Below are 111,487 nucleotides of genomic sequence, written 5' to 3'. Positions count from 1 at the left end.
CAAAGCTCGATCTTCTTGTTTTTGTGATTGGCGACATGGGCATAGCCCATCTTGGTAAAGACATCGCGCAGCGCCTGCGGATCGGGGCTGGCAAATTCGACAAACTCAAAACCGTCGGTGCCTGCTGGGTTCTCGGGCGTGATGGTTGATTTAGGGGCGTCATGTGGGAAAGGACCCATGTCTGATCTCCTCTGCTTTGGGATTTCCTACATCCTACGCCCTCATCTTTGCGCAAGTTGCGCGTATTGCGGCGTCACTATGGTCAAATATGCTGAAGTGCCGCATACTGAAGTGAAACCACGCGGAAACCACGCATCATGTTGGATGATATTGATCGGCGGCTGCTTACGGCGCTACAGAAAAATGCCCATCTCACTGCACAGGAACTTGGTGAGCAGCTTAACCTTTCCCCCAGCCAAGCGGGGCGGCGGCGGCAACGGCTTGAGGCCGAAGGCTATATTCGCGGCTATCATGCGCGGCTTGATCCGGTGCAGATGGGGCTGAACGTTCAGGGGTTTATTCAAGTCCATCTGGGCACTCATGGGCCGGAACATTCGGCCAGCTTTGCCCGCCTCATGGCCACCCGTCCCGAGATTGTGAGCGCGTGGACGATGACAGGGGATGCGGACTATCTTTTGAGAGTATATTGTGACGATCTGCCGAGCCTTAACAGGCTTATTCACGATGTCCTTCTGCCACATCAGGCCGTCAGCCGGGTGCATAGCCAGATCGTCATGGATCAACTGAAACAGGACGGGCCGCTGCCCACCTGACCCTAAGAGAGGACCGCAATGGAAGGTTTCCTGTTCCAAGCTTCCGTTTATCTGGCCGCCGCCGTGATCGCCGTGCCGATCGCCGCTCGATTGGGGCTGGGGTCGGTTTTGGGCTATCTCGCCGCTGGCATCTTGATTGGCCCGGTGCTGGGCTTGGTCGGGTCCGAGACGAAAGACGTGCAGCATTTCGCGGAATTCGGCGTGGTGATGATGTTGTTCCTTATCGGCTTAGAACTGGAACCCCGCGCCTTGTGGGACATGCGGCATCGGCTATTGGGCTTAGGCGGTTTACAGGTGTTATTGTCGACAGCAGCGCTGATGGCAATCGCGATGGCATATGATCAGCCGTGGCGCGTGGCGCTGGCGATCGGCCTTACGCTGGCGCTCTCGTCGACTGCGATCGTGCTGCAAACCCTTTCGGAAAAGGGGTTAATGCGGACCCAAGGCGGCAGGTCGGTCTTTTCCGTGCTGCTCACCCAAGATATCGCGGTGATCCCCATACTCGCTTTCCTCCCGCTTTTGGCGGCGGGTGTCTCTGGCGGGCTTCTGCCCGATGGCTCCATCTCTCTCAACGCGCAAGAGGTCGAGAACGCGCATCTCAGCACCGAGGCGCATGACGCGGCACATGCGGCGCAAACTTTCGTTCAAAGCCTGCCGGGTTGGGGCGTGACACTGGTCACCATCGGGGCCGTGGCCGCGATTATTCTCGTCGGCATCTACCTAACCCGCCCGGTGTTTCGCTATATCCACCTTGCTAAACTGCGCGAGATGTATACGGCGCTGGCCCTGCTGATCGTCGTGGGGATTTCATCGCTCATGACGGTGGTCGGGCTGTCGCCTGCGCTTGGCGCCTTCCTTGCGGGTGTGGTGCTGGCCAGCAGCGAGTTTCGCCATGAACTGGAAACCGACCTTGAGCCGTTCAAAGGTCTGCTGCTGGGGCTGTTCTTTATCACCGTGGGCGCGGGGATTAACTTTGTCCTGCTGTTCGAAAAGCCGCTGATCCTGATCTGTATGGCGCTTTTGGTGATCATCGTCAAAGCGCTGATCCTGCTGGTGCTGGGCCGCCTCTTTCGCCTCAAGGGACGCGATGGGTGGCTGTTCACGCTGGCACTGGCGCAGGCAGGTGAATTCGGCTTTGTGCTGGTCAGCTTCTCCATCGCCACCGGCGTCATGCCCGACCCAATTGCCGAAACGCTGCTTTTGGTCGTGGCGTTGACGATGTTGATCACGCCGCTGCTGTTCATCCTATACGACCTGATCAGCAAACGCATGGATGACAGCAGCCCTGTGATAGCGGATGAGATCGACAGCAGCGGCCCGGTAATCATCGCGGGCGTGGGGCGATTTGGCCAAATGGTGAACCGCATGGTGCAGGCCAGCGGGTTCGAAACCGTCGTGCTTGATCACAACCCCGAAACCATCGCCGTCATGCGGCGCTTTGGTTTTAAAGGGTTTCTTGGCGATCCGACCCGTCCTGACATCCTGCGCAAGGCTGGACTGCCAGACGCCAGCGTGCTGGTGGTGGCCCTTGATGACCCCAAAGCGGCGGTTTCGCTAATTTCCTACGCACGCAAGGAGAACCCTTCCTTGCATATCGTCAGCCGCGCGCGGGACCGCGAAGAGGTCTACCGCCACTATCAAGCAGGATCCAATGACATCGTTCGGGAAATGTTCGACAGTTCCCTGCGCGCCGGGCGCTATGTCTTGGAAAACATGGGGCTTTCCAACTTTGAGGCCAATGAGGCGCAAAAGCTTTTTTACGCCCATGACCGTTCGTCTGTGCGCGAATTGGCAGCGCTTTGGCGACCGGATGTGCCGCCCTCGCAAAACGCCGCCTACGTCGCCCGCGCCAAGGAATTGCAAAAAGACCTTGAGACGGCCTTTCTGAACCTCGGCGGAGAAAAAGCAGACAAAAGCACCTAAGCAAACGGCCCCTTCCTTCGGGGCCGTTCTGCGCCGTCTTATGCGTCGCTTACGCCTGCTTCGGCAAAGGTCGCCATGCCCGCGTGGCAGGCAAGCGCGGCCTTTAGGATGCCAATCGCCAGCCCTGCGCCCGACCCTTCGCCAAGCCGCAGATTCAACTCCAGCAGCGGTTCTTTGTCCATCGCGCCCAACAGTCGGCGGTGGCCGCTTTCGGCGCTGAGGTGGCCCGCCACGCAGTGATCAAGCGCGCCGGGTGCTGTGCGCACAAGGCAAAGCGCGGCAGCACAACAGATGAACCCGTCAAGGATCACAGGAATGCGCAACTGACGCGCACGGGCCATGGCCCCGGCCATCGCCACCAGCTCACGCCCCCCCAACCGGCGCAGTGTTTCCAGCCCATCACCGTGGTCGGCATGAAGCGCGACACCTTCGTCCACAACCTTGGTTTTCAACAAGAGGCCCGCGTCATCAACGCCAGTGCCACGCCCTGTCCAGAACCCGCTTCCCCCGCCCAACAGCGCGCTGGCCAAAGCGGCGGCGGACGTGGTGTTAGCGATGCCCATTTCACCGACCACAAGCAGATCGGCATCGTTGTTCACCGCATCCCAACCGGCACACAGGGCATCCAAAAGCTCTGCGTCCGTCATCGCAGGTGCAACGGTAAAATCTTGCGTCGGTTTGTCCAGTGCCAGCGGCACCACATCAAGGGTCGCTCCGTTCACCCGTGCGATCTGATTTATCGCAGCGCCCCCGTGCTGAAAGTTCGCCACCATCTGTGCCGTAACCTCTGCTGGAAAAGCCGAAACACCCCGTGCTGCCACCCCGTGATTGCCAGCAAAAACAATGATCTGGGGTGATGAAATCTCGGCCCTCGGACCACCGCGCCAGCCGCGATACCAAACCGCCAGATCCTCAAGACGGCCAAGCGCGCCGGGGGGTTTGGTCAGAATACCATTATGGGCACGTGCTTCCTCCATCGCCTCAGCGTCACATTCGGGCATAGACCGCAAAAGATTGCGAAATTCGGCGAGACTGGCGAGAGACGTGGTCATATGCTGCCCTTTGCGGATTGATATTTCTTCGTTTCTAGCCTTAGCCTGTCCCCGCTTAAAGTGCCGAAGGGGCGAATAAATGGCCATTTCCGACATCTCAGTCCTGAAGGGGGCCTTTCGCGGCCGCGACATTGCTGTGGCCTTTGCCCTACTGACCCGCCTGCCCTTGCCACATTTTCATTTCCCGACCGAAGCACACCGTCCCCCCGCGCGCAGTGCTTGGGCCTATCCGCTGGTGGGTATCGTGCTGGCCTTAATCGCGGGCGCTGTGGGGCTGGCCCTGACGCGGATGGGGGCCACCCCGCCGCTCGCCGCCGCATTCGTGCTGATTATCACCGTCATGCTTAGCGGGGCGATGCACGAAGACGGTCTGGCGGATTGTGCGGATGGGTTTTGGGGCGCTTGGACGGCAGACAAGCGGCTGCACATTATGAAAGACAGCGTAATTGGCACCTACGGCGTCGTGGCGCTGGTGCTGTCGTTGCTGTTGCGTTGGTATCTCATAAGCGAATTGATCACCGACGATGCGCTTGTCTGGGCGCTGGTCGTTGCCGCCTGCGGTTCACGCGCTGCGATGGTTTGGGTGATGGACAGCCTGCCCACGGTACGCCGCGACGGGCTGTCAAATCGCACCGGCCGCCCCGGCGCATTGGCGACGGCAGTTGCGGTGCTGATCGGGGTGCTGCTCATCGTGGCGGCACCGGTCTATTCGGCATGGCGCTTGGCGCTTTTGGGGCTGGTCGCTGCGCTGTTGGTCCGGCAGATCGCCAAGCGCAAGATCGGCGGACAAACGGGCGACGTATTAGGTGCAACGCAGCAAGTAACAGAGATCGCCCTGCTGATCGGTTGCCAGATGATGGCCTATGGCTGGCAGGCCATTCCCTAACGAAAAACCGCGCCCCCGAAGGGACGCGGCTTGTTCCTAGCTCAGCGATGCCCTTAAGCGGCGACGCGGCTTTCCAGCACATCACCGACCTGTTTCGCAGCAGCCAGTTCATCCCCACCAGACACGGCGGCCACTTCGCGGGTCAGACGCTCAAGCGCGGCTTCGTAAAGCTGACGCTCAGAGTAGCTTTGCTCGCGCTGGTCGTCGGTGCGGTGCAAGTCGCGCACGACCTCGGCAATGGCAATCAGATCGCCGGAGTTGATCTTTTGCTCATACTCCTGCGCGCGGCGGGACCACATGGCGCGTTTGACCTTGGCCTTACCCTTGAGGGTCTTCATCGCGTGGTTGATCACGTCCGGCGTGGACAGCGCCCGCATGCCGATCTCGGTCGCTTTATGGGTCGGCACCCGCAGCGTCATCTTGTCTTTCTCAAAAGAGATCACGAACAGCTCCAGCTTGATGCCGGCCACTTCCTGCTCCTCGATCGAGACGATCTGACCCACGCCATGCGCTGGGTAGACGACAAACTCATTCGGGCGGAAATCAAGCTTCTTCGATTTGGTCATATAGATCGCTCCTTGGCGCGCGGGGGATACCCCGCCATTAACTCAGACACCTGAACAGCACGTAAAACGCAGGCGAAGCGCAGCCTAAGCGGCGTGCGTTCGGGTGCGTCTGATCTAGAAATGTGAGGTCAACCTTGGCAGCAGGGTCGAAACATTATCAGGCTCGTGTGTTACAGCTTGAAGACAGCATAGCACAGAATCACGCCTTCCGAAAGCTACCCCAAGATCAACTTGGTGAATTTCCGGTCGTTTCAGCAGTTTAGCGCGCGTTCTATCGGTATTGAGACGCCCGGCAGAACCGAATCAGCGAAAGATCAGCCGCCCTCGCCCGGTTTTTCCGAGAAGAGCTCCATTTTGCCGTCTTTCCCATCCATTTCCTCTGCCTCGGGCAGCGGATCTTTCTTGGTGATGATGACGGGCCAAAGCTCGGAATATTTCCGGTTAAACTCCACCCACTTCTCCATATCCGGCTCAGTGTCCGGACGGATGGCATCCGCGGGGCATTCCGGTTCGCATACACCGCAGTCGATGCATTCATCGGGGTGGATCACCAACATGTTCTCGCCTTCGTAGAAGCAATCCACCGGACATACTTCGACGCAGTCGGTGTATTTGCAGGCGATGCAGGCGTCATTCACGATATAGGTCATGCGGGAAACTCTGGCTGGGTGTATGGAGGACTAGCTAAACCGGGGCGCGGGATCATTCAAGGTGGCGCGCCTTAGAAAGATCAAGCTGCCTACGGTCACGCTTTGTCGGGCGGCCCTTTCCCTCAAAACCGGGATTTTCGGGCTGTACGTCCTTCTGTTTCGGCTCTGGTGGGGACAGATCTGTATAAAGCGCTTGCGCTTCGGGCGCTGGACCGCGACGTAGGCCGATTGCATCGATCTGTATCACCCGAACGTGATCCCCTTGGGCAAAGGTTAACACATCGCCGGGGCCGACGTTGCTCGCGCGTTTCTGGGTGGGGGTGCCGTTGATCCGTACCGCGCCGCTCGCCACCTGAGCGGCAGCGAGCGAGCGGGTCTTAAAGAAGCGGGCGTGCCACAGCCATTTGTCGAGCCGTAGTTTCTCGCCCGCTGCCACTTACTTGTCGTCCTTCAGCCCCATAAGCGCGGCGGCGAATGGATTGTCGGGATCGATCTGCTTTTCCTTGCGTGGTGGACGGGCCGAGAAATTCTGCACCTTGCCACCCTTGTCGCCACCGGGCTTGCGCCCTTTGCCTTTGGCGGGTTTGCCGCGCGGCTTGCCCTGCCCCTGAGGACGGTCACCGCCACGGCGGTTGCCGGCATTTCCACGGGGGCTGCGCGACCATGTGAAGGTATAGAAGGTCTCCATCTCCGGCCCTGCCAGATCGGCATCCGGCGCCGTGCCTTGGGGAACTTCCTCGGCCGGAACCTCGGGAATTGTGATGTCGACCTCTGGGTCTTCGGCGGCCACATCGGCAATGGGGGCAATACCATCATCGGGAATGGCGGCCACATTACCGGGGCGGTCGTCGGGGTTGGTCTCACTCGAAGGTGTCTCAATGATCCCGCCTGCAGGCTCTTCCGCCGCCACATCCATGATGGGCTTGTCCGCCGAGTCATCAGCAGCAAGATCACTGTCGAGTTTTTCAGGGACGTTGGTATCAGCAGAGGCGCCCATCGCATCATGGCTGCCGTCTTTGGGCATCACCACATCAACCGGTTTCACCTTGGTCCGCTCGTCCTTTTCGGCCTTGTACCCCAAGCCTCCCATCAGGTCAGCGAACTGTTCAAGCGTCATCCCTGTGATCGACAGCATGTCAGGCTTGGCTTCAAACCCACCACGGGAATCCTCGGCACGTAGCATATCGGCCAGACGCTCCAGCATGTCGATGCGGATCGCGCGTTTGCCAGCGTTGCGGTAACCCGACATCGTGTCGGCACCCGCAGGCGCGTCTGCCTCGACCGGGATTGTTACCAACCCGGGAGGAGGCGATTCAGGAAATTCGTTCAGCCCTTTAGTCAGCGACCAAAGCACCAGACGCAAGCGCGTCGGCGCGGGCTTGAGCATCAGCGGCATAAAGATAGTGAACTGGCCAAAGCGGATGCCATGCTTGCGCAGCGCGCCACGGGCGTCTTGATCCAGCGCTTTTACATCCTCGGCCACTTGGGCGCGGGGCAAAATGCCGAAATTTTCAACCAGTTGGAATGCAAAGCCACGGGCCAAGCCGGTCAGCGTCTCATCCTTGCTCAGCCCCAGCAACGGCTCGAACAATGCGGCAACCTTGCGGTCAATGAAATGCTGAAGACGGCGCTTCACCTTCTCCGCCACTTCGGGACCGGCGATATCATCGACGAAAACCTCGACCTGCGGCTTCAGCGCGTCGCTGCCAGCGGTCAGTTTACCAACCGCAGCGCTTCCCCACATCAGGCCGCCCTGTTCGGTGAAATCAATTTCGGTATCGGGTGCGTTGTAGAACCGGTCGGCACGCAGATGGAACTGCGGAGCCAAGGCCTGCAATGCGGCGGTTTTCACCGTCTTGTCCTCGGCCGCGCCCGCGCCCTTGTCCACCCGAAAGCGGAACCCGTCCAGCTTGCCTACAAATTCACCTTCAACGGTGACTTCACCGGTCTCGTTTACATCGGCCACCATGGCTTCCTTCTGTCCAAGCCGGCGCAGCAATACGGATGTGCGCCGATCTACAAATCTTTGAGTCAAACGCTCGTGAAGAGCATCCGACAAGCGGTCTTCTACGACACGCGTCGTGTCGCGCCAATGGCTTTCGTCCTTTGTCCAGCCCTTGCGCTGCGCAACGTAGGTCCATGTGCGAATAAACGCGAGTCGTTTGGACAACGCATCAATGTCGCCATCGGTTCGATCAATTCTCTTGATTTGTTGTGCGAGCCAATCGTCGGGGATATATCCGCGCTGGTGTAGGTCGTTGAAAATGGTCTCCAGAAGCCCCGCATGTTCGGCATGGCTGATGCCGCGGAAATCGGGAATGCGGCAGACATCCCAGAGCAGGCGCACGGACGCGCCGTCGGTCGCGCGGGCAAAAACTTCGTCGACCTGCGCAAGGGCTTTGAGCGCCTTCAGATCGTCGGACTCGCGGGCCCGGACCAGCCGCTCATCCTCGGGCGGCATCTCCAAGGTTTGGATCAGTCGGTCGATACTGCCAAATTGAAGCGCGTGGTTGCGCCAGTTCACCTTGTTCTGAGGCGTAAAATTATGGTCCATGATTGCCCGCGCCACCCCGTCATCAAGCGCAGGCGCATCACCGGTGGTGCCAAAGGTGCCTGACTTGAACCCACGCCCTGCCCGGCCCGCGATCTGCGCCAACTCATTAGGCGCTAGTGGACGCATCCGGCGCCCATCAAATTTGCTAAGCGCCGAGAAGGCAACGTGATCGACATCAAGGTTAAGCCCCATTCCGATGGCATCGGTGGCGACCAGATAATCGACCTCTCCGTTCTGGTACATTTCAACCTGCGCATTGCGCGTACGCGGGGAAAGCGCGCCCATCACCACAGCTGCACCGCCCTTTTGGCGGCGGATCAGCTCAGCGATGGCATATACATTCTCAACCGAAAAGCCGACGATTGCGCTGCGCGGCTTCATCCGGCTTATCTTTTTCTGACCAGAATAGACCAATTCGCTCATCCGGTCGCGGCGCATGAAATCAACGCCCGGAACCAGCGCCGCAATAGTGCCGCGCATGGTGTCGGACCCCATGAACAGCGTCTCATGCAGGCCACGCGCCCGCAGCAAGCGGTCGGTGAACACATGGCCGCGCTCGGGGTCGGCGCAGAGCTGGATCTCATCAATGGCTACGAAATCCGCGCCCATCTCTTGGGGCATCGCCTCAACCGTGCAGACCCAATACTGCGTGCGCGGCGGCACGATCCGCTCTTCGCCGGTGACCAAGGCCACGACCGAGGGCCCGCGCGCCTTGACGATCCGGTCATAGACCTCGCGCGCCAACAGCCGCAGCGGCAGGCCGATCACCCCGGTCCGATGCGCCAGCATCCGCTCAATTGCATAGGTCGTTTTGCCGGTATTTGTCGGGCCGAGAACGGCCACGACGCGCTTGTTGCCTGCCACCTGTTTATCCTTGAATTAAAGCTCGCGCCCGATGCCGTCCCGGCGCAGCCTCTCAAGGGCCGCGCGGGCGTCATCGTGATGCGGGTTGAGGGCGAGCGCCCTGCGGTACAGCTCCGCCGCGCGGCCCAGATCTCCGAACTCCTGTATCATCACGGCAAGGCCAAAGATCGCGTTGTAATTGTCGGGGTTCAGCGCCAGCGTCCGTTCCAGATCATCCAGTGCGGGACCATAGAGGTTGGCCGCATAATAGGCTTGCGCCCGCGTGTGGAACCCTTCGGCAAAACCGGGCGCGTGATCGGTCAGCGCGGTCAAATGCTCAATCGCCTGCCTTGTATCGCCATTGGCCATCGCCTCCCGCCCCCGTGACAGCAGAAAATCCATCGCAGCCGAACCGGAGCGCTGCCAATGCGCTTCGACTTCATGGGCGATTCTAGGGGCTTCGGCCGCCGGGGCCTCGCGCAGCTTTTGCATAAGCTCGGGCGGGGCCATTTCGGCCACGGCCATGCCCGCAAGCAACACAAAGCTACCAACTGCCGCAACGGTATGTTTGAGGTTGACGGGTATGATGCGCATAACAAAACTGAATGTAACAGGCTGCCGCCGCAATTCCAGACGTAGCGGGGCCAAATGCCAAAAAAGGGCGAGCGATGAGCGATATTGTGAACGAAGCGGTAGTGGTGCTGAACGAAAAGCTGGCCGGCAGCGATTTTAACGGCACGGCCAAATTCGACATCGAAGGTGAAGGCACCGTGATGATGGACGAGAACGGCGCGCGCGCCGCTGACGAAGAGGCCGACGTGACGCTGAGCGCGGATGCCGAGACCTTCCAGTCCATCCTCGAAGGCGACACCAACCCCACATCCGCTTTCATGACCGGCAAACTCAAGATCGACGGCGACATGGGCATGGCGATGAAGCTCGCCGCTGTTCTCGGCTGATGCAGCTGGACCCGGCCCCGCTATACACCGATATCGCCCCCGGCCCCGAAGGGGGCCAAGCCCATTGGGCCGAGACATCGGATGGCAAGCGGATCAGGCTGGGTCATTGGCCCTGCGCGGGCGCGCGGGGCACGGTGCTGCTCTTTCCCGGGCGTACCGAATACATCGAGAAGTACGGGCTTTGCGCCGCCGATTTCGCGCGGCGCGGCCTTGCCACTATGGCAATTGACTGGCGCGGTCAGGGTCTGTCGGACCGGCTGCTGCCAGATACGCGCGTCGGCCATGTGGATGTTTTCAGCGACTATCAGAAAGACGTTGCCGCCATGCTGCGCGCCGCGCGCAGCATGAACCTGCCGCGCCCCTATTTCCTGCTGGCCCACTCCATGGGCGGCTGCATCGGCCTGCGTGCCGTGATGGAGGGGTTGCCGGTGCAGGCCGTCGCCTTCACCGGTCCAATGTGGGGCATCTATGTCGTCCCGCACTTGCGCGCGCTGGCGTGGTCCTTGGCGCAGTTCATGCCCCGCGTCGGACAGGGCCACCGCTTGCCGCCGGGCACCAAGATCGAAGCCTACCCCGCCATCGCCCCTTTCGACGACAACCTGCTGACCACCGATCCGCAGATGTACGACATGATGCGCGATCAATTGGTCGCGCATCCGGAGCTGAGCCTTGGAGGCCCCAGCTTCGTCTGGCTGCGCGAGGCGTTGGCCGAGACGAAGCACCTCGCCGGGCGGTCTGCGCCCAACATCCCTTGCGTCACCTATCTTGGCAGCAACGAGCGGATCGTCGCCACAGACCGCGTCCACAAGCGCATGGCACAGTGGAAAGGCGGGCGGCTAGAGATTGTGCCGGGCGGCGAGCATGAGGTGCTGCTGGAGAGGCCTGATCTGCGCAAGCCGATCTTCGATGGGCTGGAAAAGCTCTATCTGGGCAATATCACCGGTTAGCCCCGCTCAGGCGTCATTTTCCTGTGCAATCGGCCCGCGCCGCCTAGATTGCTTGGGATGACACGTGAACCCGTCCTTACCTTCACCGAAAACGGCATCTATTGCCCTGCAGGTGACTTTTACATCGACCCTTGGCGCCCCGTTGACCGGGCGTTGATCACCCATGGCCATGCCGACCATGCCCGCGACGGGATGGGCAGTTACCTTGCCACCCACGCGGCCCTGCCCGTGATGCGCCACCGCTTGGGCGAGATTGCCATCGAGGGCATCGCCTATGGCGAGAGGCGGCAGATCGGCGGGGCCACGGTCTCCTTCCACCCGGCGGGCCATGTGCCCGGCAGCGCGCAGATCAGGGTTGAGGTCGGCGGAGAGGTCTGGGTCGCGTCGGGCGATTACAAGGTGATCGACGACGGCATGTCAGAACCCTTCGAGCCGGTCCGCTGCCACCATTTCATTACTGAGAGTACCTTTGGCCTGCCGGTCTTTCGCTGGGCGCCGCAGGCCGAGGTGGCGGGCCAGATCAACGACTGGTGGGCGGGCTGCAAGGCCGCTGGAAAGACGGCTTTCCTCGGGGCCTATTCGCTGGGCAAAGCGCAGCGGCTCCTGTCGATGCTCGATCCCGCGATCGGACCGATCCTGACCCATACGGCGGTGGAAAATACCAATGCGGTGCTGCGCGTACAGGGCATCACCCTGCCCGAGACAACGCTTGTGACGCCCGACCTCGCCCTCAAAGACCACCCCGGCGCGTTGGTGCTGGCACCGCCCTCGGCCTTAGGCAGCCAATGGGCGCGGCGCTTTGGACCGCAGGAGAGCGCCTTTGCCTCGGGCTGGATGGCGCTGCGCGGGGTGCGCAGACGGCGCGCAGGGGATCGGGGGTTTGTCATCTCGGACCATGCGGATTGGCATGGGCTGCTTTGGGCGATCCGTGAGACTGGGGCGGAAAACATATATGTAACGCATGGTTACACCGATATCTTCACGCGTTACCTGAACGATCAGGGCTGGAACGCGCAGGTTGTTCCGACCCAGTTCGACAGCGACGGAGGCGACAGCGAATGAAGGACTTTGCCGCTCTTTTCAATGCCGTCGACCAGACCACCAAAACCACGGTGAAGGTCGCCGCCCTGGCCGAATATTTCACCACCGCGGCCGAAGAGGACCGTCTTTGGACCGTGGCGCTTTTCTCGGGCCGCCGCCCGAAACGCGCCGTCACCACGACCAAGCTCCGCGAATGGGCCTCAGAGGCGTCCGGTGTGCCGCTGTGGCTATTCGAAGACAGCTACGCCATCGTCGGCGATCTGGCCGAGACCATCTCGCTGGTCCTCCCCCCGGTAGAGAGCGAGGACACCGGCACGCTGACCGCATGGATCAACGCCCTGCGCGGGCTGAAAGACGAAGACGACGCGGCGCGCAAGGCATTCGTCCTTTCGGCTTGGCAACAGCTTGGCGGCACCGAGCGGTTCCTGTTCAACAAGCTCATCACCGGCGGTTTTCGCATCGGGATTAGCCAAACGCTGATGACCCGCGCCCTGTCCCGCGCCAGTGGCCGCCCCGAGCCGGAAATGGCGCACCGCCTGATGGGCAACTGGGACCCCGATGACGTGACGTGGCACAGCCTGATCGAGGCCGAGGACGCCAGCGCCGACGCCTCGCGCCCCTACCCTTTCTACCTCGCCTATGCATTGGAAGACGGACCGGAAGCCCTAGGCACCCCCGAAGACTGGCGCGCGGAATGGAAATGGGACGGCATCCGCGGGCAGCTTATCCTACGCGATGGCGACTACTTCGTCTGGTCGCGCGGCGAAGAACTGATGACCGACCGCTTCCCCGAACTCGCTCGCGCTGCCGATCATTTGCCGCCGGGCACGGTGCTCGACGGCGAGTTGCTGGTCTGGCAGCCGGGGGCCGAATTCCCTTCATCCTTCAACGCATTGCAGGCCCGCATTGGCCGCAAGACCGTGCCCAAAAAGCTGCTAAAGGAAGCGCCCGTGGTGCTACACGCCTACGACCTCTTGGAATGGCAGGGCGCGGATATCCGCGACCGCCCCTTCGCCGAACGCCGCGCCCTGCTGGAGAAGGCCGCCGCCGACCTGCCCGAGGACGCGCCCGTCCGCCTCTCGCCGCAGCACCAGTTCACCGACTGGTCCCAACTCGCCACCCTGCGCGACACCGCGCGAGAAGCGCAGGCCGAGGGGTTGATGCTGAAACGCGCCGACAGTCCCTACCTGTCGGGCCGCAAAAAAGGCGACTGGTGGAAATGGAAGCTCGACCCGCTGACCATCGACGCGGTGATGATCTATGCGCAATCGGGCTCGGGCCGCCGGGCGAACCTTTTTACCGACTTCACCTTTGCAGTCTGGAACGGCAATGATCTGGTCCCCTTCACCAAGGCCTATTCCGGCCTGACAGATGCCGAGTTCCGCCAGATCACCGCGTGGGTGCGCAAGAACACGCAGCAACGCTTTGGCCCCGTGCGGCAGGTCACGCCACACCATGTATTCGAGATCGCCTTCGAGGGCATCCAACCCAGCCCGCGCCACAAGTCCGGCGTCGCCCTGCGCTTTCCGCGCATGTTGCGCTGGCGCAAGGACAAGCCATTGCAAGAGGCCAACACACTCGACGATCTGAAAGAAATGCTGCGGATCTACGGATAGGTTGTTCCGGCCCGCCCGGAGGCATAGATGTGACAAAACGCAAATGAGGTACACCGATGTTTCAGCTTCCCTTCCCGCTTCACGATGCCAACGCCAGCGCCGGGGGCAAGGACCTCGGCGATCTGCCGGAATGGGATCTGAGCGACCTTTACACCGCCGAAGATGCGCCCGAACTTAAACGCGATCTCGATTGGCTGGAAGAAGCTTGTGCAAGCTTTGCCACCGACTACGAAGGCAATTTGGCCGGGCTAGACGCCAAAGGGCTGCTGGACTGTGTGCTGCGCAACGAAAAGATTAATCAGATCGCCGGGCGCATCATGTCCTATGCGGGGCTGCGCTATTACCAGCAGACCACGGACTCGGGCCGCGCCAAGTTCATGTCCGACATGCAGGAAAAGATCACCGATTACACCACTCCGCTGGTGTTCTTTACGTTGGAGTTAAACAAACTGCCGGATTCGCATCTCGCCGATCTGCTCAACCAAGACCCCGATCTCGCGCGCTATAAGCCCGTTTTTGATCGCATTCGCGCGATGAAACCTTACCAACTGTCCGATGAGATGGAAAAATTCCTGCACGACCTCGGCGTCGTCGGCGACGCATGGGAGCGGATGTTCGACGAGACCATCGCAGGGCTAGAGTTCGAGGTCGACGGCGAGACGCTCACCATCGAAGGCACGCTGAACCTGCTGACCGATCCCGACCGCGCCAAGCGCGAAGCCGGTGCGCGCGAACTGGCCGAGGTGTTGGGCAACAACATCCGCACCTTCGCCCGTGTGCACAACACGCAGGTGAAAGAGAAAGAAGTGCTGGATCGCTGGCGCGGGATGGAGACACCGCAAACGGGTCGCCACCTGAGCAACCATGTTGAGCCAGAAGTTGTAGAAGCACTGCGCAATGCGGTTGTTGAGGCCTACCCAAAGCTGAGCCACCGTTACTATGAGTTGAAGCGTAAATGGCTGGGGCTGGACGTCATGCAGGTCTGGGACCGAAACGCGCCACTGCCAATGGAAGACCCCAAGATCGTCGATTGGGCGCAGGCCGAGGGCATCGTGATGGAGGCCTATTCCGCCTTTGATCCGCGTATGGGCGATATTGCGAAGCCATTCTTCACCAAAGGCTGGATTGACGCAGGCGTCAAACCGGGCAAGGCACCCGGCGCTTTCGCGCATCCGACAGTGACCAACGTCCACCCCTATGTGATGCTGAACTACTTAGGCAAACCGCGCGACGTGATGACGCTTGCGCATGAGTTGGGCCACGGCGTGCACCAAGTTCTGGCCGCTGATCAGGGCGAGATGCTGTCATCCACCCCATTGACCTTGGCCGAAACGGCCTCTGTCTTTGGTGAGATGCTGACCTTCCGCAAGATGCTAGACAAAGCCGAAACCCAAGCGGAACGCAAAGTGTTGCTGGCGGGCAAGGTTGAGGACATGATCAACACGGTCGTACGCCAGATCGCCTTTTACGACTTTGAATGCAAACTGCACGAGGCGCGCCGCAGCGGAGAGCTCACCCCCGACGACATCAATGCCCTGTGGATGTCTGTGCAGGCCGAGAGCCTCGGGCCAGCATTCGAATATATGGAGGGGTATGAGACCTTCTGGGCCTATATCCCGCACTTCGTCCACTCGCCTTTCTACGTCTATGCCTATGCCTTTGGCGACGGGCTGGTGAATGCGCTATATGCGGTTTACGCAGAGGGTGAAGAAGGCTTTGAGGACAAATACTTCGACCTGCTCAAAGCAGGCGGATCAAAGCACCACAAAGAGCTTCTGGCCCCCTTCGGGCTTGATGCATCTGACCCGGCATTTTGGGACAAGGGGCTTTCGATGATTTCTGACATGATTGATGAGCTTGAGTCGATGGAGTAACGCCAAGCCGCTGTTATCGATGCAAGAGGGCCGTCTAAGCGGCCCTCTTCACCCCCCAGGCGCCCTATCTGCTGCGCTCAAGGCTAACCTCACTTCAGCTGACTATCTTTCGATCCGCGCCGGTTAATTCCGCCGCGCATCTGATGCTGGCCGTCGCGCTCGCGTACGCAGTCGATACACAGCTTCACCCCGGGCAACGCGATGCGACGCGCTTCTGGGATCGGTTCTTCGCATTCGGCACAATGGGTCAGGCTTTCGCCCACCTGCGCGCGCCGCGCCTTCATCCGCGCCAACTCGTCTGAGATCGACGCCTCAATCTGTTCACTTACCGCGCCATCGCGCGCCCATCCACCAGCCATGTCACACCCTCCTATCGGGGAAATTTGTCGGTTGATTGTCTTTGATATGGGTCCAGCGCCCGTCACGTCACGCATTTATTCACGCCAAACGCAAAGCTCGCCCGCTGCTATTTCAAGAGATGGGGCGGCCCCTCCGCATTATCAAGATCATCCTCGCCGGGCTGCGCGCGGTGGTTTGTCGGAGATCAATGGACATTCTTAACTTTGCGCCAGTCGACATCGTCTCTCAGATGACCCTACCCCCATAAAAAAAGCACCCCCAAATGGGGGTGCAGTCGCTAGGCATGGGGCGTTGCGCTAAGCAGCACGCAGGGTGATATCTCCTCTGTTGAGACGGTCGAAAAGGACGGATAGGTTAACGGCGCTTTGGATCAGCCTTTGGCGCAAGTCTTTGCGCTGGCCGCTACCACCCAATGACACGCTTGCCCGAAGGCAGACGGTGCGGGGCGGCTCAGACGGATGGCGCATGTAGGTCACTTCGACCATCGCCTCGACTCTGCCGAAATCGCGAGCGTAATGAACCTTGCGAAAACGCGCCTCAGAAACGGTATAAGGCACAGGGGCTTCACAGGAAGTATGGAAAACGTCAACGGGATCAAAGGTGCGTCTGCGCCGGATGATGTCACCTGCGGTAAGAGGCATGATGGGGACAGATGAATCTTGTACGGTGGGGCGGTTGTGCATGTCTGATCCTTCTCTCAAGCGTCGTTTGTTATATCTTCCCTTCTTATGAGCAGTCGCTTTGCCTCAATGGAACCAAGGCCGCCCAAGATGTATACATGTTGTCGAGCCCAATTAAGGCAAGAATAAGGCGATAATTGGCCGGGAATGGGGCGATACCATAGTTTCACGATATTCTGCGCTGAAACCTATGCAAATAAACGTTTTATTAACCTTTTTCCTGCTCTAACAGCCAGTCTTCCTGAAGCTGGTTCTCGATTGCCTCAGAGAAGTGATTTCGAACCAAGCGATAGCTTTAGCAGCGGGAAGGCCAGCCCCCATCAGCAACCATGCCGCAACAAGCCCGCTGCGCCCTGCCCCATATTGACAAGACAGTGCAACGGTCTCTCCCGCATCCAGCGCACGCTCAAATCGGGTTCTGTGGGCGGGCCATTCACTTAGGAATGCATCCCCCGGCACGTGGAAATCGATAATTTCGGAAAAATATACATCCAGTCCAACCCGCTGAGAAATAACTTTAATTAACGGGAAAGCACCCTCTGGCAGCTCTGCTTCTTCCGTTAAGACAAGCAATTGTCTGGCGCCCACATTGCGCAGTCCTTCGAGGGTTTCCGTCATCTGTTGCGGGTCGAGATAGGGCGTGCCATCCACCTCTGTTAGGAGCCCGGGAAAACCGGTCATCGCTAAATACCCGCCCCGCGGGGTTGGGATGACAGCGCGGATTGAGGTGCCTTCAGCATCAAAACAAGGCGTATCTATTGGCATAGTGAAATCCGAATAAGTTGAATATTCGCATCAATACCTGTATACATGTTAATTAAGCAAGAACGCGATTGAACCCGAGACGTGAGGCGAAGTTGAACCAGGCCAAATCAAGCCAAGCAATTGCCGAAACGCTGCGCGCAGACATCTGCCTGAACCGCGGTATCGAAGACGGGATGCTGCACGAAGTCGCCTTGGCACAGCGCTTTGGCGTTTCGCGCACGCCCATCCGGCAAGCGCTTCAACGGCTCGCCTATGAGCGTATGATCGCGGTGAAATCCGGTGTCGGTTCGGTTATCACCCCATTAGAAGACGCCACGCGCGCCGACGACATCCGCGCCGCCGTGGCGATTATTGAGGCTGCGGCCAAATGCGCACCCCCTCACCCCGTGCCGCCTGTGCATTTCATGTCAATTGTCGGGATACTGGGGATGATGGATATTTGCGAACTGAACCGCGCCGAAGACTTCTTTGACATACGCGCCCGGCTTCTGGCAGCCTTAGCGGACATGATCGAAAACCCGATCCTCAGCGATGCTTTCCGCGCCGCGTACTGGCGTTTGATCAGGTGGAGCATACTTGATCTGGCCACCGCGCCTGAGCACCAAGCAGCTCACCTGCGCGAGCTTCTTCAATCCGCTGCACGTACAATGAAGACCGCTACATTGGCCGAAGGTTTTGCGCAGATCGCCGTGATCGAAGGCAGGCTTTCTCAGCCGAGCTAGGTCGCCACGCAAAAGCCCCGCTCAATAGAACGGGGCTTAATGCATCATAGGCGAAGGCGGCTTAAGAGGCGGCCATCATGCCCTTTTCTTTTGCCAAGTCGCGCATCCGCTTTTGCAGCTTTTCAAAAGCGCGGACTTCGATCTGGCGAATACGTTCGCGGCTGACATCATATTGAGAAGAAAGATCTTCCAATGTGACCGTCTCATCAGACAGGCGGCGTTGGGTCAGAATGTCTTTCTCACGGTCGTTCAGCACATCCAGTGCTTCGGCCAACATCTCACGACGGGTTTCCAGTTCATCCCGCTCAGCGTAGTCGCCCGCTTGGTCGGCATCTTCATCTTCCAACCAATCCTGCCACTGCATCGTTCCTTCGCCTTCGGAACCGACAGTGGCATTCAAAGATGCATCGCCGCCCGACATCCGACGGTTCATGGAAACGACTTCGGCTTCGGTCACACCCAATTGGGTAGCGATCTCTGCCACATTTTCAGGACGCAGATCACCTTCTTCCAGCGCGCCGATCTTGTTCTTGGCTTTGCGCAGGTTGAAAAACAGTTTCTTCTGACCCGATGTCGTGCCTAGTTTCACCAGCGACCACGACCGCAGGATATATTCCTGGATCGACGCGCGGATCCACCACATCGCATAGGTGGCAAGGCGGAAGCCCTTCTCCGGATCGAAACGCTTAACAGCTTGCATCAGGCCAACGTTCGCTTCCGAGATCACCTCGGCCTGCGGCAGACCATAGCCCCGATATCCCATCGCGATTTTTGCAGCGAGACGGAGGTGAGATGTCACCATCCTGTGGGCCGCTTCGGTGTCTTGTTCTTCGACCCAACGTTTGGCCAACATGTACTCTTCCTCAGGCTCCAGCAGGGGGAACTTGCGGATCTCTTGCATATAGCGGTTCAGCCCGCCTTCTGGTGTTGGTGCGGGCAGATTTGCATAATTTGCCATGTCTTGTCCCTTTCCTCAGTTTGACCGAGGCCTATGTTATTTCGCTTAACATGCAATATGGGCGGCCCCCTTCGTGCTTTCAAGACAGAAGCGTTCACGCTTTTGTTCAAGATTGCACAGCTTCTGTGAATAAAACGTAACCCGTGCCTGGGTGGTTCCTTGGGGTGGCGGGGTCACGCCGAAGGGTCGACAGGCCCCTCACGCAGCAGTTGAAGCAGCGCTGCCATATCCGGCGGTAGCGGGGCTTCAAAACGCAGGTTTTCGCCCGTCACAGGATGCTCAAACCCCAAAACAGCCGCGTGAAGTGCCTGACGCGGAAAGGCGCGAATGGCCTCGGCGGTGTCCTCGGGCAAGGCCGCTTTGGCCAGCTTGCGCCGCCCGCCATAGGTCGCATCCCCCACCAGCCCGTGGCCCGCGTGGGACATATGCACGCGAATCTGATGCGTGCGGCCTGTCTCCAGCCAGCATTCCAGCAACGCCAGAACGGCGGGCGTGCCGAAACGCTCTATCGTGCGAGCACGGGTCACGGCGTGGCGACCGCCTTGGAACAGCACCGCCTGTCGCTGTCGATCGGTCTTATGCCGCGCCAGTTGGGTGGTCATACGCAGGATGTTTCCCGCCTCAAAGGATGCGCCCTTAACACCGCGCAGACGCGGGTCATTGGCATCCGGCACACCGTAGACAAGCGTTTGGTAGTACCGCTCAACCGTATGTTTTTCGAACTGCGCGGCCAGCCCGTGATGCGCTGCGTCGGATTTGGCGACAACCAGCAGCCCGGTGGTGTCCTTATCAATTCGGTGCACGATGCCGGGCCGCTTCATCCCGCCCACGCCCGAGAGATCATCGCCGCAGTGTGCCAATAAGGCGTTAACCAGCGTGCCGGAAGGCGAGCCCGGGGCGGGATGCACCACCATGCCGGCAGGTTTGTCGATCACTATGAGGTCAGCATCCTCAAACACCACCGACAGGGGAATATCCTCGGGCAAGATATGGCTTTCCGCCGCTTCCTCAACGGAGATATGCACCACCTGACCTTCGGCCACCTTGGCTCGGGGGTCTTGCACCACTGCACCGTCCACGGTCACAGCCCCCTCTTCGATCAACCGGCCCAATCGCGTGCGCGACAGGTTCGCTTCCTCTGGCACATCGCGGGCCAGCGCCTTATCAAGACGGGCGGGCGGGCTATCGCCCAAAATGAAATCAATGCGGCGGTGAGACATGGACACGGACAACCCTGATGAACCGGCGAACCTGCGGTTTCTGCGGCGGATGGTGACGGTCTTGACCGTCGTGATGATTGGCGGGGTTCTAGTGCTGATCTTCGCGCTTGTCACCCGTCTGAGCGATCAAGGCCCGACCATGCCGCGCAGCATCACCCTGCCCGATGGCAGCAGCGCCCAGGCATTCACGCAAGGGCGCGGCTGGTATGCGGTGGTGACGGACGCGGACGAAATCCTGATCTTTGACCAGTTGACCGGCGAATTGCGTCAGACGATCCCGATCGAATAATCAGCCGCGGATCGTTTTGGCGAAGGTCGAATAGATCGGCTCGTTCGAGCAGATAATCTCGCCGTGCTGCAGGATGTTACGCTCAGGACGGATCGCCTCTACAAGGCCACCGGCCTCTTTGACGATCAACATGCCTGCGGCCACATCCCACGGTTTCAAACGACGCTCCCAAAACCCATCGTAGCGGCCCGAAGCAACGTAAGCGAGATCGAGCGAAGCAGCGCCCCAGCGGCGCACACCAGCGCAGACGGGCAAGAGACGGCCCAGATCCTTCAGCGTTTCGGGAAGATCGGCACGGCCACCGAAAGGCAAGCCCGTGGCAAAGATCGATTCAATCATGCGGTGACGGCCCGACACCCGCAGGCGGCTTTCGTTCATCCAAGCGCCAGTGCCTTTTTCGGCAAAGAACATCTCATCCTTGGCAGGGTCGAAAACCACACCAGCGACGATCTCACCCTTATGCTCCAGCGCGATGGAGACGGCCCAATGCGGCAGGCCGTGCAAGAAGTTGGTCGTGCCATCCAGCGGGTCGACGATCCAACGGCGCGTTGGGTCTTGGCCCTCTTCCTCGCCGCCCTCTTCGGCCAGCCAGCCGTAGGTCGGGCGCGCGCCCATCAGGTCGTCTTTGATGATCTTCTCGGCGCCAATGTCGGCTTTGGTCACGAAATCACCCGCACCTTTGACCGAGACCTGAAGGTTCTCGACCTCGCGGAAATCCTTGACCAATGCACGCCCCGCTTTGCGTGCCGCTTTGATCATGATGTTAAGATTCGCACTGCCGATCATTGTTCGCGCCCTTTGATGGATAAGGCGGGACGTATAGGGCGCAAGAGCGCAATTGCCAAGGGGGCAGAAATCCGCGCCGCCGATAGGCCTTGTGCGACGTGCGGGTTGTTTTCGACAAAGGAAATAACACCTTGGACCCGTAGCAATAAGCACGAAGGAAACCCCATGCCTGACCAAATGCAAAAAATCGTCCTCGCCAGCCGCCCAGATGGTGCCCCCACGCCCGAGAATTTCCGTCTGGAAAGCGCAAATTTGCCCCAACCTGGCGATGGCGAAATCCTGGTCGAAGTGCATTACATGTCGCTTGATCCTTATATGCGCGGTCGGATGGACGATGCGAAATCCTATGCCGCGCCGGTGCCCATCGGGGGGCTGATGGAAGGTGGCAGCGTCGGCAAGGTGATCGCCTCGAATGACCCGAGCTTTGCTGTCGGCGATTTTGCCTTTGGCGGATTTGGTTGGGCCACCCACGGCGTTGCCCCGGCCAAGCAATGTCAAAAGGTGGATGCTGATGGCGTGCCAATCACCGCGTCGCTTGGCGTTTTGGGGATGCCGGGGCTGACAGGCTGGTATGGTTTGAATGACATCGGTCAGCCCAAAGAGGGTGAGACCCTCGTCGTGGCGGCAGCCACCGGGCCGGTCGGGTCCATTGTTGGGCAGCTGGCCAAGGCCAAAGGGCTGCGCACCGTCGGCATCGCCGGAGGACCCGAGAAATGTGAGATCGCAACCCGCGATTTCGGTTTCGATGTCTGTCTGGACCATCGCGCCTATGACGATGCCAAATCCCTACGTGCAGCGCTGAAAGAAGCGGCCCCAGATGGGATCGACATCTATTACGAGAATGTCGGCGGCAAGGTGCTCGACTCGGTATTTCCACTGATGAACGCGCATGGCCGTATCCCCCTTTGTGGCATGATCGCATGGTATAATGCGGGCGGGCTTGGTGCCGATGCCGAAGGTGCCGGACTTACCGCGCCGCGTTTGTGGCGCACGATCTTGGTGAATTTCCTCACCGTCCGCGGCTTTATCATCGCAAACCACTGGGACAAGATGCCCGAATTTCACCGAGAAGTGGCCCCTATGGTCGCCGATGGCCGTGTGAAGGTCAAAGAAGACATCACCGAAGGGCTGGAGAATGCACCTCAGGCATTTATCGACATGCTGAACGGTGGAAACACTGGGAAGGCTATCGTTAAGGTGAATTAACCACAGACGATGCTGCATGCGTCGTTCCGCACTGCGGGAGGGCGCATCGGCCCTTGGCCCTCCTCAGTTGCCTTAGGCCTGCTGCAATTTGCGTGCCTCCTGCCCGGCCAGTTTCAGCAACTCATTCATAAACGGCTTGCCCAAATCATCCTTGCGCACCGCCGCGTAAAGCCTGCGCGTGATGCCCTGCGCCGTCAAAGGCCGCGTCACATAATCAGACGAATATTTCACCTCGCGCACCACCCAATCGGGCAAGACAGACACCCCCCTATTCGACGCCACCAGCAGCAAAATCACCGCCGTCAGCTCCACCTGCCGGATCGCAGCAGGCTCGACCTTGGCCGGGATTAACAACTGGCTGAACACATCTAATCGCGTGCGCTCTACCGGATAGGTAATCAGCGTTTCACCGCGAAAATCCGCTGCCTCGACAAAGGGTTTTTCGGCCAATGGGTGGCTCTGGGACGCCACAAAAACCGGATTGTAATCGAAGAGTTCGACAAACTCGACGCCGGGCAGTTCTTCGGGATCGGACGACACCACCAAATCCACCTCTTCGCGCAGCAGCGCGGGCAGCGCGTCAAAGGCCAGTCCGGGGCGAATATCTACATCTACATCCGGCCAATGGCGGCGAAACTGCTCCAGCACCGGGAAGAGCCATTCGAAACAAGCGTGACATTCAATGGCGATATGCATCCGCCCCGTGCTGCCCGCCCGCAGGCCCGAGAACTCATCTTGCAACGCCTCGACCTGCGGCAACACCTGCTGGGCGAGCTTCAACAGCCGCTGCCCCGCCGGGGACAGTTTCAACGGTTTCGAGCGCCGTACAAACAATTCGACCCCCGCCTGATCCTCCAACCCCTTCACCTGGTGACTTAAAGCCGACTGCGTGATATTCATCTGATCCGCCGCACGGGCCAGCCCGCCCGCCTCGTGGATGGCCTTAATCGTGCGCAGGTGACGGAACTCAATGTGCATGTGAGGCATTACTCATGTTCAAGATGAATGTTATGAGTTTGTCTCACAGCGATGAATGTGAGACAAGACGTGAAACCGCCAAAAGGATCTCTCGATGACCACGCCTGCTGTTTCCTTCGAAGTATTCCCGCCCCGCACCGTCGGCGCGGCGTTCAAACTGTGGGATGCGGCTCAGGCGCTGGCCCCACTTGCGCCGCGCTTCTTCTCGGTCACCTATGGCGCAGGCGGCACCACCCGCGATCTGACCCATGATTCGGCCCATGTATTGCACCGCACCTCCGGCTTGCCGGTCGCCGGACATTTGACCTGCGTGGGGGCCACCCGCGCGGAAACCATGGAAGTCGCGGATAAATTCGCCGAAGCGGGCATCAAAGACATCGTCGCCCTGCGCGGCGATCCGCAGGCAGGCACCGACAAATTTACGCCCCACCCCGAAGGCTTCGCCGATAGCTGCGAGTTGATCGAAGCACTGGCCAAAACTGGGAAATTCACCATCCGCGTCGGGGCCTATCCCGATCCGCACCCCGAAGCGGCGGACCAGCAGGCAAATATCGACTGGCTGAAACGCAAGTTCGACGCCGGTGCCGATGAGGCGCTCACCCAGTTCTTCTTTGAAGCCGAGACTTTCCTACGGTTCCGCGATGCCTGCGTGAAGGCAGGGATCGACAAGCCGATCACACCGGGCATCCTGCCAGTGGTCAACTGGACCTCGGCCCGCAAATTCGCCGTCAAATGCGGCACGCCAATCCCGGAATGGGTCGACCAAGCCTATGAAGCGGCGATCCGCGATGACCGGCACGATCTGCTGGCCCAAGCGATGTGCACCGAACTGTGCAGCGATCTGATCGACGAAGGCGTGGATGCGCTGCATTTCTACACGCTCAACCGCGCCGAGCTGACCCGCGATGTCTGTCGTGCCATTGGCGTGACGCCGCAGGTCGATCTTTCGGACGTCGCGTAAGCAAAACTACAGGTGCGCAGGGGCTTGCCCCTGCCCCCCTCGGGCGTATCCTCCGCAGCAACCATTTGCCGGAGAAGACCATGCCCCGTATCGCCCAAAGCCCTGCCGACCTTTTATCTCAATCTGAGGCCCTGAAACTTTCGGGGCTGGAATTCATGCAGGCGATCTTGGACGGCACCAACCCCGGTCCGCCCATCGGGCAAACCATGGGCTATACACTGCATTCGGTCGAAGAGGGCCGCATCGTCTTTCGGGGCGCGCCCAGCTTTAGCATGACCAATCCAATGGGTACGGTGCACGGCGGCTGGTACGGCACGCTGCTTGATTCAGCGATGGCCTGCGCCGTGATGACGAAAGTCCCGCGCGGATCGGTCTACACCACATTGGAATACAAAATTAACATCCTGCGCGGTCTGCCATTGGGAATGGAGATCGACTGCATCGGTGTCACCGACCACGTTGGCCGCTCCACCGGCATCGCGCATGGGGAAATCCGCGGGGTTCAGGATGGCAAGCTCTACGCCACAGGCTCAACCACCTGCATCGTGATGAAGCTGGGCTAAGCCGTTCGGCAACGCGGGGTAAGCGCCCCGCTTTTCCACCCTAACAATTGAATTGCCAGCATCGCTTGGAAACGATCTCAACCGCACACGTCGCCAGAACTAAATGGGGGGGGATGGTACCACCTCCTGGTCTCGAACCAGGGACCTCTTGATCCACAATCAAGCGCTCTAACCAACTGAGCTAAGGCGGCACTGGGGCGGATTTAGCGCCCGTAGCAGAGGAATGCAAGACCTCAGGCGCAGAAGAATTGCAGCTTTAGAGCAGAATTTCCCAAGTCTGCTCAACGTTGGCTTTCCCGAATGAAACCGCCGGACGGCTATCGGTCAATTCCCAACCGCTTCGAGCATAGAGCGCACCCGCAGCAAGGTGGGATTCGTGGGTCCAAAGTTGCATGCCTACATACCCTTGGTCACGGGCGAACCTCATGCAGGTTTGCAGCATTCGCTGCCCCAACCCATGCCCTCGGGCTTCTGGAACCAACAGAAAGAGCCGCAGCTTTGCCCGCTGCGCGTTTAACTTCACACAAAAGATCGACCCCAGCCGCTGGTTCCCCTTTTGGGCGATCCAGCCCCTTTCACAGCCGGGGTCATGATCGCGCAGGAATTCATCAATGATCTGAGTGACGAGTACGCCAAAGCTGTCATCGAACCCCTCTTCAAGCGCGTAATGCTCTTGATGCTGACGAATAAGCCAATCCCGGTCGCCTTGGTCGAATGTGCGAATCTTGTTGTTTTTCATAGGCCAGCATGGCCGCAAGATCGCTTGCCTTTCAACCCGCAGCGCGCTAGCGATAAGCCCCACCAAACCGGAGGCTCCCATGGGCATCGACACCGAACGCGACATCGAAGCAAACCTGCAAATCGGCCCGACCGACAAAGGGATGGTCCGTCTCTTTGTTGAAGGTGACGGTGTGGAAATCCCGATGGATTTCACCCCGGATGAAGCCCGCGAGATCGCGGAAGAAATCATGGCCGCTGCAAGCCGCGCGGGCAAAAAGGGCCGCTAGGCCCCCTGTCCTTCAAGACCAGTTCGGCGCCATGTCGGGATCGCGCAGCCTGTGCAGGCGCCGGGCGGCATGGGTCGCGAACTTTTGCACCATTACCTTGCGCCGCGCGGGCGCAAGCTTGGTCTGGTCGCTCATTCGCACAATCTCAGCGCCATAAGCGTCACCGATGATGAGGCCGCTTTCTTCTGGCAGCAGATCGACCGGGAAATCGCTGTCGACGGCCCAGAAAAACCGGTCAGCCCATTCCAAATAGCCCTCCCATTTTGCGTCGCCCATGAAATCGGCGCGGCAGGATTTACATTCGACGATCCAAATCTCTCCCTTAGGGCCAAGCGCCATCACATCGACGCGCAAGCCACGTGCCGGAACCAATTCCTCAACGCAGGCGAAACCGAGATCGGCCAAATGCCGCATCACCCCCCGCGCCAAAAGCTGGCCGGGCTGAAACCTTTGTATGTCTGCCTCCATCATAGGGATAAATATGAACATTTAGTGAACACCCGCAAGAGGAAGTACTGGAAAGTTTGGTAATTTCCCTGCCGCCCCCTATCTTGGAACAAGCAAAGCGAGGGGATTCCATGGCAGACCGCGAACCGATTAGTGAGACGCAGGCGCGCGGTGTGCGTTACGCCCGTGAGTTGGAGGGCCATCTGACATGGCTCGACACCTTCTCGGGCACAGCGCTTGGCGTTCTGGCCGTGGCCTCGGGGATCTACACTTACCTTGGCGTCTCAACGCTGCTGGACGACAATGGTGCAATGTCCGCCTTTGCCGCGATCGCCTATTCCGTGGCGGTTTCGGTGGGTATCTTCGTCTTTTGGTCATACCTTTTGCGGCTCTTCCCTGCTGTGCGCACCGCGCGGGCTCGGATGGGGCTTTTGGGGGCCATGGGCCTCGGCTCCGTCGCGATCATCGCGATGTCAAGCTGGCTCAACGCCGCCGCACTGGCCGGGTCGGCAGCGGTGGAGCAGCACCTCGCTGAAACCGTGCAAGACTACCAAGGCGCGCTGGAGCGCACCCATGAAATCGCCCTTTCCGCCCAAGGGCTTGAGCGTGACGTGGCGCGCGTTAGGCAAAGTTTCGAAGACCTCAGCGAACAGGAAGCCGCAGGCAGTCTTTCGGGCCTCGCCGGTCGCGGTGCGGTGTTTCGGGTTCTACGGCAGAAATCGGCGGAACTGGCGGGCCTAGAGGCCCAAATCGCCACCCAGACGCCGTTGGTGAATGATGCCTTTGCCGAAGGAAACCAAATCCTCAGCCGGATGCGCGCCCTTACCGTAGAACCCGGCCCTGTCGAGGCCCGCTCGGTCGAGTTTTCGGAACAGGCCGTGCGGCTGGCAGGGCTGATCACCCGGCTACGCCAGCTATCCGTCGCCCCGCTGGTTGAACGCGCGGCGCAGGATCTGGCGGCCTCTGTCGTGCTGCCCGAGTTAGATGGCAGCAACGAAGAACAGCGCGGTGCCCAAGGCGCCACGATCACCTCGGTTCTGGAAGTGCTGGCCCAACGCGCCGCCACGCTGGAGCGCGCGGCACAGGATGTGCAGGCCATGCCGCCCGCCGCTGACACGACCTATACGCCGATCTCCAGCGCCGATGCGGTGATCCTCTATGCGCGCAACTTCGTGCCCTCTTGGGCAGGGGCGATTGCGATTGACCTGCTGCCCGCCGTGCTGGTGTTGATCCTCGCCATAACCCAAGGCGCGATCCGTTCGGGCCGCGAAGGGGCGGCCGTCGAAGACACCCTGACCCTTGCGGAACTGCGCGCCGCCCTTGCCGCCGTGCGCGATGTCGATGTGGCGATGCAGGAAAGCCCGGCTCATAGACGCTCCACCGCCGAAGCCCCACCTCCGCCCGATGACGCTGTGCGAGAAGACGCCCCCGGCCATGTCACGCCGATCAAAAGCACATGACGGAGGAAACTCCAGCTGAACTGGAAGCCCCCCGCCGCCCGCCCATCGTCGGGCGGGTGCTGATTGGCGTTTTGATCTTTCAGTTGGGCCTTGCCGTACTGCTGTTCTGGGGGGACTTGGGCACGGGGCTGCGCCTGCCGGGCTTTGGCCCGCGCGCCCCGGAATTGACCGAGCCGATCCGCCCCGGCGACCAGACCCGCCGCTTCCGCCCTGAACGCGCGCCAAACCCCGGCCAGCCGATGCCCGAGACCGCCCTGCCCGACCGGCTGGTGCTCACCCCCGTCTCGGGCGGGCGGGCGGCGCTGTTGGAAGGGGCCATCGAGGCGGGCGATGCGGAGCGGATCGTCAAGCAGTTGAGCGAACTGTCCCCCGCGCCCCAGGAAATCTACCTCAACTCCCCCGGCGGATCGGTCCGCGACGCACTGGAACTGGGCCGCTACCTGCGCCGCGAAGGGTTCAACACCGCGCTGCGAGACGGCGACATCTGCTATTCCGCCTGCCCCTATCTGCTGGCCGCAGGTGAGGCGCGCGCGGTGCCCGACAGCGCCTCGGTCGGGGTGCATCAGCATTACTTTGGCGAAAGCACGATCCTACCCGCCTTTGTCGCCGTGGAGGATATCCAGCGCGGCCAAGGCGAGGTAATGCGCTATCTTGATGAGATGGGGATCGACCCGCTGGTCATGCAGCATGCGCTGGTGACTCCGCCCGACGAAATCTATGTTCTGCTGCCCGACGAGTTGCGTCGCTACGGCTTTATTCCGTCCGAAGACTGAGTGGCCCAGAGAAGTTTGCGAAATCCACCTTCGCCCCCTTGCCGCAGCCCCCTGCGCCGCCTACATCGGGGTAGACGGGTTCTGCCCTGTTCGTGAACGTTACATTCCAGTGGCCTTAAGCAAATCCGAGGGAGCTGGCTCTGTCCGAGCCCTGGTTCGGTTACCTGGCGCCCACCTGTACATACAGGTCCTCGGGAATATAAAACAGCAGCGGCAGGTGCGGTTCCCGTCACTCCCCCTTCGCTGCAATTTGATTTGATTGGTCTGACCCTTGGGCCGGTCGCTTCCCGGTTTTAGAACGCTTCGGGACGGGCTTCGCGGGCCATGTGGTCAAGCACGGCGTTGACGAAGCTCGGCTCGCGCCCATCGGGGAAGAACGCATGGGCCACGTCGACGTATTCTTTCATTACCACGCGCGGCGGCGTGTCGTCATGGCGGAACTCGGCCCCGGCGGCGCGGAACAGCGCACGCAGTGTCGGGTCGATCCGGGCAATGGCCCATTTGGCGACGATGGCGCGGTTGGCCATCTGGTCGATCGGCGCCTGATAGTTCACCGCATCTTCAAGCACGCGAGAGAAGTGATCCACATCCCCCTCTTGCATCTCGTCGCCCTCATAGACGGCACCGAAACGGTGGTCGATGAATTCGTGACGCACGACATCGACCGTCTGCGCGGAATGCTCCATCTGGAACAGCGCCTGCACTGCATAGAGCCGCGAGGCCGACTTCATCTTACGTTTCTGATTGCCCGAAAGCGCGTTGCTGGTCATGCGAGGTTTGATCCATCCGTGTCGCCGGCCATCAAAGTGTCCTGCCCGAATGGCTTGAACCCGATGCCCTTGCTCTGGCGGCCCCATTTACGAGCGAGCGCGATAAGATGCAAGGCCGCAGCGGCCGCGCCACCGCCTTTGTTTTGCCCCTGAGGGTCGGCGCGCACCCCGGCCTGCTGCTTGTTCTCGACCGTCAGGATGCCATTGCCGATGCAAAGCCCTTGCAGCCCAAGCAGTTGCAGAGCGCGGCTGCTGTCATTGCAGACGGTCTCGTAATGCGTGGTCTCGCCGCGGATCACACAGCCAAGCGCGACATAGCCGTCGAAATTGCTGCCCCGGTCGGAAATGCCGATGGCGGTGGGAATCTCCAACGCGCCGGGCATCTCAATGAGATCATAGGCGGCACCCGCCGCCTCAAGCTCGGCCTTGGCACCGGTCAGCAGACCGTTCGCGATGTCCGAATAATAGGGCGAGACGACGATCAGCAGCTTCACCGGTTCGTCGAAGCTGGGGCGCGGCAGGATGGTATGTTCTTCGGCGGAAGCCATGGCGATTACTCCGTGGTGATGGGCCGGGTGCCCACAATTTCCAGCGCATAGGCATCAAGGCCCAGATAGCGCGTGTCGGGATTGTCGGTCAGCAGGACCAGTTCATGCAGGCCCATCGACGACAGGATCTGCGCGCCCAGCCCGGTGCGTTTGATCGTGCGCGGGCGGTCGTCATCCTCTGGGTCCAGCTTGAGGCGCGGGTAAGGGTCGCGGAACAGGACCACGGCGCCGCGGCCCTCTTCAGCGATGATCTGCATCGCGCGGGGCAATTCATCCGCCGGGCTAGGGCCGAGGCCGAGGATATCCTCTAGCGCATTGATCGCATGGGTCCGTATCAGCACCGGCTCGGGGGTTGAGATATCGCCCTTGGTCAGCACCACATGATCGGTGCCGGTGATCTGATCGGAGAACACCCGCATCTGCCAGTCGCCGCCATAGGCCGAGGTGACGGTGCGGCTGTCACGTTCCACCAGCAGGTTGTCATGCTTGTGGCGATAGGTGATGAGATCGCTGATCGTGCCGATCTTGAGCCCGTGTTCGGCGGCGAATTCCACCAGATCGGGCAGACGCGCCATTTCGCCGTCGTCCTTCATGATCTCGCAGATCACGCCCGAAGGGTGCAGCCCCGCAAGTCGCGAAATATCGACCGCCGCTTCGGTATGCCCTGCCCGTACAAGCACGCCACCATCGCGGGCGCGCAGAGGGAAGACATGACCGGGAGTGGCGATATCGGCCGAACCAGCCTGCTCGGAAATCGCCACCGCCACGGTCAACGCACGGTCGGCGGCAGAGATGCCGGTGCTGACACCCTCACGCGCTTCGATGCTGACGGTAAAGGCCGTTTCATGCCGGGAGGAGTTGTTCACCGCCATCATCGGCAGACCAAGGTGATCGACACGGGCCGAGGTCATCGGCAGACAGATCAGCCCGCGCCCATGGGTCGCCATGAAGTTGATCGCGGCGGCATCGGCAAACTGCGCCGGGATCACCAGATCGCCTTCGTTCTCGCGGTCCTCATGGTCCACCAAAATGAACATACGGCCTTGGCGCGCGTCTTCGATGATGTCCTCGATCGGCGAAATCGCATCGCTCAGCCCTGTCTCGACCTGTCCGGGTTTGTCAAATTGCATCGGCTGTTTCCATCTATCTGTTGCCCGGCTCTTAGCCTGACCCGCGCCGCTTGGCCAGAGCGCGTCCCGAAGGGCGCGGCGTCACATCTCGTTCAGCCGCGCGACGTAACGCGCCAGCGTGTCGATTTCGAGGTTCACCAGATCACCTACCTTCGCATCGCCCCAAGTCGTCACCTCCTTGGTATGCGGAATAAAATTGATGCCAAAATCGCAGCCATCGACGTCATTCACCGTGAGCGAGGTGCCATTCAGCGCGACCGAGCCCTTTTGCGCGATGAACCGCGCGAGTTCCTTTGGCGCGCGCAGCGTCACGCGGGTGCTGTCACCCTCGTCCTTCATCTCAATAATCTCGGCCACGCCATCGACATGGCCAGAGACGATATGCCCGCCCAGTTCATCGCCCACCTTCAGCGCCCGCTCAAGGTTCACGCGCCGCCCTTCGGCCCAGTGCTGGCCAAGGTTGGTCTTGGCCACCGTTTCGGCACTGATCTGCACCTCGTACCAATCATCGCCCAGCCCCACGACCGTCAGGCAGACCCCGTCGCTGGCGATGGAGGCGCCCATGTCGATGCCACTGGTGTCATAGCCCGTTTGGATGCGCGCGCGCAGGTCGCCTTCCTGCTCCAGCTTGGTCACGGTGCCAACGTCTGTGATAATGCCGGTGAACATGGGTAGGCTCCTTTGCAGTTTGGCGCAGTGGTAAACCCGCGCACCGCCACAGGCAAGAGCGGGCGACGCCACATTGTCGCCCCTTTTATATGATGGTTAAGGGTAAACCACGCCGTTTTAGGACCTGTATGATCGTGACCGCCGCCCCCACCCGCACCTTCCTGTTCCTGCAAGGCCCGCATGGGCCTTTCTTCAACAGTCTGGGCAAGATGCTGCGCCGGGCGGGCGCTGAGGTCTGGCGCGTGGGCTTCAACGCGGGCGACCGGGCCTTTTGGTTTCATCCGTCGACCTACATCCCCTATCGCGGCACGGTTGAGGATTGGCCGCAGACTTTTGCGACCCTGCTGGACGAAAAGCAGGTCACCGACATCGTGCTTTACGGCGACACACGCCCCATCCACGCCGAAGCGGTGGCCGAGGCCAAGCGCCGGGGCATCACCGTGCATGTTTTCGAGGAAGGCTATATGCGGCCCTATTGGGTCACCTATGAGCGCGGCGGCTCAAACGGCAACTCGCGCCTGATGGAGATGACCATTCCCCAAATGCAGGCTGCCCTCGCCCGCTCGGACATGGAAGCTCCCCTGCCCCCCGGCCACTGGGGCGACATGCGGCACCATATCTTTTACGGCGCACTCTACCATTGGTTCGTGATGTTCCGAAACGGCGACTACCGCAATTTCAAACCCCACCGCTGCCTGCCGGTGACGAAGGAATTCCGCCTCTACCTCAAGCGCCTGCTGCTGATGCCGGTGCTGGCGGCTGACCGTCTTCTGGCGACGCTAAAAATCCGGCTGGGCGGCTTTCCCTATCATCTGGCGCTGCTGCAACTGGAGCATGATTCCTCTTTCCAGATGCATTCGCCCTTCGACACGATGGCCGATTTCCTAGAGCTTGTGATCGAAGGCTTTGCCAAGGGCGCGCCGCAGCATCACCACCTCGTCATCAAGGCGCATCCGCTGGAGGACGGCCGCGTGCCCGTGCGGCGCGATGTCAAGCGGCTGGCCCGCGCGCATGGAGTTTCCGACCGCGTACATTTCGTGCGTGGCGGCAAGCTTGCGCAACTTTTGAACGACACCCGCAGCGCGGTCACGGTGAACTCCACCGCCGGGCAACAGGTGCTCTGGCGCGGCATTCCGCTTAAAGTCTTTGGCAGCGCGGTCTACTCCCAGCCTGAGTTCGTTTCAGACCAGCCCTTGCCCGAATTCTTTGCCACGGCCAGCCGCCCCGACAACCGCGCCTATAAGGATTATCGCCGCTATCTGCTTGAAACTTCGCAAGTTCCGGGCGGTTTCTATGCCGCACGCGGGCGGCGTCAGTTGCTGCGCCAAGTGGTTGATATGATGCTCTCAGCAGAAGACCCTTACGATGCGCTTGAGCAAGGCACCGCGGCCCCTCGGCAACAGTTGCGGGTCGTAACCTGACTTAACCCATTCCCCCCTGTAGATTTTTTCTAAAGGCTACGTTAAGTTGCAAAGTAATACGTCATGATAATTGGCGATTTCGAGGCAGATAATTCAGGTCGAGGAGACCGGGCAGTGAAATCCGTAACATTCCGGTGGGCGCGTCCCGTCGCAGCACTGGCGGCATTGGCCGTCATCTCATCTTGTGGTTTGCCACAGGTCGGGCCGAACAAACGGCAAATTTATGCAGGCTCAGTTCAACGCGAAGGGGATGCATTTGTCATCGCCGTGAACGACCGGGTGACCCGCGCCATCGCCGTGGCCCCCGCACTCGGCTTTTCGGAAAGTTTCAAGAACGCAGGCCGGGTCGGTTCTGACACGATCCAACCGGGTGATATCCTTGGCATCACCGTCTACGAAAACGTGGACGACCCGCTACTCGGTGTCGAAGGCGCGCCGGCCACCCTGCTTGAAGAAGTGCAGGTCGATGGCGCAGGCTTTATCTTTATCCCCTACGCGGGCCGCATCCGTGCCGCTGGCAACACACCCGAAGCGATCCGCCGCATCATTACCCAGAAATTGGGCGAACAGACCCCCGATCCGCAGGTCGAAGTGCGCCGCGCGGCAGGCGATGGCTCAACCGTGTCGCTCATTGGCTCCATAGGCGCGCAGGGCGTCTATCCCATCGAGCGCCCCACCCGCACACTGGCCGCCATGTTGGCGCGCGCAGGCGGTGTGACCATCATTCCCGAAATTGCGCAGGTCACCGTGATCCGGAATGGCCAGCGCGGCAAAATCTGGTTCCAAGACCTCTACGACCACCCTGAGTTGGACATCGCGCTGCGCCCGGGCGACCGCATTCTGGTCGAGGAAGACACACGCTCTTTCACCGCCCTCGGTGCCACCGGCGGTCAGGCCCGCGTGCCGTTTGAGTCGCAAAACCTCTCGCTTTTGGAAGGCATCGCGCAAGTGGGCGGCCTCAGCCCACTCTCGGCCGACCCCACAGGCGTCTTCGTGTTCCGCAACGAGCCTGAGGAAGTCGCCGAGCAGGTGCTGGGCCGCAGTGATCTAACCGGCGCGCAGCGTATGGTCTATGTGACCGATCTGACCAAGCCCAACGGCATGTTTATGGCCCGTGACTTCGTGATCCGCGATGGTGACACGATCTATGTCACTGAGGCGCCCTTCACCCAGTGGAGCAAGGTGATCTCGGCCATCACTGGCACCGCAGGGTCGGCAGACAGCATCACATCGCTCACCAGCGGCTGATCCACGCCGGTGGCCTTTGAAGCTGACCCATATTTCTCTCCCGCCGCCGGTCCCGAAAGGAGCCGGCGGCTTTTCGTATATAACGGGGGGTTTCTGACGCAGCGCCGGATGCGGCGCATTTTGCAGTTGTCCGGCCATTCCCTGCGGCTTGGCCTGCCCGGCCCCGGCGATGCCGTGGCAGTCTGGGGCAACTCCCCCACCGCGCACCGTGGGCTGGCCGTGGCGGCAAAGCGCGATGTGCCGGTGATCCGGGTCGAGGACGCTTGGCTGCGCTCCCTCCACCCCGGTCGCGCTGGAGAGCCGCCCTTGGGCCTGTTGATCGACAGCCGGGGCGCGCATTTCGACCCTGCCCAGCCCTCGGACCTTGAAAAGCTTCTTGCCCATCACCCGCTCGACGACACCGCACTTCTCGACCGCGCACGGGGCGGCATGGCGCAGTTGGCCGAAGCGCATCTGACCAAATATGCAGGTTTTGACGCGGACACGCCTACGCCCGATCCCGGCTATGTGCTTGTGATCGACCAGACGCGCGGCGATGCCTCCGTGACTGCCTCAGGCGCGGATCGCGGGCGGTTTCTGGAGATGCTCGTTTTCGCGCAAGAAGAACACCCCGGCGCGCGGGTCATCATCAAGAGCCATCCCGAAACGGCACAGGGATATCGTCCCGGCCATTTCGGCCCCGAGGACACTAACGACCGCATCACCCTGCTGACCGATCCGGTCAGCCCTTGGACGCTGTTCGAAGGGGCGGTTGGCGTCTATACCGTTTCCTCGCAAATGGGGTTCGAGGCGATTTTTGCCGGGCACAGGCCGCGCGTCTTTGGCCAGCCTTTCTACGCTGGATGGGGTCTGACGGAGGATGAATTCCCCGTCCAACGCCGCCAGCGCCGCCTCACCCGTGCGCAGCTTTTTGCAGCGGCGATGATCCTTTATCCCGCATGGTACGATCCCTATCGCGACCGGCTCGGCAGCTTTGAAACCGCCGTTACCTCCCTCGCCGCGCAGGCCCGCGCATGGCGTGAGGATCATACCGGCTGGGACGCTTGGGGCATGCGCCTGTGGAAGCGTCGCCCATTGCAGCAGTTCTTCGGCCAGCCGACCCCAATCCGCTTTCGTAAAGGCCGGCCTGAGGTGCCTGCGCCCCCCCGCCGCGCCATGGTCTGGGCCAGCAAGGCTGACACCGCGCCAACGGGTGCCCTGCAGGTGGAGGATGGGTTTCTGCGCTCACGTGGCCTTGGCGCCGAACTGGTGCCGCCTTTGTCATTGGTCTGCGATGATCTGGGAATCTACTACGATCCCGAAGGGCCGAGCCGGTTGGAAAAATGGATCGAAAAGCGCGCTGACCTACGCCCTGACCAACATGCCCGCGCCTGCGCCCTGATTGAAACGCTCACCGGGGCGGGCCTGAGCAAATACAACCTCGGCGGGGCCGCGCCCGACCTGCCGCAGGGCCGCCGCATTCTGGTGCCGGGTCAGGTGGAGGATGACGCCTCGATCCTTACGGGCACAAGCGGGGTGCGCACCAACGCGGCTTTGCTCGCCGCCGCCCGCGCCGCCAACCCTGATGCGGTGATCCTCTATAAACCCCACCCCGATGTCGAAGCTGGGCTGCGCAAAGGTGCGACCGATGCAGGACAGGCCGATCTTATCCTCCACCACGCCGACCCGATGGCCCTGCTGAGCCAAGTCGACGCGGTCTGGACCATGACCTCGCTTCTGGGGTTCGAAGCCCTCCTGCGCCGCGTGCCGGTCGTTACCTTGGGCGCGCCCTTCTACGCAGGTTGGGGCCTGACCGAAGACCACGGCGACGTGCCGCCGCGCCGCCGCGCGCGTGTTACGCTGGAGGGGTTGGTACATGCCGCGCTCATCGACTACCCGCGCTACCGTGATCCTGTCAGCGGCCAGCCTTGTCCGGTCGAAGTCGTGGTCGAACGGCTCGCCACCGGGCATATGCCCCGCGCAGGGCTGGGCAATCGGCTGCTGTCGAAACTCCAAGGGGTCTTTGCCAGCCAGAGCCATCTTTGGCGGCGGTAGCGATTAGGCCGGAGCGTTGCGCCGCCAGACATGCAGCAGGTCCGGTCCGATCTGCTGGCTCGATTGCAGCGCGAAACGCGGTGCTTCGGCCAAGCGCGACAGGCCAAGCGCGCCGATCCCCGGCAGCCCCTCGGCCCCGATCAGCAGCCCGGCAGTAAAGCCTACCAAACGGTCCACCAGATCGGCCTCGATCAAAGACGCCGCCAAGGCGCTGCCGCCTTCGCAGAAAATCCGCGTCAGCCCATGGGTGGCCAACTGGCGCAATACATCCACAGGGTCCAACTGCGCGCCCCGTGCCGCGCAGGGCAGCAAAGTTGCGCCGAGGTCGGACCACGTGCGCACAAGCGCCGGATCAGCGTCGCTACCATGGCAGAGGATCAAAGGAATATCAGAAGCCGTCCGCGCCAACTGCCCCATCAACGGCAGGTCAAGCCTGCGTGAAACCACAACGCGGGCCGGTTGATGTGCCACGCCCAAGCCCCGTACCGTAAGGCTTGGGTCATCCTTACGCGCCGTGCCCGCGCCAACCATCACCGCGTCGTGACGGCTACGCATGGCATGGGTCAGCCGCCGCGCCGGGGCGTCGGTGATCCATTGGCTTTCCCCAGTGCCTGTGGCAATGCGCCCGTCAAAAGAATTGGCGAGCTTCAGCGTCAGCATCGGGCGGCCCAGATCAGTGCGGCAGAAGAACCCGGCATGATCGGCGCGGGCCTCAGACTCGCGCACCCCGACCTCAACCTCAATTCCCGCTGTGCGGAGCATCGCAATGCCGCGACCGTTGACCCGCGCGTCATCGTCCTGTGTGGCGATCACCACCCGCGCGACACCCGCATCAATCAATGCCTGTGCACAGGGAGGTGTTTTGCCATGGTGAGAGCAAGGCTCAAGCGTGACGTAAACCGTCGCCCTCCGCGCGGCCTCACCGGCCTGCGCCAGCGCCTGCGGCTCTGCATGGGGCCGCCCGCCGGGCTGTGTCCACCCGCGCCCAACGATGCGGGAGCCTTGGGTGATCACACAGCCGACCGCCGGATTGGGCCAAACATTGCCCTGCCCGCGCCGCCCCAAGGACAGCGCCAGCGCCATGAACCGCGCGTCGCTCACTCTATCGTCCGTCACTCTTCGGGAAGGGCGTCGGGGCGCAGTTCTTGAACGAATTTGTCGAAATCATCCGCTGCTTGGAAATTCTTGTAAACAGAGGCGAAACGCACGTAGGCCACGGTGTCGATCCGGGCGAGCGCTTCCATCACGATCTCACCGATATGTTTCGAGCTGATGTCGGTCTCGCCCATGCTTTCCAATCGGCGCACGATGCCGGAAATCATCTGATCGATACGTTCCGGATCAATGGGGCGTTTTTGCATGGAGATGCGGATCGAGCGTTCCAGCTTGTCGCGGTCAAAGTCCTCGCGCTTGCCAGAGGTTTTGATCACCACAAGATCGCGCAGTTGCACCCGTTCATAGGTGGTGAAGCGACCCCCGCAAGCCGGGCAGAACCGTCTGCGCCGGATCGAGACGTGATCCTCGGCCGGGCGGCTGTCTTTCACTTGGGTGTCGATATTTCCGCAAAACGGGCAGCGCATGGGCCGTCCCCCTCTTCATCCTGCCTCACTTGTGGGGCGCGCGGCCCTCTTGTCAAAACTTATAGGGGAGCCGCAGGGTTTTGGGTAGAGAAGATTTCCACAGCTAGATGTTGCGTTCAAAAATGTGTCATGGACCCAACGCTCTGCCCCCGCGTTGATCTGTGAAGAGTATAAACGGAGCACTTCATGACCAAGACACTTTTCCTCACCGGCGCCTCCAGCGGGATCGGCGCAGCCACTGCCCGTGCCGCCGCCAAAGCAGGTTGGAACATCGGCCTTTTCGCCCGCAGCGAAGACAGGTTGAAAGACCTTGCCGCCGAGATTGGCGATCAAGCGCTGGTGCTTGTGGGCGATGCCACGGACTACGACGCGCAGAAACAGGCGCTCGACAAGCTGACCGATCACTTTGGCGGGGTCGATGCCGCCTTTGCCAATGCCGGGCGCGGCACCAGCCCTGCGGGCACAGAGAACGGCGATCCGCAGGATTGGAAGGCAATGGTCGACCTCAATATCATGGGCGCCCTCTATACCGCCCATGCCGCCATGCCACATCTGCGCAAGTCTACGGGGCAATATGTCGTCACCGGCTCCGCCGCCGGGCGTGTGCATATTCAAGGGTCGATCTACGGCGCCACCAAATGGTTCATCCACGGCTTCGCAGGCAATCTGGCCGAAGAGATGGCCGAATGGGGCGGGCGCTGCATGGTTGTGTCCCCCGGCATGGTCGATACCGCGTTCTTTGACGAGGCCAAGCCGGAAAAGCTGCACCCCGAAGACGTGGCTGCAGCGGTCATGCACGCGTTAGAGGCCCCCGCGCGCGCATCGATCCGCGAAATCCATCTGATGCCCACGGATTAACGCACGCACCGGCCTGGCGGTTAGTCAGGCCGAAAATGCGCCGCGACCTGCCGTTGATGCGGCGCGTCGCGGTGCTCAAAGAGGTAAATGCCCTGCCAAGTGCCCAACATCATGCGCCCGTGCATGACCGGAATGCTAAGACTGACCGGCAGCATGGCGGATTTAATATGTGCGGGCATGTCGTCTGGCCCCTCCAAAACATGGGTCAAATAGGACATCTGAGGATCACTGGTCGGCGGCACAAGTCGAGCGAAATACGCCAGCAAATCGCGCTGCACGTCCGGATCGGCGTTTTCCTGTATCAGTAGCGATGCGGAAGTGTGGCGCACCAGCAGCGTCAACAACCCATCCCCCTGTCCTGCAAGCCAGCGGCCAACGTCATCGGTAAACTCATAAAGCGCCTGACCGCGCGTTTGGATAGAAAAATCCGTCTGCATGCGTTAGCACTGCCCCCAAATCTGTGCCTCAGGATCCCAGCATTGGCCCGCCGCCTCTTTCGCATCGCCGACCGCAAAAAGCCCCAATTTCACTGAGCCCGCATCGCAGGCGAGAGAGGCAACTTCATTGTCTTGCTGATAGACTGTCACGCCGCCATCGCTGATCTGATCGAATTTGTCGTAGGAACTGTAGACCTCATAAGAAAACGCACCATTGCGAAAGGTCGCCGCCTCCCAAATCGCGCGGCCGATACCCGGCCATGGTTGGTGTTCTAGCCGCGCCACTGTCGTCGTCAGTGTGAGGTCCGGCGCACTTTCGGGACCGTAGCGATAAGTGACGCTATCCCCGCTGATGCATACATCCAGATGATCTGTCCCGCCGTTGGTTGTACAACTTAGGACAATGGTACTTTCAGGCGCGCAAAGGGCCAGCGCTTGGCTGGCCGTAACGGCGCATATGGCAGTGGCATAGAATAGGCGCATAAGATCAATCCGCTGCTGATTTGCCCGCAGGTTAGGCCCGAACCCGTGGCGGTGACAACGGCCAAAAGGGCAGCTCCCTCTCAGAAATCCTCTAGCTCAATCAGCCGGTCTAGGCAGAACTGCCGCGCGTGGTGGCTTGGCAAGTTCTCCCCGGCGCGGCGCACGGTGACGGAATAGGATTGCCCCGTGTCGCCGCTCACCCGCTCTGGGTCGGTGGTAAAAACGACACCGATACGGCCCACACCACTTACCGAAGGGCCACGCGGAGTTTTAATGAAAAGCCGTTCGTCCTTTGGCAGACCAAGGACGTTCTCTGCAAAATCCGCTGCTGCGCACCATAGTTGCCGCGCGCCTGCGCCGCGGTCTTCGATCACCTCAAAGTCGCGCGACGTAAGCGGCACGACAGTCAGCCAGTTCTCGGCACGGTAAGCCTGCGCGGCGGCTTGCAGCGGTAGCAGACATATAAGCGTGAGAGCGATTTTGCGCATCGGAGGGATCCTTTCGACGGTATCCCCTAGATGTAAGCGTCTCGCGGAGCAGGTCAAAGACCACCCAACAAAAGAATGCGCGGCCACTGGGGCCGCGCGTTGTCTTATTGATCCAAGAAGGAGCGTAGTTTGCGTGACCTGCTGGGATGTTTCAGCTTGCGAAGCGCCTTGGCTTCGATCTGACGAATACGTTCGCGGGTCACCGAAAACTGCTGACCAACCTCTTCGAGCGTGTGGTCGGTGTTCATGCCGATGCCGAACCGCATCCGCAGGACACGCTCCTCGCGTGGGGTGAGCGAGGACAGCACGCGGGTGGTGGTTTCCTTCAGGTTTTCCTGAATGGCGGAATCCAGCGGCAGAACTGCGTTCTTATCCTCGATGAAGTCGCCCAGTTGGCTGTCTTCCTCGTCGCCGATTGGCGTTTCGAGAGAAATCGGCTCTTTGGCGATTTTCATCACCTTGCGGACCTTTTCGAGCGGCATTTGCAGCTTCTCGGCCAGTTCCTCTGGCGTCGGCTCGCGGCCGATTTCGTGCAGCATCTGGCGACCGGTACGGACCAGCTTGTTGATCGTCTCGATCATATGCACCGGAATACGGATGGTGCGCGCTTGGTCGGCGATGGAACGGGTGATCGCCTGACGGATCCACCATGTCGCGTAGGTCGAGAATTTATAGCCGCGGCGGTATTCGAACTTGTCCACGGCCTTCATCAGGCCGATGTTGCCTTCCTGAATAAGGTCAAGGAATTGCAGGCCGCGGTTCGTGTACTTCTTGGCGATGGAGATGACGAGGCGCAGGTTCGCCTCGACCATTTCCTTCTTGGCCTGACGGGCTTCTTTCTCGCCCTTCTGAACCTGCTGCACGATGCGGCGGAATTCAGAGATGTCGAGACCGACGTACTGACCAACCTGCGCCATGTCGGCGCGTAGCTCATCCACTTTGTCAGATGAGCGTTCGATAAACATCTGCCAACCGCGACCGGACTTTTCGGCCATCCGCTCCATCCAATTGGGATCAAGCTCGTAGCCGCGGTAGTTGTCGACGAATTCCTTGCGGTTGATGCGCGCTTGGTCGGCGAGTTTCACCATCGCGCTGTCGATCTGCATGATGCGGCGGTTGATGCCGTAAAGCTGATCGATCAGGGCTTCGATACGGTTGTTGTGCAGGTGCAACTCATTCACCAAGAGCACGATCTCAGAGCGCAGCTTTTGGTAGGTTGCTTCCTGCTCTTTGCTGAACGTGCCGTCCTCGTTCAACGTGGCCGAGATGCGGCTGTCCTGCATCGCGCTGAGCTTTTCGTAATCATCCGCGATGATGTCGAGCGCTTCGAGGACCTGAGGCTTCAGTGCCGCTTCCATGGCCGCGAGGCTCATGTTGGCCTGTTCGTCCTCATCGTCGTCATCGTCGGAAGAGATCGGATTACCGTCAGCGTCGTACTCGGGTTTCGAGTCTTCGCTCTTGGTTTCGCTCCCAGCGGTGGGGGCGACGACGGGTGTGGTCTCTTCCTCATCGCCCATCTGCGTACCAAATGTCGCTTCAAGGTCGATCACGTCACGCAGCAGAATGTCTTCGGACAAAAGCTCGTCGCGCCAGATGGTGATCGCCTGAAACGTCAGCGGGCTTTCGCACAGCCCGGCAATCATCGTGTTGCGGCCAGCCTCGATCCGCTTGGCGATGGCGATCTCGCCCTCACGGCTGAGCAACTCAACACTGCCCATCTCGCGCAGGTACATGCGCACCGGGTCGTCGGTACGGTCAAGTTTCTCAGAGGTACCCGAAGACAGCGCCACATCGCGGTTGGATTCAGTCGTCGCGATTTCGGTCGAGCCTTTGTTCTCTTCCTCTTCGGCTTCCTCATCCTCGATGATGTTGATGCCCATTTCCGAGAGCATCGACATCACGTCTTCGATCTGTTCCGAGCTGACCTGATCGGGCGGCAGCACCGTGTTCAGCTGATCGTAGGTGATATAGCCCTTTTCGCGGGCCTCACCGATCATCTTTTTCACGGCGGCTTGGCTCATATCGAGCGAGTGGCCAGCCTCTGAATCGTTGCTCTTTGCGTCGTCATTCGTATCTTTGGCAGCCATCTCATGCTCCTTCAGCGCGTCAGCGCGAATCATCCGCAGACGATTCGGTTTTCCGAATCATGCGGGGTTATTGGTGATTCTTAAACCCGTTGCCCAGCATTTTCAAAAAGTCCTGCAAATGGGCCACGCTGATGCCTCATCCGCGACCCTTCGACTTCTCATATTTAATCGTTCCGAGCAGCGCATCCAGTGCACTGCGCTCATCGCGGTCCATGGTCATGCCGTTGTCGCCAACGTCAAATTCACCGTTGTTGTCTTCTTGTGCGCTGCGCCGGGCCATGTCGGCGGCGCGGGCTGCTTCGCTCAGACGCCAAGTGACCCCCTCGTCTGCCGGGCCGCTTAGGTCTTCTACGGCTTCTGCAATTTCCTCGTTCAGCCCGCGGGCAGCGTCCAGTTTGGCCAGTTCCTCCGCCACGGTCAGCCGGGTCATTTCGACATTGCCGGGATTGCGGATGCAGGGCGTGATCGCAACGTGGCGTTGCCCCTTCATGTTTTCAAGTGTCTCCCAGCCGAGGGAATAGGAAATCTCTTCGCGCAGCACATCTTCACCGGCATGGCCAAAGCGCAGCAGCAGGTCGCGCAGCCGCGCATGGTCGGGGTCCGCGCAGCCCATCCCCTCCAACCCGGTCTCGAAGGTTTCGATCATCTGAGGGCAGTCCACGAGGGCGACGAGGATTACCGCCTCGCGCAGATGCATGCCCACCTGCTCATCGCTCATCGCCACGAGGGCCGAGGCTTTGGTGCTGGCCAATGGGGCCAGCGGGGCACCCCATGGGCTGCCCTTGCCGCCTTTGCCCTTGCCCGGCCCTTTGCCCCCGACGGGACGGAAATCAGGGCGTTTCTTTTGCGGGCGAAACAGGTCCCACCGCAGGTCTTTGATCTCTTGCCCGTAGTGGCTGCGGATCGACGGGTCGCGGATCAGCTTGATCTTTTCGCGCAGGCTTTTGTCCAGCGCGGCCTTGCGTTCGGGGCTGTCGAAAACCTTGCCCTCGGTCTCGCGCTGCCACAGCAGGCGCACCATGGGTAGGGCGTTGTCCAAGAGTTTTTGCAAGGCCCCCGCCCCCTGCGCGCGCAGCAGATCGTCGGGATCCTGCCCCTCGGGCATCACCGCGAAACGCAGGCTTTGCCCGGCCTCCAACAGCGGCAGGGCCAGATCGATCAATCGAAGCGCCGCGCGCTGGCCCGCCGCATCGCCGTCCAGCGTGATAATCGGCTCGGGCGCGATCCGCCAGAGCATCTGCAACTGGTTTTCGGTAATCGCGGTGCCAAGCGGGGCCACGGCGCCTTCAAACCCCGCCCCGTGCAGGGCAATCACATCCATATAGCCTTCGGCGACGATCAGCGGCTGACCCCGACCGGCGGCGGCGCGGGCGTCTTTCACGTTGTAAAGGCTGCGGCCCTTGTCGAAGAGTTCGGTCTCAGGCGAGTTGAGGTATTTCGCCTTATCCTCCGGGTCCATCGCGCGACCGCCAAAAGCGATCGCCCGCCCCCGCGCATCGCGGATCGGGAACATGATGCGCCCGCGGAAAGTGTCATAGGGCTTGCCGCCCTTGGACGAGGGTTTCGCCAGCCCCGCAGCAAGGATCAACTCATCCGCGACGCCCTTGGATTTGAGCGCATCCCAAAGCCCCTGCCAACTGTTCGGCGCAAAGCCAATCTCCCAATGCGCCTGCGCCTGTTCCGAGAGGCCGCGCTTGGCCAGATAGTCCCGCGCCGCCCCCGCAGCCCCGGTGCGCAATTGCAGGCGGAACCACTGCACCGCTTGCTCCATCACCTCGGCCAGTTGGGTACGCTTGTCGGCCTTGGCCTGCGCACGGGGGTCTTGCTTGGGCACCGGCATGCCGACTTCGCGGGCGATGATCTCCACCGCCTCCATAAAGCTCACATTCTCGGTCTCGCGCACGAAAGAGATCGCATCCCCCTTCGCGTGGCAACCAAAGCAGTAGTAGAACCCTTTGCGGTCATCGACGTGAAAGCTGGCGGATTTTTCCTGATGGAAGGGGCACGGCGCCCACATGTCGCCTTTGCCCTGATTGGACTTTCGGTTGTCCCATATGACCTTACGCCCCACCACCTGAGACAGGCTGGCGCGGTCACGCAGTTCTTCCAAAAATCCAGGGGGCAGGCTCATGACTTCATATACCGGGCGGGGCGGATCAGAGTCCAGAGGAGGCAGGTCAGCCACGGGCAGCAAAGTGCCCCTCCATGCCGGGCAGCGCCCCTGCCCAGCATGGAGTTTGTTAGCTTACTGCGCGAGGCACATTTCTTTCCATGCAGCGGAAAGATCGTTGTTTTTCACATCGCGCATTTTCATCTCATAAACCCAAGGGGTCACCAGCGGGATCGCGGTGTTAAAGCTTTCGGGCCATGTCGCTTGGGCCTTCACGGCGGCGGGCACTTCGCGTTCCTTCACCCGGTCAAGCCGCGCCTGCTGCACGGCGGCGACCACGGCGGCCTGATGCATACAGCTGTCTTCTTTTTTCGAGGCCGCCAGCGCCGGGCCCGAGACCGCCATGCTCATCGCGGCCAATGCGGCGAAAATCGTTCTGTTCATGTCTATGCTCCGTTGTTTGCCAAACGGGGATTCGGGCCCCCGCCGGACAACCTAGCGCCGCGATGCCACCGCTTCCATAGCGCGGCGCAATTCCTGCACCAAAGTGGCGGCCATGGACCGATAGACCAGCAGCAGAAACCCGGTCTCAGTGCGGGTGATCGAGGCGGGCATGTCGCGCAATTGGCTGCGCAGAATATCGCCGGGTTCGAAGACGCTGTCGCGCAGGTCCACCGGGGCCAAACGCGCCAAGACGTCTTCGGCCCCCGGTCCCTGCAACTCCGCCACCGCCCATCCGTCCGAGACATCGACAAGGGCTGCATGTTTCGCAAGGGCCTCATCCGGCGTAGGCCCGACAAGCAGCGCCTCTTCCCGGCCAAACCACAGGCATTGGGCATCGCCCTCAGCGGTGCTCTGAAGTGGCTCTGGCAGTGCAACCCCATGGGCCGCCTCAAGCGCTTTGGAGAGGCCCGCCCGATCAAACACGCCCAGCACGGTCAACTGGCCCAGATCACGGGCCGCCACCGTCATGTCACCGATGTGCAGCGGGAGCAGCTCGCCGAACGGCGTTTGCGCTTTCAATTCAACCACGGGCGCGCCCTCCTTCCGGGTCCACAAAGACCGGGGCGCAGATCTCCACCTCCGCCTCGATTTCGCGCAGATGATCGACCATGCGCATCACCTCTCCGTGCCGCTGACGGCCCCGCATGACAAAGGCCAGCCCGATAAAGGTGCCGATATCCGGCGAAAAGCCGACAGAGGTTGTATACCCCTGCGCATTCTCGCGGCGCGCCTCGGCCCCCGCCTCAAACAAAAACGCCCCTGCAGTGAGTTGTTTCACCGCGCCTACGGGCCGTAGCCCCACCAATTGCCCCCGCTCCGGATCGCGCAGGCCGGGACGTTCCGACATGGTTTTGCCAATACAGTCCTTTGCGTCCGACACCATCCGTTCCATGCCGATGTCGCCCGCCGTGGCGCGGCCGTCGATCTCCGCGTGTGTGATATGGCCCTTTTCCAACCGCAACACGTTGAGCGCCTCCATCCCATAGGCGCCGCCCTCTAGCGCCTCGGCCCGCGCGACCAGCAGATCGAACAGCGCCGCGCCATAGCGCGCGGGCACGGTGATCTCATAGGCATGTTCGCCCGAGAAAGAGATGCGGAACAGCCGCGCCGCGACACCGCCGAGCCGCTCGCTACCGCAGGCCATGAAGGGAAAGCTGTCATTGTCGATTGGCTGCTCCAGCAGCCCGTTCAACAATTCACGAGACTTCGGCCCTGCCACGGCAAATTGCGCCCATTGTTCGGTGACCGAGGTCAGATGCACTTGCCATTCGGGATGCAGACATTGCGTCACGAATTCCAGATGGCGCATCACCTCACCGGCAGCGCCGGTGGTGGTGGTCATCAGGTAATGCGTCTCCCCCAACCGCGCGCAGGTGCCATCGTCCATGACGAAACCATCCTCGCGCAGCATCAAACCATAGCGCACTTTGCCGACCTTCAAGGTGCTGAACTTATTCGTATAAACCAGATCGAGCAGCTTGGCCGAATCCGGCCCCTGAATGTCGATTTTGCCCAAGGTCGAGACATCGCAGACCCCAACCGTCTTGCGCACAAAACCGACCTCTCGGTCACAAGACTGCCGCCAGTTGCGTTCCTGCCCGCGTGGGAAATAGCTGGGGCGATACCACAGCCCCGCCTCGACCATCGGTGCACCCATGGCAAGGCTGGCGGCATGGCTGGTGGTCAGCCGCTCGGGCGCAAAGCCCTTGCCCTGCCCGCCCGCGCCCATGGCCGCGATGGCGACCGGCGTATAGGGCGGGCGGAAGGTGGTCGTGCCCGTCTCGGCGATGCCGCGCCCCGTGGCATCGGCCAGAACTGCCAGCGCCGCTACGTTGGAGTTTTTGCCCTGATCGGGTGCCATGCCTTGGGTCGTGTAGCGCTTCATATGCTCAGCAGAGCGGAAGTTCTCTGCCGCCGCCTGCTGCACGTCTTTCACGCAGACATCGTTCTGGAAATCCAGCCACGCGCGGCCCTTGCCCGGCACTGACCAGAGGGGCTTGAGATTGTAGGGCGCGTCATCGGCCTGCGGCAGGTCCATGGGCTCTGGCTTGCGGCCCAAGGCCTCCAGCGCATTCTCTGCCGCTGCTACACCCGCCGCAAGGCAGCCGTGGGTCGAGAAAGTTCCGTTGCAGGCCCCCGCCACATGCATCCCCGGCACCGCGCCGGGGGTCGGGACAAAGGCGTGGATATCGGGCTCCCACGTCGGTCGCCCACCCAGATGGCAGGTCAGATGCAACGAAGGATTCCAACCGCCCGACATGGCCAGACAGTCGGCCTGTATCTTGTGCTCTCCGCCCGCTGTGCGGATGGTCACGGACTCCAATTCCTTGCGGCCCGAAGCGTTGCAGACCACGGCACCGCGCAGTACCGGGAAATCCGCGCCTTCCATGCTGACCCCCTCGCGGCTGTCGATCACCGCGGCGACATGCACACCTGCTGCCGCCAGGTCGCGCGCGGTGCGGTGCGCGTCGTCGTTGTTGCCAAAAACCGCGACCTGCTTGCCCGGTGCCACGCCCCAGCGGGTGAGATAGGCCCGCACCGCACCCGCGGTCATGATGCCGGGGCGGTCGTTATTGGCGAATGCCACCGGGCGCTCCAACGCGCCTGCCGCGAGGATGGATTGCTTGGCCGCGATGCGCCAAAAACACTCCAGCGGCGCGCCTTCGCCCCGCCGCGCGCGGTGTTGGTTGACCCGTTCCAACGCACTGAACATGCCGCCGTCATAGACGCCGGTGACCGTCGTGCGGGGCATCAGCCGCACATTGTCCATCGTCGCCAGTTCCGCCACCACGCCCGCCGCCCATGCATGGCCCGGCTGGCCATCGACGTGCTCGTTCTCGGCATTCAGCCGCCCGCCCATCAGCGCATCTTCGCCGGCGAGAATCACATCCGCCCCCGCCCGCGCCGCCACCAGCGCCGCCATCAGGCCCGCCGGGCCTGCGCCGATCACCAAGAGATCGCAAAAGGCATAGGCTTTCTCATAGGCGTCGGCATTGGGCCCGCCGCTCAATCGCCCGAGCCCCGCGGCACGGCGGATCACCGGCTCATAAACGTGCTTCCAGAATTTGCGCGGCCACATGAAGGTCTTGTAGTAGAACCCCGCCCCGAGGAACGGCGACGCCAGATCGTTCACCGCCATGAGGTCGAGATCGAGGCTCGGCCAAGCGTTCTGGCTGCGCACCGCCAGCCCTTCGTAAATCTCCTGCATGGTGGCGCGAACGTTGGGCTCTGACGCGGGGCCAACGCCGGTGGTCACCAGCGCGTTCGGCTCTTCGCTGCCCGCGCTCAGCACCCCGCGCGGCCGGTGGTATTTGAACGACCGCCCCATCAGCCGCTGCCCGTTCGCCAGCATGGCCGAGGCGACCGTATCGCCCGCAAAGCCATCATAGCGCCGCCCGTCGAAGGTGAAGCTGACCGGCTTGTCCCGGTTGACCAATCCGCGCCCTGCGATCCTCATGCCATGGCCCTTTTCACATCCGATGCCAGTTCCACGGCGTGTACCGCATGGGTCACCGTATCGCGGGTGACGACGAGCCACGCGCCGCAGCCGCCCTCATGCTGCCACAGGTCGCGGGTCTCTCCCGCCGGGTTGTCGCGCAGGTGAAGGTAGGCGTCCCAGACATCATCCCCGGCGTCGGGCGCGGGCCGCGCCAAGGCGATGGCATCGCCGCGATAATAGAACTCTCGCCGGTCTCGGCTGCCGCAGATGGGGCATTCAATCCGCATGGTCGCCCTCCCTCAATGCAAGTTGTGCTGAGACCCGGTGGCCTCTTCATCCATCAGACCTTCGCCCGAGCGGAAACGGTCGAGCCTAAAGCCCGCCGCCGTCTCATGATGCTGCCCCGTCGCCATCAGATGCGCCAGCGCAAAGCCCGAGGCCGGCACCGCCTTGAAGCCGCCGTAGCACCAGCCGCAGTCGACGAACAAACCCTCGGTCTCGGTCTTGTCGATGATCGGACTGCCGTCCGGCGTCATGTCCATGATCCCACCCCAAGAGCGCAGCACGCGGGCCTTGCCGATCATCGGCATAAGGGTCATCCCGGCCTCCATCACATGTTCCATCATCGGCAGATTGCCGCGCTGCGCGTAGGAGGCGTAGAAATCCAGATCGCCGCCAAAGACCAAACCGCCCTTGTCCGACTGGCTGATATAGAAATGCCCCATGCCGAAGCTCACCACATGGTCGATCACGGGCTTTAGCCCTTCGGAGACGAAAGCCTGCAACACATGGCTCTCGATCGGCAGGCGCATCCCGGCCATGGCAGCGACTTGGCCCGAGCGCCCGGCCGTGACGATCGCTACCTTCTTGGCCCGGATCGCCCCGCGCGTGGTCTGCACGCCGCGCACCTTGCCGTTCTCGATGTCGATGCCGGTGACTTCGCATTGTTGGATCAAATCAACACCGCGCTGGTCCGCGCCGCGCGCATAGCCCCATGCCACCGCATCATGCCGCGCGGTGCCGCCGCGCCGATGCAGCAGCCCGCCGTAGATGGGAAAGCGGCCATTGTCGTAATCCAGATAGGGCAGCAGTTTGCGCAGGCCCGCGCGGTCGAGCAGTTCCGCATCGTCGCCCTGATTGATCATCGCATTGCCGCGCCGGGCCGAGGCATCGCGCTGCGCGTCGGAGTGAAACAGGGTGATCACGCCGCGCTGGCTGAACATCACGTTATAGTTCAACTCTTCCGACAGCCCTTCCCAGAGCTTCAGCGAATGGCTGTAGAACTCGGAATTGCCCGGCAGAAAGTAGTTGCCCCGCACGATCGTCGTGTTGCGCCCCACGTTGCCACCGCCCAGATAGCCTTTCTCGAGCACCGCAATATTCGTCATCCCGTGGTTTTTGGCGAGGTAATAGGCCGTGCTCAGCCCATGCCCGCCGCCGCCGATGATCACCGCGTCATATTCCGCCTGCGGTTCGGGATCGCGCCATTGGGCCGTCCAACCGCGGTTGCCGGTCAAGCCTTCGCGCAACACACGCAATCCTGAAAAACGCATCGTGATCCCTCCCGCCGTTTCGCGCAGTCAAGCAACTCCGCGCAGAAGTATCAATGACCGAAAAACGCTGTTTGCCGTCCTGCGGTCTTTGACATGCAAAAGGGGCGCCGAGCGCCCCTTTTCTGTTCACTTACGGAAAGGCGTAAGCCTTCAAAGCCCCTTGGCGTGATAGCTCGCCGCGACCTTTGCGATCGAAACGAGATAGGCCGCCGTGCGCAGGTCATCCACATCGTCGCGGCTGTGCCAGACATGGGCCATCGCCTCATAGGCTGTGCGCATCGTGTCGTCCAAACCAGAGCGGACGAGCTCCAATTCGCCCGCACCGCGCAGGTACTTCTCTTTGAAGTTCGGGCTGAGAGTCCAGCCCAGCTCTTTGTCGGCGCTCAGCCGCTCAAGTTCATCCACCACCAACTGGTGGCGCGATTCCTCGGCGCGGCGTTGCATGCGGCCAAAGCGGATATGGCTAAGGTTCTTGACCCATTCGAAGTAAGAGACCGTCACACCGCCCGCGTTGGCATACATATCCGGCACGATCACGATGCCCTTCTTGCGCAGCACCTCATCCGCCCCGGCTGTCACCGGACCGTTGGCCGCCTCGATGATCAGCGGCGCTTGGATACGTTCGGCATTGCTGAGGTTGATTACCCCCTCAAGCGCGGCAGGGATCAAGATATCGCATTCTGCTTCCAGAAACTTGGCGCCATCTTCCTCAAACTTCCCATCAGCATAGCCTTTGATGCTGCCGTGTTTTTCGATCCATTTGTGCACGGCCTCAACGTTCAGCCCGTCTTGGTCATGTAGCGCGCCATCGCGTTCAATGATCGCGGTGATCTTTGCACCATCCTCTTCGCTCAGGAACTTGGCCGCGTGATAGCCCACGTTGCCGAGACCCTGAATGATGACCCGCTTGCCCTCAAGCTTACCGGTCAGACCTGCCTTCTTCATCCCTTCGGGGTCGCGGAAGAACGCGTGGAGCGCATATTGCACGCCCCGGCCTGTGGCCTCTGTCCGGCCCTGAATCCCGCCTGCGTTGATCGGTTTGCCGGTCACACAGGCCACACCGTTGATATCGGTGGTGTTCATGCGTTTGTACTGGTCCGCGATCCAGGCCATCTCACGCTCGCCGGTGCCCATGTCGGGGGCGGGCACGTTCTGCGCGGGGTTGATCATGTCGCGCTTGATCAGTTCATAGGCAAAACGCCGGGTGATCAATTCAAGCTCATGCTCATCATAGTCGCGCGGGTCGATGCACAGCCCGCCTTTAGAGCCGCCAAAGGGCGCTTCGACCAGCGCGCATTTGTACGTCATCAGCGCCGCCAGCGCCTCGACCTCGTTCTGGTTCACAGCCATGGAATAGCGGATACCGCCCTTCACAGGCTCCATATGTTCGGAATGGACCGAGCGGTAGCCGGTGAAGGTGTGAATACGCCCCCGCAGGCGCACGCCAAAACGCACCGTGTAGGTGGCGTTGCAGACGCGAATTTTCTCTTCAAGACCGGGCGGCAAATCCATCAGCGCGACCGCGCGGTTGAACATCAGGTCCACACTGTCGCGGAAACTCGGCTCATTGGCTGGATTCATCGGTCTCTCCTCTTCTTATCAGGCCGCGTTACCTTTGATTTTAGGCGCGACTCATCTTGCTGCCCTAAGGGCATGCCGCTGCACCGTAGGCCGGCTGTTTCCAAGGTGCGACCTAATTAATCGCGAATTACAAAAGTTTATCAACCCAAGGCAGGGTTGGACATTGCCCCCTCCCTGATCAGGGGAAAACGGGCATCTTCGCAAGGGCGGCGCGCAAGAAACCCGCCCACAACGCTGTCTATTGCCCCATATGCGCCAAACTCTGGCCACTTTCACCTAGCAAAAACTACAGCACTGAAAATGGCGCCCATTCTCTTTGGTGCATGACCAGTGCCAGAAGACGAAAGGTTAATAGCGATGATCAATACACCTCGAAATTCAGGGCGCCTCCCCCGCCGCTTGCCCGCAATGCTTAAGCGTTTTGCACGCGAAGAAGACGGGTTGGTCACGCTTTTTGCCATTCTAATGATCTTGCTGATGATCCTTATGGGGGGCGTGGGAGGCGATCTAATGCGCCATGAGCGTGAACGCGCAAGGGTGCAGGCCGTGGCAGACCGCGCCGTGCTGGCGGCTGCCGACCTTGACCAAACCCTCACCCCTGCAGACGTGGCCCGCGACTACTTCGACAAAGCCGGGATGGCTGACTACATCTCTAGTGTGAAGGTCGAAGAAGGGCTGAACTACCGCCGTGTCACCGTCGATGCCTCACGTGAACTAAACACCATGTTCATGAGCAAGTTCGGCCAAGAAAAGCTGAACGTCCCCGCCAAAGCCACAGCGGAGGAAAAGGTCAACAAAGTCGAAATTTCCATGGTGCTCGATATCTCTGGCTCCATGCGGGAGAATGGCAAAATGGACAACCTCCATGATGCCAGCGATGTATTTATCGATACGGTACTAAAACCCGAGAACGCTGATCTGATCTCAATCTCTGTGGTGCCCTATACCGCGCAGGTCAACGTCGGTCAGGACATTATGGATGAGTTGAACGTCAACCAGCTTCATTCCTTTTCCCACTGCGTCGACTTTGACGATAGCGAATTTGATCTTACCGCGATCAGCCAGACCCGCCCCTATGAGCACATGCAGCATTTCGAGGCGGGGTATAGCTGGAACAACCGTCACCGTGACAACACCGGAAGCTATGACAACATCTCCAATCCCGGTTGTCCTAAGCAGAGCTATGAGGAGGTCGCGGCCTATTCCCAAAACGCCACGGCCTTGAAGAACCGCATTGCCAATTTCCGGCCCCGTGCGAACACGGCGATCCATCTGGGCATGAAGTGGGGCGTGGCTCTGCTTGACCCGGCATTCCAGCCGATCAATCAAGAAATTGGCGGCGATGCTGCATTTCAGGCGCGGCCAGCGGCTTATAGTGACATCGACACGCTAAAGACGGTGATCCTGATGACCGACGGCGTGAACGTCACGACACGGCGGATCAATCCGCAGGTTTATGCCAACCGCGACCACTATCGTCACTGGAGTGATTACCCCTTCTATTGGTGGCTGAACCGCAATGTCCGCTCAAGTGAACAACACCGCTGGTATTCAACGAAATATACCTCTGGTCAGGCCGATAATTTGCTCGATGACATCTGCGACGCGGCCAAGGCCAAGGGCATCGTGATCTGGTCTATCGGCTTTGAAGTAACCGACCACGGCGCGTCTGTGATGAAAAACTGCGCATCCTCCGACAGCCATTTCTTCCGCGTCGAAGGGGTAGAGATCGTGGACGCTTTTGAAGCCATCGCCCGGCAAATCAACCAGTTGAGACTGACCCAATGATACAGAAAACCATCAAAGCATGGCGCCGGTTTCGCGGCGATGAGAACGGATCAGTGATGCTGATAGAGTTCGCCATCCTGTCTCCGCTGCTCTTTGGCTGCTTAATTATGTCGGTCGAGATGAGCTTTTTTGCGATACGCCACATGTTGCTTGACCGGGGGTTGGACATGACGGTCCGCTTCGTGAGGTTGAACACCAATACGCCGATGTCGCATCAGACCATCAAGGATAAGATTTGCGAGACAGCAGGCTTTTTGCAGGACTGTGAAGAAACCTTGCGTCTTGAGATGATCCGCGTGGATCCACGTGATTTTGCCGCCTTCGATCAATCCCCCGATTGCGTGGACACGTCCATTGATCCCAGACCGGTGCGCGGCTGGAACCTTGGGATCGAACATCAGTTGATGCTGCTGCGCGCCTGCTACCAATTCGAACCCTTCTTCCCGACCACCGGCCTCGGCTATGCCCTAGAGAAAGACGGCGCTGGCCGCGCTTCCATGGTATCAAGCGCAGCCTTCGTACAGGAGCCGAACTGATGTCTGTTCTGTCCTCCCTGCTCGCTCGTTTCAGACAAAACGAAGACGGCTCAATCGCGGTCGAGACGGTAATCATGCTGCCGCTGATGTTCTGGGCCTATCTGGCAATGTATTCGACCTTTGATACCTTCCGCATGTACAACCTCAACCAGACGGCGGCCTATACCATCGGCGATGCGATCTCGCGCGAGACGCAGGCGATTGACCCCGATTATCTAGAAGGCATGCAAGGGTTGTTTGACTATCTAACCCGCGGCACTGGGCAAACGGCGATCCGCGTAAGCTCTGTCTGGTATGATGAGGAAAACGACCGCTATCATACTGATTGGTCACAAGTGCGCGGCAACGTAGAGCCATTAGACAGCGACAACGTGCGCGATTGGCATGACAAACTACCGACCATGCCTGACAATGAACGTGTGACCTTGGTCGAGACTTGGCGTGATTTCGAGCCGCTTTTCAAAACCGGGTTGGAGAAGCGCAACATCCACAACTTTGTCTTTACCCGCCCACGCTATGCCCCGCGCACGGTTTGGTCTGACAGTTAAACCACGGTTTGGTCTAACAGTTAAACGATGTGACGTTCGGCCAGTTTGGCGCGGATGATCTCGGCGATCAGTTTGGTTTCATTGGCTGGAGTCATGCCGCCCACACCAATGCGACGGCCCAGGCTCCACCACAGGCCCAAACGCCATCCGCGCGGCACGCGGCGGTTGGTCTTGAGCAGGAAACCATTAGAGGGTTTTGCAGCAAAAGCACCCTGATCAATGCGCTCGATCTCGTCCAGATGAACGATCACCCGGCCATCAGCGTCACGCAGCGCCTGATCGGTCAGTTCCACGGCACTGGCAGTTGAGCGGCGCATCACCTCGGCAATGGCGATGAACCCAAGGCCGATCAGCCCCAATGCGATTTGCCACCCCAGATCGGGTGAGCGGGTGAACGCGGAGTAGATCAACATCACCCCCAGCCCTGCCAGTGACAAAAGCCCAACCCCACGGCGCGCCGGGGAGGCTTTGGCCGTGGCGAGCACTTCGCCAGCGCCTAATGGCCCCGTGCCAGTCTGATCCGTGCTGGTCTGAACTGTCTGCATACTATCGGTCATCGGCCCGGCTTTCTGATGGGCAGAGGGGCCATGGGAATGCCGCCGATTGCCGTTTTTGTTCACCCTCGGCCTAGCCCGACGCCCAGCAAAGGGCAAGTCCGGGCAGGCCGCGCCCTGCCACCGTCAGCGTTCAGGCTTGGCCGAGCGGCTCCGCTGTTTGCCACGGCTCCAGGCTTCCAACCGTTCTTGCAGCTTATCGGCATAGATTTGTCGGGTCTCTGGGGCCATCGCGCTCACCTGTGCCAGCCATGCGCTATGGGCAGCCCCTTGTACACTTGCCGCCGCGTCGCCCTGTGCCGTTAAAATCGCAGCGGCGGCCTCTGGCTCAAAGGGATCGGCGCGCAATGCAGCCAGCATCTGCTCATAAAGCGCGCTGCGTGCCGCACGATCAAGGTGATGCGCCTTGCCGCCTTTGCGCATCTCATTATGCAGATCGCGCCGTGCGTCGGGTGGCAATGCTTGCACATAGGGCGACGCATAGCTGCGCAGGCCCGGCAGCGATTTGTTATCCGGCCCGCCATGTCGCCATAGCGCCCCGCCAACTGCACCTATGATCATCACGTTCAGCGCCAATGACAGACCAAGCGCCCATCGCATCATGCGCACCCGGCGCGGTGTTGGACTCTGTGTCATCTCAACTTTCCTCCATGTCCCAGCCATAACCGCCCCAGTCGGCCGCTGTATCCGTCTCGCCCAGATCAATTGTCGCATCCGGCCAACTGTTGGAAACGACCTGCCCGGCTAAATCTGGCAAACCTTCGGGCGGCGCCACACCGATCCACACGCCAACCGCAGCCGCTGTGGCCAGCCCACTTAGACCTGCAGGGCCCCCCAAGAGCTGCCAAAGCGCGCGGTGCCATGGTTGGCGCGGCGCTTTGGGCATATGGGCTTGGGCATCGGCCAAGACGCGCGCCTGCAAATCCGCCGACACCTGTGGCGGGTTGGCACGGGCCGCAGCAAAAAGACCTTCTAGTGCGTCGTCGTCAAAATCATTCATTTTCAAACCCCAATGCGTCCCGTTGCGCAGATAGCTGCGCGGCCAACGCCCGTTTACCCCGCGCGGTCAGGCTCTCCACCGCTTCGACCCCAATGCCCAAAACCTCGGCAATCTCGGGGTTTGCCATGCCGTCAATATGCCGCAATACCACCGCCTGACGCTGCCGGTCGGGCAGGCTGGCGAGCGCCTGTTGCAGCGCGTCCACACGGGCGGCCTGCTGCATCTTTTGCGCCGCGCCGGGTGCCGGATCGGCGGGTTCAGCCACGTCATCAAGCCCCGTCGCCCCCGCACCGCGACGCCGCAGGCGGTCGGTGCAGAGGTTGGCCACAACGCGGTAGACCCAAGTGGTAACCTTGGCCTCTCCTGTGCGCCACTTCGGCGCTTGGCGCCACAGCCGCAGCATCGCTTCCTGGGCCACATCCTCTGCCTCGGCGCGGTCGCCCAGCACCCGCAGCGCGTGGCCGTGAATGCGCGGCACCAGCCGGGCGGTCAACAACCGCGCCGCTGCCGCATCGCCACTGGCGTAGCGCTGCAACAACTCGGCATCCGCATCGTGCTGCTCGTCGGACAAATCCTGCATCCCGTCCATCGCTAAGGCCCGGGCGCGCCATGATCAAGCGCGCCCGGCGCATCATTTAGTCGCGCTGCGGCTTGTCATGGTCCATCTTGTGGCCCTTGCCGTGGCGCTTGCCATGCATTTTCTTCGCCGCTTCGAACTCTTCGGCGCTGATGCTGCCGTTTTCGTCCTTGTCCAGACGCTCGAACATCTTGGCGGGGTCGTGGCGCTGCGTCATTTCTTCCATCGACAGCTTGCCGTCGTCATTGGCGTCCATACGCTCGATCATGCGCTCGCCGCCTTTGTCACCGCGCTTGCCATCCTTTTTGCCGTCGCGTTTGTCACCGCGTTTGTCACCCATGGCTTCCAACTCAGAGGCGTCAAGGCTGCCGTTGCCATCGGTGTCGAAGCGCTCCAGCATCTTGGCCGAACGCTCGGCCCGGCGCGCATCGCCTGCGGCTTTCAGTTCTTCACCAGTCACGAAACCGTCGCCATCGGCGTCAACCTTGGCAAAACGCGCCTCGGCATGGGCCTGAAACTCTGCCTGTGTGATCTCGCCGTTGCCGTCAGCGTCAAGCTGCTGGAACCGGTCCTGCCCGCTTGGCTGCGCGGTGGCGGCGACGGCACCGATGGCCAGCAATCCGCTGAGGGCTGCGATCTTCATGTTTGTACGAATGGTCATCTTGATACTCCTCGTTTTTTAAAGACCGTCTCACGCTTTTGCGCCGCGATCACAGGGTCAAACGGATGCCGCCGGAACTTCCGTCGCAGGTTTTCGGACTTTTTCTTAAAAAGGCACCATAGCCCCAGCCTGCGCGACATGGCGCCGCAACGGCAGCCTCGGGGCTTTTCATTTCATGCCTCAGGTTGCATCTATCCCCCAACCAAAGGATCGCTTCCATGTCACAGACACAGCAACTCTCTCCCGACACCGTAGAGACCCAAGACAGCGAAGAGCGGCCCCGCCTGCCCGCCATGCTGCGCGGCTGGCGTGGCAAATGCCCCTCTTGCGGGGGCGGGCAGTTGTTGCACGGCTATCTAAAGGTGAACGACGATTGTGCCGTCTGCCGCCAAGAGTTCCACCACCACCGCGCCGATGACGGCCCGGCCTATCTGACCATCCTGCTCGTCGGTCACCTGTTGGCACCGGGGCTGCACATCGCCTTTGTCGTTTGGCGGCCCGAGCCTTTGACCCTGTTCACCATTTTTGCGGTTGGCTGCACGGCGCTGTCGCTCTACCTTCTGCCCAGACTGAAGGGGGCCATGATCGGCTTTCAATGGGCCAAAAGGATGGGCGGCTTCGGCGGCAACACCTAGCGCGGCCCGCCCTTCGGCCCCTGACCGCCGGAGCATCGCCGCATGACCATCGACAAGACCAAAATCCGCAACGCCGCCACAGTGATCGTGCTGCGCGACCGCCATGTGACGCCGCATATCCTGATGGGGCAACGGGGGGCCAAGGCGGCGTTCATGCCCAATAAATTCGTTTTTCCCGGTGGTGCAGTCGATGCGACCGATGCGCAAGTGCCGCTGGCCGCTCCGGTGAATGAACTCTGTCACGGCAGGCTCTGCGACGATGCAGAACCGTCCTTGGCCCATGCCATCGCCGTCGCCGCCATCCGTGAGTTGTGGGAAGAGACCGGTCTGGTGCTGGGCCGCGAGGGCGCGTGGGAGGGCGACGTGCCCCCCGATTGGCAGACCTTTGCCGCCACGGGGCACCTGCCCGACGCCTCTGCCCTGCAATTCGTGTTTCGCGCGCTGACACCTCCGGGCCGGCCGCGCCGTTTCGATGCGCGGTTCTTCCTTGTAGATGCCGATGACATCGCCAGCGACCCCGATAATTTCGACGCCGCCTGTGATGAGCTTTCGCATCTGCAATGGGTGCCGCTTAGCCGGGCGCGGTCGTTTGACATGCCTTTCATCACCGAGGTCGTGCTCGCCGAAGTCGCCGCCCGCGCGCGCGATACAAACCCGCCCGCTTCGGTGCCGTTTTTCAAGAACAATGATGAAGAGAGCCTGTTTCTGCGCCTGCATGGCCGCCCGATGCCGGGTTAAGTCACCAGCACCAGCATCAAGATAGAGACCGCCAGCACAGCCATCCCCGTCCATTCTCGCCCCGAAATCCTTTCGCGGAAAAACAGGGTCGAGGCGGCGATGCTCAGCATCAACTCCACCTGCCCCAAAGCCTTCACATAGGCCGCGTTTTGCAGGGTGAAGGCGATGAACCAACAGAGCGACCCGCCCATCGAGGTCAGCCCGATCCAGACCGCCACCCGCCGCGCGGCCCAGACCCGGCGCATCTGCCCCGGCTCGCGCAGGCGCAGCCAAACGGCCATGATCAGCGTCTGCATCAGCACCACCGCCGCCAGCGTCACACCGGCGCGCAGCAGCGGATCGTCAGAGACCACGGCCAGCGACGCGCCGCGATAGCAGACCGCCGAAATGGCGAACAAAAACCCCGAAGCGATCCCCAACCCCGCCGCGCGGTTGCGCAGATCGGCCAACCGCAGCCCCTTGGCCTCGGCCCCGCCAGATAGAAGCAACAGGCCGACAACTCCAAGTGCAATGGCCGCGAACCCCGCGCCAGAGACACCTTCGCCCAACACGATCCAGCCCATCAGCACGGTCTGGATCACTTCGGTCTTCTTAAAGGTGATGCCGACGGCAAAATTGCGTTGCTTGAACAGCAGCACCACGCAGACCGTTGCCATGATTTGCGCCGTGCCGCCCATCGCACCGTACAGCCAGAACCCCGGCCCTAGCGCCGGCAACCCCTGCCCGCTAAGGCCCAGATAGAGTGGCATCAGTAGCGCGATGAAGGGCGCAGAGTAGAGAAACCGCGAAAACGTCGCCCCGCCCGCCGACAGGGTATCGGTCGCCAGATGCTTTTGCAGCATGAAGCGCCCGGTTTGAAAAACGGCGGCAGCAAGAGTGACGAGGATCCACAGATCGGGGGCGAAAATACTGTCCATAACAGCCTATAGGCCGAAGCTGGGCGGCAGTGCCAGCGCCGTCACGGTCAGCGCCTCATTTGCAGCGCACTGATGTCATAGCCGTTGAAATCCAAAATTTCTTGCGCCGCAGTGATCCGGTCTTCGCCGCCTGTCGCCTGACGGTCAAGGATCCAGCCATAGCCCCCCTCGGGGCTGCCGATGGCGGCGGTGCGGAAGCCTTCATCGACCCAAAGCACCCAGAAGGCACGCTCGGCCCCGCCCACGGCGGCGCGCATGGTATAGCGCGCCGGGCCCTCTTCGCTCAGCGCCCAAAGATCACGGCGGTCGGTGCAGACCCCAGCCGCATCACAGGATTGGCGGTGCTCGATCAGCGTTGGCCCCTGCGGCGCAAAGGTCACCGAGCGCAGGTTGGCATCATTGGGAAAGGCCGCCCGGACCTGCCAATCACCGCCAAACCGCGCCGCGTCATAGCGGCTGGTGGCCCCGATCAGCGCCTCGGCATTGCGAAAACCGGTCTGGGCGGGCGGCGGTTCGCTGCGGTTGCAGGCCGCCAAAGCGGCCAACAACAACAGCAAAGAGGCACGGCACCCCCAAGGGATTGGACCTGCCATCAATAAGGCATCGGATGGGATTTATGCGCCGCATCAAGGTCGGCCATCACCTCATCGCTCAGGGTCAGGTCGGCCCCGCCGAGCGCCACGTCAAGCTGCTCAAGGCTCGTCGCGCCAAAGATCACCGAGCCCATGAAGAGCCGCGTCGCACACCATGCCAGCGCCATTTGCACCGGGTCGAGCCCGTGTTTCTCGGCCACGTCAAGATAGGCCGCCACCGCATCATAGGCGCGGGGTGTGACGCGGCCCCCCAAATCTTCGTTCAGTGACAGACGCGAACCGGCAGGGATTTTCCCGCCCTGATATTTCCCGGTCAGCAACCCGGCGGCGAGGGGCGAGAAGGACAGCATGCCGATCTGCTCATTCACGCAGGTCTCAGAGACATCGGTATCGGCCAGACGGCACATCAGCGAATATTCATTCTGCACCGAGATCGGGCGCGGCCCGCCCGTACGCTCGGCCACGACGGCCCATTGTGTCAGCCCCCAAGCGCTTTCGTTGCTTAGGCCGAAGGCGCGGATCGTGCCCCGCTCAACCTCGCGCTGCAGCGCGCCGAGGGCGTCTTCCATATGGGCGATTGTCTCGGCCCGGTTCTGACCGGACGGGTCAAAAGTCCAGTTCTTGCGGAACATATAGCTGCCGCGGTTGGGCCAGTGAAATTGGTACAGGTCGATGTATTCCGTCTGCAACCGCTTCAGCGAGCCTTCGATGGCGCCGGGGATCGTGTCGGACGAAATCGGCGCACCGTCGCGGGCGTGTTGCATCCCCTCGCCGGAATGTTTGCTGGCCAAGACCACCTCATCGCGGCGCTTGTCCCGGGCAAACCACTGGCCGATGATCTCTTCCGTCCGGCCCACCGTCTCGGCGCTGATCGGGTTTACGGGATACATCTCGGCCGTGTCGATGAAGTTGATCCCGGCGTCGAGCGCGCGGTCGATCTGCGCGTGGCCCTCTTCGGCGGTGTTCTGTGTGCCCCATGTCATGGATCCCAGACAGAAATGCGAGACCTCGATATCGCTTGAGCCGAGCTTGTTCATCTTCATCGTCTGGTCCTCGCTTGTGATTTGCCCGCAACCTAGCCGCCTGCCCGGCCTTCGCAAGGGCAATTGCCAAGCGCCGATCCATAGGCCCCGGCAAAAGCGTAAAATGGCTGCATTCTCCCTTCCCCTCGCCGGGCAATGGACGCAATGTGCGCCCATGCGCCTGCTCATTTCCTTCGCCGCCCTCTTTTTCTCGGTCATCTTGCTGCAACTCTCCACCGGGGGTGTGGGACCGCTCGACGTGCTCTCGGGGCTGCAGCTTGATTTCTCGCGGCAAGAAATCGGTATGTTGGGCTCGGCGCATTTTCTGGGGTTTTTCATCGGCTGTTGGTGGGCACCGCGTTTGATGGGCAGCGTCGGCCACAGCCGGGCCTTTGCCGCCTTCACCGCCGCCGGGTCGATCGGGCTGATGGCGCATATGATGGTGGTGGATCCTTACGCATGGGGCCTGATGCGGGTGGCGTCGGGAATGTGCGTGGCGGGCTGCTATACGGTGATCGAGGCGTGGATGCAGGCCAAGGTCACCAATGAGACGCGCGGGCGCACCATGGGCGTTTACCGGGTGGTCGACATGAGCGGTTCGCTCGCCGCGCAGCTGATCGTCGGCGTGCTCGCCCCGGCGTCATATGTCTCGTATAATCTGCTCGCCATCGGCTGCTGTGCTGCACTGTTGCCCCTGACGCTGACCAAAGTTCGCCCGCCTGAGACGCCCAACCAACCAAGGCTGCGCCCGCGCCTCGCCTTTGACCGCTCGCCCTTGGCGGCGGCGGGTGTCGTGGTAGCGGCGATCTCTAGCGCGTCGTTCCGGATGGTCGGGCCGATCTACGGGCAAGAGGTGGGTCTCAGCGCCACACAGATCGCGTGGTTCCTCGCCGCCTTCGTGCTGGGCGGAGCGCTGGCGCAATATCCGATGGGGATGCTGGCCGATAAATACGACCGCCGCTGGGTTCTGATCTGGCTGTCGGTCGCGGCCATGGGGGGCTGCGCTGTCACGATGATGGGCGCGGGCTATGGCACGGCGGGGATCATGCTTTCGGCAGGGCTCTTCGGGGCCACGACCTTTCCGATCTATTCGGTATCTGCCGCCCACGCCCATGACTTCGCCAGCTCTGACGAGCGTGTCGAACTGTCTGCCGCCTTGATGTTCTTTTTCGCCGTGGGCGCCATCGGCGCGCCCTACCTTGCCTCTGTGCTGATCGAAGGCTTCGGTGCATCGGCGTTGTTCGCGATGATCGCAGCGGCGCATGGGGTGCTGGTGGTCTTTGGCCTTGCCCGGATGCGCGCCCGCCCCACACGGACCGACCGCACGCCCTATGTCTATGCCCCGCGCACCACCTTCCTTATCGGGCGGCTGCTGGGCCGCACCCGAGACCGCGACTAGACTATTCCCGTCTTTTGCTGGCAACAGCGCAGCCCTTGCGATAAGGCTGCGCCAAGCACCGGGAATATTGATATGACACGCCACCTCATCACCTCCGCCATCCCCTATATCAACGGGATCAAACATCTGGGTAACCTTGTGGGCAGCCAGCTGCCTGCGGACCTCTATGCGCGCTACCAGCGTGGCCGGGGGCAAGACGTTCTGTTCCTCTGCGCCACCGACGAACACGGCACCCCTGCCGAACTCGCCGCCGCCAAAGCGGGCAAACCGGTCGAGGAATACTGCGCCGAGATGTATGCCGTCCAAGCTCGCATCGCCGAAGGCTTCGGCCTGTCGTTTGACCATTTTGGCCGCTCTTCCAGCCCGCAAAACCGCAAGCTGACACAGCATTTCGCGGGCGCGCTGGCGGATCAGGGGCTGATCGAAGAAGTTTCGCAGCGCCAGATTTATTCCCCCACCGATGGCCGCTTCTTGCCCGACCGCTATGTCGAAGGCACCTGCCCCAACTGTGGGTTCGAGGACGCGCGCGGCGACCAATGTGACAACTGCACCAAGCAGCTTGACCCCGAAGACCTGATCAATCCGCGCTCCACCATTTCAGGCGCGACCGATCTTGAGATGCGCGAGACCAAGCATCTGTTCCTGCGCCAGAGCAAGCTGAAGGATGAGCTGGACGACTGGATCAATTCAAAGACCGATTGGCCCGTGCTGACCACCTCCATCGCCAAGAAATGGCTGCATGACGGCGACGGTCTGCAAGACCGGGGCATCACCCGCGACCTTAGCTGGGGCGTGCCGGTGAAGCGCGGCGATCAGGATTGGCCCGGTATGGAAGGCAAGGTATTCTACGTCTGGTTCGACGCGCCCATCGAATACATCGCCTGCGCGCAGGAATGGGTCGATGAGGGCAAAGGCTCGGACTGGGAAAGCTGGTGGCGCACCGACAAAGGCGCCGAAGACGTGCGCTATACCCAGTTCATGGGCAAGGACAACGTGCCCTTCCACACGCTGAGCTTCCCCGCCACGATCAAGGGCTCGGGCGAGCCCTGGAAGCTGGTGGATTACATCAAATCCTTCAACTACCTGAATTACGACGGCGGCCAGTTCTCCACCTCGCGCGGGCGCGGTGTGTTCATGGATCAGGCGTTGGAAATCTTACCGGCGGACTACTGGCGCTGGTGGCTCTTGAGCCATGCGCCAGAGACATCGGACGCGGAATTCACTTGGGAGAACTTCCAAGCCTCGGTGAACAAGGATCTGGCCGATGTGCTGGGCAACTTCGTCAGCCGGATCACCAAGTTCTGCCGCTCTAAATTCAGCGAAGCGGTGCCGGAGGCCGGAGAATACGGCGAGGCCGAACAGGCGCTGATCGAAGACATCACTGCCCGCGTCGCGCGTTATGAAACGCTGATGGAGGCCATGGAGGTTCGCAAATCTGCCGCCGAACTACGCGGCATCTGGGCGGCGGGGAACGAATATCTGCAAGCCCAAGCGCCTTGGACCACGTTCAAGACAGACCCCGACAAAGCCGCGGCACAGGTCCGGCTGGCGCTGAACTTGATCCCGCTCTATGCGGTGCTATCGGCCCCCTTCATCCCTGCCGCTTCGGCCTCGATGCTCGAAGCGATGAAGGTCGAAGACATGCCTTGGCCCGACGACGTGCCAGCCGCCTTGGGCAAACTCGCGCCCGGCCATGCTTTTGAAGTGCCCGAAGTGCTGTTTGCCAAGATCAGCGATGAGGACCGCGAGAATTGGTCCGAACGCTTCGCGGGCAAGCGAGACTGAGATCAAACGATAGAACAGCGGCTCATGACTAGGGGCCGCTGTTCACGCCCCTAACCGTCGGCGTTTTACTGCGAAAGCGGCAGAGCGCGCTTGGGTTCTGCTTGATGCTCTATTCCTGCGGTTGGCCCCAGACAATGGGCCGCAACCTCGGCTCCTAGAAACCGGATACCCCGAACCGCACCGTCCGGAGCCAACAAAGCAGTAAACGCGCCCGCGACGATCCGGGCTGTCTCCTCCCCCGGGTGCATCTCAAAACTCCCCTGCTGTTGCGCACCGTGCCAAATTTGCTGCACCAGGCTGCCAATCTCCGCCCCATCTCCCAGACGCGGCCCAAAGAGATCGGCGATATCTTGACCGACCAAGCAATCCCCCAACCCATAGGTCACACCGCAAGCCTCTTGATTGGCGTGGCGGACACGCCCCGTCTGATCAAACTCAATTTCAATCTCTGCGCTACACGCCTTGACGAAAGAACTGATGCGGCCTTTATCACCGCCCGCAATCTGAGGCCGAAAGTGATCCTCTGCGCCCTGCTGCAATACGTTAATAGTGTGAGGCGGGTCGTAAAAGTTCAGCCACAAGACACGTTGCTTAGCGTCATAAACAATTCCGTGAATGGGTATCGCATCCAGCGCCATCCATGTACCGGACAGCGCGCTGCTGTCTTGGCCAGATACCCAGCTAATCCGATGCAAAATCCTTGGCCACTTCAACAGCAAAGAGAGCCAAGAAAACGCGCGACTGTCCTGCCCAAATTTGAACCTTTTCAAAAAGTTACCACTCCCAACCACCATGCGTCACCCCCGCCACAACGCCGCATTATCATGCGATCACGCCTTGCGGACCGCTAGCCGGGAATGTCTAGCGGTAAGGTCTTACAGCCGGGTTAAAGCATGGGCACAGTGTAAACTTGCAAGGGCCATATTTTCGCCCTATTTCCGAAGCAGTTAACAAAGTGTTAACATACGATTGGATTAGAATGTTCCGGGTCGCCCACACTATTCATCATGATCATGACCTCGGACTTGTGATCTTGGCAGCACTGCTTTGCATATTTGGCAGTTGGGTTGTCTCACGCCTTTATAAACATGTGCTTGAACAGCCACGTCGGCAGGCATTGATCTGGTGTTACCTTACCGCGATGACCGCTGGGATCACGGTTTGGTGTACCCATTTCATTGCGATCCTCGCCTATCAACTTGATGCGCCGGCTACCTTTCACTTTTCACTGACGTTCCTGTCGCTGATCATCGCCATCATCGGCTCAACCTTGGGAGTTCTCATCGCAGGTTTGGTTAAATCGCGCCGCGCGACGATCCTTGGCGGGGCGATCTTTGGGTTGGCCATCGCAGCCATGCACTATACTGGCATGGTTGCCTACCGGGTGCAGGGTACGATCCATTGGGACATCCAGTACTTGGTCGCTTCTGTGATAATTTCGGTCGTGTTGACAACGCTCGCGCTGGGCGCCGCCCGGCGCGGGGGCCGGCGCAGTGTTCTGTCGATGGCGGGGCTGTTGGCCTTGGCTATCATCCTGTTGCATTTCACCGGCATGGCCGCTTTTCAGGTAACCCCGCTTCCGGCTCTGCCTGACTATGCCAATCCAGTCGAATACCGTTTGATCGCGCTGATCATCGCGGGAACAGCCACCGTTATCGCCCTCGCCGCATTCTTTAGCTATGTGGTTGAGAACCGCACCCGGAGCGAAAGCGTCGAGGAGTTGCGCAAAGCCCGCGATGCCGCCGAAAGTGCAAGCCGCGCGAAGTCGGAATTCATGAGCGTGCTGAGCCATGAATTGCGCACCCCGCTGACCATCGTCATCGGATATGCCAGCTTTTTGTCCGAACTTAAAAATCACAACCTTGCCAAGCTTGCGCCCGAAGAAAAGCCTGCGCGACCGCATTTTGAGAAGATGGGCGATCAAGCACAGCTTTATGGCCAGCGTATCAAATTTGCTGGCGGGCAGTTGTTGACCATTATCAACGACATCCTCGACTACACCAATATGGAACTCAACGAGCTTGCGCTGGACAAGACGCTCTTCGACACGCGCGCGCTTTTGGAAGAGGTGGTCGAAGAGCATCATGGATCGGCCCACGATAAAACCGCGACACTGCATATCGACACACCCGCGCTTAGCGTCACCGCCGACCGCCGCCGCAGCCTGCAACTCTTGGGTCATATCGTCGGGAACGCGCTAAAGTTTTCGAAAGCCCGCGACATCTATCTGCGGGTTCGGCTTCAATCGGGCGGATTCTGCTTTGAGGTCGAAGACAACGGCGTGGGCATTGCAGCAGAAGACCTAGACCGCATTTTCGAAGCCTTCACCCAGATCGAAGACGCAGATGACCGCGCCGAAGGTGGCACGGGTTTGGGGCTGGCGATCTGCAAGAAACTGGCCCTTGCCCATGGCGGCGACATCACGGTCAAAAGCACGCTTGGCCAAGGGACGACCTTCTCCGTCTTCATCCCCGGTGCCACGCAAATGGCGGAGCCTGCAATGCTCGCTCAAGCGAGCTAAGTTTCGGCAAAAGTGGTGCGGGCGGTGGGACTCGAACCCACACGGGGCTACGCCCCAACAGATTTTAAGTCTGGTATGTCTACCATTCCATCACGCCCGCATCGGGGCGCACAATAAGCATCATGCGGGCGGTGTAAATGGGGGAATGTTCCTTCCCCCTTGCTTATGCCGTATCGGCCAGCATCGTTTCTTTCACCGCCTCCATCGCCACATAGGTCGAGGTGCTGGCCACATGCGGCAGGGTCGAAATAACCTCACCCAGAAACCGCCGATATTCCGACATGTTGCGCGTGCGGACTTTGATCAGGTAATCGAAATGGCTTGCAATCATATGCGCCTGCTCGATCTCGGGCACTTTGGCCACGGCAAGGTTGAAGGCCCGCAAAGCCGCCTCGCGCGTGTCGTTAAGGCGCACCTCCACGAAGGCCACGTGATCCAGCCCCAGCCGAATTGGGTCCAACAGGGCCCGGTATCCTAGGATCACGCCGCTATCCTCCAACCGTCTCAGCCGCGCTTGGGTCGGGGATTTCGAAAGGCCGATGCGCCGCGCAAGGTCAGTGATGCTGATGCGGCCATCCTCGGCTAGAACCGATAGAATCGCGCTGTCGAACCGGTCCAGATCGAAAAGTTCATTTGCCATGCGGCCTCCTTAAACTTCAGACATATCGACCGCGCAATTGATTATCTTCGGTCGAAATTCCTGCCGATCATCAGGTATTCTGGGTCAAACATCAACTGGAGCTTGCCATGGCCCTCGATCACGCCCCCGCCCTTCGCCAAACCATCGACGCGCGCACCTATGCCGACCCGGATGCGCTGCTGACCGAGCTCAAGGCGCAGGCCGATCTTTCTGCCGAAGACCGCGCCCAGATCACCGCCGATGCGGCGGGCTTTGTCCGTGACATTCGCGGCACCTCGGCCCCCGGCATGATGGAAGTCTTCCTCGCCGAATACGGTCTCAGCACGGATGAGGGCGTGGCCCTGATGTGTCTGGCCGAGGCATTGCTGCGGGTGCCGGATGCCGATACGATTGATGCGCTGATCGAAGACAAGATCGCCCCTTCGGACTGGGGCCGCCACATGGGGCACTCGACCTCCAGCTTGGTGAATGCCTCCACATGGGCGCTGATGCTGACGGGCCGCGTGCTTGATGATGACCAGCCCGGCCCGGTGCGCCACCTGCGCGCCGCGATCAAACGTCTGGGCGAGCCGGTGATCCGCACCGCCGTCAGCCGCGCCATGCGCGAGATGGGCCGTCAGTTCGTTCTGGGCGAAGACATTCAAGCGGCGATGAAACGCGCCAAGGGAATGGAGAAAAAGGGCTTTACCTATAGCTATGACATGCTCGGCGAAGCCGCGCGGACCGAGGCGGACGCCAAGCGCTACCATCTCAGCTATTCCCGTGCGATCTCGGCCATTGCCGATGCCTGCACCCACGACGACATCCGCAAAAACCCCGGCATCTCGGTGAAACTTTCGGCCCTGCACCCGCGCTATGAGTTGGCGCAGGAAGAGGCTGTAATGCGCGATCTGGTGCCGCGTCTGCGGGCGCTGGCCCTGCTGGCGAAATCGGCGGGCATGGGGCTCAATATCGACGCTGAAGAGGCCGACCGCCTAGCGCTCTCGCTCGAGGTCATTGACACGGTGATGGGCGAGCCAGCCTTGGCCGGATGGGACGGTTTCGGCGTCGTGGTGCAGGCCTATGGCCCCCGCGCGGGCACGGTGATCGACACGCTTTATGACATGGCGACGCGCCACGACCGCCGCATCATGGTGCGTCTGGTGAAAGGTGCCTATTGGGACACCGAGATCAAGCGCGCACAGGTCGAGGGCATTGATGGCTTCCCGGTCTTCACCCGCAAGGCCGCGACCGATGTGAGCTATATCGCCAACGCCCGCAAACTGCTGAACATGACCGATCGCATCTATCCGCAGTTCGCCACGCACAATGCGCATACCGTCGCCGCCGTGCTGCATATGGCCGACGACCCCGAGGCCTATGAGTTCCAGCGCCTGCACGGCATGGGCGAGACTCTGCATGACATCGTGATGGAGAAACACGGCACCCGCTGCCGCATCTACGCCCCCGTCGGCGCGCACCGCGATCTGCTGGCCTATCTGGTGCGGCGTTTGCTTGAGAACGGCGCGAACTCCAGTTTCGTGAACCAGATCGTTGACGAGAACGTGCCGCCAGAAGTCGTGGCCGCCGATCCGTTCGACCAGTTGCAGGACAGCGCCCCGACGATCCCGCGCGGGCCGGAGGTGTTCTTGCCTCAACGCGCCAATGCCAAGGGCTTTGATCTGGCTCATAGCCCGACCCTTGCCGCCATTGAAGAGGCTCGCGCCCCCTTTGCGGATGCCACATGGACCGCCGCGGCGATCCTTGCGGGCGACGCCAACCCCGAGGCCGAAGAGACCGTCAGCAACCCGACCGGCGGCACATCGCCGGGCACGGTGCAGCCTGCCTCCGAGGCCGATGTCGCCACGGCGCTCGACAATGCCGCCGCTTGGAACGCCCCGCTGGACACCCGCCGCGCCACCCTGCTCCGCGCAGCCGATATGTTGGAGGAACGCTACGGCGAGATCTTCGCCATCCTCGCCCGCGAAGCTGGCAAGGGCCTGCCCGACTGCGTGGCCGAGCTACGCGAAGCCGTCGATTTCCTGCGCTACTACGCGGGCCAAGCGACTAACACGCCGCCTGCGGGCATCTTCACCTGCATCTCCCCTTGGAACTTCCCGCTGGCGATCTTCTGCGGGCAGGTCACGGCGGCACTGGCGGCTGGCAATGCCGTGCTTGCCAAACCGGCCGAGCAGACCCCGTTGATTGCCAAACTCGCCGTCGAAGTGCTGCATGAAGCGGGGGTGCCGCGCTCTGCCCTGCAACTCCTGCCGGGTGGCGGCAAGGTCGGCGCGGCGCTGACCGGCGATGCCCGTGTGAACGGCGTGGCCTTTACCGGCTCCACCGCCACCGCCCTGCGCATCCGCGCCAATATGGCCGAACACTGCGCCCCCGGCACGCCATTGATTGCCGAGACTGGTGGCCTCAATGCGATGATCGTCGACAGCACTGCCCTGCCCGAGCAGGCCGTGCAGGCCATCGTCGAAAGCGCTTTCCAATCGGCAGGCCAACGCTGTTCCGCCGTGCGCTGCCTCTATGTCCAAGAGGACATCGCCGAAGACTTAATCCGCATGCTGACGGGGGCCATGCAGGCGCTCAACATGGGCGATCCGTGGCATCTGTCGACCGATGTTGGCCCCGTTATCGACGACACCGCGCGCAAAGGAATCGCCGAGCATATCGAAGCCGCCCGCATCGAAGGCCGCGTCATCGCGGACCTCAAAGCGCCCGAGGGCGGCACCTTCGTCGGTCCCGCGATACTGCGGGTGAACAGCATTGCTGACATGAAGCGCGAGATCTTCGGCCCCGTGCTGCATGTCGCGACCTTCAAAAGCCACGAACTCGACGCCGTGATCGACGCGATCAATGCCACGGGCTACGGGCTCACCTTCGGGCTGCACACCCGCATCGACGACCGGGTGCAGCATGTCTCGGAACGGATCGAGGCGGGCAACATCTACGTCAACCGCAACCAAATCGGTGCGATCGTCGGCAGCCAACCCTTTGGAGGCGAAGGGCTTTCGGGCACCGGGCCAAAGGCAGGCGGGCCGAACTATCTGCCGCGTTTCTCGGCACCTGACCATCAGGACGCGAGCGGCACATGGGAGAGCGCAGAGGCCAAGCTCCCCACCCTGCCCGCGCTGCATCCGACCGTTCTGAAAACCCAGTCGATGCCCGGGCCGACCGGCGAGAGCAACCGCCTGTCGACCCTGCCGCGCCCCGCGCTTTTGTGCATGGGACCGGGGGCAGAAACGGCTGCCGCGCAGGCCAAGGCCGTGCGGGCGCTCGGTGGTGTGGCGGTCACGGCCTCTGGCCGGATCAACCCCGATGCGCTGACCACCGGCCCAGCCTATGGCGGCGTGCTCTGGTGGGGTGATGACACCACCGCACGGCAGATTGACCAAGCACTCGCGGCCCGGGACGGCGTAATCATCCCACTGCTGCGCGGCCTGCCCGACACCGCGCGTGTTAGGGCCGAGCGTCACGTCTGTGTTGACACCACTGCTTCGGGCGGCAATGCACAGCTCTTGGGTATGATGGCCTAGGACAGAAATCGGAGGAGCGCCATGCTGACGAACAGCGACATCGAAGACCTGACGCAGTTTCGCAGGGCGCTCCACCAATATCCCGAAATCTCAGGCGAAGAGATTGAGACCGCCCGGACCATCGCGGCGGAACTGGAAAAACTCGGCCCCACGCGCATTCTCTCCGGCCTCGGTGGGCACGGCGTCGCGGCGGTCTTTGACAGCGGCAGCCCCGGCCCCACGGTGCTGTTTCGCGCCGAGTTGGACGCCCTGCCGATCCCCGAAGAACATGACATCCCCTGGGTCTCGCAAGTGCCGGGCAAAAGCCATGTCTGCGGCCACGACGGCCATATGACCATGCTGCTGGCGCTTGGGCGATTGATCGCGCGTCAACCGGTCGCCAAGGGCCGCGTCGTGCTGATGTTCCAACCCGCCGAAGAAGACGGCAGCGGTGCACGCGCCGTGGTGAACGACCCCGCCTATACCGAGATCGCCGCCGATTATGCCTTTGCCATCCATGTCGAACCGGGCCGCCCCTTCGGCCATGTCGACACGGCCCCTGCGCTCATTAACTGCGCCTCAAAGGGCATCGCCGTGACCCTGCATGGCAAGACCGCCCATGCCGCCAGCCCCGAAGATGGCAGATCGCCTGCGCCTGGGCTGGCGGAATTGATCCCGGCGCTGCAAGCGCTCGGCCCCGGCGGGCCGCTCGACGATGACTTCCGCCTTGTCACCCTCACCCATCTACGCATGGGCGAGCCGACCTTTGGCATCGCCCCCGGCGAAGCGGTGTTCTACGCCACGCTGCGCAGCACCCGCGACGACGCACTGGCCGAGATTGAGGACGCTCTGCGCGTCGAGGTCACCCGCAGCGCAAAGGCCCATGGGCTGAAGGCGGAATTCGCAGAGTCCGACCATTTCGCCGCCTCAATCAATCATCCCGAAGCCTATGCCATCGCCGCCGCAGCGATGGACGCACTTGGCGTATCGCACGGGCAGAGAAACTTGCCGATGCGCGCCTCTGAGGATTTCGGCCTGTTCGGACGCAACGCCAAGGCGGCGATGCTCTGCCTCGGGCCGGGGGAAGATTACGCCGCGCTGCACAATCCCGATTACGATTTTCCCGATGATCTAATCCCCATCGGCGCGGGTATTTTCGAACGGATCGCGCGGGATCTGCTCGGCACCGCTTGACAGATGCCCCGGCGGGCGCAGCTAACTGCGCTAATCCCTCCGCCGCTTGACGCGGTGCAAGACTTGGCAAAGGCTGGCCCGCATGTTCCCGATCCGCGACCATAACCCCTCGGGCCGCACGCCCTATGTCACCTACGCGCTGATGGCGGTGAACATTGGCGTGTTCCTGTCCTCTCTGTCGCTGATGGCGGACGAGCGCGCCTTGGGGGAGTTCTATTACACCTACGCCCTGCTGCCCGCGCGGCTGACCCATGGGGAGGGGTATTTCGGCCTCATTACCTCGCAATTCTTACATGGTGGCTGGATGCACCTGGCCGGTAACATGCTGTTTCTGTGGATCTTCGGCGACAACGTCGAGGATGAGATGGGCCACGGGCGCTATCTGCTGTTCTACCTCGCCAGTGGCATCGCCGCAGGGTTGGGCCAAGTGGTGACAGAGCCGCTGTCTTGGGTGCCTATGGTCGGGGCCTCGGGCGCGATTGCCGGCGTCATGGGGGGCTATCTGCTGCTGTTCCCCCGTGCCAAGGTCGACATTCTGGTGATCTTTATCGTGTTTTTCCGCATCTTCGCGATCCCGGCTTGGATCATGCTGGGCCTGTGGTTCGGCATGCAGTTCATCGGCGGGATCGGTGCCACGCCGGGCACCGGCGGTGTGGCTTATTGGGCCCATGCAGGCGGGTTTATCGCGGGGCTGGTTCTGACCCTGCCGCTTTGGCTGCGCCGGGGCGGTTTTGCCTTTTGGCGACAGACCGACGGCCATCCGCCCCATGCCGCCGCCGACTATGATCTAGCCGAAAGCCGCATTCCGAAAGTGAGACGCAAATGACCGAAACCTCAGAAACCCGCCGCGCCTCTTGTCACTGCGGGGCCGTGGTGATCGAAGCGCTGTTTCCGCGCGGTCTGGCCTCGGCCTCGCGCTGCACCTGTTCCTTCTGTCGCCGCCGTGCCGCCGCTACGGTGACGGCGCTGGCCGAGACGGTGACCGTGCTGGAAGGCGCTGAAAACCTTACGCTTTACACATGGGGCACCCATACGGCGCAACACTACTTCTGCAAGACCTGCGGCATCTATACCCACCACCGCCGCCGCTCGAACCCGGATGAATGCGGCGTGAACCTCGGCGCGATCGAAGGGGTCCTGCCTTGGGAGATGGAGCCGCTGCCCTATAGCGACGGCATCTATCACCCTTCGGACCGCAAGGGCGACTAGAGGCTGGAAATCACCCCCTGCATCCGCGCCAGAAGCCCCGGCTGTGGCTCGGCCTCTGCGCGGCGCTGATCCACGCTTTCGTGTAGCCGCTCTGACGGATCCGCCCCCACAACGCGACGGCGGCGGGTCACCAGCATCTTGCCATAGCCGCGCCAGCGCCCGATGGAGGGCGCAGTCGGGTCTTGATCAAAGCGTGTGGTCCAGCCTTCGGGGAGCGGCAGACCGCTGTCTTCCATCCGCGACAACAGCCAGACCAGTGGGATATTGGCCAAGGGGCGCGCAGCTTCATCACCGCCCAACTGCCCGCCGACATCGCCGTGGGTGCCCGGAAACCAAACCTGCTCCAGCCGTCCAGCATAGCCCTCGGGCGTGGTCCACAGCACCGGGGCATAGGCGACACGGGTTTCGTTCAGCGCCAGCGCCTGAAAGCCGTTCTTCACATTACGGCTTAGATCGTGGTTGTGGAACATATGCAGCGGCTGCGAGAACCGCCAAAACAGCGGCGCGTTGAGGCCCAGCGATTTGACCGTATCCCAAACACCGATCGCCTCAATCTTTACCTCAGGGTGGCAGTTGGCCCGCGCAAACAATTCGCCCGCCTTGCTCAGATGTTGCGCCTCGTAATGGCGGTAGACATCGCGGATGTTGCGCTCTGTCGCGACCTCGGCACGCAGAAGGCCCACCCGGTCGATCACCCCGGCGAGCGAGCGCACGGCATAGCCGCCACGCGAATAACCCATCAGGAAAATCCGGTCCCCGGGTCGGTAGCGCGAGGCGAGATAGCCATAGGCGCGGCGGATCTGTCGGTTGATCCCGCGCCCCATGATAACATCGCGCGCGCTGCGCCAATCACGCCATTGCAGACCGGGTTCGTAATAGATCGACAGGGCGCTGCCCATCTCGCGGCACAGGCCATAGGCGATGCCCGCGTTAGTCTCGCGCCCCAGGTCGAGCGAGGACATGGTCCCGTCAAGGATGATGACATGGGTCACCGCCCCCCGGCGCGGGCCGAAATCGCTTTCAGGCCGTCGCCAGAACCACCCAAAGAGCCGTTGGAACAGGGTTTTACTCGGCTGCGATTGCGGCACCTTGCAGCATCTCCCAAACCCGATGCGGGGTGAAAGGCATATCCGCCTGCCGCACACCGCGTTCCCAAAGCGCATCCTGCACCGCGTTCGATACCGCCGCCAGCGCGCCCACAGTCCCAGCCTCACCACAGCCCTTCATGCCCATGGCATTGGCGGTCGAGGGCACAGGCTCAGAGGTGAAAGAGATTATCGGCAGATCGGCGGCACGGGGCATGGCGTAATCCATGAAGGTGGCGGTCAGCAGTTGCCCGTCTTCGTCATAAACAACCCGTTCCTGCACCGCTTGGCCGATCCCTTGAGCGACCCCGCCATGCACCTGCCCTTCGGCCAGCATCGGATTGATCAGGTTGCCGAAATCGTCGACCACCGTGTAGCGGTCAAGCGTCACCACCCCGGTTTCAGGCTCGATCACCACCTCGGCCACATGCGCCCCGTTGGGATAGCTGCGCCCCGGCAGGCTGGCGCGTTCGTGGTGGCTCAGCAGATCGTCTCGGCCCTTGGCACGGGCCATCTCGGCCACCTCCAGCATGGTGGGCGTGGCGTTTGACCCTTCGGCGCGGAAGCGTTCGTCGTCAAAGGTGATATCGCTGGCCGCAACGCCCAGTTCGTCAGCCAGAAACGCGGTGAAGACTTCGGTTATCTTCGCCACGGTGGCCAAGGTCGCCGTGTTCTGCGTGGTGACCGAACGTGAGCCGCCGGTGCCGCCGCCCTTTTTAATCAAGTCGCTATCCCCCTGCACAACGCGGATTTGCTCCGGCGGTATGCCGGTCTGATCCGACAGGAACTGCGCATAGACCGTCTCATGCCCCTGCCCGTTGCTTTGGGTGCCGACATAGATCGTCACGCTGCCATCCTCCTCAAAGACCACTTTGGCCCCTTCGGAAGGATCGCCCAGAATGCTTTCGATATAGTAACACAGGCCCTGCCCCCGCAGCAGGCCGCGTTTGGCGTCGGCGGTACGGCGGGCCGCAAACCCCTCGCAGTCGGCCTCCTCTCCCGCCCGGGTCAGGAGGCGCGCGAAATCGCCCACGTCGTAAAGCTCTCCCGTGGCGGTGGTATAGGGAAACTGATCCGGTTTGATGAAGTTGATCCGCCGCAATTCCCACGGATCGACGCCCAACTCCCGCGCGGCGCGGTCCATCAACCGCTCCAACACATAGATCGCCTCAGGCCGCCCTGCACCGCGATAGGCGTCGACCTGCACGGTGTTGGTGTAATAGCCCTCCACATGCAGATAGGTGTCTTGCACGTCATAGACGCCCATCAAAACCTTGGAGAACAGTTGCGACTGAATCGGCTGGCCGAACTGGCTGTTATAGGCCCCGAGATTGCAGCGCGTGTCGACACGGTAAGCGGTGATCTTGTGGTTTTCGTCAAAGGCGAATTCGGCCCAAGACACCAGATCGCGCCCGCCGTTGTCGGTGAGCATGGCTTCGGTGCGTTCTGACATCCAGCGCACCGGGCGGCCCAGCGCCCGGGCAGCTTGGGCGACACAGAAATACTCAGGGTAGGTCATCGCCTTCATGCCGAAACCGCCGCCTACATCGGGATTGGTCACGCGCACGCTGTCTTCGCTGAGACCAAAAGCTTTGACAAAGAAGCCCTTATGCGCCCAGACGCCCTGCCCGCCCAGCGCCACATGCAACCGGCCATCGGCCCAATCCGCATAGCAGCCGCGTGGCTCCATCGAATTGACGATGATGCGGTTGTCGCCGACCTCCAGCTTGACGCGCTGTGCAGCCTTCGCAAATGCCGCCTCGACCTTAGCCTCATCCCCCATGCCCCAGTCGAAGGCGCGGTTGTCTGGCGCTTCAGGGTGCAATGTTTCGCCACCCGGGGCGATGTCCATCTTGGCAGGCAGGTCATCGGCGTCAAAGAGGATCAACTCAGCCGCGTCGCGAGCCTGCTGCAGAGTATCCGCCACGATCAAGGCTACCGGCTCGCCTACATAGCGCACGCGGCCCTTGGCCAAGATCGGGCGCAGCGGTGCCGCCCCTTTGCTGCCGTCGCGGTTATCAACAACCGTATGCGGCAAGGCGATATCCATCCCCGCCGCTTCCAGATCGGCGCAGGTCAGCACCAGATGCACGCCCTCCGCTTCGCGGGCATCGCTCAGGTCCAACTCGGTGATCACCCCATGGGCCACGGGTGCGCGGAAAAAGACGCCCTGCAATGCGTCACGCGGGGCGATATCGTCGACATAGCGGCCCTCGCCGGTCAGAAAACGGTGGTCTTCCACCCGTTTGACCGGCTGACTTTTCCCGAACTTTTCCATCTGACGCTGCCCCTGCTGCCCTGCTTATTCCAGCGCAACAGTAGCGGGCAAAGCGTCAGTGTCCAGAGGCTCAGGCCGCCTTGCGCTTGGGCTGCGCCCCGAGGTCCGACACAAGTGCGACCCCCGCCAGACCATAGCCATTAAAGGCGGTCGACATGGCGATGGAATAGGCCCCCATACCGCCGAACAAGAGGTAATCCCCGGTCTGCGCATCCTCAGGCAAAGGCAGGCCGTCGGGCAAACGGTCCAGCGAATCGCAAGTCGGGCCAAAGACCACCCGCGGTTTGGGTGCCCCTTGGCGCAGCGCGCCATCAGGGCCGACCGCATCGACCAACCCCGACAGGCCCATGTCGCGCAGATCGGGCAGCCCCCCATAGATTCCGTCGTTCAAGAAGACAGTCCGCCCCTCATTGCGCATCCCCTTGATACGGGTCGCCAAGACAGCCGCATCGGCAACCATCGCGCGGCCCGGCTCGCAGAGCAGCGTCGGTGCTTCCGCGCCAAAACTCTCAACCAACGCCGCTTTCACGGCAGCGAAAACAGCCCGGTGATCGGGCGAGTCAAACCCACGATCGACGGCAAAGCCTCCGCCAATGTTCAACCGTTCGATCGAGACATCCGCCATCCGCAGGATATCCGCCGCCGCGTGGACGTATTGCACCCAAGCCTGCGGGTCATTGCACTGCGTGCCGGGATGGAAACACATCGAAGGGGTGAAACCCATCTCTACCACCGCGCGCAGCAGCGCCGCCGCCTGCTCAGGCGCCGCGCCGAATTTGGACCCGAAATCATAGGCCGCGCCCTTAACCGGCAGCGCGAAACGCACCGCCACCTCATTGTCGCGTGGCACGTCGTGCAGCTTGGCCAGTTCCGACATGTCATCAATCGACCAGCTATAGACGCCCGCCGCGATCCCGGCCTTTACCTCCGCTGCCGAACGCACCGGGTTGTTGTAATGCAGCACTGCCTGCGGGCAGACCGCGCGAACCGCTGCCATCTCCGCCGGAGAGGCGACATCAAAAGTGGTGATCCCGGCGGCGACGAGGTTCGACAACACCTCTGTCCGGTCATTGGCCTTGACCGCATAGGTCACCAGCCCATCAAAGTCCGCCTGAAAGCGCCGCGCCGTGGCTTGCAGTACCGAAGGCGCAAGGAACAGCACCGGCGCGTCAGGGCTGTGTTTCGCCAGATAGGCGGCGGGCGTGGCTGAAAGGGGGGCGGTGTGCTGCATGATGGCCTCTTGTTTGCTTTCCCCCAGTGAACCGAGAATTTCGGTCGATTCATCGTGTCAAACCGCCTAAAGTGACGGAAAATTTCGGCATAGTGACGACATGACACCACAACTTGACGATACAGACCGCGCTTTGATCGCGGCGCTTCAATCCAACGCCCGCCTGCCGGTCGCCGATCTGGCCCGCAGTCTTGGGCTTGCCCGCACAACGGTTCAGGCCCGGCTAGAACGGTTGGAGCGCAGCGGTGCCATCGTCGGCTACACCCTGCGCTTGGGCGAGGCCGCCCGTGCCCCGCTGCATGCCACAGCGCTGGTTAATATCGAATTGCGCGCTGGCCCCGCCGTGCTGGCCCGCCTGCGCAGCCTGCCCGCTGTGCAGGTCGTGCACACCACCTCGGGCCGTTTTGACCTGCTGGTGCAGATCGCCGCACAAACCACGCAGGAACTGGACGAAACCCTCGACCGTATTGGCGAGACGCGCGGCGTGAAGGGCAGCGAAAGCCTGATCCACCTGAGCACCAAGATCGACAGACGCGGCTAACCCCTCCCTTGCTATGGCCCAAGCCCTGTCAGGGGTCTTTCCCTCACCGCGCCAGAGCGCTAAACGGGGCGCAACAAAAGGGATCACTGACCATGGCACTCGAAAAGACCTTCAACGCCGCCGAGGCGGAAAGCCGCATCTACGCCGATTGGGAGACCAAGGGCGCGTTCAAGGCCGGCGCAAACGCACAACGGGATGAGCATTTCTCGGTGATGATCCCGCCGCCGAATGTCACCGGCTCTCTGCACATGGGGCATGCCTTCAACAACACGCTGCAGGATATTTTGGTGCGCTGGCACCGGATGCAGGGCTTCGACACCCTCTGGCAGCCCGGCCAAGACCACGCGGGCATCGCCACGCAGATGGTGGTGGAACGCGAATTGGCCGCCACCGGCCAGCCCGGCCGCCGTGAGCTGGGCCGCGAGGCGTTTACCGCCAAGGTCTGGGAGCAGAAGCAGAAATCCGGCGGCACGATCATTGACCAGCTGCGCCGTCTGGGCGCCTCCTGCGACTGGTCGCGCAACGCCTTCACCATGTCCGGCGCCCCCGGTGCGCCCGAGGGGGAAGAGGGTAATTTCCACGACGCCGTCATCAAGGTCTTCGTGGATATGTACAACAAGGGGCTGATCTACCGCGGCAAGCGGCTGGTCAACTGGGACCCGCATTTCGAGACCGCGATCTCTGACCTTGAGGTCGAGAGCACCGAGGTCGACGGCCACATGTGGCATTTCAAGTATCCGCTGGCCGGGGGCGAGACCTATACCTACGTCGAGAAAGACGAGGACGGGAACACGCTCTTCGAAGAGACCCGCGACTATATCTCCATCGCCACCACACGGCCCGAAACCATGCTGGGCGACGGCGCTGTTGCAGTTCATCCATCGGATGAGCGTTACGCCTCAATCGTCGGGAAACTTTGCGAAATCCCGGTCGGCCCGAAAGAACAGCGCCGCCTCATCCCGATCATCACCGACGAATACCCGGACAAGAATTTCGGCTCCGGTGCCGTCAAGATCACCGGCGCGCATGACTTTAACGACTACGGTGTGGCCAAGCGCAACGGCATCCCGCTCTACGCGCTGATGGACACCCAAGGCCAGATGCGCGCCGATGGTCTGCCCTACGATCAGGCCGCCGCCCGCGCCCAAGCCATCGCCGATGGATCTGAACCCGCCCCTGAAGATGCGACCGAGATCAACCTCGTGCCGGACGCCTACCGCGGCTTGGATCGTTTCGAGGCCCGCAAGCGCGTGGTCGAAGACGTGACCGCCGAGGGCCTTGCCGTGATGACCGAGGCCACCGACCCGCGCCTTGGCCGCGCCGCCAAGAAGGCCCCGGTCGAGCCCGGTGAAGGCGGCGAGATGCGCACCGAGGAAGAGAACCTCGTGCCGCTCGTCGAAGCCAAGAAGATCATGCAGCCCTTCGGCGACCGCTCCAAGGTGGTGATCGAACCGATGCTGACCGACCAGTGGTTCGTCGCCACCGACAAGATCGTGCAGCCCGCCATCGACGCCGTGCGCTCGGGCGAGGTGACGATCCTGCCCGAGCAGGACCGCAAAGTGTACTTCCACTGGCTGGAGAACATCGAGCCTTGGTGTATCTCGCGGCAGCTGTGGTGGGGGCATCAGATCCCGGTTTGGTTCGACGATGAGGGCAATGAGTATTGCGCGCCGACCGAGGCAGAGGCGCAGGCCATGGCGCCGGGCAAGACGCTGCGCCGCGACCCCGACGTGCTCGACACATGGTTCTCCTCCGGCCTCTGGCCCATCGGCACGCTGGGTTGGCCCGAGCAGACCGCAGAGCTGGAAAAGTACTTCCCGACCTCCGTGCTGGTCACCGGCTTTGACATCATCTTCTTCTGGGTCGCCCGGATGATGATGATGCAATACGCCGTGGTCGACCAAAAACCCTTCGACACCGTCTATGTCCACGCGCTGGTGCGCGACGAGAAGGGCAAAAAGATGTCGAAGTCCTTGGGCAACGTGCTCGACCCGCTGGAGTTGATCGACGAGTTTGGCGCGGATGCGGTGCGCTTTACCGTTACCTCGATGGCGGCGATGGGGCGTGACCTGAAACTCAGCACGCAGCGCATCGCGGGCTATCGCAATTTCGGCACCAAGCTGTGGAACGCGCATCGCTTTGCCGAGATGAACAACGTCTTTGCCAGCATGCCCGCCGCGATGCCGCAGCCCGAAGCCACGCTGAACAAATGGATCGTTGGCGAGACCGCGCGCATCCGCGAAGAGGTCGACGCGGCGCTTGGCAACTTCCGCTTCAACGACGCGGCCAATGCGCTCTACGCCTTTGTCTGGGGCAAGGTCTGCGACTGGTATGTGGAACTCTCCAAACCGCTGTTGCAAGACGACGCGCCAGAGGCCGAGGAAACCCGCGCGACGATGGCTTGGGTGTTGGAGCAATGTCTGGTGCTGCTGCACCCGATCATGCCCTTCATCACCGAAGAACTGTGGCAGACCACCGCAAAACGCGACCAGCTGCTCGCCCTGACCGATTGGCCGACCTACACCACCGCCGATCTGCTGGATGCCGAAGCTGATCGCGAGCTCAACTGGGTCATCGGCCTCATTGAGAGCATCCGCTCCGCGCGTCAGCAGATGCATGTGCCCGCCGGGCTGAAGGTGCCGATGCTGGTGACAGAGATGGACGAGGCCGCCCAAGGCGCATGGGACCGCAACGAGCTGATGATCAAACGCCTCGCGCGAGTCGAGAGCCTTGAAAAGACCGACAGTTTCCCCAAAGGCACCGTGTCCATCGCGGCACCGGGGGCAAGCTTCGGCCTGCCGCTGGCCGGGTTGATCGACATCGATGCCGAGAAGGCGCGTCTGCAAAAGTCGCTCGATAAGCTGGGCAAGGAGATCGGCGGTCTGAAGGGGCGTTTGAACAACCCCAAGTTTGCGGCCTCAGCGCCGGAAGAGGTTGTCGCCGAAGCGCAGGCCAATCTGGATGCGCGTCAGGAAGAGGCCGACCAGTTGCAGGCGGCGCTGAACCGTCTGGCCGAACTGGGCTGAGGTTGAGGGCGTGGCGGTTTAGCTGCCACGCCAAAACGTCACGCGAGCCGGGCAGCGCCAGACCGCGGGGTGGCGCTCACGACATTTCAATTGGGCAGTTTATCCTGCCGCGCATACGATCGGTTTCCGGGACGGCACTCCAAAAGCTAAAGCGCCAGCCCGTCCGGGCGGTCTGGCGCTGCCCGGCGGCCTTACGGCCTTGATTCCGGGCGGTTGCGCTCAATGCAACCGATGCGCAAGCCGTCTTACTTAAACACCGCAGGCCGCTTGCCGAACTCCGCCGCGATCACCTCCATCTGCTCAGGCTTGCCCAAGAGCGCCGCCTGTTCCCGCGACTCGGCCAAGAGCACATCCGCATCCGACGCACCGGATTCCGCGTATCCGATCAACCGCTTCGCCGTGCGGATCGCATTCGGCCCCTTCCCCGCAATCACCTGCGCCAGTTCCAAAGCCGCCGCCTGCGGATCATCGGCGACCTCGGTCACCAGCCCCCAACGCTCCGCCTGCGCGGCATCCACCGGCGCGGCGGTATAGGTCAACCGCCGCAACACATCCGAGCGCACCAACCGCGGCAACAGAACCATGCCGCCCATATCCGGCACGATGCCCCATTTCATCTCCATCACCGCAAGCTTCGTATCCGGCGCGGCAATCCGAATATCCGCCCCAAGCGCCAGTTGCATCCCGGCGCCATAGACCACCCCATGCAGCGCCGCGATCACCGGGATTTCCAAACGGTGCCAAACCATCGACACCTCCTGCCATTTGTTCGTCGTGCCCTCGCCATGGCTGCGCGGCATAATCAGCGCCTCAACATCCTGCCCCAGCATCCCCGAGAGGCCACCGATATCAATGCCCGCGCAAAACCCTTTGCCCTCGCCCGACAGCACCACTACGCGGGCGTCCGATGCGGCAACCTCCTGACCTGCCGCGATGATCGCTTCGATCATCTCATCATCCACCGCGTTCATCTTGTCGGCGCGGGTGAGGGTCACATGGGCGATATGGTCTTCGATCCGGGTGGTGACGCGGGGCATGGCTGTTCTCCTGAATGTTTGGCGCAGTTCAGCGCAGATTATCGCGCGGCACCAGCAAAACGTGGCGGCAGGTGCGGCGGCACTTGCCCTCTCAACGGCGCGACCCTACACCTTGGCGCATGACATATACACGCCTCACCCCCCTCGCCGAACGCCTGCCCGCCAACGTCCCCTTCGTGGGCCCCGAAGCACAGGAGCGCAGCCTTGGCCGCCCCTTCAAAGCGCGGCTTGGCGCCAATGAAAACGTCTTTGGCCCCTCGCCCCGCGCCATCGCAGCCATGGCTGAGACCGAGATGTGGAAATACGGCGATTCAGAAAGCGTGGAGCTGCGCGCGGCATTGGCCGAATTGCATGGCGTTGCACCCGGAAACATCATCGTCGGCGAAGGGATCGACGGGCTGTTGGGCTATCTCGTCCGCCTGCTGGTGGGCGAAGGCGATGCAGTGGTGACCTCGGAAGGCGCCTATCCGACCTTCAATTACCATGTCACAGGCTTTGGCGGCGTGCTGCATAAGGTGCCCTACCGCGACGATCACGAGGACCCGGCAGCACTCTTTGCCAAGGCGGCGGAGGTTGATGCCAAGCTGGTCTATCTCGCCAATCCCGACAATCCGATGGGCACCTGGCATGAGGGTGCGGCGCTCGCGCGCGCGCTCGACGACCTGCCCCAAGGCAGCCTGCTTTTGCTGGATGAGGCCTATATCGAATGCGCCCCCGAGGGCACAGCACCCCCGCTTTCCGCCGATGACCCACGGGTGATCCGGATGCGCACCTTCTCCAAAGCCTACGGGCTTGCCGGGGCGCGGATCGGCTATGCCATCGCCGCGCCCGAGTTGATCACCGCCTTTCACAAGGTGCGCAATCACTTTGGTCTGAACCGCGCGGCGCAGGCGGGGGCCTTGGCGGCGGTGCAGGATCAAGGCTATCTCAAGGAGGTTCAGACCAAGATCGCCGAGGCTCGGACAAAGATCACGCAGATTGCTGAAGAAAATGGTCTGAGCACCCTACCCTCTGCCGCCAACTTCGTCGCGGTTGACTGTGGCAGCGATGGCACCTTCGCCAAGGCGGTCCTCGACGCGCTGGTGGCGCGGGGGATCTTCGTGCGCATGCCCTTCGCCGCGCCGCAAAACCGTTGCATCCGCATCAGTTGCAGTACGGCTGAGGAACTGGATCACTTCGCCGCCGCCTTACCCGACGCTCTGATCGAAGCGCGCGGGGCCTAAGCCCCGCCGATCACCTCCGCCGCCGCTTGCAGTGCGCCGGGCCCGTGGTCAATCTTCAGCGCGCAAAGCCCAGCTTCAATCCCGCCGAGCAGCCCCATGACCATATGGCCGTTCACATGGCCCATATGGCCAAGGCGGAAAAAGCCATGCCATGCAGGCTCCCCCGGCAGGGCCATGCCCAGCCCCACGCCCAGTGTCAGGCCCAGATTGCTTTGCACCCAGTCGCGCAACTCGGTCGCATGGGGCGCTTGCAGCCGCAGCGCGGTGACGGCATGGCTGCGCAGGGCGCGGTCTTCGATGTTGAACCGCAGGCTGCCCTCTGCCGACCATGCCTCGCACGCCGCCCAAACCGCGCGCGCCAAGGTGGCATGACGCTGCCAGACCTGCTCGATCCCCTCTTCATGGATCATATCAAGCGCGGCGCGCAGGCCGTAGAGGTGATGCGTCGGCGCCGTGCCGCCGTGGTACTGATAAAACTCCTGCGCATGGGCGCGTGGCGACCAATCCCAATAGCGGCTCACCCGTGGCAGACGCGCGCGGGCCTCCTCGGCCCGGTCGTTGAAGAAAACGAATGCCATGCCCGGCGGCACCATCAGCCCCTTCTGCGAGGCGGTGACCATGACATCAACGCCCCAAGCGTCCATCTCGAACCGCTCGCATCCAAGCGAGGCGATGCAATCGGCCATCAAAAGCGCGGGGTGGCCTGCCTCATCCAACAGACGGCGTAGGCCGGGCACATCGTTGCGCACCGAGCTTGACGTGTCCACATGGACCGCCATCACCGCCTTGATCTGGTGGCCCGTGTCGGCCTTCAAACGCTCGGCCACCTGCGCCAGATCAATCGGCGCGTTGCGGCCAAAGTCGAGGATTTCCACCTCCGCCCCCAGCCCCGTCGCCATCTCGGCCCAGCCATGGCCAAAACGCCCCGTGGCCAGCACCAACACCCGGTCGCCGGGGGCTATGACATTGCTCAGCGCGGCCTCCCAAGCGCCGTGGCCGTTGCTGATATACATCGCCACATGACGATCTGTACGCGCCACACGTTTCAAACCAGCCGCCAGTGCCGGCATCATCTCAACCAACTCACCCTCATAGATATTCGGGGCGGCGCGGTGCATCGCGCTCAGCACCGCATCGGGCATGACCGACGGGCCGGGAATGGCAAGGTACGAACGACCTTGGGCAAGTTTACTCTGCTTTGTCATGATATTAGCTGCCGTTTTGAAAATGCGTGACCGGGCTGCGGTCGGACGCAGCTTACTGCCCGCCGGGCCGGGGTCAACACGCGATCGGACGTAAGGTAAGCCGCGCCCCAGACGCCCCTCACCCGCCCCGCCCCGGCCCGGAAGCGCGCCCTTCGCGCACCCCGCGACGGCTTGCCCTGCCTGCGCGGCTTTCGTACACGGGATCCGACTGCCCAAAAGGATCAGGCACCGGCATGAATGATGACAGTTACACCTCCGCGCAGTTGATGCGTTGGCTTTGGCATGACTATCTAAAGAAACACACCGGCCTGATGGCCATCGCGGTGATCTTCATGATCATCGAAGGCTCGACCTTGGGCGTGCTGGCCAAGCTGATGGAGCCGATGTTCGACCGCGTCTTTGTTGGCGGCGACCAAGGTGCGCTGGTTTGGGTGGGGCTGGTGCTGGTGGCGATCTTTGCGCTGCGCGCGCTGGCCACGGTGGTGCAGAAGGTGTTGCTGACCCGCGTGGCGCAGCGCACAGCGGCGGATCTGCGCATCGACCTGTTGGACCGGATGATGCAGCAGGACGGTGCCTTTCACCAGAACCACCCGCCCGGCTTTCTTGTGCAGCGGGTGCAATCGGATGTGAACGCGGTCAGCGATGTCTGGCGCGCGGTCATCACCGGCGCGGGCCGCGATCTGGTGGGGCTGGTGATCCTGATGGGTGTCGCCATCGCGATTGATCCGATCTGGGCACTTTTGGCGATGGTCGGTGTGCCGCTAATGGTGCTGCCGGCCGCCATCGCCCAGCGTTTCGTCCGCGCCCGCTCGCGCGAGGCGCGCGACATCGGCGCCAGCCTGTCGACACGTCTTGACGAGGTCTTTCACGGCATCGTGCAGATCAAACTCAACGCGCTGGAAGACTATCAAGCCCGCCAATACCGCGAGTTGACGCGCACCTTTATTCGCACCGAAGTTCGCGCCGCCTTTGGCAATTCCGCGATCCCGGCGATGATCGACATCATGTCAGGCATCGGCTTCATGGCCGTGATCGTCTACGGCGGGTCCGAGATCATCGCCGGCAACAAGACCATTGGCGAGTTCATGACCTTCTTTACCTCGCTCGGTTTCATGTTCTCCCCTCTGCGCCGCCTCGGCGCGATCAGCGGCCTCTGGCAGATGGCCGCCGCCGCGCTGGAGCGGATCAAGGAGCTGCTCGACGCGCCCCTGCACCTGCGCAGCCCGGCCAAGCCCGTGGCCGCGCCCGATGGCCCGCCTGACGTTGCCTTGGCGGATGTTTCGCTCTCCTACGGCGATACGAAGGTGCTGAATGCATTGAACCTGACCGCGCAAGCGGGCCAGACGACCGCCCTTGTTGGCGCCTCGGGCGCGGGGAAATCGACCATTTTCAACCTGCTCACGCGGCTGGTGGATCCACAAAGCGGCAGCGTTCAAATCGGCGGGGTCGACACCACGTCGATGACTATCCCGGACCTGCGGGGCCTGTTTTCTGTCGTGACACAAGAGGCGCTGCTGTTTGATGAGACCCTCCGCGAGAATATCGTGCTGGGCCGTGAGAATGTCAGCGACGAAGAACTCGACCGGGTGCTGAAAGCCGCCCATGTGGCCGATTTCCTGCCGCAGCTTGAACAGGGGCTAGAGACCCGCGTCGGCCCGCGCGGCTCAGCCCTGTCGGGCGGGCAGCGTCAGCGTGTGGTGATCGCCCGCGCCCTGCTGCGCGACACGCCCATCCTGCTGTTGGACGAGGCCACCAGCGCCCTGGATGCCCAGTCAGAGCAAGTCGTGCAAGATGCCCTTGATCGGCTCGCCAAGGGGCGCACAACCATCGTCATCGCGCACCGGCTCTCGACCATTCGCAGCGCGGATAAGATCGTGGTGATGGACCGGGGCCAAGTCACCGATGAAGGCACCCACGACGAATTGATGGAGCGCGGCGGCATCTATGCCGACCTTTACCGCCTGCAATTCCGCGACGGAAAGACGGTGTCGGATGCCCGTGGCCTCAGCGCCCTCTCTGCAAAAAAGCGCCGCGAAAGGGCGCGTCAGCCTAATCTGTTCCAACGGATCGGGGCGGTCTTCTTTAACTGAGTGCAGGGGCGCAGGGGCAACCCGCGCCCTTTTCACGACCGCCGATAGCTTTCCGCAAGGGCGTCGGGGCTGGCGCCCATTGCGTAGCGCATCAGCGTCCAAAGGTTGCGTCCGCCGCGGCGCAGCCAGCCCTGACGGCGGTATTTCTCGGCACTGGTCACGGCGATGCCCTCGAGCCGAGCCAAACGCCCCCGCAGGGCGCGGGCCAAGGCGACATCCTCCATCAGCGGCTGATCGGGGTAACCGCCGACCGCATCATAGAGCGCGCGGGGCAGCAGCAGCCCCTGATCGCCATAGGGCAAGCCGCAGGCGCTGCGCAGGTTCGCCCAACCTGCGACCAATCGTGGTGCCAGCCCGCGCTGATCGAACCTAAGGCGAAACCATCCCGCCGCCCCGGCCCCGCGCGCCATGTGATCCTGCACCGCATCGGTCCAACCCGGCAACAGCACCGTGTCGGCATGGACCACCAAGAGCCACTCACCCCGCGCCGCTTTGCATCCGCGCCGCAACTGTCCGCCCCGCGAGGGCGCGCCTGAGATCACCTCGGCCCCCCAGCCTTCGGCCAGCCGAGGTGTGCCATCTGTCGACCCGCCATCGCTCAGGATCACCTCGCGGATCAGCCCGGCCTGCAACCCTTCGACAAGCGCGGCAAGGCAGGCGGGCAGCGCGACGGCTGCATTGAGACTGGGAATGACGATAGAGATCGGCGCGCGCATGGTTGCCCCTTTTGGATGGGTTTGACAGGTTATATGTCATGGCCAGCAATCAAAGGACAACCGCATGACCACGCGCCGCATTCTGCGCCTCTCCGGCCCCGACACCCGCGATTTCCTGCAAGGCATCGTGACCAATGACGTTGGCAAACTTGACCAAGGCCCGGTCTACGCCGCCCTGCTGACGCCGCAGGGCAAATATATGGCCGATTTCTTTCTGATCGCTGACGGCGACGGGGTTCTGCTTGATGTGGACGAAAGCCTTGGCGACATGCTGAGCCAACGGCTGTCGATGTACAAGCTGCGGGCCAAGGTGACGATTGAGCCGACCGAGTTGCACCTGCACCGTGGCACCGGCCACGCACCCGAAGATGCCGTGGCCGACCCGCGTCATCCGGAAATGGGCTGGCGCGCCTATCGCGACACGCCGCAGACCGAGGACACAACCGATTGGAACGCCCTGCGCGTGGCGCATCTGATCCCCGAAACCGGCGTGGAACTGACGCCTGATACTTTCATCCTCGAAGCCGGGCTTGATCGGATCAACGGGCTCGACTTCCGCAAGGGCTGCTATGTGGGCCAAGAGGTCACGGCGCGGATGAAGCACAAGACTGAGTTGCGCAAGGGGCTGACACGGGTTGAGGTCAGTGGCAGCGCCTCGCCCGGTACGGCGATCACGGCAGAGGGCAAGCCTGCGGGCACGCTGTTCACCCAAGCGGGTGACCAAGCGCTGGCGCATCTGCGCTTTGACCGCGCCAAAGGGCAGATGCAGGCCGATGACGCGCAGGTCACTTGGCCCGGCCCTGCCGCCTGAGCGCCCCAAAACAAGAAAAAGCCCCGGCAAAACCGGGGCTGATCTAGCTTACGTTAGATGACGTTGCGTCAAGCGCGTTCGACATATTCCATGGTTTCGGTGTTCACCACGATCGCTTCGTCCTGCCCCACGAAGGGCGGAACAGAGATTTTCACACCGTTTTCCAGAATGGCCGGTTTGAAGGAATTCGCCGCTGTCTGGCCTTTGACGACCGGCTCTGTCTCGGCAATGTTGCAGACCACTTTTTGCGGCAGACGGGCGTTCAGCGCCTCGGCCTCATGGTACTCGACCACGATCATCATACCGTCTTGCAGGAAGGGGCGTGTGTCACCCAAAAGCTCGGCATCTAGCTGCACCTGCTCATAGGTTTCGGTGTCCATTACCACCAGCATGCCGTCGTCTTCATACAGAAATTGCTGGTCTTTTTGCTCCAGCCGTACGCGCTCGACCTTGTCGGCAGAGCGGAAGCGTTCGTTCAATTTGGAGCCGTTGCGCAGGTTGCGCATTTCGACTTGGGCAAAGGCACCGCCCTTGCCGGGCTTCACGTGATCGACCTTCACGGCCGCCCAGAGGCCACCGTTATGTTCAAGTACGTTTCCGGGGCGGATCTCGTTTCCGTTAATCTTGGGCATGTGACAAAACCACGACATAAGGTTGATGATAAGATGACCGGGTCTATATCGGGAGGGATGGTCCCCTGCAAGCGGGCGATATCTGCAGTCGCTACGGCAACTAGATATGCGCAAGTTGCATGGGAGGTATGCTAAATAGAGGTATCCGAATCAAAGGATATCCGTCATAAGGACCTCCACGCCCGAATGACAAGAGCAAGAATAATCGAAAGGACGACGAGATGAAAGATTTCGTTGATGGCACCGCTTTCAACAACGAGCAAGGCAACCGCGCACGCAAGCTCTTTGCTGCTGTGGTGCTTGCTGCTTTGGATGACGCAATTGCCGACGACAAGAAATATGGCAACGGCCCAGAACAGATCGCCCGCTGGGCCCGTTCGCGCGACGGTCGCGAAGTGCTGAGCTGTGCCGGGATTGACCCCAACGAGCGGGTCGTCGAAGGTCTGATGGAATTTGTGGGCAAAGGCGTGCGGACTTCCGTCGCCCTGTCGCGCGAAGAGTCCGAGCGCCGCAATGCCGCGCTTCAGGCCGAAGCCGCCTGAGAATATCCGCCAAGCGGAGCAATTGACGCAGCCTTCGGGCTGCGTTTTTTTGTGTCTGCTGCCCGGGCCTCTGTCAGTCTGCTCCGAAAAAGAAGATCCAGTTGCGCAAGGCCAGCCCCTCGGCCAGCAGCAACGCCAACGTCACGCCCGACAGCACCCACCCCGGCCTACGCCACCACAGCGCAATGGCGGCAAGGGTGCTGATCAGCGCCTCAATCGGCGCGACCCAGCCCGCGCCGTGACGCACATCCCAATAGCTGACCGGGCTTTCGAGTATCCAACCCGTCAGCGGCCAGAAATGCGCCCGCCCGTCATCGTGGTGCAACGGCAGGTCGAACAGTAGATGCAGCAGCGCCGCCCCCGTCAGCGCCACGGCCCAGCCCGCTTGCTGCCAGACCGCCAGCGCCAAAAGCGCCCCCCAGACGATGAATGAATTATCTATCGAAAAGACCGTCTGCCAGAGGTCCGAGTAGTAAAGCTCTCCAAAGACCACACTCCCCGGCAGCCCTTGGACATAGAGCGCAAAACCCGCCATCAGATAGAGAGACAAGTCCGGCAGCAGCGCCCCGGCGAGCGCCGCCCAGACCAACGGCTTGGCCCCTTCCCGCCCCATCACGGCAGCGCCCAAAAGCAAATGTGCAGGCGTGTTCATCGCGGCTCTTCCCCCTTCGCTCATTTTGCGCCAGTTTGCGCGAAACAGAGGCAGAATGACATGACCAAAGCCATTATGATACAGGGCACCGGCAGCAATGTCGGCAAGTCGATGATCGTTGCCGGATTAATCCGCGCCTGCTCACGTCGCGGGCTGCGCGTGCGCCCCTTCAAACCGCAGAACATGTCCAACAACGCCGCCGTCACCGAAGACGGGGGCGAGATTGGCCGCGCGCAGGCCTTGCAGGCCCGTGCCGCTGGCGTGGCACCGCATACGGACATGAACCCGGTGCTGCTGAAACCCCAGAGCGCCACTGGCGCGCAGGTCGTGGTGCAGGGTAGAATCGCGGGCCAGCAAGAGGCGCGGGAGTTTGGGCGCAACAAAGCCAGCCTGATGCCCGCCGTGCTGCAATCCTTTCACCGTTTGGCCGAAAACTGCGACTTGATTGTTATTGAAGGCGCAGGCTCTCCGGCAGAAACCAATCTACGCGCAGGCGATATCGCCAACATGGGCTTTGCCCGCGCCGCCGGGGTGTCGGTGGTGCTGATGGGCGACATTGATCGAGGCGGGGTGATCGCGCAGGTCGTCGGCACGCAGGCCGTGCTTGATCAGGAAGACAACGCGCTGATCCGGGGCTTTGCGGTGAACAAATTCCGCGGCGACCGCAGCCTCTTTGACGGAGGCAGAGACGACATCGCCGCGCGCACTGGTTGGCCGAGCCTTGGCGTGATCCCGTGGTTCGACGCGGCGCATCGCTTGCCCGCCGAAGATGTGATGGACCTGCCGGCTCGCGCCCGTTCGGGCGGCTCGGGCTGTGTTATCGCCGTGCCACGCCTGCCCCGGATCGCCAATTTCGACGATCTTGATCCATTGGCCGCCGAGCCGGGCGTCGACCTGCGGATGATCATGCCCGGCAGCCCCCTGCCCGCCGACGCCGATCTGGTCCTGATGGTCGGCAGCAAATCCACGATCTCTGACCTCGAAGCCTTCCGGGCCGAGGGATGGGACATTGACCTTGCCGCCCATATCCGGCGGGGCGGCCATGTTTTGGGACTTTGCGGTGGCTATCAGATGCTGGGCAAGACGATCACCGACCCGCAAGGCATCGAAGGCCCGGCGGCGCAGGTCGCGGGGCTGGGGCATCTGGACGTGGAGACCACGATGGCCCCGCTGAAACATCTGTCTGAGAAAAGCGGCCAGCACCCCGCCAGCGGCACCGCCCTCACCGGCTATGAAATCCACATAGGTGAAACCACGGGCCCCGACTGCGCCCGCGCTTGGCTCAGGTTCGACGGCACGCCCGAGGGCGCGACCTCACCCTCGGGCCGGGTGCATGGCTGCTATATGCATGGGATTTTCAGCTCAGACGCCTTTCGCCGCGCCTATCTTGGCGGTTTCGGCGTGACCTCATCGCTGGATTTCGAAAGCGGCGTGGAGGATGCGCTCGACGCGCTGGCCGATCATGTCGAGACCTATATGGATGTCGACCTGTTCCTCTCCCTCGCGGCAGAGGTCTAGGCTGGAGAGCGCGCGGCCCTCCAGCCGAACGCTTAAAACTCGACGACCGCGCGGATCGATTCACCCTTGTGCATCAGATCAAAGCCTTCGTTGATCTGATCCAAAGTCAGTTTGTGGGTGATCATCGGGTCAATCTCGATCTTACCGTTCATGTACCAATCGACGATCTTGGGCACGTCCGTACGCCCCTTGGCCCCGCCAAAGGCGGTGCCGCGCCAGACCCGGCCGGTGACCAGTTGGAAAGGACGCGTGGAAATCTCGGCCCCCGCGGGTGCCACGCCGATGATGATGCTCTCGCCCCAGCCTTTGTGGGCACATTCCAGCGCGTCGCGCATGACCTTGGTATTGCCGGTCGCGTCAAAGGAATAATCTGCGCCGCCTTTGGTCACCTCGACCAGATGCGCCACCAGATCGCCCTCGACGTTCTTGGGGTTCACGAAATCGGTCATCCCGAAATAACGGCCGACCTCTTCTTTGTCGTCATTGAGATCAACACCGACGATCTGATCTGCGCCTGCCATCCGCAAACCTTGGATCACGTTCAACCCGATGCCGCCCAGCCCGAAGACAACGCAGCGCGCGCCCAGTTCGACCTTGGCCGTGTTGATCACCGCACCGATGCCCGTGGTGACGCCGCAGCCGATGTAACAAATTTTATCAAACGGCGCGTCTTTGCGGACCTTGGCCAGCGCGATTTCCGGCACCACGGTGTGGTTGGCAAAGGTCGAGCAGCCCATATAGTGGTGGATCGGCGTGCCATCGAGCATGGAAAACCGCGTTGTGCCATCGGGCAGCAGGCCTTGGCCCTGGGTCACGCGAATTTTTTGGCAGAGGTTGGTTTTGCCCGACAGGCAGTATTCGCATTCGCGGCATTCTGGCGTGTAGAGCGGGATGACGTGATCGCCCGGCTCCAGCGTGGTGACGCCCTCGCCCACTTCCAGCACGACGCCCGCGCCCTCATGGCCGAGGATCGCGGGGAAGATGCCTTCGGGATCGTCGCCCGAGCGGGTGAATTCGTCGGTATGGCAAAGGCCGGTCGCCTTGATCTCAACCAAAACCTCGCCGCGTTTCGGCCCTTCGAGGTTCACCTCCATGATTTCAAGCGGTTTGCCAGCTTCCACGGCAACGGCGGCACGGGTTCTCATCATGGGTCTCTCCTTCGAGGTTAATCACTTGGGTCTATATGGAGCATGGCCGTATCAAAAGTCCATTTCAGAAAGCGGTGCAGCTCACGATGCGCCGCGCGGTGAGTGGCTATGCGCGATATACTGATCGAATGGCGCCTTAGCCGGTGATCGGCGCATGGGCTTTGATCTGCCGCAAGATAACGTTTGTCGTGGCAGAATTCACCGCCGGGTGCAGAAACAAAAAGCTTTCGAGAAAGGCGTTATAGGCCTCAATATCCCGGCAGAGAACGCGCAGATGATAGTCCGCCTGACCGGTGGTGGCGAAACACTCAGTCACTTCCTTACGGCTTTGGATTGCGCTGATAAAACTGGCCAATGCCGAGGCATCATGCCGGGTCAGATGCACATGCACCATCGCCTCAAACCCCAGCCCCATCGCCTTGGGGTCAACGATGGCGGCATAGCGTTTGATGACGCCCGCCTGCTCCAACGCCCTCACGCGCCGCCAGCAAGCAGAGGCGGAAATATTCAGCTTTTCAGCCAGTTGCGCATTCGGCATACGCGAATCCTGCTGGAGCAAGGTCACAAGCTGGCGATCTGTGTTGTCCATCTGGCTCATCGAATAAATCTTTCGCAGATAAATGTTATCTAGGTTAATTTATCCGCAAATTTGCCGAAATACCAGAAAGTATGGTACGAAAATCCGCATCTATCGCGCTATACTGTCTGTCTGAGGAGCACCCAATGACTGAACAACCGCGCGAATTTACCACTTATAAACTCGACGACCGCTATGATCTGACCGAAGGCCGTGTCTTTCTGACCGGGACGCAGGCTTTGGTGCGGATCATGCTGGATCAAGCCCGCCGCGATCGCTATGCAGGGCTCAAGACAGCGGGGTTTGTCTCGGGATATCGCGGCTCACCGCTAGGCGGGCTCGACCTTGAATATTGGCGCATTAAGAACCGCGTGGCCGAAGCGGGGGTGAAGTTCCTTCCCGCCGTCAACGAAGATTTGGGCGCCACCGCCGTACTTGGCGCGCAGCAAGCGCATCTTGACCCCCATGCGCAGGTCGAAGGCGTCTTTTCCATGTGGTACGGCAAAGGACCGGGGGTAGACCGCTCTGGCGATGCGCTGAAACATGGCAACGCCTATGGCTCGGCACCCAAAGGCGGCGTGCTGGTGGTCGCGGGCGATGATCATGGCTGTGTGTCGTCCTCGATGCCGCATCAGTCCGACGTGGCCTTCATGTCGTGGTTCATGCCAACACTAAACCCGGCGTCAGTGGCCGAATATCAGGCCTTTGGCGAATACGGCATCGCGCTGTCGCGCTTTTCGGGCACTTGGGTCGGGTTCAAAGCGATCTCGGAAACCGTTGAAAGCGGCGCTTCGGTCGATCTGACCCCGGACAGGGTGTTTAACCAGCCTGACTACACTGCCCCCGCGGGCGGACTGCATGTACGTTTAGGTGACCTGCCCTCAGCCGAGATTGAAACCCGCATTCATCACAAACTGGAGGCCGTTCAAGCATTCCTCCGCGCCAATCCGATTGACCGGCACATCTATGACACGCCGAATGCCAATTTTGGCATCGTCACCACCGGCAAAGGCCACCTCGACACGATGGAAGCGCTGCGGCTTTTAGGGCTGGATGAGGTCAAATGCCGCGCACTTGGCATCGACATCTATAAGATCGGCATGGTCTGGCCGCTGGCGCTGGACGATGCGCTCGACTTTGTGAAGGGCAAGCGCGAAGTGCTTGTGATCGAAGAGAAACGCGGAATTATCGAAAGCCAGTTCAAAGAGGCATTTTACGATTGGCCCGGCTCAAAACCCGCGCGGATGGTCGGCAAGCATGATGAAAATCTCAAAGAACTGGTGCCGTGGACGGGCGAGCTGTCGCCGCTAAAACTCGTGCCGATCATCGCCGCACGGCTCAATGCCTTCTTCCCAGACGAAAACTTCGTCGAAAAGGCCCGGGCACTGACCGATCAGCCGCCCGTCTTGCTCAACGTGCCCGGAGCCACCCGCACACCTTACTTCTGCTCAGGCTGTCCGCATAACTCCTCGACAAAGCTGCCCGAAGGGTCGAAAGCCAACTCCGGCATCGGCTGCCACGTGATGGCGTCTTGGATGGATCGCGACACGGCAGGCTTTGCGCAGATGGGCGGCGAAGGTGTGCCGTGGATCGCGACCTCAATGTTCAACGGGGGCAAGCATGTGTTCCAAAACTTGGGCGAAGGAACGTGGTATCATTCTGGTTCTCTGGCGATCCGCCAAGCGGTCGCGGCCAAGACCAATATCACCTATAAAATCCTCTATAACGACGCTGTGGCGATGACGGGCGGGCAACCGGTTGATGGGCCGGTTTCGGTCGCAGCCATCGCGCAGGCCTGCCGGGCGGAAGGCGTCGCGCGCATCGCGCTGGTGTCTGACCGACCCAAGTTGTTGTCCAAGTCAGATTTCCCTGCCGAGACCAGCTTTGACCACCGCCGCGATCTGGACCACGTGCAGCGCGAGTTGCGCGAAATTCCGGGCGTCACTGTCCTCATTTACGAACAAACCTGCGCCACCGAAAAACGCCGCAAGCGCAAGCGCGGGCAGATGGAAGACCCCAAGAAATTCGTGATGATCAACGATCTGGTCTGCGAAGGTTGTGGGGACTGTTCGTTGGAATCCAACTGCTTGAGCGTCGAGCCAAAAAAGACCGAGTTCGGCACGAAACGGCAGATCAACCAATCAACCTGTAACAAAGATTACTCCTGCCTGAACGGTTTTTGCCCGTCCTTCGTGACGGTTGAGGGTGGCAGCCGACGCAAACGATCAGGTGCGGGGCTGGACGTTGCCGGGCTGGCTGCGCAATTGCCGATGCCCGCGCTGCCGAAACTCGACCAGCCCTTTAATCTGCTGGTGACCGGTGTTGGCGGCACTGGCGTTGTCACCGTGGGCGCGCTCATCACCATGGCCGCACATCTCGAGGGGTTGGGTTCCAGCGTGCTGGATTTCACCGGCTTTGCGCAAAAGTTCGGCACGGTTCTGGGCTATGTCCGCCTCGCTCAGCGGCCTGAAGATGTGCATCAGGTGCGCATCGACCAAGCCGGTGCAGATGCGGTGATCGGCTGCGATATGGTCGTAAGCTCGGCCCCCAAAGCCTCGGCCCACTATCGCCGGGGCACGCGAATTGTGTTGAACCGTGCCGAGATGCCCACCGGTGATCTGGTGCTCAACCGCGATGCCGATCTGCGCATCGATGATCGCGAAGCGGTCATCGCGCAGGCGGTGGGCGCGGACAACCTTAGCGCCTTTGACGCCAACCGCATGGCCGAGGTGTTGATGGGCGATGCGGTCTTTGCCAATGTGATGATGCTGGGGTTTGCGTGGCAAAAAGGACTGGTTCCCGTCTCACTCACCGCTCTTGAACAAGCCATTGAGTTGAACGGCGTCGTGCCTGACAAAAACCGCGCGGCCTTTGGTTTTGGCCGCGTCATGGCGGGCAACCCTCAGGCGATCGAGGCGCATTTTGCCCCAGCCTCCAATCCCGATGAAACGGTAGAGACGCTGATCGCCCGTCGGATGGAATTCTTGACTGGCTACCAAAACGCCACCTATGCCCAGCGCTACAAAGCACAGATCGATGCGCTGGCATCCAAACTGCCCGAAGGCTCTGACGAGTTGATGCGCGCAGCGGCTAAATCGCTGTTCAAACTCATGGCCTATAAAGACGAATACGAAGTCGCCCGTTTGCACCGTCAAAGCGGCTTTGAAGATCGGATCGCGGACAGTTTTGAGGGCGATTACAAGGTGCATTACCACCTCGCCCCGCCCGCATGGCCCACTGGTAAGGATGGCCGTGGCCGCCCCAACAAGCGTAAGTTCGGCTCTTGGATGGGCCGCGCCTTTGACCTGCTGGCGGCGATGAAGCCCCTGCGCGGCACATGGGCTGACCCCTTCGCCTATGGCGCTGACCGCAAGCTTGAAGTGGCCCTGATCGGCTGGTTCGAAGACGTCATGGCAAAGACCCCCGCCCTGCCCCATGACGCGGCGCTTGAGGTGCTCAGCGCGCCGATGGAAATCCGCGGCTACGGCCCGGTGAAAGAGGCCGCCGCCGAGAAGGTGCAGGCCGAGGTTGCAGCCCGCCTAGCCTAAGAGCGTTGTCGCAAAATCACCGCGCAGCCCGGCTTCGAGCAATTCGAGGTCGGGCGAGCACTCAGAATATTGCGCCACCATCCCCGGCGGAATGACAAAGGCATCGCCTGCTTGCAGCCTGCGGCTTTCCTGCCCCTCAGCGCTCAGCACCATGCTGCCTTCCATAACAAAGGTGAAATGAATGTCGGCGTCATGCTTGGCGAGGGGCGGCGTGCCGCCGTCAAACCGCGCCACCTGAATGCCCGCCACGCCCTTGGTCCCCGCCGTGATGCCCGTATCCCGCGCGATGAAGCCCGGAATGCGGAATGGGTGCCAGGTCGCTTGATCCTTAATGTGATGGACAAAGGTTTGGCCATCCCACTCGCGGGCCGGATCGCCTTTGCCGTTTGGCAGGGTCATCTCATGGTCGATGGTCGTCACATGCTCAGCTGGCACGCCGATTTCGATCACCTCAATCGAAGGTGAAGCTTCGACCACCCGGTGCCGGATGCCGGGCGGTTGCGTCACGCAGTCCCCCGCATACAGGCGGATCACATCACCCTGATCTTCGTAGAGCACATCGACCCAGCCACGGTAACAAAAGATCAGCTGAAACCCTACCGTATGGTAATGCACCATATCCGGCACCGGCCCGCCGTCGGGGATGCGAATATGGCTGGCGATGATCGACCCACCCAAACGCGACGGAATCAAATCGCGGTAATGCATCCCTGCCCGGCCAATCACCCACGGTGCCTCATCCGCGAGCCGTCTGACGGCGAATTCATGCCGAGTTTCCGGCTGTTCGACCTGCGGGGAGCGCGGCACAATTTCAACCGTTGTGCCATTGGGCGCGGTCAACCTGCGCTGACCTTGGGCAAAGCTTTCGGGATCGTCGGTCAGAATACGCAAATGGCCCGGCGCCACGGTTGCGCCTCGTTCAATTCTCACCCTCACCCCATGGCCTGAGAAGCTGGCCACCGACGGATCATCCGCGGGAAAGATGCTTTCAAGCCGCATCCCCAGCACTTTCGTAAAGAAGGGCAGATCGCCCCTAAGCTCCTGCGTAGGCAGTAGAAATTCAGCTAATATATCGTCAGGCATATGCGTCACATCTTCCATTCCTACGGTTCTGACAGCAGTTGAGCGCGTCACGCCGCAAGCGTCAACTCATAGCGATTAGCCACCCGCGTTAAAGTTCCCAAGAAATCGTGAGGCCTTTCGCGACTCGAACTTTCCAACCGGTCGAGACCACGAAAACGGCATTTTATCGCCCCGTTCCAGCACCTCAGACCGCAGATTTTTGCCCAGTATTTTGCACATAGAACGCCAAATTGGCTCGCGCATTACGGGAAAGTGGGGCTTTGAACCGATCTCTTGGTGGGAATTCAAAGGTTTCGCAGCATGACAAAATATGGTTTGTAATTCGGTGCACGGCACAAGCTATTGGTGCACCAGCGTCACAATTTCGCCGGGTTTATGGGACTAAATGTAGAGAGAATGTGAAGACACCCGGACTGCCCGTCTGCCCCACGAAAGAGGTGCCAAAAATGAGAATCCTTGCCGTTGACGATGACCCTTTCATCCGCGAGCTCTTGCCCGTCGTTTTCCGCGAGGCTGACTATCCGTATTTGACTTTGGCCGACTCCGGCGCTGCCGCTTTGGACCTGCTAAATTCCACGAAAGAGCATTTTGACTGTCTGCTCTTGGATATCGAGATGCCCGAAATGGACGGCATCACCCTGTGCCGCCGTGTACGCTCTATGGAAGCTTATCAAGACACACCAATTTTGATGGTCACCTCGCGCGCCGATGCAATCTCGATTGAGCGTGCCTTCGCCGCCGGGGCCAATGACTATGTGACCAAGCCGTTTGATGTGAAAGACATCGCAACCCGCGTACATATCGCAGAACGGATGCTTGAAAACACCCAACGCGCCCCGCGCCTTGCCCCCCACCATCTGCAAGAGGGCGGCGAGCCCGGTGCACATGGTTTCGCGCTGGCCGATCCGGTGCATATCAATGGTGTTGAGCAATTGGTACTGCCCTTCTCACTGGGGAACTACCTGTCGCAACTCTCGCGGCAACACCTCGATATCTGCCAGGTTTTCGCAGCCAAGATCGAACATATCGATGGGCTTTACGCCACCTGCAACAGCCGTGAATTTGCCCGCGCCATCGCCTCTGCTGCCACAGCAATTGCCCGCGTGGTCGATTGCCCGCAACTTCTGATGACCCACAATGGGTCGGGCACGCTGCTTTGCATCGTAACCGGTGACAGCCTGCCTGCATGGCCCGAAATCGAAGTGTTGATACAAGGGGAGTTGGACGGAATGGACCTGCGCCATGACGACAACACTCCAATGTCAGTGATGTTGTCGGTTGGTGGCCCGATCCAACCCAACGCCAGCCGCACCCAGCGGGTTAGAAAGACGTTCGACCGCGCCATTCGCCGTGTAGCGATGCGCCAAAAGATCAAACTGGACACGACGCCGTCTGAGAAACCTTCTGTTTCCGCCGCGCATTAACTTACGCCGATATCGCCAATGAAAAACCCGCCGTTTTGGCGGGTTTTCTCATTCCAAACCGCGCTTAGTCGGTTCAGTTGATTGGGAACTGCACCAAACACCGCTCAGCAATGCGGCGATAATCTTCTAGCGTGTCGGGCACACTGCGGCGATCGCGCATCACCTCCATCGCCGCGCGCTTCTGGGCCCATGTCCCTTCAACGTGGCGGTCAAGAATGCGGACGGTGATACCCAGCATCACGTTTTTCTCACCTTCACCGATCATCTCAGCCGCCGACAACGCTACGGCGGTCAGCGCCAAAGTATTGGCACAGCGTAGCGCTGCGGCTTCACGCCCTTCATAGACACGCTGCGCGGCCGTGGCGGCGCCGGGCAAGGCCAACACTGCGGCGAGTGACAAAACGGAAAGCGTGACTGGGATTAGTGAGATTGAACGCGGCACCTCAGAAAACCTTGAAGGTCATCGTGGTGAGGGAACGCTCAATCCCGTCGATATCCAGCAGGTTATCATTGATATAAACGCCTACATCTTCGCCTTTCGGGATATAAAGCTTCATCAACAAGTCATATTCACCGGAAGTCGAGTAAAGCTCCGAATGAATTTCGCGCAGGGCGATTTCCTCGGCCACGCGATATGTCGTGCCCGGTCGGCAGCGGATCTGGATGAATACGCAGGTGGTCATGTCTCGCCTCTTTCTGGGATTTGGCTCAAGCTGACATATGGGCCCTGCCCCCGCAATCCCCGATCGTGTTAACCGGCCGCAAAGGCAAGGCACCGCTTGGGCTTGGCGTGGCGGCCCGCCCTGTTATAAGGACGCTGCAATTGCCCTTCGGAGATGCCCCATGCGTCGCAGCACCCTAACCCGCACCACTGCCGAGACTGATATCACCGTCGAGTTAAACCTCGATGGCACTGGCAGCTACGACAATGAAACCGGCGTGGGGTTCTTTGACCACATGCTTGACCAATTGTCGCGCCATTCGTTGATCGACATCAAGGTGCGTGCCAAGGGCGATTTGCACATCGACGATCACCACACGGTCGAAGATGTGGGCATCACATTGGGCCAAGCGTTGGCCCAAGCGCTTGATGACAAACGCGGCATCCGCCGCTATGGGTCTTGTCTGCTGGCGATGGATGACGCGCAAATCCGCTGCGCGCTGGACCTATCAGCGCGGCCGTTCCTGATCTGGAACGTAGATTTCCCAACCAGCAGCATCGGCACTTTCGACACCGAATTGGTCCGCGAGTTCTTCCAAGCGCTCAGCACCCATGGTGGCATAACTCTGCATGTCGATGCACTGCATGGCTTCAACAGCCACCACATCGCCGAAGCGGCGTTTAAATCCGTCGCCCGCGCCCTGAGAGAAGCGGTGGAAACCGACCCTCGAAAGGCAGATGCTATCCCTTCCACCAAGGGCGCATTGTGATCTGATGCTGACAGCAATCATCGACTACGAATCCGGCAACCTACACTCGGCGCATAAAGCGTTTGAGCGTATGGCCCGCGAGACCGGCACCGGCGAGGTCACTGTTACGGCTGACGCTGATGTTGTTGCTCGCGCTGACCGGCTGGTCCTGCCCGGCGATGGCGCTTTCCCCGCCTGTATGGCAGCACTGAAAGGCGCAGGCGGCCTCTACGATGCGATGGTCGAAGCTGTCGAAGAGAAGGGCCGCCCCTTTCTCGGCATCTGTGTTGGCATGCAACTGATGGCAAGCATCGGCCGTGAATACAAAGACACCCCCGGCCTTGGTTGGATTGATGGTGAGGTGACCGAGATCGCGCCTTCAGACCCGAAACTGAAGGTTCCGCATATGGGCTGGAACGATCTGGTAATTGACCACCCCCACAAAGTCTTCGACGGGTTGGAAACCGGCGATCACACCTATTTTGTCCATAGCTACCATATGGCGGTGACGGATCCGGCGGAACGTTTGGCCCACGTCGACTACGGTTGCGAGGTCACCGCGATCATTGGGCGCGATACAATGTTGGGCATGCAATTCCACCCGGAGAAAAGCCAAACCACCGGACTGCGGCTCATCTCAAACTTTTTAAACTGGAAGCCTTAAGCGGGAACGCCCGCTGCATCGTGGGACGGTATTTAAGAAAGGATGAAGATGAGAAGGACTTCCTATTTTCATCCTTTTACAAATACCTCTGCGCTGCACTCTTGCCACTCCTGACACCAAAAAAGGCGCGGAAGTTTTCCCCGCGCCTTCCCAACTTCAGCGTTGCTGAGCGCCTGTTAATTGATGCGTGCCCATGTCTGCTTGGAACAGATCAGCCCGCCTGCAACACAGCCCGAGAGCTTTAGCGAGTTGCCCGAGACTTCCATCTTGCCGATATAGATTTTGCCATTCGACGGGCGCCAGACTTTGCCCGCGTATTTACCGCCGCCTTCGGGTTTCATATCAATTACCAGCGTTTTCCCGATATTTGGTGATTTATATTCGCCGCTGTTGTTAAAAGTCCGGGTGATGGTGCCGCAGACCGCCCCACCGCAGGGGGCCATTTTGACATGTGCATAGGCACCATCATCGACCTGTGTCTGCCATGTACCTACCGCCGGGTCCGCCGCCTGGGCTGCCCCCGCCATACCCAAGCCCAGAAGGGCCGCTGCAATAATCTGTTTCATGATCTCTCCTCCCGATCTTATTTCAGTGTTATCGATCACCCTCTTTCGAGCAAGACTGACCTTGGGTCGCGTTGCAAAATCTGTGACGACGTGCAAAAGGAACCCAACATTCAAAACAAGGGCCCGGCCATGATCCTCTATCCCGCCATCGATCTTAAAGACGGTCAGGCCGTGCGCCTCGTGCATGGTGACATGGACCGTGCCACGGTGTTCAACGACGACCCCGCCGCGCAGGCGCTCAGCTTTGTCGACGCGGGCTGTGAATGGCTTCATCTGGTTGATCTTAATGGCGCCTTTGCCGGTGCTCCGGTCAACGCGGCCCCGGTCGAAGCGATATTGAAAGCTTGCAAAGTGCCTGCGCAACTTGGTGGCGGCATCCGCGATATGGCAACGATCGAGAGTTGGCTCGATAAGGGGCTGGCGCGGGTGATTTTGGGGACTGTAGCCGTTGAGGACCCCGATCTGGTGCGCGAGGCCGCCGCAGCTTTCCCCGATCAAGTAGCCGTTGGGATCGACGCGCGTAATGGGCGCGTTGCGACCAAGGGCTGGGCGACAGAGACAGATGTGATGGCCACCGATCTTGCAAAGTCCTTTGAGGACGCGGGCGTGGCGGCGATCATCTATACGGATATTAACCGCGATGGCGCGATGGGCGGTCCGAATGTGAGCGCCACCGCCGATCTGGCGCGGGCGGTCTCGATCCCGGTAATTGCCTCTGGCGGGGTGTCGTCGCTCGAAGACCTTGCAGCGCTGCGCGATACAGGCGTGATCGAGGGCGCGATCTCGGGCCGGGCGCTTTATGATGGGGCGATTGATCTGGCTGCTGCGATGAAAATGTTGAAGGGCTAAGCGATGCTAAAGACCCGCATCATCCCCTGTCTTGACGTGGCCGATGGGCGCGTGGTGAAAGGCGTGAATTTTGTTGGCCTGCGGGATGCGGGTGATCCGGTGGATGCCGCGATTGCCTATGATGCGGCAGGTGCGGATGAACTGTGTTTCCTCGACATTCACGCGACCCATGAAAACCGCGGCACGATGTTTGATCTGGTCACGCGTACGGCAGAGCATTGTTATATTCCGCTGACCGTGGGCGGCGGTGTTCGGACCGTAGCAGACGTGCGTGCCTTATTGCTTGCTGGGGCGGATAAGGTCAGCTTCAATTCTGCCGCAGTCGCCAACCCGGATGTGATTGCCGAAGCCGCGGATCATTTCGGCAGCCAATGCATTGTCTGCGCCATAGACGCTAAGACCGTAAGCCCCGGCAAATGGGAGATTTTCACCCATGGTGGGCGCAAACCTACAGGGATTGATGCGGTGGAATTTGCAAAGTTGGTTGCGGAGAAGGGCGCAGGGGAAATCTTGCTGACTTCGATGGACCGCGACGGCACGAAACAGGGATTCAACCTGCCGCTGACCCGTGCGATTTCGGACGCGGTTTCGGTCCCGGTGATCGCCTCCGGCGGGGTCGGCAATTTGGATCACCTCGTCGATGGGGTGATCGAGGGCGGCGCCTCAGCGGTGTTGGCGGCATCCATCTTTCACTTCGGCGAATATACCGTGCAGGAGGCAAAGCAGCATATGGCTGCCGCCGGCATTCCGATGAGGCTCGCATGACACTTGATGATCTTTACGCCACGATCCTCAGCCGCAAAGAGGCTGATCCGTCAAGCAGTTGGACTGCGCAACTGTTGGCCAAGGGGCCGGAAAAATGCGCCGAGAAATTTGGCGAAGAAGCCGTCGAGGCGATCATTGAGGCGGTGAAGAACGATCCGAAGGGTCTCACCTCGGAAGCAGCGGATGTGCTATATCACCTGCTCGTCATGCTGGCGGCGCGAGATGTGCCGCTGAGCGATGTGTTGGACGAACTGGCGCGGCGCCAGTCGACCTCGGGCATCGCAGAGAAGGCCGCGCGCAAGTAATCACCCGAGCAGGCGCGGAATTTCAACCTTGGGGCAGCGGTCTTGGATCACATCCACGCCGCGTGCTTCGGCCTTCGCCGCGGCTTCGGCATTGGTAATCCCCATCTGCATCCAGATCGTTTCCAGTTCGGGGAAGGCGGCGAGCGCCTCATCAACGACGGGTGGCACATCCTCTGAGCGGCGGAAGATATCAACCATCTGCACCGGCGGGTCAATCTCGGCCAGAGTGGCGACGATGGCCTTACCGAAGACCTCTTTGCCCGCATGCATGGGGTTGACCGGCACCACGTCATAGCCCTTTTGCTGAAGGTATTCAGCAACATAATGGCTGGGCCGCGTCGGGTTGGGGGATACGCCAACCACCGCAATGCGGCGGGTGCGGGTGAGAACGTCTTTGATCAATGCATCTGTCATGACCCAAACCTAAGCGCATAAGCATAAGTTTCAATGCCGGTATGACGCCGCGTAAACCGCAACACATTCCCCTGCCCACGATTGGCAAGTCTGCGGCTATTGCATAGGCTCACCCCAAACGCGCCGCGCGGAGGAGTGCGGGGGCGTATCATACCATCATCACCGGGAGCACAGGATGATCGATCAGACCTTGGACATGAACAATCTCGAAATGTCGGAGAAGGCCAAGCCGCTTTTGGCCGCTGTTACCAAGCACATCCGCGAGAATGTCGATCCGATCACCGAGGAGTTCTTTCGCCTCGGCGAAGGACGCGCCGACCGTTGGTCCTATGCGCCGGGTCAATTGGAACTGCTCGACGGGGCCAAGCAAAAGGCGCGTGAGGCGGGGTTGTGGAACTTCTTTCTGCCCAATGCCGAGACAGGCGAAGGGCTGGCAAACCTTGATTATGCTTATATCGCGGCAGAGTTGGGCAAAAGCCCGCTGGCGCCGGAAACCCTGAACTGCTCTGCTCCTGACACGGGCAATATGGAGGTGCTGGAGCGCGTCGGCACGCCTGAGCAGAAAGAGCGTTGGCTGAAGCCACTGCTGGCGGGGGAAATTCGCTCGGCTTTTGCGATGACCGAACCGGACGTAGCCTCCTCTGATGCGCGCAACATTTCGACCAGCGCGGTGCTGGACGGTGACGATTGGGTCATCAACGGCGAGAAATTCTATATCTCCGGTGCGGGTGATCCACGGTGTAAGATCATGATTGTCATGGTAAAAACCTCGCCCGACGCGGAGACGTTCCGGCAACAGAGCCAGATCCTCGTGCCGATGGATGCGCCGGGCGTTGAAATCCTCGGACCAATGCATGTGTTTGGCCATGACGACGCGCCGCATGGGCATATGCACATCCGCTTTACCGATGTGCGCGTGCCGCGTGAAAACGTGCTTTGGGGCGAAGGGCGCGGGTTTGAGATCAGCCAAGTCCGGCTTGGACCGGGACGGATTCACCATTGCATGCGCTCCATCGGGTCGGCGGAAAAAGCGCTGGACCTGATGATTGAACGCGGGTTGGGGCGCGAGGCCTTTGGTAAGAAAATCATCGACCTTGGCAAGAACATGGAAACCATCAGCCGCGCGCGGATCGACATCGAAGCGATGCGGCTGATGGTGCTGAAGGCCGCCAAAGCGATGGATGTCTTGGGCAACAAAGAGGCCCGCATCTGGGTCAGCATGATCAAGGCGCTGGTGCCCGAAAAAGCCTGTGAGATCATCGACGCCTCCATGCAGGTGCATGGTGCCACCGGGATGAGCCAGTGGAGCCCGCTGTCGGGCATGTACACCTGGCAGCGTGCGCTGCGCTTCGCCGATGGGCCGGATGAGGTGCATCATCAGGTGATCGCGCGGGCCGAGGTGAAGGCGTTTCAGGCGTCGAACACACGCGGCTCCGACGGCGACAGCTGATATGGATCTCGCGGGGCGCGTCATCGTCATCACCGGGGCGGCCAGCGGCATCGGGCGGGCCATGGCCCTGCGCTTTGCCGAGGAATCGCCCGCGCATCTGGTCTGTGTGGATATCGACGGCCCGGGGGCCGAGGCGACGGCGGCCGAGGTTGGCGGCACCGGCTTTCGCGTCGATGTCGCACATGAGGTCGAGATCGCCCAGCTGATCGAAACCGTCGAGCGTGACATTGGGCCGATTGATCTCTTTTGTTCCAACGCCGGTATCTCGGTCGAGGGCGGTGTCGAAGTGCCGGATGCCGATTGGCAGCGCATTTGGGAGATCAACGTGATGAGCCACGTCCGCGCCGCGCGGCATCTGGTGCCGCTGATGCGCGCGCGGGGCGGAGGCTATTTGCTTAACACCGCCTCGGCAGCGGGTCTGCTCAATCAGGTCGGGGCCGCGCCCTATGGGGTGACCAAACACGCCGCCGTTGGCCTCGCTGAATGGCTGGCCATGACCTATGGCGATGATGGGATCAAGGTTTCCGTGCTTTGCCCGCAGGCGGTGCGGACCGAAATGATGCGCGGGTTGGAGGATCATGTCGCCGCGATCGACGGCATGCTTGAGCCAGAACCGGTGGCCGACGCCTGTGTGCAGGCGATCCGCAATGAGGTGTTTCTGGTGCTGCCGCATCCGCAGGTGCGCGACTATATACAAGGCAAGGCGCAGGACTATGACCGCTGGATCGGCGGGATGCGCAAATTAAACCGACGGTTTGGGACACCCGACGCGACCTAACGTCAGGCCTTAGCTTTCGCTTTTCGGACGTATCGGGCGCAGCAGCCCCTCTTGCGCCACGCTCGCCACCAACTGCCCGTTCTGATTGTAAATCATCCCGCGATTAAACCCGCGCGCCCCGCCGGTAAACGGCGCATCCAACGCATAGAGGTGCCATTCATCAAAGCGGATCGGCGCGTGGAACCACATGGCATGGTCAAGGCTCGCCGTCATCACCTTGCCCTGAAACCATGTCAGGCCATGCGGCCGTAGGGAAGAGCCCAAGAGGTTCATATCAGAAGCATAGGCCAGCAGCGCGTGCTGCATCACCGGCCCCTGTCCTTCGGCGGCAGCCATGCGGAACCAAAGATAGTTACGGTCGCCGACCTTTTCAGGTGTCAAGAAATCGCGGGGCTCGACCTCGCGGATCTCAATTGGCCGCTCGCGCAGAAAGTCCCCACGATATTTTTCGGGGAGCTTTTCCGCAAAAGCTTCGCGCAACTCAGGTCTGTCCGGCCAGTTGTCGGGGGCGGAAACCTGCGGCATCTCATGCTGCCAGTCAAAACCGTCTTCCTCCACCTGAAAGGACGCCGAGAGGTTAAGAATTTGCTTGCCATGCTGGATCGCCACCACCCGCCGTGTGGTGAAGCTGCCGCCATCACGGGCGCGGTCGACCTGATAGATCACGGGAATTTTCGGGTCTCCGGGGCGCATGAAGTAGGCATGGAGCGAATGGCAGTTGCGGCCCGGCACCGTGCGGTAAGCCGCCATCAGCGCCTGCGCGATGACGTGGCCACCGAAAATGCGCATCGAAGTCTCGCCCCCAGCACCCGTGCCGCGAAACAGATCAACTTCAAGCTGCTCAATATCCAGCAGATCAAGCAATTGGCGCGCAGCGTTGGTCATGGGTCATCCTTCCGGGCCGGGGTATTCCCCCTAGCAACAGGTTTTCGCGCCAAAGCTCAAGCGGCAAAAGCCTGCGGCTCCGGTCAGGCGTCGCGATCCAGCGCCTCTCGCCCATGGCGCGCAAAAACTGGCACATACTGCCCTAATTTCAGACCATATTCAGGGTTTGACGCATTCCCATCCAACGCGCGTTTCAACACGCCCTGAATGATCGCTGCCATCCGGAAAAAGCAAAAGGCGAGGTAGTAACCGAAATTATCAATCCCCTTCAGCCCACGCCGACGGCAGTAGGCTGCGATAAACTCTGCATCCGTCGGCAGGCCAAGCGCCTTGCGGTCTACGCCTGCCAGCCCGCGGCCCTCGGCCCCAACAGGCATTTGCCATTGCATGATGACCGCGGCCAGATCGGCAAAGGGGTGGCCAATGGTCGAAAGCTCCCAATCCAAAACCGCGCGGCAGGCGGTGCCATAGGTGTCGAAGATCATATTGTCGATGCGGTAATCACCATGGACCAGCGTGCGCTGCCCGTCATCTTCGGGCAGATTGTCGGCCAACCGCTGCATCAATTGATCCATGTCAGGCTGTTTTTCAGTCTCAGACGCACGGTATTGTTTCGACCAGCGGGCAACCTGACGCTCGAAATAATTGCCGGGCGGGCCATAATCCGACAGACCGATCGCATTGATGTCCACTTCATGCAGCGCGGCCAGAACGCCGTTCATTTCATCCATGACTTCGGCCCGCTGTTTGGGCTCCAACTCCGGCAGGGTCGGGTCATTGAAATTCCGCCCCGGTACATGGTCCATCACATAGAAGGTCGACCCAATAACGCTTTCATCCTCGCAAAGCAGGTGCATCTTGGCGACTGGCACTTGGCTGCCCGCAAGCGCCTTTTGCACGCGAAACTCCCGATCTACCGCATGGGCCGATTTCAGCAGTACACCGGGGGGCTTGCGGCGCAGCACATAGTCATGCGCCGGGGTAGAGAGCAGAAAGGTCGGGTTAGATTGCCCCGCCTGAAACTTGGTCACCTCCAACGGCCCGGCAAAGCCCGGAAGGTTCGCTTCCAACCACCGGCTTACGGCCACTTCGTCTAAAGTTTGGGTATCCGTGCTCATCGTGCAAATTCCGCCGCCATCCGTGCCCCGGCGGCGAGATACTCGGCCTCGATCCGGTCGACCAATTCAGCAGCCCCGGCGATTTGCTTGACCGCACCAATGCCTTGCCCAGCACCCCAGATCTCTTTCCATGCCTTGGGTTTGGACGACCCATCTCCGAAATTCATCGAAGAGGCATCCGCCGACGGCAGATTGTCCGGGTCCAGCCCCGCCGCTTCGATCGATGGTCTGAGGTAGTTGCCCGACACCCCAGTAAAGAGCGACGAAGTCACGATGTCACCTGCCCCACCCGAAACGATCATATCCTTGTACCCGGGCACCGCATTTGCTTCTCGCGTGGCGATAAAGGCTGATCCCATATAGCCCAAATCCGCCCCCATCGCCCGCGCGGCCAAAAGCCCCTCGCCCGTGGCCAGCGCACCGGACAACAACAGCGGCCCATCAAACCACTCACGAATTTCACGGATCAGCGCAAAGGGCGATTGCGGCCCGGCATGCCCCCCTGCCCCAGCGGCAACCGCGATCAATCCGTCGGCACCTTTTTCGATCGCTTTGTGGGCAAACCGATTGTTGATGATGTCATGCAGCACGATGCCGCCGCAGGAATGGGCAGCCTCGTTAACCTCCTCCCGCGCACCAAGAGAGGTAATCCAGATCGGCACCTTATGCTTTACGCAAATCTCAAGGTCGCGGTTCAAGCGGCTGTTGGAGCGGTGTACAATCTGGTTTACCGCAAAAGGTGCTGCTGGTTGGTCTGGGTTCTCTTGATTGTGCTTGTCCAAAGCTTCGGTGATCTGCGTCAGCCAAGCGTCGAGCAGTGGCGGCTCTCCTTCGGCCTCACGCGCGTTCAGCGCCGGGAAAGACCCGACGATCCCAGCCTTACACTGTGCGATGACCAACTCTGGCCCCGACAGGATGAACATCGGCGAGGCGACCAACGGCAGGCGAAGCCCCTGCAAAGCTTGGGGTAAATGGCTGTCGTTACGCATGGGCAGCCTCGGCGGTTATTGTGGTGTTCATGGCAGTGCCCTCTCAAATATATTCGGTCCCGACATCACATTGATGCCCCCGCTAACCGGAATTACAGCCCCGGTCACATAAGCGCCACCGCGCCCGCAAAGGAACAGCATGCAGCCCCCGATATCTTCTTCCCGACCAACACGACCCAGCGGAACGTCTTTGCCCACGGCCGCGCGGGTGGTTTCATCTTGTGTGGCAAATGCTGTCATCCGCGACACAAATGGCCCCGGTGCTAAGGCATTAACGGTAATCGCATCGCAGGCGAGTTCTTTCGCGAGGATTTTGCTCAGGTGAATAACCGCCGCCTTGGAGGCCGAATAGCTATACGCGCCATCGCCCATCTCGCGTTCGCCCATGACCGAGCCCACATTAACAACTCGCGCGGGATCATCCGCCGTGGCCCCAGCCCGCAAAAGCGGCAAAAGTTTTTGCGTTAGGTCGAACAATCCGGCGACATTCACGCCCATCACCTTATCCCAGGCGCGGAAGGGGAACTGCCCCAAAGGTGCACCCCAAGTTGCGCCGGCATTGTTCATCAAGATATTCAATTGATGACACCGCGCGTGAACCTCGGCTACCAGTGCATCGATACCTTCCTCGCTGCCGACATCTCCGGCAAACCCTTCGGCACTGCCGCGGGCACCAAGCGCGTTTAAGTCTGTGGCGACAGCCTCACAGGCCTCACCGTTCCGGCTGGCCAACAGAACCCGCGCACCCGCCCGGACCAAGACTTCGGCAGCCATTCGCCCGATGCCCGTCGCACCGCCAGTAATGAGCGCGGTTTTCCCGTCGAGCCTAAAAAGCGTTTCAATATCCATACCCGGCCTCCCCGCCCCTCGCTTGTCGGTACTGTGACAGGGAGTTTGGCAGGGTCAAGCCGATGGGGGCCCAGGCGCGCAGCAACCGTGCGGAAAAACTGTGAGAAGGATGATGCTGTTTCACAAAGCAAAACCGCCGCGGCTTTTTGGGCTGCGGCGGTTTTGTTTAATATTGGTCATCGTGGAGAGATACTGTTTTGAGGACCTTATTAGGTTTGGCGATGACCTACTCTCCCACGTCTTAAGACGCAGTACCATCGGCGCTACGGCACTTAACGGCTGGGTTCGGGATGGGACCAGGTGTTTTGCTCGCGCTATGATCACCAAACCAAATAAAGTCCTCAAGCGCTCTGCTGTTCAGAGGGACGGCGGGAGGCAGGGCATCTTTAGGATGCCTGTTCTTGCGCTGTCACCACTGAAGTGCTGAGCGTTGTTTTCCAAGTCATGTACCACTGATTG

Annotated in this window: 110 protein-coding genes, 2 tRNA genes, 1 rRNA gene and 1 other RNA gene (1 of these 114 cut by a window edge); 49 read left to right on the top strand and 65 right to left on the bottom strand. The window is 61.2% G+C overall.

Annotated elements, in window-relative coordinates:
- Positions 1-179, bottom strand: the beginning of a protein-coding gene (gene hppD, locus BM229_RS00570) for a 4-hydroxyphenylpyruvate dioxygenase (protein WP_093925775.1). It extends 916 nt beyond the left edge of the window; only the first 179 of its 1,095 coding nucleotides appear in the window; its start codon is at positions 177-179; its stop codon lies off the left edge, out of view.
- Positions 180-317: 138 nt separating this feature from the next.
- Between hppD and BM229_RS00565 the strand changes: the two genes are divergently transcribed.
- Both BM229_RS00565 and BM229_RS00560 read left to right on the top strand, forming a co-directional pair.
- Complete coding sequence (locus BM229_RS00565) at positions 318-773, top strand: Lrp/AsnC family transcriptional regulator (RefSeq protein WP_093925774.1); 456 nt, start codon at positions 318-320, stop codon at positions 771-773.
- Positions 774-791: 18 nt separating this feature from the next.
- Positions 792-2,696, top strand: coding sequence for a monovalent cation:proton antiporter-2 (CPA2) family protein (locus tag BM229_RS00560; protein WP_093925773.1), 1,905 nt, complete (start codon positions 792-794; stop codon positions 2,694-2,696).
- Between the two features lie 38 nt (positions 2,697-2,734).
- Here BM229_RS00560 and cobT read toward each other — a convergent pair whose 3' ends face one another.
- Complete coding sequence (gene cobT, locus BM229_RS00555) at positions 2,735-3,748, bottom strand: nicotinate-nucleotide--dimethylbenzimidazole phosphoribosyltransferase (RefSeq protein ID WP_093925772.1); 1,014 nt, start codon at positions 3,746-3,748, stop codon at positions 2,735-2,737.
- A 79-nt stretch (positions 3,749-3,827) separates the two neighbouring features.
- Between cobT and cobS the strand changes: the two genes are divergently transcribed.
- Positions 3,828-4,634 (top strand): adenosylcobinamide-GDP ribazoletransferase, encoded by an 807-nt coding sequence (gene cobS / locus BM229_RS00550; RefSeq protein ID WP_093925771.1) that lies wholly within the window; start codon positions 3,828-3,830, stop codon positions 4,632-4,634.
- Positions 4,635-4,687: 53 nt separating this feature from the next.
- On the opposite strand, the gene BM229_RS00545 is transcribed toward cobS, so the two are convergent.
- From BM229_RS00545 to BM229_RS00525, 5 genes are all read right to left on the bottom strand, one after another.
- The gene (locus BM229_RS00545) at positions 4,688-5,200 is read right to left on the bottom strand and encodes a CarD family transcriptional regulator (RefSeq protein ID WP_093925770.1); all 513 of its coding nucleotides are present in this window, start codon (positions 5,198-5,200) and stop codon (positions 4,688-4,690) included.
- A gap of 314 nt (positions 5,201-5,514) precedes the next feature.
- Positions 5,515-5,850: a ferredoxin FdxA gene (gene fdxA / locus BM229_RS00540; protein ID WP_093925769.1), complete on the bottom strand. Its 336-nt coding sequence runs from the start codon at positions 5,848-5,850 to the stop codon at positions 5,515-5,517.
- A 52-nt stretch (positions 5,851-5,902) separates the two neighbouring features.
- A complete protein-coding gene (locus tag BM229_RS00535) occupies positions 5,903-6,286 on the bottom strand; it encodes an RNA-binding S4 domain-containing protein (RefSeq protein WP_093925768.1) in 384 nt (127 codons plus the stop codon).
- The gene (locus BM229_RS00530; protein ID WP_244152080.1) at positions 6,287-9,268 is read right to left on the bottom strand and encodes a helicase-related protein; all 2,982 of its coding nucleotides are present in this window, start codon (positions 9,266-9,268) and stop codon (positions 6,287-6,289) included. It abuts the gene before it with no gap.
- 15 nt (positions 9,269-9,283) lie between these two features.
- Positions 9,284-9,841, bottom strand: coding sequence for a tetratricopeptide repeat protein (locus tag BM229_RS00525; RefSeq protein WP_093925767.1), 558 nt, complete (start codon positions 9,839-9,841; stop codon positions 9,284-9,286).
- 74 nt (positions 9,842-9,915) lie between these two features.
- On the opposite strand from BM229_RS00525, the gene BM229_RS00520 reads away from it, so the two are divergent.
- From BM229_RS00520 to BM229_RS00500, 5 genes are read left to right on the top strand one after another with little or no spacing between them, the layout of a single operon-like run.
- A complete protein-coding gene (locus BM229_RS00520) occupies positions 9,916-10,206 on the top strand; it encodes an SCP2 sterol-binding domain-containing protein (RefSeq protein WP_093925766.1) in 291 nt (96 codons plus the stop codon).
- A complete protein-coding gene (locus tag BM229_RS00515; protein WP_093925765.1) occupies positions 10,206-11,153 on the top strand; it encodes an alpha/beta fold hydrolase in 948 nt (315 codons plus the stop codon). Before BM229_RS00520 ends, BM229_RS00515 begins: the two co-directional genes overlap by 1 nt.
- A 57-nt stretch (positions 11,154-11,210) precedes the next feature.
- Positions 11,211-12,215: a ligase-associated DNA damage response exonuclease gene (locus BM229_RS00510; RefSeq protein ID WP_093925764.1), complete on the top strand. Its 1,005-nt coding sequence runs from the start codon at positions 11,211-11,213 to the stop codon at positions 12,213-12,215.
- A complete protein-coding gene (locus BM229_RS00505; protein WP_093925763.1) occupies positions 12,212-13,810 on the top strand; it encodes an ATP-dependent DNA ligase in 1,599 nt (532 codons plus the stop codon). Before BM229_RS00510 ends, BM229_RS00505 begins: the two co-directional genes overlap by 4 nt.
- A 56-nt stretch (positions 13,811-13,866) precedes the next feature.
- On the top strand, positions 13,867-15,684 hold the full coding sequence (locus tag BM229_RS00500; protein WP_093925762.1) for a M3 family oligoendopeptidase: 1,818 nt from the start codon (positions 13,867-13,869) through the stop codon (positions 15,682-15,684).
- Positions 15,685-15,773: 89 nt separating this feature from the next.
- On the opposite strand, the gene BM229_RS00495 is transcribed toward BM229_RS00500, so the two are convergent.
- The 3 genes from BM229_RS00495 to BM229_RS00485 all read right to left on the bottom strand — a co-directional run bounded on the left by BM229_RS00495 (position 15,774) and on the right by BM229_RS00485 (position 17,405).
- A complete protein-coding gene (locus BM229_RS00495) occupies positions 15,774-16,043 on the bottom strand; it encodes a DksA/TraR family C4-type zinc finger protein (RefSeq protein WP_093925761.1) in 270 nt (89 codons plus the stop codon).
- Between the two features lie 297 nt (positions 16,044-16,340).
- The gene (locus tag BM229_RS00490) at positions 16,341-16,727 is read right to left on the bottom strand and encodes a hypothetical protein (RefSeq protein ID WP_093925760.1); all 387 of its coding nucleotides are present in this window, start codon (positions 16,725-16,727) and stop codon (positions 16,341-16,343) included.
- A gap of 222 nt (positions 16,728-16,949) precedes the next feature.
- On the bottom strand, positions 16,950-17,405 hold the full coding sequence (locus BM229_RS00485) for a protein-tyrosine phosphatase family protein (RefSeq protein WP_093925759.1): 456 nt from the start codon (positions 17,403-17,405) through the stop codon (positions 16,950-16,952).
- A gap of 176 nt (positions 17,406-17,581) precedes the next feature.
- Here BM229_RS00485 and BM229_RS00480 point away from each other — a divergent pair, with 176 nt between their 5' ends.
- Positions 17,582-18,211 carry a GntR family transcriptional regulator gene (locus BM229_RS00480; protein ID WP_167360170.1) on the top strand — a complete coding sequence of 210 codons (630 nt, stop codon included), beginning with the start codon at positions 17,582-17,584 and terminating at the stop codon, positions 18,209-18,211.
- A gap of 61 nt (positions 18,212-18,272) precedes the next feature.
- Here the strand turns inward: BM229_RS00480 and rpoH are convergent, their stop codons facing one another.
- Both rpoH and BM229_RS00470 read right to left on the bottom strand, forming a co-directional pair.
- A complete protein-coding gene (gene rpoH / locus BM229_RS00475; RefSeq protein ID WP_093925757.1) occupies positions 18,273-19,169 on the bottom strand; it encodes an RNA polymerase sigma factor RpoH in 897 nt (298 codons plus the stop codon).
- 173 nt (positions 19,170-19,342) lie between these two features.
- Positions 19,343-20,389, bottom strand: coding sequence for an RluA family pseudouridine synthase (locus BM229_RS00470; RefSeq protein WP_093925756.1), 1,047 nt, complete (start codon positions 20,387-20,389; stop codon positions 19,343-19,345).
- Here BM229_RS00470 and BM229_RS00465 point away from each other — a divergent pair.
- The gene (locus tag BM229_RS00465; protein WP_093925755.1) at positions 20,388-20,678 is read left to right on the top strand and encodes a DUF6476 family protein; all 291 of its coding nucleotides are present in this window, start codon (positions 20,388-20,390) and stop codon (positions 20,676-20,678) included. The genes BM229_RS00470 and BM229_RS00465 overlap by 2 nt on opposite strands.
- On the opposite strand, the gene BM229_RS00460 is transcribed toward BM229_RS00465, so the two are convergent.
- Positions 20,679-21,464 carry an inositol monophosphatase family protein gene (locus BM229_RS00460; RefSeq protein WP_067624477.1) on the bottom strand — a complete coding sequence of 262 codons (786 nt, stop codon included), beginning with the start codon at positions 21,462-21,464 and terminating at the stop codon, positions 20,679-20,681.
- A 165-nt stretch (positions 21,465-21,629) separates the two neighbouring features.
- Here BM229_RS00460 and BM229_RS00455 point away from each other — a divergent pair, with 165 nt between their 5' ends.
- Positions 21,630-22,670 (top strand): NADP-dependent oxidoreductase, encoded by a 1,041-nt coding sequence (locus BM229_RS00455; RefSeq protein ID WP_093925754.1) that lies wholly within the window; start codon positions 21,630-21,632, stop codon positions 22,668-22,670.
- Between the two features lie 72 nt (positions 22,671-22,742).
- Here the strand turns inward: BM229_RS00455 and BM229_RS00450 are convergent, their stop codons facing one another.
- Entirely contained in the window at positions 22,743-23,648 is a 906-nt protein-coding gene (locus BM229_RS00450; RefSeq protein WP_093925753.1) for a LysR family transcriptional regulator, read from the bottom strand.
- Between the two features lie 94 nt (positions 23,649-23,742).
- Between BM229_RS00450 and metF the strand changes: the two genes are divergently transcribed.
- Positions 23,743-24,609, top strand: a complete 867-nt coding sequence (gene metF / locus BM229_RS00445) for a methylenetetrahydrofolate reductase [NAD(P)H] (protein ID WP_093925752.1) — start codon at positions 23,743-23,745, stop codon at positions 24,607-24,609.
- Positions 24,610-24,689: 80 nt separating this feature from the next.
- Positions 24,690-25,172: a PaaI family thioesterase gene (locus tag BM229_RS00440; RefSeq protein ID WP_093925751.1), complete on the top strand. Its 483-nt coding sequence runs from the start codon at positions 24,690-24,692 to the stop codon at positions 25,170-25,172.
- Between the two features lie 114 nt (positions 25,173-25,286).
- On the opposite strand, the gene BM229_RS00435 is transcribed toward BM229_RS00440, so the two are convergent.
- Both BM229_RS00435 and BM229_RS00430 read right to left on the bottom strand, forming a co-directional pair.
- Positions 25,287-25,363 (bottom strand) — tRNA-His (locus tag BM229_RS00435).
- Between the two features lie 65 nt (positions 25,364-25,428).
- A complete protein-coding gene (locus BM229_RS00430) occupies positions 25,429-25,911 on the bottom strand; it encodes a GNAT family N-acetyltransferase (protein ID WP_093925750.1) in 483 nt (160 codons plus the stop codon).
- A gap of 79 nt (positions 25,912-25,990) precedes the next feature.
- Here BM229_RS00430 and BM229_RS00425 point away from each other — a divergent pair, with 79 nt between their 5' ends.
- Positions 25,991-26,179, top strand: a complete 189-nt coding sequence (locus tag BM229_RS00425) for a DUF6324 family protein (RefSeq protein ID WP_093925749.1) — start codon at positions 25,991-25,993, stop codon at positions 26,177-26,179.
- A 12-nt stretch (positions 26,180-26,191) separates the two neighbouring features.
- Here BM229_RS00425 and BM229_RS00420 read toward each other — a convergent pair whose 3' ends face one another.
- Positions 26,192-26,650 (bottom strand): MmcB family DNA repair protein, encoded by a 459-nt coding sequence (locus BM229_RS00420; RefSeq protein WP_093925748.1) that lies wholly within the window; start codon positions 26,648-26,650, stop codon positions 26,192-26,194.
- Positions 26,651-26,757: 107 nt separating this feature from the next.
- On the opposite strand from BM229_RS00420, the gene BM229_RS00415 reads away from it, so the two are divergent.
- The 3 genes from BM229_RS00415 to ssrS all read left to right on the top strand — a co-directional run bounded on the left by BM229_RS00415 (position 26,758) and on the right by ssrS (position 29,089).
- Complete coding sequence (locus tag BM229_RS00415) at positions 26,758-28,086, top strand: hypothetical protein (RefSeq protein ID WP_093925747.1); 1,329 nt, start codon at positions 26,758-26,760, stop codon at positions 28,084-28,086.
- Positions 28,083-28,859, top strand: a complete 777-nt coding sequence (locus BM229_RS00410; protein WP_093925746.1) for a COG3904 family protein — start codon at positions 28,083-28,085, stop codon at positions 28,857-28,859. Before BM229_RS00415 ends, BM229_RS00410 begins: the two co-directional genes overlap by 4 nt.
- A gap of 75 nt (positions 28,860-28,934) precedes the next feature.
- Positions 28,935-29,089: non-coding RNA, 6S RNA (gene ssrS, locus BM229_RS00405), on the top strand.
- A 63-nt stretch (positions 29,090-29,152) separates the two neighbouring features.
- Here ssrS and nusB read toward each other — a convergent pair.
- The 4 genes from nusB to BM229_RS00385 all read right to left on the bottom strand — a co-directional run bounded on the left by nusB (position 29,153) and on the right by BM229_RS00385 (position 31,976).
- On the bottom strand, positions 29,153-29,629 hold the full coding sequence (nusB, locus tag BM229_RS00400; RefSeq protein ID WP_093925745.1) for a transcription antitermination factor NusB: 477 nt from the start codon (positions 29,627-29,629) through the stop codon (positions 29,153-29,155).
- Positions 29,626-30,177: a 6,7-dimethyl-8-ribityllumazine synthase gene (locus BM229_RS00395; protein ID WP_093925744.1), complete on the bottom strand. Its 552-nt coding sequence runs from the start codon at positions 30,175-30,177 to the stop codon at positions 29,626-29,628. The genes nusB and BM229_RS00395 overlap by 4 nt, the downstream gene beginning before the upstream one ends.
- A gap of 5 nt (positions 30,178-30,182) precedes the next feature.
- Positions 30,183-31,307, bottom strand: coding sequence for a 3,4-dihydroxy-2-butanone-4-phosphate synthase (gene ribB, locus BM229_RS00390; RefSeq protein ID WP_093925743.1), 1,125 nt, complete (start codon positions 31,305-31,307; stop codon positions 30,183-30,185).
- A gap of 81 nt (positions 31,308-31,388) precedes the next feature.
- Complete coding sequence (locus BM229_RS00385; RefSeq protein ID WP_093925742.1) at positions 31,389-31,976, bottom strand: riboflavin synthase; 588 nt, start codon at positions 31,974-31,976, stop codon at positions 31,389-31,391.
- A gap of 128 nt (positions 31,977-32,104) precedes the next feature.
- On the opposite strand from BM229_RS00385, the gene BM229_RS00380 reads away from it, so the two are divergent.
- From BM229_RS00380 to BM229_RS00370, 3 genes are all read left to right on the top strand, one after another.
- Positions 32,105-33,397, top strand: a complete 1,293-nt coding sequence (locus tag BM229_RS00380; protein WP_093925741.1) for a capsule biosynthesis protein — start codon at positions 32,105-32,107, stop codon at positions 33,395-33,397.
- A gap of 114 nt (positions 33,398-33,511) precedes the next feature.
- Positions 33,512-34,645 (top strand): polysaccharide biosynthesis/export family protein, encoded by a 1,134-nt coding sequence (locus BM229_RS00375; protein ID WP_167360169.1) that lies wholly within the window; start codon positions 33,512-33,514, stop codon positions 34,643-34,645.
- A 108-nt stretch (positions 34,646-34,753) separates the two neighbouring features.
- Positions 34,754-36,679, top strand: coding sequence for a capsular polysaccharide biosynthesis protein (locus tag BM229_RS00370; RefSeq protein ID WP_244152079.1), 1,926 nt, complete (start codon positions 34,754-34,756; stop codon positions 36,677-36,679).
- Positions 36,680-36,682: 3 nt separating this feature from the next.
- On the opposite strand, the gene ribD is transcribed toward BM229_RS00370, so the two are convergent.
- Together ribD and nrdR are read right to left on the bottom strand one after the other, a co-directional pair.
- Positions 36,683-37,762, bottom strand: a complete 1,080-nt coding sequence (gene ribD / locus BM229_RS00365) for a bifunctional diaminohydroxyphosphoribosylaminopyrimidine deaminase/5-amino-6-(5-phosphoribosylamino)uracil reductase RibD (RefSeq protein WP_093927160.1) — start codon at positions 37,760-37,762, stop codon at positions 36,683-36,685.
- Positions 37,763-37,791: 29 nt separating this feature from the next.
- Positions 37,792-38,259 (bottom strand): transcriptional regulator NrdR, encoded by a 468-nt coding sequence (gene nrdR / locus BM229_RS00360; protein ID WP_067264800.1) that lies wholly within the window; start codon positions 38,257-38,259, stop codon positions 37,792-37,794.
- Between the two features lie 186 nt (positions 38,260-38,445).
- Between nrdR and BM229_RS00355 the strand changes: the two genes are divergently transcribed.
- Entirely contained in the window at positions 38,446-39,117 is a 672-nt protein-coding gene (locus BM229_RS00355) for an SDR family oxidoreductase (RefSeq protein WP_093925739.1), read from the top strand.
- 20 nt (positions 39,118-39,137) lie between these two features.
- Here the strand turns inward: BM229_RS00355 and BM229_RS00350 are convergent, their stop codons facing one another.
- The 11 genes from BM229_RS00350 to BM229_RS00300 form a co-directional block, all read right to left on the bottom strand.
- Positions 39,138-39,554 carry a secondary thiamine-phosphate synthase enzyme YjbQ gene (locus tag BM229_RS00350; protein ID WP_093925738.1) on the bottom strand — a complete coding sequence of 139 codons (417 nt, stop codon included), beginning with the start codon at positions 39,552-39,554 and terminating at the stop codon, positions 39,138-39,140.
- Between the two features lie 3 nt (positions 39,555-39,557).
- Entirely contained in the window at positions 39,558-40,037 is a 480-nt protein-coding gene (locus BM229_RS00345; protein ID WP_093925737.1) for a hypothetical protein, read from the bottom strand.
- A gap of 80 nt (positions 40,038-40,117) precedes the next feature.
- Entirely contained in the window at positions 40,118-40,525 is a 408-nt protein-coding gene (locus BM229_RS00340; protein WP_093925736.1) for a hypothetical protein, read from the bottom strand.
- A 104-nt stretch (positions 40,526-40,629) separates the two neighbouring features.
- Positions 40,630-42,612, bottom strand: coding sequence for an RNA polymerase sigma factor RpoD (gene rpoD, locus BM229_RS00335; protein ID WP_093927159.1), 1,983 nt, complete (start codon positions 42,610-42,612; stop codon positions 40,630-40,632).
- A gap of 136 nt (positions 42,613-42,748) precedes the next feature.
- Positions 42,749-44,743 (bottom strand): DNA primase, encoded by a 1,995-nt coding sequence (dnaG, locus tag BM229_RS00330; protein WP_093925735.1) that lies wholly within the window; start codon positions 44,741-44,743, stop codon positions 42,749-42,751.
- Positions 44,744-44,857: 114 nt separating this feature from the next.
- Positions 44,858-45,166 (bottom strand): hypothetical protein, encoded by a 309-nt coding sequence (locus BM229_RS00325; protein ID WP_208604001.1) that lies wholly within the window; start codon positions 45,164-45,166, stop codon positions 44,858-44,860.
- Between the two features lie 51 nt (positions 45,167-45,217).
- The gene (locus tag BM229_RS00320; RefSeq protein ID WP_093925734.1) at positions 45,218-45,754 is read right to left on the bottom strand and encodes a sarcosine oxidase subunit gamma; all 537 of its coding nucleotides are present in this window, start codon (positions 45,752-45,754) and stop codon (positions 45,218-45,220) included.
- Positions 45,747-48,683 (bottom strand): sarcosine oxidase subunit alpha family protein, encoded by a 2,937-nt coding sequence (locus BM229_RS00315; protein ID WP_093925733.1) that lies wholly within the window; start codon positions 48,681-48,683, stop codon positions 45,747-45,749. Before BM229_RS00315 ends, BM229_RS00320 begins: the two co-directional genes overlap by 8 nt.
- Positions 48,680-48,952 (bottom strand): sarcosine oxidase subunit delta, encoded by a 273-nt coding sequence (locus BM229_RS00310; protein WP_093925732.1) that lies wholly within the window; start codon positions 48,950-48,952, stop codon positions 48,680-48,682. The genes BM229_RS00315 and BM229_RS00310 overlap by 4 nt, the downstream gene beginning before the upstream one ends.
- 12 nt (positions 48,953-48,964) lie before the next feature.
- Positions 48,965-50,218: a sarcosine oxidase subunit beta family protein gene (locus tag BM229_RS00305; RefSeq protein WP_093925731.1), complete on the bottom strand. Its 1,254-nt coding sequence runs from the start codon at positions 50,216-50,218 to the stop codon at positions 48,965-48,967.
- Positions 50,219-50,368: 150 nt separating this feature from the next.
- Positions 50,369-51,799, bottom strand: coding sequence for a Glu/Leu/Phe/Val family dehydrogenase (locus tag BM229_RS00300; protein WP_093925730.1), 1,431 nt, complete (start codon positions 51,797-51,799; stop codon positions 50,369-50,371).
- A 408-nt stretch (positions 51,800-52,207) separates the two neighbouring features.
- Between BM229_RS00300 and BM229_RS00295 the strand changes: the two genes are divergently transcribed.
- From BM229_RS00295 to BM229_RS00285, 3 genes are read left to right on the top strand one after another with little or no spacing between them, the layout of a single operon-like run.
- Complete coding sequence (locus tag BM229_RS00295) at positions 52,208-53,587, top strand: Tad domain-containing protein (protein ID WP_244152078.1); 1,380 nt, start codon at positions 52,208-52,210, stop codon at positions 53,585-53,587.
- Positions 53,584-54,123, top strand: coding sequence for a TadE/TadG family type IV pilus assembly protein (locus BM229_RS00290; RefSeq protein WP_093925728.1), 540 nt, complete (start codon positions 53,584-53,586; stop codon positions 54,121-54,123). The genes BM229_RS00295 and BM229_RS00290 overlap by 4 nt, the downstream gene beginning before the upstream one ends.
- Positions 54,123-54,671: a TadE/TadG family type IV pilus assembly protein gene (locus BM229_RS00285; protein ID WP_093925727.1), complete on the top strand. Its 549-nt coding sequence runs from the start codon at positions 54,123-54,125 to the stop codon at positions 54,669-54,671. Before BM229_RS00290 ends, BM229_RS00285 begins: the two co-directional genes overlap by 1 nt.
- Positions 54,672-54,691: 20 nt before the next feature.
- Here BM229_RS00285 and BM229_RS00280 read toward each other — a convergent pair whose 3' ends face one another.
- The 5 genes from BM229_RS00280 to BM229_RS00260 all read right to left on the bottom strand — a co-directional run bounded on the left by BM229_RS00280 (position 54,692) and on the right by BM229_RS00260 (position 57,463).
- Positions 54,692-55,228, bottom strand: a complete 537-nt coding sequence (locus tag BM229_RS00280) for a hypothetical protein (RefSeq protein WP_244152077.1) — start codon at positions 55,226-55,228, stop codon at positions 54,692-54,694.
- Between the two features lie 123 nt (positions 55,229-55,351).
- On the bottom strand, positions 55,352-55,861 hold the full coding sequence (locus BM229_RS00275) for a periplasmic heavy metal sensor (RefSeq protein ID WP_167360168.1): 510 nt from the start codon (positions 55,859-55,861) through the stop codon (positions 55,352-55,354).
- 1 nt (position 55,862) lies between these two features.
- Positions 55,863-56,225: a hypothetical protein gene (locus BM229_RS00270; RefSeq protein ID WP_093927156.1), complete on the bottom strand. Its 363-nt coding sequence runs from the start codon at positions 56,223-56,225 to the stop codon at positions 55,863-55,865.
- Positions 56,218-56,814 (bottom strand): RNA polymerase sigma factor, encoded by a 597-nt coding sequence (locus BM229_RS00265; protein WP_093925725.1) that lies wholly within the window; start codon positions 56,812-56,814, stop codon positions 56,218-56,220. Before BM229_RS00265 ends, BM229_RS00270 begins: the two co-directional genes overlap by 8 nt.
- Before the next feature lie 46 nt (positions 56,815-56,860).
- Positions 56,861-57,463, bottom strand: coding sequence for a calcium sensor EFh (locus BM229_RS00260; protein ID WP_093925724.1), 603 nt, complete (start codon positions 57,461-57,463; stop codon positions 56,861-56,863).
- Positions 57,464-57,681: 218 nt separating this feature from the next.
- Between BM229_RS00260 and BM229_RS00255 the strand changes: the two genes are divergently transcribed.
- Both BM229_RS00255 and BM229_RS00250 read left to right on the top strand, forming a co-directional pair.
- On the top strand, positions 57,682-58,098 hold the full coding sequence (locus tag BM229_RS00255) for a DUF983 domain-containing protein (protein ID WP_093925723.1): 417 nt from the start codon (positions 57,682-57,684) through the stop codon (positions 58,096-58,098).
- Between the two features lie 42 nt (positions 58,099-58,140).
- Complete coding sequence (locus BM229_RS00250; RefSeq protein ID WP_093925722.1) at positions 58,141-58,836, top strand: NUDIX hydrolase; 696 nt, start codon at positions 58,141-58,143, stop codon at positions 58,834-58,836.
- Here BM229_RS00250 and BM229_RS00245 read toward each other — a convergent pair.
- Genes BM229_RS00245 through BM229_RS00235 form a run of 3 tightly spaced genes read right to left on the bottom strand, consistent with a single transcriptional unit; the run spans position 58,833 to position 61,389 of the window.
- The gene (locus tag BM229_RS00245; RefSeq protein WP_093925721.1) at positions 58,833-59,753 is read right to left on the bottom strand and encodes a DMT family transporter; all 921 of its coding nucleotides are present in this window, start codon (positions 59,751-59,753) and stop codon (positions 58,833-58,835) included. The genes BM229_RS00250 and BM229_RS00245 overlap by 4 nt on opposite strands.
- A gap of 47 nt (positions 59,754-59,800) precedes the next feature.
- The gene (locus BM229_RS00240; RefSeq protein WP_093925720.1) at positions 59,801-60,346 is read right to left on the bottom strand and encodes a lipocalin family protein; all 546 of its coding nucleotides are present in this window, start codon (positions 60,344-60,346) and stop codon (positions 59,801-59,803) included.
- Complete coding sequence (locus BM229_RS00235; protein ID WP_093925719.1) at positions 60,346-61,389, bottom strand: aldo/keto reductase; 1,044 nt, start codon at positions 61,387-61,389, stop codon at positions 60,346-60,348. The genes BM229_RS00240 and BM229_RS00235 overlap by 1 nt, the downstream gene beginning before the upstream one ends.
- A 154-nt stretch (positions 61,390-61,543) precedes the next feature.
- Between BM229_RS00235 and BM229_RS00230 the strand changes: the two genes are divergently transcribed.
- Both BM229_RS00230 and metG read left to right on the top strand, forming a co-directional pair.
- Entirely contained in the window at positions 61,544-62,767 is a 1,224-nt protein-coding gene (locus BM229_RS00230; RefSeq protein WP_093925718.1) for an MFS transporter, read from the top strand.
- A gap of 72 nt (positions 62,768-62,839) precedes the next feature.
- Positions 62,840-64,552 carry a methionine--tRNA ligase gene (gene metG, locus BM229_RS00225; RefSeq protein WP_093925717.1) on the top strand — a complete coding sequence of 571 codons (1,713 nt, stop codon included), beginning with the start codon at positions 62,840-62,842 and terminating at the stop codon, positions 64,550-64,552.
- 65 nt (positions 64,553-64,617) lie between these two features.
- On the opposite strand, the gene BM229_RS00220 is transcribed toward metG, so the two are convergent.
- Positions 64,618-65,247, bottom strand: coding sequence for a PAS domain-containing protein (locus BM229_RS00220; protein WP_167360167.1), 630 nt, complete (start codon positions 65,245-65,247; stop codon positions 64,618-64,620).
- A gap of 446 nt (positions 65,248-65,693) precedes the next feature.
- Here BM229_RS00220 and BM229_RS00215 point away from each other — a divergent pair, with 446 nt between their 5' ends.
- The gene (locus tag BM229_RS00215) at positions 65,694-67,073 is read left to right on the top strand and encodes an MHYT domain-containing protein (protein WP_244152076.1); all 1,380 of its coding nucleotides are present in this window, start codon (positions 65,694-65,696) and stop codon (positions 67,071-67,073) included.
- A 13-nt stretch (positions 67,074-67,086) separates the two neighbouring features.
- Here BM229_RS00215 and BM229_RS00210 read toward each other — a convergent pair.
- A tRNA-Leu gene (locus BM229_RS00210) sits at positions 67,087-67,173 on the bottom strand.
- 63 nt (positions 67,174-67,236) lie between these two features.
- Positions 67,237-67,713 carry an Lrp/AsnC family transcriptional regulator gene (locus BM229_RS00205; RefSeq protein WP_093925714.1) on the bottom strand — a complete coding sequence of 159 codons (477 nt, stop codon included), beginning with the start codon at positions 67,711-67,713 and terminating at the stop codon, positions 67,237-67,239.
- Positions 67,714-67,820: 107 nt separating this feature from the next.
- On the opposite strand from BM229_RS00205, the gene putA reads away from it, so the two are divergent.
- The 4 genes from putA to BM229_RS00185 all read left to right on the top strand — a co-directional run bounded on the left by putA (position 67,821) and on the right by BM229_RS00185 (position 73,619).
- A complete protein-coding gene (gene putA, locus BM229_RS00200; RefSeq protein WP_093925713.1) occupies positions 67,821-71,237 on the top strand; it encodes a bifunctional proline dehydrogenase/L-glutamate gamma-semialdehyde dehydrogenase PutA in 3,417 nt (1,138 codons plus the stop codon).
- Between the two features lie 21 nt (positions 71,238-71,258).
- On the top strand, positions 71,259-72,410 hold the full coding sequence (locus BM229_RS00195; RefSeq protein WP_093925712.1) for an amidohydrolase: 1,152 nt from the start codon (positions 71,259-71,261) through the stop codon (positions 72,408-72,410).
- Between the two features lie 82 nt (positions 72,411-72,492).
- A complete protein-coding gene (locus BM229_RS00190) occupies positions 72,493-73,236 on the top strand; it encodes a rhomboid family intramembrane serine protease (protein WP_093925711.1) in 744 nt (247 codons plus the stop codon).
- Positions 73,233-73,619 (top strand): GFA family protein, encoded by a 387-nt coding sequence (locus BM229_RS00185; RefSeq protein ID WP_093925710.1) that lies wholly within the window; start codon positions 73,233-73,235, stop codon positions 73,617-73,619. The genes BM229_RS00190 and BM229_RS00185 overlap by 4 nt, the downstream gene beginning before the upstream one ends.
- On the opposite strand, the gene BM229_RS00180 is transcribed toward BM229_RS00185, so the two are convergent.
- The 3 genes from BM229_RS00180 to BM229_RS00170 form a co-directional block, all read right to left on the bottom strand.
- Positions 73,616-74,707 carry a DUF2235 domain-containing protein gene (locus tag BM229_RS00180; protein WP_167360166.1) on the bottom strand — a complete coding sequence of 364 codons (1,092 nt, stop codon included), beginning with the start codon at positions 74,705-74,707 and terminating at the stop codon, positions 73,616-73,618. The two genes, BM229_RS00185 and BM229_RS00180, sit on opposite strands and share 4 nt — an antisense overlap.
- The gene (locus BM229_RS00175; protein WP_093925709.1) at positions 74,685-76,982 is read right to left on the bottom strand and encodes a xanthine dehydrogenase family protein molybdopterin-binding subunit; all 2,298 of its coding nucleotides are present in this window, start codon (positions 76,980-76,982) and stop codon (positions 74,685-74,687) included. The genes BM229_RS00180 and BM229_RS00175 overlap by 23 nt, the downstream gene beginning before the upstream one ends.
- A 70-nt stretch (positions 76,983-77,052) precedes the next feature.
- Positions 77,053-78,213, bottom strand: coding sequence for a type III PLP-dependent enzyme (locus BM229_RS00170; RefSeq protein WP_093925708.1), 1,161 nt, complete (start codon positions 78,211-78,213; stop codon positions 77,053-77,055).
- 100 nt (positions 78,214-78,313) lie between these two features.
- Here BM229_RS00170 and BM229_RS00165 point away from each other — a divergent pair, with 100 nt between their 5' ends.
- Positions 78,314-78,754, top strand: coding sequence for an Lrp/AsnC family transcriptional regulator (locus tag BM229_RS00165; protein WP_093925707.1), 441 nt, complete (start codon positions 78,314-78,316; stop codon positions 78,752-78,754).
- A gap of 92 nt (positions 78,755-78,846) precedes the next feature.
- Positions 78,847-81,780, top strand: a complete 2,934-nt coding sequence (locus tag BM229_RS00160; protein ID WP_093925706.1) for a valine--tRNA ligase — start codon at positions 78,847-78,849, stop codon at positions 81,778-81,780.
- A gap of 245 nt (positions 81,781-82,025) precedes the next feature.
- On the opposite strand, the gene BM229_RS00155 is transcribed toward BM229_RS00160, so the two are convergent.
- Entirely contained in the window at positions 82,026-82,817 is a 792-nt protein-coding gene (locus tag BM229_RS00155; protein ID WP_093925705.1) for a crotonase/enoyl-CoA hydratase family protein, read from the bottom strand.
- 119 nt (positions 82,818-82,936) lie between these two features.
- Here BM229_RS00155 and BM229_RS00150 point away from each other — a divergent pair, with 119 nt between their 5' ends.
- Positions 82,937-84,040, top strand: a complete 1,104-nt coding sequence (locus tag BM229_RS00150) for a pyridoxal phosphate-dependent aminotransferase (RefSeq protein WP_093925704.1) — start codon at positions 82,937-82,939, stop codon at positions 84,038-84,040.
- On the opposite strand, the gene BM229_RS00145 is transcribed toward BM229_RS00150, so the two are convergent.
- Positions 84,037-85,245 (bottom strand): pyridoxal-phosphate-dependent aminotransferase family protein, encoded by a 1,209-nt coding sequence (locus BM229_RS00145; protein ID WP_093925703.1) that lies wholly within the window; start codon positions 85,243-85,245, stop codon positions 84,037-84,039. The genes BM229_RS00150 and BM229_RS00145 overlap by 4 nt on opposite strands.
- 233 nt (positions 85,246-85,478) lie before the next feature.
- Between BM229_RS00145 and BM229_RS00140 the strand changes: the two genes are divergently transcribed.
- Complete coding sequence (locus BM229_RS00140; RefSeq protein WP_093925702.1) at positions 85,479-87,335, top strand: ABC transporter ATP-binding protein; 1,857 nt, start codon at positions 85,479-85,481, stop codon at positions 87,333-87,335.
- Between the two features lie 32 nt (positions 87,336-87,367).
- Here the strand turns inward: BM229_RS00140 and BM229_RS00135 are convergent, their stop codons facing one another.
- Positions 87,368-88,051, bottom strand: coding sequence for a TIGR04283 family arsenosugar biosynthesis glycosyltransferase (locus BM229_RS00135; RefSeq protein WP_093925701.1), 684 nt, complete (start codon positions 88,049-88,051; stop codon positions 87,368-87,370).
- Between the two features lie 64 nt (positions 88,052-88,115).
- On the opposite strand from BM229_RS00135, the gene ygfZ reads away from it, so the two are divergent.
- Positions 88,116-88,862, top strand: a complete 747-nt coding sequence (ygfZ, locus tag BM229_RS00130) for a CAF17-like 4Fe-4S cluster assembly/insertion protein YgfZ (protein ID WP_093925700.1) — start codon at positions 88,116-88,118, stop codon at positions 88,860-88,862.
- Between the two features lie 68 nt (positions 88,863-88,930).
- Here the strand turns inward: ygfZ and efp are convergent, their stop codons facing one another.
- Positions 88,931-89,494, bottom strand: coding sequence for an elongation factor P (efp, locus tag BM229_RS00125; RefSeq protein ID WP_093740442.1), 564 nt, complete (start codon positions 89,492-89,494; stop codon positions 88,931-88,933).
- A 221-nt stretch (positions 89,495-89,715) separates the two neighbouring features.
- On the opposite strand from efp, the gene BM229_RS00120 reads away from it, so the two are divergent.
- Complete coding sequence (locus BM229_RS00120) at positions 89,716-90,036, top strand: DUF6280 family protein (protein ID WP_007120494.1); 321 nt, start codon at positions 89,716-89,718, stop codon at positions 90,034-90,036.
- Between the two features lie 73 nt (positions 90,037-90,109).
- Here BM229_RS00120 and BM229_RS00115 read toward each other — a convergent pair whose 3' ends face one another.
- Positions 90,110-90,688 carry a cobalamin biosynthesis protein CobQ gene (locus BM229_RS00115; RefSeq protein ID WP_093925699.1) on the bottom strand — a complete coding sequence of 193 codons (579 nt, stop codon included), beginning with the start codon at positions 90,686-90,688 and terminating at the stop codon, positions 90,110-90,112.
- 60 nt (positions 90,689-90,748) lie between these two features.
- Between BM229_RS00115 and BM229_RS00110 the strand changes: the two genes are divergently transcribed.
- The gene (locus BM229_RS00110) at positions 90,749-92,206 is read left to right on the top strand and encodes a cobyric acid synthase (protein ID WP_093925698.1); all 1,458 of its coding nucleotides are present in this window, start codon (positions 90,749-90,751) and stop codon (positions 92,204-92,206) included.
- A gap of 32 nt (positions 92,207-92,238) precedes the next feature.
- Here the strand turns inward: BM229_RS00110 and BM229_RS00105 are convergent, their stop codons facing one another.
- Positions 92,239-93,351 (bottom strand): S-(hydroxymethyl)glutathione dehydrogenase/class III alcohol dehydrogenase, encoded by a 1,113-nt coding sequence (locus BM229_RS00105; protein WP_093927154.1) that lies wholly within the window; start codon positions 93,349-93,351, stop codon positions 92,239-92,241.
- A gap of 139 nt (positions 93,352-93,490) precedes the next feature.
- A complete protein-coding gene (locus BM229_RS00100) occupies positions 93,491-93,952 on the bottom strand; it encodes an Lrp/AsnC family transcriptional regulator (RefSeq protein WP_093925697.1) in 462 nt (153 codons plus the stop codon).
- 125 nt (positions 93,953-94,077) lie between these two features.
- Here BM229_RS00100 and BM229_RS00095 point away from each other — a divergent pair, with 125 nt between their 5' ends.
- Positions 94,078-97,479: an indolepyruvate ferredoxin oxidoreductase family protein gene (locus tag BM229_RS00095; RefSeq protein ID WP_093925696.1), complete on the top strand. Its 3,402-nt coding sequence runs from the start codon at positions 94,078-94,080 to the stop codon at positions 97,477-97,479.
- Here BM229_RS00095 and BM229_RS00090 read toward each other — a convergent pair.
- On the bottom strand, positions 97,471-98,580 hold the full coding sequence (locus BM229_RS00090; protein ID WP_093925695.1) for a cupin domain-containing protein: 1,110 nt from the start codon (positions 98,578-98,580) through the stop codon (positions 97,471-97,473). The two genes, BM229_RS00095 and BM229_RS00090, sit on opposite strands and share 9 nt — an antisense overlap.
- A 428-nt stretch (positions 98,581-99,008) precedes the next feature.
- Between BM229_RS00090 and BM229_RS00085 the strand changes: the two genes are divergently transcribed.
- Entirely contained in the window at positions 99,009-99,986 is a 978-nt protein-coding gene (locus tag BM229_RS00085; RefSeq protein WP_093925694.1) for a response regulator, read from the top strand.
- 73 nt (positions 99,987-100,059) lie between these two features.
- Here BM229_RS00085 and BM229_RS00080 read toward each other — a convergent pair whose 3' ends face one another.
- Positions 100,060-100,428 carry a hypothetical protein gene (locus tag BM229_RS00080; RefSeq protein WP_093925693.1) on the bottom strand — a complete coding sequence of 123 codons (369 nt, stop codon included), beginning with the start codon at positions 100,426-100,428 and terminating at the stop codon, positions 100,060-100,062.
- A 1-nt stretch (position 100,429) separates the two neighbouring features.
- The gene (locus BM229_RS00075) at positions 100,430-100,669 is read right to left on the bottom strand and encodes an Lrp/AsnC ligand binding domain-containing protein (RefSeq protein ID WP_093925692.1); all 240 of its coding nucleotides are present in this window, start codon (positions 100,667-100,669) and stop codon (positions 100,430-100,432) included.
- Between the two features lie 160 nt (positions 100,670-100,829).
- Between BM229_RS00075 and hisB the strand changes: the two genes are divergently transcribed.
- Together hisB and hisH are read left to right on the top strand one after the other, a co-directional pair.
- Entirely contained in the window at positions 100,830-101,417 is a 588-nt protein-coding gene (hisB, locus tag BM229_RS00070; protein ID WP_093925691.1) for an imidazoleglycerol-phosphate dehydratase HisB, read from the top strand.
- Between the two features lie 4 nt (positions 101,418-101,421).
- On the top strand, positions 101,422-102,060 hold the full coding sequence (gene hisH, locus BM229_RS00065) for an imidazole glycerol phosphate synthase subunit HisH (protein WP_093925690.1): 639 nt from the start codon (positions 101,422-101,424) through the stop codon (positions 102,058-102,060).
- Between the two features lie 176 nt (positions 102,061-102,236).
- On the opposite strand, the gene BM229_RS00060 is transcribed toward hisH, so the two are convergent.
- Entirely contained in the window at positions 102,237-102,626 is a 390-nt protein-coding gene (locus BM229_RS00060; RefSeq protein ID WP_093925689.1) for a DUF2147 domain-containing protein, read from the bottom strand.
- 129 nt (positions 102,627-102,755) lie between these two features.
- Between BM229_RS00060 and hisA the strand changes: the two genes are divergently transcribed.
- The 3 genes from hisA to BM229_RS00045 are packed head-to-tail and all read left to right on the top strand — an operon-like array spanning position 102,756 to position 104,545.
- On the top strand, positions 102,756-103,475 hold the full coding sequence (hisA, locus tag BM229_RS00055; RefSeq protein WP_093925688.1) for a 1-(5-phosphoribosyl)-5-[(5-phosphoribosylamino)methylideneamino]imidazole-4-carboxamide isomerase: 720 nt from the start codon (positions 102,756-102,758) through the stop codon (positions 103,473-103,475).
- A 3-nt stretch (positions 103,476-103,478) separates the two neighbouring features.
- The gene (gene hisF / locus BM229_RS00050; RefSeq protein WP_093925687.1) at positions 103,479-104,240 is read left to right on the top strand and encodes an imidazole glycerol phosphate synthase subunit HisF; all 762 of its coding nucleotides are present in this window, start codon (positions 103,479-103,481) and stop codon (positions 104,238-104,240) included.
- Positions 104,237-104,545 (top strand): phosphoribosyl-ATP diphosphatase, encoded by a 309-nt coding sequence (locus BM229_RS00045; protein WP_093925686.1) that lies wholly within the window; start codon positions 104,237-104,239, stop codon positions 104,543-104,545. Before hisF ends, BM229_RS00045 begins: the two co-directional genes overlap by 4 nt.
- On the opposite strand, the gene BM229_RS00040 is transcribed toward BM229_RS00045, so the two are convergent.
- Positions 104,546-104,959, bottom strand: a complete 414-nt coding sequence (locus BM229_RS00040) for a CoA-binding protein (protein ID WP_093925685.1) — start codon at positions 104,957-104,959, stop codon at positions 104,546-104,548.
- Between the two features lie 175 nt (positions 104,960-105,134).
- On the opposite strand from BM229_RS00040, the gene BM229_RS00035 reads away from it, so the two are divergent.
- Both BM229_RS00035 and BM229_RS00030 read left to right on the top strand, forming a co-directional pair.
- Positions 105,135-106,409: an acyl-CoA dehydrogenase family protein gene (locus tag BM229_RS00035; RefSeq protein WP_420855229.1), complete on the top strand. Its 1,275-nt coding sequence runs from the start codon at positions 105,135-105,137 to the stop codon at positions 106,407-106,409.
- 1 nt (position 106,410) lies between these two features.
- A complete protein-coding gene (locus BM229_RS00030; RefSeq protein ID WP_093925684.1) occupies positions 106,411-107,187 on the top strand; it encodes an SDR family oxidoreductase in 777 nt (258 codons plus the stop codon).
- A gap of 9 nt (positions 107,188-107,196) precedes the next feature.
- Here BM229_RS00030 and BM229_RS00025 read toward each other — a convergent pair whose 3' ends face one another.
- The 5 genes from BM229_RS00025 to rrf form a co-directional block, all read right to left on the bottom strand.
- The gene (locus BM229_RS00025) at positions 107,197-108,072 is read right to left on the bottom strand and encodes an acyl-CoA thioesterase (protein ID WP_093925683.1); all 876 of its coding nucleotides are present in this window, start codon (positions 108,070-108,072) and stop codon (positions 107,197-107,199) included.
- Between the two features lie 83 nt (positions 108,073-108,155).
- Positions 108,156-109,190, bottom strand: coding sequence for a phosphotransferase family protein (locus tag BM229_RS00020; RefSeq protein ID WP_093925682.1), 1,035 nt, complete (start codon positions 109,188-109,190; stop codon positions 108,156-108,158).
- Positions 109,187-110,179 carry an NAD(P)H-dependent flavin oxidoreductase gene (locus BM229_RS00015; RefSeq protein WP_093925681.1) on the bottom strand — a complete coding sequence of 331 codons (993 nt, stop codon included), beginning with the start codon at positions 110,177-110,179 and terminating at the stop codon, positions 109,187-109,189. The genes BM229_RS00020 and BM229_RS00015 overlap by 4 nt, the downstream gene beginning before the upstream one ends.
- A gap of 27 nt (positions 110,180-110,206) precedes the next feature.
- The gene (locus tag BM229_RS00010) at positions 110,207-111,028 is read right to left on the bottom strand and encodes an SDR family oxidoreductase (RefSeq protein ID WP_093925680.1); all 822 of its coding nucleotides are present in this window, start codon (positions 111,026-111,028) and stop codon (positions 110,207-110,209) included.
- 213 nt (positions 111,029-111,241) lie between these two features.
- Positions 111,242-111,356 (bottom strand): 5S ribosomal RNA (rrf, locus tag BM229_RS00005).
- Positions 111,357-111,487 lie beyond the last annotated feature (131 nt).

The organism is Sulfitobacter dubius (genome assembly GCF_900113435.1).
Lineage (GTDB): Bacteria > Pseudomonadota > Alphaproteobacteria > Rhodobacterales > Rhodobacteraceae > Sulfitobacter > Sulfitobacter dubius.
This window is presented reverse-complemented; position numbering and strand designations above follow the sequence as displayed.

What these genes read in the sequence shown, in the direction of transcription:
- BM229_RS00525 (WP_093925767.1), bottom strand. Translation starts at nt 9,841, where the DNA reads ATGCGCATCATACCCGTCAACCTCAAACATACCGTTGCGGCAGTTGGT.
- metF (WP_093925752.1), top strand. Translation starts at nt 23,743, where the DNA reads ATGACCACGCCTGCTGTTTCCTTCGAAGTATTCCCGCCCCGCACCGTC.
- BM229_RS00150 (WP_093925704.1), top strand. Translation starts at nt 82,937, where the DNA reads ATGACATATACACGCCTCACCCCCCTCGCCGAACGCCTGCCCGCCAAC.
- BM229_RS00045 (WP_093925686.1), top strand. Translation starts at nt 104,237, where the DNA reads ATGACACTTGATGATCTTTACGCCACGATCCTCAGCCGCAAAGAGGCT.
- BM229_RS00160 (WP_093925706.1), top strand. Translation starts at nt 78,847, where the DNA reads ATGGCACTCGAAAAGACCTTCAACGCCGCCGAGGCGGAAAGCCGCATC.
- BM229_RS00380 (WP_093925741.1), top strand. Translation starts at nt 32,105, where the DNA reads ATGATCGTGACCGCCGCCCCCACCCGCACCTTCCTGTTCCTGCAAGGC.
- BM229_RS00170 (WP_093925708.1), bottom strand. Translation starts at nt 78,213, where the DNA reads ATGCAGCACACCGCCCCCCTTTCAGCCACGCCCGCCGCCTATCTGGCG.
- BM229_RS00355 (WP_093925739.1), top strand. Translation starts at nt 38,446, where the DNA reads ATGACCAAGACACTTTTCCTCACCGGCGCCTCCAGCGGGATCGGCGCA.
- metG (WP_093925717.1), top strand. Translation starts at nt 62,840, where the DNA reads ATGACACGCCACCTCATCACCTCCGCCATCCCCTATATCAACGGGATC.
- efp (WP_093740442.1), bottom strand. Translation starts at nt 89,494, where the DNA reads ATGCCCAAGATTAACGGAAACGAGATCCGCCCCGGAAACGTACTTGAA.
- BM229_RS00385 (WP_093925742.1), bottom strand. Translation starts at nt 31,976, where the DNA reads ATGTTCACCGGCATTATCACAGACGTTGGCACCGTGACCAAGCTGGAG.
- BM229_RS00345 (WP_093925737.1), bottom strand. Translation starts at nt 40,037, where the DNA reads ATGCGCCTATTCTATGCCACTGCCATATGCGCCGTTACGGCCAGCCAA.
- ygfZ (WP_093925700.1), top strand. Translation starts at nt 88,116, where the DNA reads ATGACCACGCGCCGCATTCTGCGCCTCTCCGGCCCCGACACCCGCGAT.
- BM229_RS00185 (WP_093925710.1), top strand. Translation starts at nt 73,233, where the DNA reads ATGACCGAAACCTCAGAAACCCGCCGCGCCTCTTGTCACTGCGGGGCC.
- BM229_RS00015 (WP_093925681.1), bottom strand. Translation starts at nt 110,179, where the DNA reads ATGCGTAACGACAGCCATTTACCCCAAGCTTTGCAGGGGCTTCGCCTG.
- BM229_RS00500 (WP_093925762.1), top strand. Translation starts at nt 13,867, where the DNA reads ATGTTTCAGCTTCCCTTCCCGCTTCACGATGCCAACGCCAGCGCCGGG.
- BM229_RS00430 (WP_093925750.1), bottom strand. Translation starts at nt 25,911, where the DNA reads ATGAAAAACAACAAGATTCGCACATTCGACCAAGGCGACCGGGATTGG.
- BM229_RS00420 (WP_093925748.1), bottom strand. Translation starts at nt 26,650, where the DNA reads ATGATGGAGGCAGACATACAAAGGTTTCAGCCCGGCCAGCTTTTGGCG.
- BM229_RS00025 (WP_093925683.1), bottom strand. Translation starts at nt 108,072, where the DNA reads ATGACCAACGCTGCGCGCCAATTGCTTGATCTGCTGGATATTGAGCAG.
- BM229_RS00460 (WP_067624477.1), bottom strand. Translation starts at nt 21,464, where the DNA reads ATGATCGGCAGTGCGAATCTTAACATCATGATCAAAGCGGCACGCAAA.
- BM229_RS00515 (WP_093925765.1), top strand. Translation starts at nt 10,206, where the DNA reads ATGCAGCTGGACCCGGCCCCGCTATACACCGATATCGCCCCCGGCCCC.
- BM229_RS00300 (WP_093925730.1), bottom strand. Translation starts at nt 51,799, where the DNA reads ATGAATCCAGCCAATGAGCCGAGTTTCCGCGACAGTGTGGACCTGATG.
- ribB (WP_093925743.1), bottom strand. Translation starts at nt 31,307, where the DNA reads ATGCAATTTGACAAACCCGGACAGGTCGAGACAGGGCTGAGCGATGCG.
- BM229_RS00310 (WP_093925732.1), bottom strand. Translation starts at nt 48,952, where the DNA reads ATGCGGATTGAATGCCCCATCTGCGGCAGCCGAGACCGGCGAGAGTTC.
- BM229_RS00440 (WP_093925751.1), top strand. Translation starts at nt 24,690, where the DNA reads ATGCCCCGTATCGCCCAAAGCCCTGCCGACCTTTTATCTCAATCTGAG.
- BM229_RS00190 (WP_093925711.1), top strand. Translation starts at nt 72,493, where the DNA reads ATGTTCCCGATCCGCGACCATAACCCCTCGGGCCGCACGCCCTATGTC.
- BM229_RS00040 (WP_093925685.1), bottom strand. Translation starts at nt 104,959, where the DNA reads ATGACAGATGCATTGATCAAAGACGTTCTCACCCGCACCCGCCGCATT.
- BM229_RS00140 (WP_093925702.1), top strand. Translation starts at nt 85,479, where the DNA reads ATGAATGATGACAGTTACACCTCCGCGCAGTTGATGCGTTGGCTTTGG.
- hisA (WP_093925688.1), top strand. Translation starts at nt 102,756, where the DNA reads ATGATCCTCTATCCCGCCATCGATCTTAAAGACGGTCAGGCCGTGCGC.
- hisF (WP_093925687.1), top strand. Translation starts at nt 103,479, where the DNA reads ATGCTAAAGACCCGCATCATCCCCTGTCTTGACGTGGCCGATGGGCGC.
- BM229_RS00135 (WP_093925701.1), bottom strand. Translation starts at nt 88,051, where the DNA reads ATGCGCGCGCCGATCTCTATCGTCATTCCCAGTCTCAATGCAGCCGTC.
- BM229_RS00315 (WP_093925733.1), bottom strand. Translation starts at nt 48,683, where the DNA reads ATGAGGATCGCAGGGCGCGGATTGGTCAACCGGGACAAGCCGGTCAGC.
- BM229_RS00235 (WP_093925719.1), bottom strand. Translation starts at nt 61,389, where the DNA reads ATGAAGATGAACAAGCTCGGCTCAAGCGATATCGAGGTCTCGCATTTC.
- BM229_RS00340 (WP_093925736.1), bottom strand. Translation starts at nt 40,525, where the DNA reads ATGCGCAAAATCGCTCTCACGCTTATATGTCTGCTACCGCTGCAAGCC.
- BM229_RS00325 (WP_208604001.1), bottom strand. Translation starts at nt 45,166, where the DNA reads ATGAACAGAACGATTTTCGCCGCATTGGCCGCGATGAGCATGGCGGTC.
- BM229_RS00255 (WP_093925723.1), top strand. Translation starts at nt 57,682, where the DNA reads ATGTCACAGACACAGCAACTCTCTCCCGACACCGTAGAGACCCAAGAC.
- nrdR (WP_067264800.1), bottom strand. Translation starts at nt 38,259, where the DNA reads ATGCGCTGCCCGTTTTGCGGAAATATCGACACCCAAGTGAAAGACAGC.
- BM229_RS00155 (WP_093925705.1), bottom strand. Translation starts at nt 82,817, where the DNA reads ATGCCCCGCGTCACCACCCGGATCGAAGACCATATCGCCCATGTGACC.
- hisH (WP_093925690.1), top strand. Translation starts at nt 101,422, where the DNA reads ATGCTGACAGCAATCATCGACTACGAATCCGGCAACCTACACTCGGCG.
- BM229_RS00490 (WP_093925760.1), bottom strand. Translation starts at nt 16,727, where the DNA reads ATGCACAACCGCCCCACCGTACAAGATTCATCTGTCCCCATCATGCCT.
- BM229_RS00120 (WP_007120494.1), top strand. Translation starts at nt 89,716, where the DNA reads ATGAAAGATTTCGTTGATGGCACCGCTTTCAACAACGAGCAAGGCAAC.
- BM229_RS00290 (WP_093925728.1), top strand. Translation starts at nt 53,584, where the DNA reads ATGATACAGAAAACCATCAAAGCATGGCGCCGGTTTCGCGGCGATGAG.
- dnaG (WP_093925735.1), bottom strand. Translation starts at nt 44,743, where the DNA reads ATGAGCCTGCCCCCTGGATTTTTGGAAGAACTGCGTGACCGCGCCAGC.
- BM229_RS00505 (WP_093925763.1), top strand. Translation starts at nt 12,212, where the DNA reads ATGAAGGACTTTGCCGCTCTTTTCAATGCCGTCGACCAGACCACCAAA.
- BM229_RS00275 (WP_167360168.1), bottom strand. Translation starts at nt 55,861, where the DNA reads ATGACACAGAGTCCAACACCGCGCCGGGTGCGCATGATGCGATGGGCG.
- BM229_RS00520 (WP_093925766.1), top strand. Translation starts at nt 9,916, where the DNA reads ATGAGCGATATTGTGAACGAAGCGGTAGTGGTGCTGAACGAAAAGCTG.
- cobT (WP_093925772.1), bottom strand. Translation starts at nt 3,748, where the DNA reads ATGACCACGTCTCTCGCCAGTCTCGCCGAATTTCGCAATCTTTTGCGG.
- BM229_RS00165 (WP_093925707.1), top strand. Translation starts at nt 78,314, where the DNA reads ATGACACCACAACTTGACGATACAGACCGCGCTTTGATCGCGGCGCTT.
- nusB (WP_093925745.1), bottom strand. Translation starts at nt 29,629, where the DNA reads ATGACCAGCAACGCGCTTTCGGGCAATCAGAAACGTAAGATGAAGTCG.
- BM229_RS00115 (WP_093925699.1), bottom strand. Translation starts at nt 90,688, where the DNA reads ATGAACACGCCTGCACATTTGCTTTTGGGCGCTGCCGTGATGGGGCGG.
- BM229_RS00470 (WP_093925756.1), bottom strand. Translation starts at nt 20,389, where the DNA reads ATGTCTCACCGCCGCATTGATTTCATTTTGGGCGATAGCCCGCCCGCC.
- BM229_RS00020 (WP_093925682.1), bottom strand. Translation starts at nt 109,190, where the DNA reads ATGAGCACGGATACCCAAACTTTAGACGAAGTGGCCGTAAGCCGGTGG.
- BM229_RS00175 (WP_093925709.1), bottom strand. Translation starts at nt 76,982, where the DNA reads ATGGAAAAGTTCGGGAAAAGTCAGCCGGTCAAACGGGTGGAAGACCAC.
- BM229_RS00465 (WP_093925755.1), top strand. Translation starts at nt 20,388, where the DNA reads ATGGACACGGACAACCCTGATGAACCGGCGAACCTGCGGTTTCTGCGG.
- BM229_RS00565 (WP_093925774.1), top strand. Translation starts at nt 318, where the DNA reads ATGTTGGATGATATTGATCGGCGGCTGCTTACGGCGCTACAGAAAAAT.
- BM229_RS00085 (WP_093925694.1), top strand. Translation starts at nt 99,009, where the DNA reads ATGAGAATCCTTGCCGTTGACGATGACCCTTTCATCCGCGAGCTCTTG.
- cobS (WP_093925771.1), top strand. Translation starts at nt 3,828, where the DNA reads ATGGCCATTTCCGACATCTCAGTCCTGAAGGGGGCCTTTCGCGGCCGC.
- BM229_RS00485 (WP_093925759.1), bottom strand. Translation starts at nt 17,405, where the DNA reads ATGACCGGTTTTCCCGGGCTCCTAACAGAGGTGGATGGCACGCCCTAT.
- BM229_RS00285 (WP_093925727.1), top strand. Translation starts at nt 54,123, where the DNA reads ATGTCTGTTCTGTCCTCCCTGCTCGCTCGTTTCAGACAAAACGAAGAC.
- BM229_RS00010 (WP_093925680.1), bottom strand. Translation starts at nt 111,028, where the DNA reads ATGGATATTGAAACGCTTTTTAGGCTCGACGGGAAAACCGCGCTCATT.
- BM229_RS00410 (WP_093925746.1), top strand. Translation starts at nt 28,083, where the DNA reads ATGACGGAGGAAACTCCAGCTGAACTGGAAGCCCCCCGCCGCCCGCCC.
- hisB (WP_093925691.1), top strand. Translation starts at nt 100,830, where the DNA reads ATGCGTCGCAGCACCCTAACCCGCACCACTGCCGAGACTGATATCACC.
- BM229_RS00095 (WP_093925696.1), top strand. Translation starts at nt 94,078, where the DNA reads ATGACTGAACAACCGCGCGAATTTACCACTTATAAACTCGACGACCGC.
- BM229_RS00395 (WP_093925744.1), bottom strand. Translation starts at nt 30,177, where the DNA reads ATGGCTTCCGCCGAAGAACATACCATCCTGCCGCGCCCCAGCTTCGAC.
- BM229_RS00230 (WP_093925718.1), top strand. Translation starts at nt 61,544, where the DNA reads ATGCGCCTGCTCATTTCCTTCGCCGCCCTCTTTTTCTCGGTCATCTTG.
- BM229_RS00510 (WP_093925764.1), top strand. Translation starts at nt 11,211, where the DNA reads ATGACACGTGAACCCGTCCTTACCTTCACCGAAAACGGCATCTATTGC.
- ribD (WP_093927160.1), bottom strand. Translation starts at nt 37,762, where the DNA reads ATGGCGCTGGCGCTGTCCTTGGGGCGGCGCGGGCAGGGCAATGTTTGG.
- BM229_RS00350 (WP_093925738.1), bottom strand. Translation starts at nt 39,554, where the DNA reads ATGCAGACGGATTTTTCTATCCAAACGCGCGGTCAGGCGCTTTATGAG.
- BM229_RS00455 (WP_093925754.1), top strand. Translation starts at nt 21,630, where the DNA reads ATGCCTGACCAAATGCAAAAAATCGTCCTCGCCAGCCGCCCAGATGGT.
- rpoD (WP_093927159.1), bottom strand. Translation starts at nt 42,612, where the DNA reads ATGGCTGCCAAAGATACGAATGACGACGCAAAGAGCAACGATTCAGAG.
- BM229_RS00030 (WP_093925684.1), top strand. Translation starts at nt 106,411, where the DNA reads ATGGATCTCGCGGGGCGCGTCATCGTCATCACCGGGGCGGCCAGCGGC.
- BM229_RS00265 (WP_093925725.1), bottom strand. Translation starts at nt 56,814, where the DNA reads ATGGACGGGATGCAGGATTTGTCCGACGAGCAGCACGATGCGGATGCC.
- BM229_RS00305 (WP_093925731.1), bottom strand. Translation starts at nt 50,218, where the DNA reads ATGCGTTTTTCAGGATTGCGTGTGTTGCGCGAAGGCTTGACCGGCAAC.
- BM229_RS00240 (WP_093925720.1), bottom strand. Translation starts at nt 60,346, where the DNA reads ATGGCAGGTCCAATCCCTTGGGGGTGCCGTGCCTCTTTGCTGTTGTTG.
- BM229_RS00295 (WP_244152078.1), top strand. Translation starts at nt 52,208, where the DNA reads ATGCTTAAGCGTTTTGCACGCGAAGAAGACGGGTTGGTCACGCTTTTT.
- rpoH (WP_093925757.1), bottom strand. Translation starts at nt 19,169, where the DNA reads ATGGCAAATTATGCAAATCTGCCCGCACCAACACCAGAAGGCGGGCTG.
- BM229_RS00035 (WP_420855229.1), top strand. Translation starts at nt 105,135, where the DNA reads ATGATCGATCAGACCTTGGACATGAACAATCTCGAAATGTCGGAGAAG.
- BM229_RS00270 (WP_093927156.1), bottom strand. Translation starts at nt 56,225, where the DNA reads ATGAATGATTTTGACGACGACGCACTAGAAGGTCTTTTTGCTGCGGCC.
- BM229_RS00195 (WP_093925712.1), top strand. Translation starts at nt 71,259, where the DNA reads ATGCTGACGAACAGCGACATCGAAGACCTGACGCAGTTTCGCAGGGCG.
- BM229_RS00250 (WP_093925722.1), top strand. Translation starts at nt 58,141, where the DNA reads ATGACCATCGACAAGACCAAAATCCGCAACGCCGCCACAGTGATCGTG.
- BM229_RS00560 (WP_093925773.1), top strand. Translation starts at nt 792, where the DNA reads ATGGAAGGTTTCCTGTTCCAAGCTTCCGTTTATCTGGCCGCCGCCGTG.
- BM229_RS00495 (WP_093925761.1), bottom strand. Translation starts at nt 16,043, where the DNA reads ATGGCTGGTGGATGGGCGCGCGATGGCGCGGTAAGTGAACAGATTGAG.
- fdxA (WP_093925769.1), bottom strand. Translation starts at nt 5,850, where the DNA reads ATGACCTATATCGTGAATGACGCCTGCATCGCCTGCAAATACACCGAC.
- BM229_RS00245 (WP_093925721.1), bottom strand. Translation starts at nt 59,753, where the DNA reads ATGGACAGTATTTTCGCCCCCGATCTGTGGATCCTCGTCACTCTTGCT.
- BM229_RS00110 (WP_093925698.1), top strand. Translation starts at nt 90,749, where the DNA reads ATGACCAAAGCCATTATGATACAGGGCACCGGCAGCAATGTCGGCAAG.
- BM229_RS00280 (WP_244152077.1), bottom strand. Translation starts at nt 55,228, where the DNA reads ATGACCGATAGTATGCAGACAGTTCAGACCAGCACGGATCAGACTGGC.
- BM229_RS00145 (WP_093925703.1), bottom strand. Translation starts at nt 85,245, where the DNA reads ATGACAAAGCAGAGTAAACTTGCCCAAGGTCGTTCGTACCTTGCCATT.
- BM229_RS00415 (WP_093925747.1), top strand. Translation starts at nt 26,758, where the DNA reads ATGGCAGACCGCGAACCGATTAGTGAGACGCAGGCGCGCGGTGTGCGT.
- BM229_RS00075 (WP_093925692.1), bottom strand. Translation starts at nt 100,669, where the DNA reads ATGACCACCTGCGTATTCATCCAGATCCGCTGCCGACCGGGCACGACA.
- BM229_RS00370 (WP_244152079.1), top strand. Translation starts at nt 34,754, where the DNA reads ATGCGGCGCATTTTGCAGTTGTCCGGCCATTCCCTGCGGCTTGGCCTG.
- BM229_RS00205 (WP_093925714.1), bottom strand. Translation starts at nt 67,713, where the DNA reads ATGGCAAATGAACTTTTCGATCTGGACCGGTTCGACAGCGCGATTCTA.
- putA (WP_093925713.1), top strand. Translation starts at nt 67,821, where the DNA reads ATGGCCCTCGATCACGCCCCCGCCCTTCGCCAAACCATCGACGCGCGC.
- BM229_RS00215 (WP_244152076.1), top strand. Translation starts at nt 65,694, where the DNA reads ATGACCGCTGGGATCACGGTTTGGTGTACCCATTTCATTGCGATCCTC.
- BM229_RS00105 (WP_093927154.1), bottom strand. Translation starts at nt 93,351, where the DNA reads ATGAGAACCCGTGCCGCCGTTGCCGTGGAAGCTGGCAAACCGCTTGAA.
- BM229_RS00100 (WP_093925697.1), bottom strand. Translation starts at nt 93,952, where the DNA reads ATGAGCCAGATGGACAACACAGATCGCCAGCTTGTGACCTTGCTCCAG.
- BM229_RS00545 (WP_093925770.1), bottom strand. Translation starts at nt 5,200, where the DNA reads ATGACCAAATCGAAGAAGCTTGATTTCCGCCCGAATGAGTTTGTCGTC.
- BM229_RS00060 (WP_093925689.1), bottom strand. Translation starts at nt 102,626, where the DNA reads ATGAAACAGATTATTGCAGCGGCCCTTCTGGGCTTGGGTATGGCGGGG.
- BM229_RS00450 (WP_093925753.1), bottom strand. Translation starts at nt 23,648, where the DNA reads ATGCACATTGAGTTCCGTCACCTGCGCACGATTAAGGCCATCCACGAG.
- BM229_RS00425 (WP_093925749.1), top strand. Translation starts at nt 25,991, where the DNA reads ATGGGCATCGACACCGAACGCGACATCGAAGCAAACCTGCAAATCGGC.
- BM229_RS00260 (WP_093925724.1), bottom strand. Translation starts at nt 57,463, where the DNA reads ATGACCATTCGTACAAACATGAAGATCGCAGCCCTCAGCGGATTGCTG.
- BM229_RS00090 (WP_093925695.1), bottom strand. Translation starts at nt 98,580, where the DNA reads ATGGAAGATGTGACGCATATGCCTGACGATATATTAGCTGAATTTCTA.